The following is a 114,401-nucleotide window of genomic DNA, read 5'->3' as shown; positions in this document are numbered from 1 at the left end:
GGCCGGCTGCCGCTCCATGGTCGCCCGCCCCGACGACACCGCGTCGGTGGTCGACACCCGCTTCGTGCCCGTCAACCGTGGCGGCGGTCCTGCGGCCACGCTCTGCTTCGCCCTGCCCAACCCGCGCGGCGACGACGAGGCCGCCCCTGCCGACTTCGGCTTCGGCGCCGCCCTGGCCACCGTGCCCGCTGGCGCCGAGCACCCCGAGGTCGTCGCCGTGGGGGTCGGCAGTGGCCTCACCAACCGGTTCGTGGGCGAGGAGTCCCATGCCGGTCTGGCCGTCCGGGCGCTGGGCCACTCGCCGCGCCTCGTCTGGTACCAGCCGGGCATCGGCGACCTCGCGAGCGCGGGCGGGGCCGGTCTGTCCGCCTGGCCGGACTGGCTCACCCCGGCGGCGGTCATCCTCGGCACCGCGGTGGTCGTCCTCGCGTTCGTGCGCGGACGCCGGATGGGCGCACTGGTCACCGAGCCGCTGCCGGTCGTCGTCCGCGCGGTCGAGACCACCGAGAGCCGCGGGCGGATCTACCGCCGGGCCCGTGACCGGGGCCGCGCCGCGGCGGTGCTCCGGCTCGGCAGCAACGAGCGGCTCGCGCGACGGCTCGCGCTGCCGCCGCACGCCGTGGAGGCCGTGCAGGCTGCTGCCGCAGCCGCAGCCGGTATGCCGCCCACGCAGGTCGCGGCGCTGCTCGCCGGCCCGCCGCCCACCACCGATGTCGAGCTGCGCACCCTGGCCAATGCCTTGGCCGACCTCGAGGAGAGAGTCCGTACGTCATGACCGACCAGCACGAGTTCCCGACGCCAGCCCACCTCGACGCGCCCGCAGCGGGCGCGGCACCGGCCCCCGCCGTCACTCCCCCGTCGGCGGCGGCCGGTCCCCCCGCAGCCGCCCCGGACGCGCGGGCCGCCCTGCTCGCCGTGCGCGCCGAGGTGGCCAAGGCGGTCGTCGGGCAGGACGCCGCGGTCGCGGGCCTGCTGGTCGCCCTGCTGGCGCAGGGGCACATCCTGCTCGAGGGCGTGCCCGGCGTGGCGAAGACGCTGCTCGTGCGCAGCCTTGCTGCGGCCCTCGACGTCGAGACCAAGCGGGTGCAGTTCACCCCCGACCTGATGCCCGGCGACCTCACCGGCTCACTGGTCTACGACGCCGCGAACAGTGACTTCACCTTCCGCCAGGGCCCGGTCTTCACCAACCTGCTGCTGGCCGACGAGATCAACCGCACACCCCCCAAGACGCAGTCCGCCCTGCTGGAGGCGATGGAGGAGCGCCAGGTCAGCGTCGACGGCCGGGCCCACCCGCTCCCGCAGCCGTTCATGGTCGCCGCCACGCAGAACCCCGTCGAGTACGAAGGCACCTACCCGCTGCCGGAGGCGCAGCTCGACCGGTTCCTGCTCAAGGTCACCCTCCCCCTGCCGCCGCGCGAGGACGAGATCGCGGTCCTGCGTCGGCACGCCACCGGCTTCGACCCGCGCGACCTGCACTCGGCCGGCCTTCGTCCGGTCGCCTCGGTCGCCGACCTCGCCGCCGGCACCGAAGCGGTCCGCACCGTCGAGATCTCCGACGAGGTCACGGCATACATCGTGGACATCGCCCGGGCGACCCGGCACTCCCCGTCGCTCGCCCTCGGGGTGAGCCCCCGTGGTGCCACGGCGCTGATGGCGACGTCTCGCGCGTGGGCCTGGATCAACGGTCGCGGGTTCGTGACCCCCGACGACGTCAAGGCGCTCGCCCACGCCACCCTCGCGCACCGGCTCTCGCTGCGCCCGGAGGCCGAGCTCGAAGGCGTCAGCGTGACCGCCGTCCTCGAGAGCGCGCTCGGAGCGGTGCCGGTCCCGCGCTGATGTCCCTGACCTACCGCGCCGTCGCGCTGGCCCTCCTGGGGCTGGTGCCGGTCGCCGTGTGGCCGGAGGGGGACACGGTGCGGTGGTGGTGGGTCGTCATGGTGGTGCTCATCGGGCTCGACGTCCTGCTCGCGCCCTCGCCGCGCGGGCTGACCCTGACCCGCGAGGGGCCCGGCCAGGTGCGCCTCGGTGAGGCCACCGCCACCTCGGTGCTGGCCACCAACAGCGGCCGGCGCAGGGTGCGCGGGGCGATCCGCGACGCGTGGCCGCCCTCGGCCGGGGCCGAGACCACCCGGCACCCCCTCGACCTCGCCGCTGGCGAGCGCGTGCGGATCACGACCGCCATGCACCCCACCCGCCGCGGCGACCGGGCCGCCCACCGGGTGACGGTCCGCTCGGCCGGGCCGCTCGGGCTGGCAGCGCGACAGCGCTCCTTCGAGGTGCCCGGACGGCTGCGGACCCTGCACCCGTTCCCGGCCCGCAAGCACCTGCCCAGCCGGCTGGCCGTGCTCCGCCAGCTCGACGGCCGGGCGGCGCTGCGCACCCGCGGACAGGGCACCGAGTTCGACAGCCTGCGTGACTACGTCGAGGGCGACGACGTCCGCAGCATCGACTGGCGCGGCACGGCTCGCCGCCAGCACCTCGTCGTGCGCACCTGGCAGCCGGAGCAGCACCGCCGGATCGTCATCGTCGTCGACACCTCGCGCACCTCCGCCGGCCGGGTCGACGACGCCCCGCGACTCGACGCCGCCATGGACGCCGCCCTCCTCCTGACCGCCCTGGCCGGCCACGCCCGCGACCGCGTGCAGGTGCTCGCCGGTGACCGCGTGGTGCAGGCGCGGGTCGCCGGGGCCGACCGGGCCACCCTGCTGCACGACACGATCAGCACGCTCGCTCCGGTGGAGGCCAGGCTGGTCGAGGCCGACTGGGGTCTGCTGGCGACCGAGATCCAGCGGCTCGGCACGCAGCGGGCCCTCGTCGTGCTGCTCACGCCGCTCGAGTCCTCAGCCGTCGAGCAGGGGCTGGTGCCCGTCCTGCCGTCCCTCAGCGCTCACCACCGGGTCGTCGTCGCATCGGTCGCGGACCCGGCCGTCGGACGGATGCGCACGGCCCGCAGCACGGTGGCCGAGGTCTACGACGCGGCCGCCGCCGAGCGGACGACGGCGTTGCGCCGACGCACCGCCGCGGCCCTCGCCAACCTGGGCGTCGACGTGCTCGACGAGCCACCGGAGCTCCTACCGGTCCGGCTCGCCGACCACTACCTCATGCTGAAGCGGCAGGGACTGCTCTGACCCAGGCGGGTCTGACTCAGGCGGCGACGATCTCGAGGTCCCCGACGTCGCGGGCGTCGAGGTCGCCGGTCACGCCCGCGGCGTGGGCGCGGCGGCCGACCACGAAGACGTAGGCCAGGAAGGTCGACTCGGCCACCACGCCGATCCCGATCCGCGCCCAGGTGGGCAGGTCGGACGGCGTGACGAAACCCTCGATCGTGCCGCTGACCAGCAGCACGGCCACCAGCCCCAGCGCGATGGCGACCGCGGTGCGACCCTCCGCGGCGAAGGCCTGCAAGCGCGTCCGGGGGCCGGGCTCGACCCACGACCAGAACAGCCGGAGGCCCACCGCGGCGGCGACGAACACGGCGGTGAGCTCGAGCAGCCCGTGCGGCAGGATCAGCCCGAAGAACAGGCTGGTGCGGTCGTTGGCCATCATCAGCGCGGCGATGACCCCGACGCTCTGCACGTTGCTGAACAGCACGTAGAGCACCGGCAGGCCCAGCACGCCGAGCGCGATGCACTGGGCCGCGACCCAGGCGTTGTTGACCCACACCAGGGTGGCGAACTCGTGGTGCGGGAACTCGCTGTAGTAGTGCTCGAAGTCGGTGCCGACGTAGGCGTTGATCTCGGCCGGGGTGAGCTGGCTGGTGTAGACCTCCGGGTGCCGGAGCGTCCAGGCCGCCACGAGCGCGATCGCCAGCACGCTGGACAGCGTCGTCGTCACCCACCACCACCTGGTGCGGTAGAGCGCAGCCGGGAAGGTGCGGGTGAAGAAGCCGAGCAGGTCGGACCAGGTGGTGGTCTTGGTGGCCACCATGGTGACCCGCGCCCGGGTCAGCAGCATCGACAGGTACGAGACCACCGAGGGGTCGGGAGTGGCTGACCGGACCACCGACAGGTCGGTGGAGACCCGCTGGTAGAGGTCGAGCAGCTCGTCGCCCTCAGCGCCGGTCAGGCGACGTCGACTGGCCAGCTCCTCCAGGCGCCCCCAGTACCGGCTGCGTGCGGCGACATACGCATCCAGGTCCACGCCGCCACTCTATGCTTCGGCCATGAGCACGGGGGCCGGTTACCGCAGCTACGCGGGCGACGACATGGTGACCGGCGAGGGGGTCGCCGTCGAGCTGCCGATCGCCGGCGTGCCCTCGCGGGCGGCCTCCGGGGTCATCGACCTGCTCGTCGCCGCGGTGGTCCTGGTGCTGGGCGCGATCCTCGTCGGCATCGTCTTCGGCGGCACCTCGTCGGCGGTGGCCCGCACGGTGTCGATCCTGCTGGTGGTCGGGGTCACCGTCGCCCTCCCCGCCGTCGTGGAGACGCTCACCCGCGGGCGCACCCTGGGCAAGCTCGCCCTCGGCCTGCGCGTGGTGCGCGACGACGGCGGACCCATCACCGCGCGACACGCCCTCACCCGCGCCCTGGTGGGGTGGCCCGAGATCTACCTGCTCCTGGGCTCCGGTGCCCTGGTGGCGGCCCTGGTCAGCCCGCGGGCCAAGCGGCTCGGCGACATGGCGGCCGGCACCTACGTGGTGTCGCAACGGGCGTCATTGCGGCTGCTCCCGCCGCCGGTCATGCCGCCGCCCCTGGCCCAGTGGGCCGCCGGCGCCGACCTCGCCGCCCTCCCGCCCGGCCTGGCGATCGCCGTCCGGCAGTTCCTGGGGCGGGCGCAGGGCCTGAACCCGGCCTCTCGCCACGAGCTCGGCCAGGCCCTGCTGCGCTCGGTGCTGCCGCACGTCTCCCCCCCGCCGCCGGTGGGCTTCCACGCCGAGCACGTGCTCGCTGCCGTCATCGCCGACCGTCGTCGCAGGGACGCCGAGCGGCTGGCCCGCGACGACCAGCGGCTCGCCCGGCTGCTGCCCCCGGACCAGTTCGCCCCCTGACGCCGACGCGCCTCAGTCCTGCTGGACCGGCTCCATCAGGGCTGCGTAGCCGGGCTTGACGATGCCCTCGATGATGGCGAGGCGCTCGTCGAACGGGATGAACGCCGACTTCATGGCGTTGATCGTCACCCAGCGCAGGTCCTCGACCGTCCACCCGGCGTCCTGGACGAGCAGGCCCATCTCCCGCGACATCGAGGTGCCGCTCATGAGCCGGTTGTCGGTGTTGACCGTGACCCGGAAGCGCAGTCGCTTGAGCAGCGAGATCGGGTGCAGCGCAACGGATTCCGCGGCCCCCGTCTGCACGTTGCTGCTGGGGCACATCTCGAGCGGGATGCGGGTGTCCCGCACGTATGCCGCGAGGCGGCCCAGGTGCACGTCGTCCAGGTCGGCGGCAACCGAGGCCGCGACGTCGTCGCCGAAGGCCTTGTCACCGACGGTGAGGTCGTCGACGATCCGGACACCGTGCCCGAGCCGGTCGGCGCCGCACCACTGGATCGCCTCCCAGATGCTCGGCAGGCCGAACGCCTCACCCGCGTGGATGGTGAAGTGGGCGTTCTCGCGACGGAGGTACTCGAACGCGTCGAGGTGCCGGGTGGGAGGGAACCCCGCCTCCGCCCCGGCGATGTCGAACCCCGCTACACCCTGGTCGCGGTAGCGGACCGCGAGCTCGGCGATCTCGGTGCTCTTGGCGGCGTGCCGCATGGCGGTCAGGAGCGCGGTCACCCGGATGGGGGTGCCCGCCTTGGCGGCCAGCTCCTCGCCCTCACGGAACCCGGCGTTGACGGCCTCGACGACGTCCTCGAGCACCAGCCCCTCGGAGATGTGCTGCTCCGGGGCATAACGGCTCTCCGCGTAGACGACGCCGTCAGCCGCGAGGTCGAGCACGCACTCGCGAGCGACCCGGCGCAGGCCCTCGGTGGTCTGCATGACCGCGAGGGTGTGGTCGAAGGTCTCGAGGTAGCGCACCAGCGACCCGGAGTCCGCGCTGTCCCGGAACCACGCGCCGAGGCTGTCGGCGTCGGAGGCCGGCAACCCGGCATACCCGACCTGGTCGGCGATCTCGATGATCGTCTGGGGGCGCAGCCCACCGTCGAGGTGGTCGTGCAGCAGCGCCTTGGGGGCGCGCAGGACCTGGTCCTCGAGGCCCGCGGTGTCGTCGTCGTCCTTGGACCCCTTGCGACCGAAGATCACGCGCCCTCCTCCTCGTCCCGGTTGACGGTCTCGGGGCTGAACGCCGGCAGGCACACGGCGACGTACTCGGCGCTCTCGGACCCGGTGGAGTAGCGGATCCGCTCGCCGGCGCGGGTCACGATGCTCTGGCCGGCCTCGACGCGGAGCTGACCGCCGTCGTGGTCGACCAGCACGGTGCCCGAGATCACCAGGGTGATCTCGTCGAAGTCCGGCGCCTGGAACGGCTCGGTCCAGTCGGCCGGCGCCTTCATGTGGGCCACCGAGACAGCCTCGCTGCCGGTGTTCACCCGGCCGACGTGCTCGTCGATGATCTTGCCGCCGGGGACGGGGATGGTCGTGGGGGTCGCGATGAGCTCAGGCACCAGGCCAGCCTAGTGCCGCCTCTCCACCCGGGCCGGACGCCCGCGAGGCCAGCCTCGGAAAGGCGGTTGACCAATGCGAACGGTCGTGCTTTTATTGGCTGGTGAGCAAAGGCGACGAGACCCGCGACTCGGTGCTTCGCGTGGCGCTGGCGCAGTCGAGCCGGGTGGGCCTGCGCGGCATCACCATCGGCGGCCTGGCCGAGGCCATGGAGATGTCCAAGAGCGGTCTCTTCGCGCACTTCGGGTCGAAGGAGGGGCTGCAGACCGCTGTGATGGACTACGCGGCCGACGCCTTCACCCAGCTCGTCATCCGGCCAGCCCTCAAGGAGCCCCGGGGCGAGCCCCGCCTGCGCACGCTGTTCGACCGGTGGCTCGGCTGGGGCGGCTACGCCGACTACGCCCTGCCCGGCGGATGCATCTTCATCTCGGTGGCCAGCGAGTACGACGACGAGCCCGAGGGCCCGGTCCGCACCAAGGTCGTGCAGATCGAGCGGGACCTGCTCGACACCATCGAGACGATCGTCCGCGGTGGCGTGACCGAGGGTCAGTTCCGCGAGTCGACCGACGCGGCAGCCTTCGCCCACGACCTGCTCGCCATCATGCTCGGGTACGCCTTCTCGGCGCGCCTGCTCCACGACCCGGCCGCCCCGGCTCGGGCCCAGGACGCCTTCGACCGCCTGCTCGACCACATCCGCAGCTGAGCACCCGCCCACAGAATCCCGGAAACGCAGAGAGGTCCAGACATGTCCGTTCAAAAAAGCACGATCGATCGTTTCGTGACGCTCCCCCAACCCGCCACCGTCTTCACTCCTGAGGTCACCCAGCCGACGGTCGACGCAGCGGTTCCGGCCACGGGTCTCCCGGGCTCGCCCGCCCTGCGGACGGTGTTCGCCCAGCTCGAGCGACGGTCCCCCGCGCTCGGCGGGCTGCTGGCCGAGCGCCTCTGGTTCCGGCTGCCGGCGAGCCCGGCCGCAGCGGTGCGCGCGGCCCGGACCCCGGCCGGCGGTGAGCCGTTCGCCGTGCAGTGGGCCCACGGCACCGTGCGCGGACGGGTCTACGGCGACTGGGGCAACCCCACGGCATACCTCGTGCACGGGTGGGGCGGCTGGTGGCAGCAGCTCGGCGCCCACGTCCAGCCGCTGGTCGACCGCGGCCTGTGCGTGGTCGCGTTCGACGCGCCGAGCCACGGCGACTCCGGACCCGGGGTGCACGGGGGTCGCTCGACGACGTTCCTGGAGATGGCCGAGGGACTGGCCGCGGTCGTCGCCGAGTTCGGCCGCCCCACGCTCGTCGTGGCGCACTCTGCCGGAAGCCTTGCCGCGGTGCACGCGCTCGGGCTGGGCGTGCAGCCCGACTCGCTCGTGCTCGTCGCGCCACCGGACGGCGTCGAGGCGATGCTGCCCGTCTTCTCGGCGGCGCTGGGGGTCGGACCACGGTCCCAGCAGGTGATGGTGCGTCGCGCCGAGCGGCGGGTGGGCACGCCGGTGGCCGAGCTCGACCTGCTCACCATGGCGGCCCGTCTCCCGTCCCTGCCCCACCTGCTCGTCGTCCACGACCGCAGCGACCAGGAGGCGCCGTTCGCCGCGGGCGTGCGGATCACCGATGCGTGGCACGACGCCCGGCTGATGGCGACCGAGGGTCGCGGTCACCGCCGGGTGCTGTGGAGTCCCGAGGTCGTCGAACGGGTGGCAGCCTTCGCGGCCGCGGCCGCCGACCGCGTCAGGCGATCTTCTCGATGACCAACGGCAGCAGGTCGGGTCGCGAGCCCTCGGGGGCGATCGTGAAGGCGCCCTCCAGTGACTCCATGGCTCGGTCGAACCGGTCCGGGGTGTCGGTGTGCAGGGTCAGCAGCTTCTCGCCGGCCCGGACGGTGGCTCCCGGCTTGTAGTGCATCTCCACGCCGGCCCCGGCCTGCACCGGGTCCTCCTTGCGGGCCCGGCCGGCACCCAGCCGCCACGCGGCGACCCCGACCTTGAGGGCGTCGAGCTGGGTGAGGACCCCGTCGGCGGGGGCCAGGATGTCCTGGCTCTCCCTGGCCACCGGCAGGGTCGCGTCCGGGTCTCCGCCCTGGGCGCGGATCATCGCCTTCCACGCGTCCATGGCGCGACCGTCCTTGAGGGCGTCGGCCGGGTCGACGTCCTCACGACCCGCGCACGCGAGCATCTCGCGGGCCAGTGCCAGGGTCAGCTCGACGACGTCCTCGGGTCCGCCACCGGCCAGCACCTCGACCGACTCGCGCACCTCGAGGGCGTTGCCTGCGGTCAGGCCGAGCGGCACCTGCATGTTGGTCAGCATCGCCACGGTCTTCACGCCGGCGTCGGTGCCGAGGTCGACCATCGTGCGGGCCAGCTCGCGGGCGTCGTCGACGTTCTTCATGAACGCGCCGCTGCCGACCTTGACGTCGAGCACCAGTGCGCCGGTCCCCTCCGCGATCTTCTTGCTCATGATCGACGACGCGATCAACGGGATCGCCTCGACGGTGCCGGTCACGTCACGCAGGGCGTAGAGCTTCTTGTCCGCCGGGGCCAGGCCGTCACCCGCGGCACAGATGACCGCACCGACGTCCTCGAGCTGCTGCATCATCGCCTCGTTGCTCATCGCCGCCCGCCAGCCCGGGATCGACTCGAGCTTGTCGAGGGTGCCACCGGTGTGGCCGAGGCCGCGCCCTGACAGCTGCGGCACCGCGACGCCGCACGCCGCGACGAGGGGCGCCAGCGGCAGGGTGATCTTGTCGCCCACGCCGCCGGTCGAGTGCTTGTCGGCCGTCGGGCGGGACAGCCCGGAGAAGTCCATCCGCTCACCGCTGGCGATCATCGCGCCGGTCCAGCGGGAGATCTCGCGGCGGTTCATGCCGTTCAGCAGGATGGCCATCGCGAGGCTCGACATCTGCTCGTCGGCCACGGCACCGCGCGTGTAGGCGTCGATGACCCAGTCGATCTGCGCATCGGACAGCTCGCCCTTGCCCCGCTTGGCGATGATGACGTCGACGGCATCGAAGGCTTCACTCATGGGGCCATCGTGTCAGACCGGCGACGGCCCCGACCATCCACGCGGGGCGTCCCACGTCCGCCCCGGACCGGACGCGGCCAACTGGCCGAGTTCCGACGTCACGAGGCGCAAAAGAGCACACAGAACCGGGCGATTGGCCGAGTTTCTCGGGGAGGGCGGCGCGCGGGGTCAGGCGGGGTGGCGCGCCGCGGTCAGGTTGTCGGGGCCGAACGCCTGCGGCAGCACCTCACGCATCGGCAGCACGCCCTCGGGGGTGAGCAGCAGGCACTCGGGGCCGCCGTTCTCCCAGAGCAGCTGGCGACAGCGCCCGCACGGCATCAGCGGCTGCCCGTCACCACCCACGCACGAGACCGCGACGAGCGTGCCGCCACCGGTCGCGTGCAGCTCGGAGACCATGCCGCACTCGGCACACAGCCCGACGCCGTAGGCGGCGTTCTCGACGTTGCACCCCACGACGACCCGACCGTCGTCGACGATCCCGGCGACCCCGACGGGGAAGTTCGAGTACGGCGCGTAGGCCTTGCCCATGATCTCGATCGCCTTGGCGCGCAAGGCGTCCCAGTCCACGTCCTCCGGAGCAGGAGGTGCGGTATGCCGCGCGGCCAGCTCCGCGGCATACCCCTCGTTCCCTGGGTCAGAGCACACCTAGTGCCCCTCGCCCTTGCGGTAGATCTGGCCGTCGGCTGCCGGCATCCGCAGTCGCTGGGAGGCGAAGGCGAGGACCAGCAACGTGGTGACGTAGGGGGTGGTGCCGGTGAGCTCGGCGGGCACGGCGTCAACGGCGAAGTACCACCAGCCGACGAGGACGCCGACGACGATCGCGAGACCGCCCTGGACGACCCGCTGGTTGCGGACGATCTGCCAGACGCCGATGACCACGAGCAGGACCGCGAACAGCAGCAGGAACGCGTGCACCGTGGCACCACCACGGAGCTGGACGGCGTCGGTGTAGCCGAACAGCGCGGCGCCGGTGAGCAGGCCGCCGGGGCGCCAGTTGCCGAAGATCATGGCGGCGAGGCCGATGTAGCCACGGCCACCGGTCTGGCCGTCGCGGTAGATGTTGGCGGCGACGAGGGCGAGGAACCCGCCACCGAGGCCGGCCAGGCCACCGGACACGACCACGGCGAGGAACTTGTAGCGCAGCACGTTGACGCCGAGCGACTCCGCCGCGACCGGGGACTCACCCACGGACCGCAGCCGCAGCCCGAACGCGGAGCGCCACAGCACCCACCAGGTCGCGACGAAGAGCAGCACCGCGATGATCGTGAGGATCGAGACGTCGGTGCACAGGGCCCGCAGGACCGCGGCGACGTCGCTGATGAAGAACCAGTCCTTCTTCTCGATCGTGCCGAGCCCGTCGGACACCCCGGGGATCGTGAAGTCCGGCAGCGAGTCGATCGGGGGCGACTGGGTCGGTCCACCACCGGGCAGCCCGTTGAAGAACCGGGCGGCGAGGTACTTGGCGACGCCGAGGCCGATGATGTTGATCGCGACACCCGACACGATGTGGTCGACCCCGAAGTTGACGGTGGCGACGGCGTGGATCAGCCCGCCGAGCATCCCCATGACGATCGCGCCGAGGGCGCCCGCCCACGGGCCCATGTGGTAGCCGAAGAACCCGGCTCCCCAGGTGCCGAGGATCATCATGCCCTCGAGCCCGATGTTGACCACACCGGCGCGCTCCGACCAGAGACCACCGAGACCGGCGAGGCCGATCGGCACGGCGAGGCCGATGGCGGCCGCGAGGGCACCGGACGAGGCGATGTCGTCGGCGCCGGTCACCAGGCGCAGCACCGAGATCACGGCGATCGCGCCGATGGCCACGATGGACCACTCGCGCAGGCCGAACCGGCGACGCTTCGGGCGGTCGGCGACGGCCTGGGTGCCGACCTCGAGTCCGGTGGCGCTCATGCCGGGGCTCCTTCCGTGGCGGGGGCGGCTTGCCGCTGTGCCGCCAGCTCGCGCGCGACCCTGGTCTGCTCGATCCGCTTGTCGGCCCGGCGGATCAGCTCGTAGGCGATGACGACCGCGAAGAGGATGACGCCCTGGATGATGTTGACGAGCTCCTGGGCCACGTCGGCCTGGATCTGCAGCGCGTTGGACTGGACGTCGAGGAACGCCCACAGCAGTGCGGCGAAGCCGATGCCGACCGCGTTGTTGCGCCCCAGCAGGGCGATCGCGATGCCGGCGAAGCCGAGTCCCGACTGGAACGTCGTGCCGTAGTTGTGGTCCTGTCCGAACAGCAGCGGCATGCCCACGAGCCCCGCGAGCGCGCCGGACGCGATCATCGCGGTCATCACCATGCGGGGCACGTTGACGCCGCTCGCGACGGCGGCGCTCTCGGACCGGCCGGTGGCGCGCAGGTCGAAGCCGAACCGGGTCTTGCTGAGCACGAACCAGTAGAGGAAGCCGACGAGGACCGCGAGGATCAGCAGCGTGTAGACCCGGTTGGTCGCCCCGGGGATCAGCTTGAACCCCTCCAGCTGGGAGGACTCGGGGATCGTCTTGGTCTCGATGCTGTTGGAGCCCTCCCCGCGGCTGGACACCTTGAGCAGGAGCCAGCTCACCACGCCGGTGGCGATGGCGTTCAGCATGATCGTCGAGATCACCTCGGAGACACCGCGCTTCACCTTGAGGTATGCCGCGATGCTGGCCCACAGCCCACCGGCCACCATCGCGACGAGGATGGCGACGAGGATGTTGAGCCATCCGGGGAGCCAGGCCTGGCCGGCGAAGATGGCCGCGGCGAACGCCGCCACGCGGTACTGCCCGTCGACCCCGATGTTGAAGAGGTTCATCCGGAAGCCCACCGCGACCGCGATGGCCGAGAGGTAGAAGACCGACGCGGCGTTGATGATGTTGACGGTCTGGCGGGGCTTGGGCACCGCGAGGATGGTCTTCCAGACGTCGCCCACCGGGTCGCCCACGGCGACGAGGACCAGTGAGGTCACGACGAATGCGACGACGAGCGCCAGCACGGGGGCGGCCAGGCTCATCAGGATGCGACGCACGTTGAGCGACTTCACCGCGACTCCTCCTTCTCGCCGGCGCCCGTCATGGCGGCACCGAGGTCCTCTGCCGTGACGTCGTCGGGGTCGAAGTCACCCGAGAGCTTGCCTCGCAGGATGACGCGGATCGTGTCGGACAAGCCGATCAGCTCCTCGAGGTCTGCGGAGATCAGGAGCACGGCCAGGCCTTCGCGGCGGGCCGCCCTGATGTGGTCCCAGATGCTCGACTGGGCACCGACGTCGACCCCCCGGGTGGGGTGGGCGGCGATGAGCACCTTGGGCTTGTGGCTCATCTCGCGGCCGATGATGAGCTTCTGCTGGTTGCCGCCGGAGAGCGAGCCGGCGGTGACGAAGATCGAGGGGGTGCGGACGTCGTAGTCCTTGACGATCCGCTCGGTGTCGGCCTTCGCGGCGGCCGCGTCGATGAGCTGGCCCTTCACGTTGGGCGACTCGGTCTGGTGGCCCAGCATCCGGTTCTCCCACAGCGGGGCCTCGAGGAGCAGCGCGTGGCGGTGCCGGTCCTCGGGGATGTAGCCGACCCCGGCCTCACGGATCTCGCGCACGTGCCAGTCGGAGATGTCGGTGTCGCCGAGGAACACCTCGCCGGCGCTCGGCTCGCGCATCCCCATGATCACCTCGACGAGCTCGGCCTGCCCGTTGCCCTCGACCCCCGCGATCCCGAGCACCTCGCCGGCGTGGATCGTCAGCGAGATGTCGTCGAGGACCGGGCGGCCGGTGCCACCACCGAGGGTGATGCCCTCGAGCCGGAGCAGCACCCGGTCGGTGACCGTGGACTCCTCGGTCGTGGGTGACGGGAGCTCGGAGCCGACCATCAGCTCGGCGAGCTGACGGGCGTTGACCGCCTTGGGGTCGACCGTGTCGATGGTGGTGCCGCGGCGGATCACCGTGATCGAGTCCGCGACCTTGAGCACCTCGTCGAGCTTGTGGGAGATGAACAGGACGGTGAGGCCCTCGTCCTTCAGCTCGGCCAGCTGGTCGAACAGCTCGTCGACCTCCTGGGGCACGAGGACGGCGGTCGGCTCGTCGAGGATGAGGGTCCGCGCCCCGCGGAACAGCACCTTGAGGATCTCGATCCGCTGGCGGGCACCCACGCCGAGGTCGGCGACGAGCGCGTCGGGGTCGACGTCGAGCTTGTAGGCGTTGGAGATCCGCTTGATCTCGCGGCGCGCGCCGTCACCGATGCCGTGCAGCTTCTCGGCGCCGAGGACGACGTTCTCGAGGACGGTGAGGTTGTCGGCCAGCATGAAGTGCTGGAAGACCATGCCGATCCCCGCCGCGATGGCGTCCGACGGCGAGTGGAGGTTGACGACCTGCCCGTTGACCTTGATGGTGCCCTCGTCCGGGCGCTGCACGCCGTAGAGGATCTTCATCAGGGTGGACTTGCCGGCGCCGTTCTCCCCGACGATCGCGTGGACCGTGCCACGTCGCACCGAGAAGGTGATGTCCTTGTTGGCGACCACACCCGGGAACCGCTTGGTGATCCCCTCCAGCTCGACGGCCGGGGCACCACCTTCCGAGGTCGAGGTCGGGGTCAGCGCTGGGGAGGCGGTGATGGCTCACACTCCTGGTCCGGGCCCGCGGCAGCGCGGGCGGGTGGCGCAAACTGGGGCGCATCCGACAGCGGTGGCCGCCGGGTGCGGTGGGCGATCAGACAAGCACACGGCCCGGGTCTGACGCTACCGCGCCGCCCGGGCCGTGTGTTGCCCACTTGCCCTACAAGGGGGGTCGATCAGGGGGTGACAGGCACCTTGATCTCGCCGGAGACGATCTTGGCCTTGTAGTCGTCGAGCTTGGACTTGATGTCGTCGATCTGACCACCGGTCGTGGAGTAGTCCACACCGCCGGCCTTCAGGTCGTAGATGTTGTTGCCCGTGAGCTCCTTGCCCTCGGACGCCGACTTGATGAAGTCGTACACCGCGACGTCGACCTTCTTGATCATCGAGGTCATGATCACCGAGCGCACCGCCTCGGGGGCCGTGAGGGCCTGGTCCGAGTCGACACCGATCGCGAGCTTGCCGGCCGCCTTGGCCGCCGTGAAGACGCCACCACCCGAGCCGCCAGCGGCGTGGTAGACCACGTCGGCGCCCTTCTGGTACATGCCGTCAGCCGCGGTCTTGCCCTTGGCCGGGTCACCGAAGCCGCTGAAGTCCGGCGGCTGGGTGAGGTACTGCGAGTCGATCTTGATGGCCGGGTTGACGGCCTTCGCACCGGCGATGTAGCCAGCCTCGAACTTCTTGATGAGCGGGACGTTGACGCCACCGACGAAGCCGATGTGGCCCGTCTTGGACTTCAGGGCAGCCGCCGCACCGACGAGGAAGGAGCCCTCGTTCTCGGCGAAGGTGATCTGGTCGACGTTCGCGCCCTTGGAGTCGTCCGACGCGTCGTCGACGATGGCGAAGTGGACCTCGGGGTTGTCCTTGGCGGCCTTGCCGACCGACTTGGCGTAGGCGAACCCGACCGCGACGACGTGGGTGTAGCCGGCGTCGATGAGCTGCTGGAGGCGCTCCTCACGGGCTGCTTCGTTCTCGCCGTTGACCGCGGCGGCTTCCTTGGTGTCCACGCCGAGCTCGGACTTGGCCTTGTCCAGACCCGCCGCAGCGGAGTCGTTGAAGGACTGGTCACCACGACCACCGACGTCGTAGGCCATGCCGACCTTGACGTCGCTCTTCTTGGTCGTGCTCGAGCTGGAACTGCTGGACCCCGAGCCGTTGCCCGAGTCACCACATGCGGCGAGGGTCAGTGCTGCCACCGACATCACCGCTGCAACCTTCATCGTGTGACGCAAGGCTGTCTCCTGTTCTTTGGTATGCACGAGGCGCTCTGGTGCGCCACTAGGCCGTGAGGATAGCCCGACGAATCGACAGGTTGGTCAGCCTTGACGGTCTTGGGGCACAAACCGTTACCGATCCGCGACTGTCCCTCATGCAGGTGCAGGAGCACCCGCGCGGGTCTTGACCACACCAGCCACGACCGCCCCGGCGAGCAGCCTCGCCCCCTGGACGACCGAGCTGTCGTCGACCACGAGGTCGCCCTGGTGCAGGTCGTAGGTGGGGCCACCGGGCGTGCGGGTGCCGAGCCGCGCCATCGCTCCCGGCACCTGGCGCAGGTACCACGCGAAGTCCTCGCCGCCGAGGGACTGGGGCGTGCCGACGGCCACCAGCCCGGCACCCTCGGCCGCCGCCCGGAAGACCTCGATCGCCTCGGGGTCGTTGACCACGGGCGGCACTCCCTGGACGTGCTCGAGGACTGCCGTCACGGCATACGGGGCGACGACGTGCTCGACCGCCTCGGCGAGGAGGGGTCCGATCGTGGTCCAGGCCTTCGCGTCGAGCATCCGCAGGGTGCCGGCGATGGCACCGCTCGACGGGATGACGTTGGCCGCCTGGCCGGCGTGCACCTCGCCCCAGACCAGCGCGAACGCGGTGCGCGGGTCGAGCCGTCGGGAGAGCACGGCGGGGAGCTCGGTCACCACCTTGGCCAGGGCGAAGGTGAGGTCTTCGGTCAGGTGGGGGCGCGAGGTGTGGCCCCCGCGACCGCTCAGGTGGACGCTGACCCGGTCGGCGGCCGCGGTGATGGCGCCCTCACGCAGGCCCACGGTGCCGACGTCGAGGGTCGGGTCGCAGTGCACGGCGAAGATGGCGTCCACCCCGTCGAGCGCTCCCTCGGCGATGAGGTCGACCGCGCCGCCGGGGATGACCTCCTCGGCGGGCTGGAAGAGCAGTCGCACGCCGATGCCGCGCTCGCGCAGGGCCTCCTCGTGCTGCTTGAGGGCGAGTCCCGCGCCCAGCATGGCGGCCACGTGGACGTCGTGTCCGCAGGCGTGGCAGATCCCTTCGGTGGTCGAGGCCCACGGCAGTCCCGTGCGCTCCCCCACCGGCAGGGCGTCGAGGTCGGCGCGCAGGGCCACCCGGTAGGCCGGCTGCTCGGCTCCGAGGTCGGCGACCAGGCCGCTGACGGGCAGGGTGCGGTGGGTGATCCCGGCCGCGGCGAGTCGGCGAGCGACCGCTGCCGTCGTGCGGGCCTCACCCCGGGACAGCTCGGGGTGGGCGTGCACGTCGTGCTGGAGGTCGAGAAGCTCCGGGGCGAGCGCGTCGATGCTGGCGCACAGCGCCATCAGGAGGTTGTCGGTCATGTCAGCGCGCACTCTACTCGCGCGACGCCGACGCCCCGGCCAGGTCAGAAGGTCTCGCGCGGGACGTAGAGGCCCCAGACGTCGCGCAGCGCGTGGCTGACCTCGCCGCCGGTGGCCCGCAGCCGCAGCGCCTCGCGCATCGGGTAGAGCAGGTTGTCGGTGCCCCTCGCCGCCTCGCGGACCGCCTCGAGGGCCGCCTCGACGGCGGCGTTGTCGCGCTCGGCCCGCAGCGCGGCGAGGCGCTCGCGCTGGTCGTGCTCGATCTGGGGGTCGACGCGCAGGGGCTCGTAGGGCTCCTCCTCGTCGAGGGCGAACCGGTTGAGGCCGACGACGGTGCGCTCCTTGCTGTCGATCTCGAGGGCGATGCGGTAGGCCGAGCGCTCGATCTCGGACTTCTGGAAGCCCTGCTCGATCGCGGCGACCGCTCCCCCGCGGTCCTCGACGGCCTGGATGAGGTCGAGCGCGGCGGCCTCGACGTCGTCGGTCATCGACTCGACGACGTAGGAGCCGGCGAACGGGTCGACGGTCTTGGTCACGTCGGTCTCGTAGGCGATCACCTGCTGGGTGCGCAGGGCGAGGCGGGCGGCTTTCTGCGTCGGCAGGGCGATCGCCTCGTCGAACGAGTTGGTGTGCAGCGACTGGGTGCCGCCGAGCACCGCGCCGAGGCCCTGGAGCGCCACCCGGACCAGGTTGACCTCGGGCTGCTGGGCGGTCAGCTGGACCCCGGCGGTCTGGGTGTGGAACCGCAGCATCTGGCTCTTGGGGTTCTTCGCCCCGAACTCGTCACGCATGACCCGCGCCCAGATCCGCCGGGCGGCACGGAACTTCGCGACCTCCTCCAGCAGGGTCGTCCGCGCCACGAAGAAGAACGAGAGACGCGGCGCGAAGTCGTCGACGTCGAGACCGGCCGCCTGCGCCGCGCGCACGTACTCCTTGGCGTTGGCGAGCGTGAAGGCGATCTCCTGCGCGGGCGTCGCCCCGGCTTCGGCCATGTGGTAGCCGCTGATGGAGATGGTGTTCCAGCGCGGCAGCTCCTTGTGGCAGTAGGCGAAGATGTCGCTGATCAGCCGCAGCGACTCCTTCGGCGGGTAGATGTAGGTGCCGCGGGCGATGTACTCCTTGAGCACGTCGTTCTGGATCGTCCCGGCCAGCCGGGACGCGTCCGCGCCGTTCTCCTCGGCGACCAGCTGGTACATCAGCAGCAGGGTCGCGGCGGGGGCGTTGATGGTCATCGACGTCGACAGGTCACCGAGCGGCAGGCCGCCGAACAGCGTCCGCATGTCGTCGATCGAGTCGATCGCGACCCCGACCTTGCCGACCTCGCCGTGCGCGATCGCCTCGTCGGAGTCGTAGCCCATCTGGGTCGGCAGGTCGAAGGCCACCGAGAGCCCGCCGGTGCCGTTGGCGACGAGCTCGTGGTAGCGCTCGTTCGACTCCTTGGCGGTGCCGAACCCGGCGTACTGCCGCATCGTCCACGGGCGCCCCGTGTACATGTTCGGGTAGACGCCCCGCGTGTAGGGGAACTGCCCGGGGTGACCGAGCTGGGAGTCCGCGTCGAAGCCCTCGAGGTCGCCCGCGGCATACACGGCCTTGATCGGGAGGTCGGACTCGGAGCGTGCTTCGGGGACGTCGGCGGCCATGCCGCCCACGATAGTGAGCCGGTATGCCGTGTGGTCGCCGCTCGTGGCCCACCTCACCGTGGCCTCGGTCACCCCCGGCCACCCCGCCCCGCTCGTCCCAGCTTTATCGGGTCAAGGAGGAAGGTTGACCCTCACCCCACTTCGGAAGTCGAGTGAAGGTCAACGTTCTTGCCAGACCCGATAAAGGTGTGGCGCTCAGTAGCCGAGGTCGGCCCGGCGCTTGTCCCACCGCTCGGAGAGCTGGTGCATCTCCTCGGTCACGAACTCGAGGAACGCCACGCTCAGCGCCAGCCGGTCCCCGGCCGTCGTGCCCCGACCGCCGACCTGGTCGACGCCTTCGCTGAGCGACTGGGTGAGGGGCGCGTAGATGTTGGCCGAGTTCATCATCATGTCGTGCCAGGCGTCGTCGGCGACGACGTAGACGTCGCGCCGGGTCCCCTGCTCGCGCTCCCGGTGGATCATCCGCATCTGCTGCAGCGAGCGCACGGCACCGGACACGGACGCCGGGCTGACCGCGAGCACCTCCCCGATCTCGGCCGCCGTCATCCGCCCGTCGTCGTCGGCCAGCAACGCGGCGAACACGCGCGCGGGCAGCCGCTGCATCCCGGCCGCGGTGAGCGCGGACCCGAAGCGCTCGACGAAGCGCGAGGGGTCGGCGGCGGCAGGAGTGGGCGTCATGAGGAAAGTTTAGATCATTCAGAGTTTTCTGAAAACAGTGTATGGTTGGAGTCATGGCTCCTGTCATCGAGGCCATCGGCCTCACCAAGAAGTTCGGCACCACGACCGCCCTCGACGGTCTCGACCTGACCGTCCACGAGGGCGAGGTCCACGGCTTCCTCGGGCCCAACGGCGCCGGGAAGTCCACCACCATCCGCGTGCTCCTCGGGCTGCTGCGCTCCGACGGCGGCACGGTGACCCTGCTCGGCCGGGATCCGTGGACGGACGCCACCGAGCTGCACCGCCAGCTCGCCTACGTGCCCGGCGACGTCGTGCTCTGGCCGAACCTCACCGGCGGCGAGGTCATCGACCTGCTCGGCCGGCTGCGCGGCGGCATCGACGAGGGCCGTCGCATGGAGCTGCTCGAGGCCTTCGAGCTCGACCCCACGAAGAAGGGTCGCTCCTACTCCAAGGGCAACCGGCAGAAGGTCGCCCTCGTCGCGGCGTTCGCCTCCGACGTGCCGCTGCTCGTCCTCGACGAGCCCACCTCCGGCCTCGACCCGTTGATGGAGAAGGTGTTCCAGGAGCACCTGGCCCGGGTCCGCGCCGAAGGCCGCACCGTCCTGCTCTCGAGCCACATCCTGTCCGAGGTGGAGACCGCCGCCGACCGGGTGAGCATCGTGCGCGCCGGCCGGATCGTCGACTCCGGCACGCTCACCGACCTGCGCCACCTCACCCGCACGAGCATCTCCGCGTCCCTCGCGCGGCCGCTCGCAGGGTCGGAGGCGGGCGGCTGGCCCGGGGTCGACTCCGCGCGGGAGGACTGCGACCGGATCGTGCTGTCCGTCGAGACCAGCGCGGTCGGCGACGTGCTCCAGCGCCTGGGCGCGCACGGCATCGAGGCACTGACCTGCCAGCCGCCGACCCTGGAGGAGCTGTTCCTCTCGCAGTACCGCGACACCCTCACCGACCCCGCCCCGCGGGAGGAGGTCCCGGCATGACGTCGCTCGCCGGGACCGGCACCCTCCTGCGACTGGCCTGGCGGCGCGACCGGTGGATCGTCGTCGCCAGCGTGCTGGCGCTCGTGGCCACGGCCTACGGCTCGATGGCCGCCACCCTCGACCTCTACCCGAGCGACGCCGCGGCAGCGAGTGGCGCGTCCGCGATGGTCGACAACCCGTCGCTGACCGCGCTCTACGGACCGCTCCCGTCAGCGACGGTGGCCGGGATCGGCGTGCTCAAGACCGTGATGATGGGCAGCCTGGCCACCGCGTTCCTCGCCTTCGCGCTGGTCCGCCGGCACACCCGCAGCGAGGAGGAGGACGGCCGCCTCGAGCTCCTCGCCGCCGGGGTGGTCGGGCGACGCGCGCCCCTTGCCGCAGCCGTCGCGCTCGCGAGCCTGACCGTCCTCGGCACCGGCCTGCTGTCGGCGCTGAGCCTGCTCGCCACCGGCGTCGACGCGGTGGGGTCGTTCGCGCTCGGCGCGGTCGAGGTCGTGGCCGGCCTGGTCATGACCGCTGTCACCGCGGTCGCCGTCCAGCTGACCTCGACCACGCGGGGCGCCGGCGGCATCGCGATCGGGGTGCTGGGGCTGGCCTTCGTCATCCGGGCCACCGCCGACACCGCCACCGGCGCAGGCCAGGACCTTGCGTGGCTGTCGTTCCTGGGCTGGGCCGAGAAGGTCAGCCCCTATGGCGCCAACCGGCTGTGGCTCGTGGTCCCGGCCGTGGTCGCCACCGCCCTGCTGCTCGCCGTCGCCGACGCCCTGCTGCACCGCCGCGACCTGGGCTCCGGCCTGTGGGCCGCCCGCCCGGGACCTGCGCGGGGTGCCGCCCGGCTGGGGACGCCCTTCGGGCTCGCCTGGCGGCTGCAGCGCGGCTCGCTGCTCGGGTGGACCATCGGGTATGCCGTGCTCGGCCTGGTCATCGGCAACATCGCCTCGTCGGTGGACCAGATCGCCGACAGCCCCGACGTCGAGGAGATGCTCCGAAAGATGAGTGGCGGACAGGGCTCCCTCCTCGACGCCTTCTTCGGCACCGAGCTGCGCTTCCTCGCGGTGGGGGCCGCGGCCTACGGCATCGCGACCGCGCTGCGGCTGCGGTCGGAGGAGAACGCCGGGCGCGGCGAGATCGTCCTGGCCACCCCGGTCAGCCGCTGGCGCTGGCTCGCCAGCCACCTCGTGATCGCGGGCGCCGGGTCCGTGTGGCTGCTCGCCGTGGTGGGCGTCGCCGCAGGTGTCGCGGCAGGATCGGTGAGTACGACGGGCGTCGCCGAGCTGCTGCCTGCGGCGCTCGCCACGGCACCTGCCGTGCTGGTCTGCGTCGGCCTCACGCTGCTGCTGTTCGGCCTGGTCCCGCGGCTCTCGACTGCTGCGTGGGCGGTGCTGGCGGTGTTCGTGGTGCTGGGCGAGTTCGGCGCGCTGCTGTCACTGCCGGGCTGGGCCCTCGGGCTGTCGCCGTTCGACCACCTCGGGAGCCTGCCCGGCGGTGACCCGAACGCAGCCGGGCTCGTGGGGCTGCTGGTCGTGGCCGCGCTGGTGGCCGCCGTCGGTGCCACCGCGTTCCGGCGCCGCGACCTCGCCACCTGAGCAGGCGCGGATCAGAGCAGGTCGGTGCGGCCCTCGGCCCGGAGGGCGTCGACGACCGCCTTGACGTCCTGGGCGCGGTCGCGCGACATCACCAGGAGCGCGTCGGGGGTGTCGACCACGACCACGTCGTCGAGCCCGACGACCGCCACCACCCGGTCACCCCCGGGGACGACGACCCCGCTCGCGTCGACCACCCGCACGGCGGAGGCGTCACCGAGGACCCGCACCCCCGGCATACCGTCGGCGTCGGGGAGCAGGGCACCCAGCGAGCTGAAGTCGCCCACGTCGTCCCAGCCGAACCCACCGGGCACCACGGCAACCCGGCCCTCGGCGGCCGCCGGCTCGGCGACCGCGTGGTCGATCGCGATCTTCTCGAGGCCGGGCCACACGTCGGCCAGCCGCGACGGGTCGGCCGCGAGCGCCCGCAGGCCGGTCGCGAGCTCGGGGTGCCACTGCGCCAGCAGGTCGAGCAGCACGGTCGCCTTGACGACGAACATCCCGGCGTTCCAGCGGAACCGGCCGGTGGCGAGGTACTCCTCGGCCCGGGCCCGGTCCGGCTTCTCCACGAACTGGGTCACGGCGTGGGCGGAGCCCGACCCCAGCGCGTCGCCCAGCTCAATGTAGCCGAACCCGGTCGCCGGGTGGGTCGGCTCGATGCCGATCGTCACGACGTACCCCAGCTCGGCGGCGGCCACCGCCTCGGCGACACAGGCCCGGAAGGCGTCCTCGTCGCCGATCACGTGGTCAGCCGCGAACGACCCGAGCACGGCCGACGGGTCGCGGGCCTCGAGCACCGCCGCGGCCCAGCCGATCGCGGCCATCGAGTCGCGTGGGGCCGGCTCGGCGAGCAGCTGGTCGGGGGGCAGGTCCGGCAGCTGATCGGCGACGGCAGCACGGTGGGCGACGCCGGTGACGACCAGCACACGCGGCCCGGTCAACGGGGTCAACCGGTCCCAGGTCGACTGCAGCAGCGAGCGCCCGGTGCCGGTGAGGTCGCGCAGGAACTTGGGCGAGCTGGCCCGCGACAGCGGCCAGAGCCTGGTGCCCGCCCCGCCGGCGGGGACCACCGCCCAGAAGTGGTCGGTCGGGGGTGCAGCCTCCGTGGTCGCCGGCGATGACATGGCCGGAACGCTAGCCCACGCACCAGCCGGTCACCTGCCGCTCACCCGACACACCCCCGGCCGTGGCCGTCCCCTCACCCGGGGTGCGGAGGCTGGAGTCGTGCGAGTCGCCATCGTGACGGAGTCCTTCCTCCCCTACCTCAACGGCGTGACGACCAGCGTCTGCCGGGTGGTCGAGTGCCTGCGCGACGGCGGCCACGAGGTAGTCGTCATCGCCCCCCGTCCCGCCCCCACGAGCTACGCCGGGTATGCCGTGCACGGCCTCGCGTCCGTGCCGGTGCGCCAGTTCCCGGTCGGCCTCCCGCTGGGTGGCGAGGTGGAGACCCTGCTGCGCGGCTTCGCGCCCGACGTGGTGCACGTGGCCTCACCCTTCGTCCTCGGCGCCAGCGCGCTGTCGGCTGCCGACCGCCTCGGCCTCCCCACCGTCGCGGTCTACCAGACCGACATGCCGAGCTACCTCCGCCAGCACGGTCCCGGCGCGGTGGGACGCGGGGCGGCCCGGGCGGCCTGGCGGTGGATCCGCCGCATGCACGAGCTGGCCGACCTCACCCTGGCCCCGTCGTCCGCGACGCTGGCCGAGCTGCGCGCCCACGACATCCCCCGCGTCACCCTCTGGGCGAGGGGCGTCGACGCCGTGCAGTTCCACCCCGGGTGGCGGCTGGACGCGGGCACCGCTGCCCTGCGCCGCTCGCTGGCCCCGCACGGCGAGGTCCTCGTCGGCTACGTCGGGCGGCTCGCGCCCGAGAAGGAGCTGCTGCGACTCACCAGCCTCGCGGGACTGCCCGGCGTGCGGGTGGTGCTCGTCGGCGACGGACCCACCCGCGGCCAGGACGGCGCCGCGCTCACCGCGGCCGGGGTCGACACCGTCGTCCTCGGCCGTCGCGAGGGCGACGACCTCGCCCGGGCGTATGCCGCGTTCGACCTCTTCGTGCACACCGGCACCCGGGAGACCTTCGGCCAGACCCTCCAGGAGGCCGCCGCGACTGGGCTGCCGGTCGTGGCACCCGGCCGCGGTGGCCCGCTCGACCTCGTCGACCACTCACGCACCGGACTGCTCTTCGACCCCGACGACCCGACGGCGCTGCGCGACGCGGTCGCCCACCTCGTCGGCGACCGGGTCAAGCGCGAGGCGATGGGTGCCGCCGGGCGGGTGCAGGTGACCGGCCGGTCGTGGGCCACCCTCACCGACCAGCTGCTCGGGCACTACGCCGATGCCCAGCGGTCCCGGACGCTCGTCGGGTAGGCAGTCCGTCAGACGCCGTCAGGACTGGACGAGGTGCGGGCTTGACTTGGAGCGCGCTCGAAGCGGAACGGTCGTCCGCACCAGAGCGAACAGGAGCGCACCATGAAGTACCGCACGATCGGCACCCACCCCGCCCGCCAGCGCGAGGTGAGCGTGCTCGCCCTCGGCGCCATGTGGTTCGGCACCGCCACGGACGAGCCGACCGCCTACGCCCTGCTGGACCGGTTCGTCGAGGCCGGGGGCACCTTCGTCGACACCTCCAACAACTACGCGTTCTGGGCCAACGGGACCCAGGGTGGCGAGAGCGAGGCGCTGCTCGGCCGCTGGTTGGCCAGTAGCGGCAAGCGCGACAGCATGGTCGTCGCCACCAAGGTCGGGGCCCGCCCGCTGGCGCCGGCCCGCGACTTCCGCAGCATCGAAGGGTTGTCCCCCGCCGTGGTCCGGGAGCAGGTCGACCGCAGCCGGGAACGGCTCGGGATCGAGCAGATCGACCTCTACTACGCGCACCTGCGCGACCCCGGCACGCCGCTGGCCGACCAGGTCGACGGGCTCGCCGGCCTGGTCGAGGACGGCGCGGTCGGCATGCTCGGTGCCAGCAACTTCTGGGCGTGGGAGCTGGAGCGCTCGCGGAGCCTTGCGGGCGGTCGGCCGTCCTACGACGTCGTGCAGTTCCAGCACTCCTACCTGCGGCCGCGCACCGACCAGCCCGGGCTCGCGTCGCCCGAGGGCACCGTCGGCGTCGCGGACGGTGCGGTGCTGAGCTGGCTCGCCGACGACCCGAGCCTGAGCCTGGTGGCCTACTCGCCGCTGCTCAAGGGGGCCTACACCCGTGCCGACAAGCCCCTTCCGGAGTCGTTCGACCACCCGGGCACGCCCGCCAGGCTCGCGGTGCTGGACGAGGTGGCCAGGCAGACCGGGGCGACCCGGAACCAGGTGGTGCTCGCGTGGATGCTCGGTGCACCCGTGCCCGCCATACCGCTGGTCGGCGCCTCGTCGGTGGCCCAGCTCGACGAGAGCATCGAGGCAGTCGACCTCGAGCTCACGGCGGAGCAGCAGGCCATGCTCGACGGCGAGCGCGAGCGGGTCTGGTGACCACTCCGCCGTGAACCGGCGTGGCGTCGCGCCGGCGCGGGGTCACGCCGGGCGACGGTCACGTCTTCAGTGGCAGGTGTCGGCCTCGCCGAGGTAGACCGCGATCTTGCGCTCGATGGCGGCCAGGTGCCGAGCCTCCGCCTCGAGGCGCGCGCGGACTGCGTCGCGATGGCGACAGAGGATCTCCAGGCGCTCGGCCTCGTTGCCCTCCCCGGCGCGCACCAGCTGGGCGTAGCGACGGACGTCCCGGATCGGCATGCCCGTGGTGCGCAGCCGGGTGATCAGCTCGATCCAGCCCAGGTCACCCTCGCGGTAGCGGCGGTGCCCGCTGGTGGATCGCGGCACGTCGAGCATCAGCCCGTCCCGCTCGTAGTAACGCAGCGTGTGGGCGGTGAGCCCGGTCCGCTCGGCCGTCTCGGCGATGGTCAGCTCCGTGGTCAGCTCCATGGTCCCAGCGTGGGGGTTGGAGTGTGCTCGAAGTCAAGCCCCGGAGCAGCGCGGCCCCCACGTCGGCAAGGACCGGGCCACCGGCCACCACGCGGCATACCGACTGGTAACCCGACCTGTCTGCTTTCTCACAGCAGGGGCGTTCACGGTGCACGCTGCCGGGCCGATAACCTGACGGGCGTACTACGGCCCTCGACGCTGGACGACGACTGCCGTGACATCTGCTTCGAAAGGGACGCGCAGTGGCGCAGGCAGCCAACGGGACCCTCTACCGCGGCCGCGAAGGCATGTGGTCGTGGGTGGCCCACCGCATCAGCGGCGTACTCCTCTTCCTCTTCCTCTTCGCGCACGTGCTCGACACTGCGCTGGTGCGGGTCTCCCCCGACGCCTACAACGAGGTGATGGAGGCCTACAAGAACCCCATCGTCGGGCTCGGTGAGGCCGGCCTCGTCGCCGCGGTGATCTTCCACGCGCTCAACGGCCTGCGCATCATCGCCGTCGACTTCTGGGCCAAGGGCCCGAAGTACCAGCGACAGCTCTTCTGGGCGGTCGTCATCGGCTTCGTCGTGCTCTTCGCGCCCTTCGCGATCCGGCACCTGACCATCGTGTTCACGCACTGAGAGGGCGGGGGAAGTCATGAGCGCCACCACCGAGACCAACTACCACGCCGGCCCCGACGCCGTCTCCAAGAAGAAGTCCCGCTACCGCCGGGTCTCCAAGGGCCGCGGCAACTTCGAGCTCTGGTCGTGGGTGTTCATGCGGGCCAGCGGCGTGCTGCTGCTCGTCCTCGTCTTCGGCCACCTGTTCGTCAACCTCATGCTCGGCGAGGGCATCCACGGCATCGACTTCGCGTTCGTCGCCGGCAAGTGGAGCAGCCCGTTCTGGCAGACCTGGGACATGTTGATGCTCTGGCTGGCCGAGCTGCACGGGTTCAACGGGGTCCGCACGATCATCAACGACTACACCGAGAAGGACCGCACGCGGTGGATCCTCAAGGGTCTGCTCGTGGCGAGCGCGCTCCTCGTCATGGTGCTCGGCACCCTGGTCATCTTCACCTTCGACCCGTGCCTCGACCCGTCCTCCACCCTCTCCGTGTGCGCACGATGACCACGGACGACCCAGGAACCCGAAGGAACCAGCACTGATGCAGACGCACAAGTACGACGTGGTCATCGTCGGCGCGGGCGGCGCAGGCATGCGCGCCGCGCTGGAGTCGAGCACCCGCACCCGCACGGCGGTGCTGACCAAGCTCTACCCGACCCGCTCCCACACCGGCGCGGCGCAGGGCGGCATGTGCGCCGCCCTCGCCAACGTCGAGGAGGACAACTGGGAGTGGCACACCTTCGACACCGTCAAGGGTGGCGACTACCTCGTCGACCAGGACGCAGCCGAGATCATGTGCCGCGAGGCGATCGACGCGGTCATCGACCTCGAGAAGATGGGCCTGCCGTTCAACCGCACGCCCGAGGGCAAGATCGACCAGCGCCGCTTCGGCGGGCACACCCGCAACCACGGTGAGGCCGCCGTCCGCCGGTCCTGCTTCGCGGCCGACCGCACGGGTCACATGATCCTGCAGACGCTCTACCAGAACTGCGTGAAGCAGGGCGTGGAGTTCTACAACGAGTTCTACGTCCTCGACCTGCTGATGAACACCGGCCCCGACGGCGTCGAGCACACCGCGGGCGTCGTCGCCTACGAGCTGGCCACCGGCGAGCTGCACGTGTTCCAGGCCAAGTCGGTCGTCTTCGCGACGGGCGGCACCGGCAAGGTCTTCAAGACCACCTCGAACGCCCACACCCTCACCGGCGACGGCATGGGCGTGGCCTTCCGCCGCGGCATCCCGTTGGAGGACATGGAGTTCTTCCAGTTCCACCCGACCGGCCTGGCCGGTCTCGGCATCCTGCTGTCCGAGGCGGCCCGCGGTGAGGGCGGCATCCTCCGCAACGCCGACGGCGAGCGCTTCATGGAGCGCTACGCCCCCACCATCAAGGACCTCGCGCCCCGCGACATCGTCGCCCGGTCGATGGCCAACGAGGTCCGCGAGGGTCGCGGCGCCGGTCCCAACAAGGACTACGTGCTGCTCGACCTGACCCACCTCGAGCCGGCCCACATCGACGCCAAGCTGCCCGACATCACCGAGTTCGCGCGCACCTACCTCGGCGTCGAGCCCTACACCGAGCCGGTGCCGGTCTACCCGACCGCGCACTACGCGATGGGTGGCGTGCCGACCAACGTCGAGACCGAGGTGCTGCGCAACAACACCGACATCGTCCCCGGCCTCTTCGCCGCCGGCGAGGTCGCCTGCGTCTCCGTGCACGGGTCCAACCGCCTCGGCACCAACAGCCTGCTGGACATCAACGTCTTCGGGCGCCGGGCCGGCATCGCCGCCGCGGAGTATGCCGCGAACGCACCGTTCGTGGACCTACCCGCCAACCCGGCCGCGCTCGTCGAGGGCATGGTCGAGACCATCCGCACCCGCGACAGCGGCGAGCGCGTCGCCGACCTGCGCCGCGCCCTGCAGGAGACCATGGACCGCAATGTCCAGGTGTTCCGCACCGAGGCCTCGATGAAGGAGGCCCTCGGCGTCATCGACGAGCTCAAGGAGCGCTACGCCGCCGTCGTCGTGCAGGACAAGGGCAAGCGCTACAACACCGACCTGCTCGAGGCCGTCGAGCTCGGTTTCCTCATCGAGCTGGCCGAGGTGATCACGCTGGGTGCGCTGGCTCGCAAGGAGTCGCGCGGCGGACACTTCCGGGAGGACTACGAGGCCCGCGACGACGTGAACTTCATGCGCCACACGATGGCCTACCGCGCGCCGGTCACCGACGTCGAGCAGGGCCCGAAGTTCGCCGACGAGGTCCGCCTGGACTACAAGCCCGTGACCGTCACCCGCTACCAGCCGATGGAGCGCAAGTACTGATGACCGCGACTGCCGAGAAGCCCGCCCAGACCGGCGGCCAGGACTCCCCCAAGGCCGGGGTGGTCCCGTCCTTCACCGTCACGCTCAAGATCTCGCGGTTCGACCCCGAGACCGACAGCGAGCAGCACTGGGAGACCTACGAGGTCACCGCGCACGCCACCGACCGCGTGCTCGACGCGCTGCACCAGATCAAGTGGGACCAGGACGGCTCCCTGTCGTTCCGCCGGTCCTGCGCCCACGGCGTCTGCGGGTCGGACGCCATGCGGATCAACGGCAAGAACCGGCTCGCCTGCAAGACGCTGATCAAGGACGTCAACCCCGACAAGCCGATCACCGTCGAGCCGATCAAGGGCCTTCCCGTCGAGAAGGACCTGATCGTCGACATGGAGCCGTTCTTCGACGCCTACCGCGAGGTCATGCCGTTCCTCATCACCGAGGGCAACGAGCCGACCCGTGAGCGGATCCAGAGCCAGGCCGACCGAGACCGGTTCGACGACACGACCAAGTGCATCCTCTGCGCGGCCTGCACGACGAGCTGCCCGGTCTTCTGGAACGACGGCCAGTACTTCGGTCCCGCGGCGATCGTCAACGCCCACCGGTTCATCTTCGACAGCCGCGACGACGGCGGCACGCAGCGCCTGGAGATCCTCAACGACAAGGAGGGGGTGTGGCGCTGCCGCACCACCTTCAACTGCACCGACGCGTGCCCTCGTGGCATCGAGGTGACGAAGGCGATCCAGGAAGTCAAGCGCGCGCTCCTGACCTCGCGTTTCTGACCTCTTGGCCCTCGTGACAGCGTCGTCGCGCGCGCTCCTCGCACTCCTGGTCGCGACGAGCGCGCTGGCGCCCGCTGCTGCCCACGCGGCGACGACACCGAAGCCGACACCGACGGCGACGACCAAGACGCTGCCGGTGCCGCGGGCGACGGTGGAGCCGCTGTTGTCGATCGGGGGGCCGCAGCTGGCCTCGATGGGGGTCGTCACCGACCTCCCCGCCGGGGTGCCTGCTCCACCGCCGCTCAAGGACGTGTCGTGGGTGCTGGCCGACCTCGACTCGGGCGAGGTCATCGCCGCGAAGGCGGCCCACGCCCGCCTGTTGCCGGCGAGCACGCTGAAGACGCTCACCGCCCTCACCCTGATCCCCGAGGTCCCTGCCACCCGCAGGATCGTCGCAACGCAGCAGGACGCGAACGCGGACGGCACCCGGGTCGGCATCGTCCCCGGGCTCCCCTACACGGGACGCCAGCTGTTCCAGGGCCTGCTGATGTCGTCGGGCAACGACGCCGCCTACGCGCTGGCCGAGGCCGGCGGCGGACGCGAGGCGACGCTGGCCGCGATGAACGAGCACGCGGCATACCTCGGGGCGCACGACACGGTCGCGAAGGACCCGTCGGGGCTGGACGCACCGGGGCAGACCTCGAGTGCGTACGACCTTGCCCTGATCGGCCGGGCTGCGTTGGGGCTGAAGGACTTCCGCACCTACGTCGCGACCAAGCAGGTCGACTTCCCGGGTCGGGTCGACCCCAGGACCAAGAAGCGCGCGAGCTTCAAGATCCAGAACCACAACAAGCTCCTCTACAACTACGAGGGCACCATCGGGATCAAGAACGGCTACACCGAGAAGGCCAACCGCACCTTCATTTCGGCCGTGACCCGTGGTGGGAAGACCTACCTGCTGAGCGAGATGTACGGGCTGGACTCGTCGTGGCGCCCGCAGGCGGCGATGTACGACTGGGCCTTCGCCTACGGCGACCGTGCGGGGTCCGTCGGTGAGCTCGTGCAGCCCGGCACCGTCACGACGCCGCCCAGCCCGCTGCCGAGCAACTCCGACAGCCTCGCCCCCGCTTCCCCCACGGCCCCGGCGACCGGTGCCGCCGCCAGGGCTGCCGCCGTCCCGGAGGCCGGAGCCGGGTTCTGGCCGAGCAGCCGGCTGGGCCAGGCCGGCCTGGTCGGTGCGGTCGTCGTGCTGCTGGCCCTCGCTCTCGCGGTCCGGGCCCGGCGCCAGGTCGTGCGAGCGCGCGCCGGCCGGCACCGCTGAGTCGGCCGGCAGCGCTGAGCCTCACCTACGGCGCAGCAGGCTCCGTATGCCGCGGCCGATGGTGCCGAGCGCGACCGCGCCCACCGCGCCGAGCACCGCTCCCGCTGCGACGCTGGTGCGGTCGGCGGCGCGCTGGCCGAAGGTGGGCAGGCCCGCGTCGGTGCGCTGGCGGATCGTGACGAGGGCCTCGGTGTCCGGGCCCTCGACGAGCTTGTCGACCTGCCCCGCGGTCAGGCCGGAGGCGGCGGCGCCCGTGTCGAGGTCGTTGGCCGCCCAGGCCGCGGAGATGAGGATGACCCGCGACATGAAGTTGAGCCACACGAGCAGACCGACGACCAGGGCGAACCCGAGGTAGAGCTTGTTGTTCGTGGTGCTCGAGAGGAGGAGGGCGCCGAAGGTCTTGAGCACGGTCAGCCCCACCCCACCGAAGATCGCGCCGTTGCGGACGGCCCGCCAGGGCAGCGGGAGCCCCGACAGGATGCGCAGCATGACGGCCACGATCGCGCCGTCGAGGACGACACCGACGACGAAGGCGACGACGCCGAGGACCCACTCCTGGCCGCCGAGACCGACCAGGTCGGCCACCCAGGTGGCGGTGGATCCGGCGACGGCGCCGACTGCCGCCGAGAGCAGGATCGCCACACCCAGCAGCAGGAGCACCCCGAGGTCACGGAGCTTGGCCAGCACGGCGTTGCCCGGCGAGCCCTCCACGCCGAAGATGGCTCGGATGCCTTCACGCATCGCCCCCAGCCAGCCGGTGCCGGCGAGCACGAGGCCGACGACCGAGATGACACCCTGCACCGACAGCGCGGCGCCCGTCGGCGCGCTGACGTCGATGACGCCGTTGGGCTGGCTGGGCGTCTTGACGAAGCCCGGCAGCAGGTTGTTGATGGCGTCCTTGGTGTCAGCGAGCAGCTGCGGCTGGCTGCGCAGCAGGATCCCGAACACCGTGAAGGCCAGCAGCACCGCGGGGAAGACCGAGAAGAAGGCGAAGTAGCCGACCCCACCCGCGATGAGGTTGCCCCGGTGGTCGCTGTACCGCTTCCACGCCCGCCAGGCGGGGGTCGCCTGGATGCGCGCCCACCAGCCCTTGAGGGTCTGCACCCTCAGGCCCCGTCCAGCTCGAACGACCGGACCGGGCGCCAGACGCCGTCGGTCCCGTGCTCGTAGAGGTGGAAGTCCGTCACCTCGAAGGTGCACTCGAAGTCGGCCAGCTCGTGGAAGGCGCGGTCGAGGTTGTCGTCGGAGACGTGGTGGGCCACCGTCACGTGCGGGTGGTAGTAGAAGTCGAGCTTGCGCTTGAGCGGCCCGCGCCGCACCGACTTCTCCAGCAGCTCGCAGTCGGCCAGCCCACCGGAGACCTGGACGAACACCACGGGCGAGATGGGCCGGAAGGTGCCGGTGCCCCGCAGCACCATCGGGAACGAGCGGCCTTGGGCGGCGACGTCGGCCAGGTGCTCGACCACGTCTGACAGGTCGTCGCCCTCCACCTCGGTCGGCGGCAGCAGGGTGACGTGGGTGGGGATCGAGTCGGCCAGGGGGTCGCCGAAGGAGGCACGCTTGGACTGGAGCATCTCCGCGTGGGGGGACGGGATGGCGATGGACACACCGATGGTGGGCACGACGGCGACCCTACCCAACGCCGTTCTGGACCAAGCTCTGTGGGCGCACTGTCGGCTCAGCGGGCACTGGGCAGCAGTCCCGCGGCGTCGCGCACGCGGGCCATCGTGGCCCGGGCGACCTCGCGCGCGCGGTCGGCGCCGTCGGCCAGGATCCGGTCGAGCTCGGCCGGGTCGTCGAGCAGCTCGGCCAGCCGCTCCTGGAAGGGGGTGAGGCACTCGACCACGACGTCGGCCACCTCCTTCTTGAAGTCGCCGTACCCACGACCCGCGAAGGACGCCGCGACCTCCTCGACCGGGGTGCCGGACAGCACCGAGTGGATGACGAGCAGGTTGGAGATGCCCGGCTGGTGCTCGGGGTCGTAGCGCACCTCGCCGTCGGTGTCGGTGACCGCCGAGCGGATGTTCTTGGCGATCTTGGCCGGGTCCTGCATCAGGTCGATCAGGCCCTTGGGCGAGGACCCGGTCTTGCTCATCTTCGAAGTCGGGTCCTGGAGGTCCATGATCTTGGCCGAGCCCTTGACGATGTACGCGTCCGGCACCACGAGGGTCTCGCCGAAGCGGGTGTTGAACCGCTCGGCCAGGTCGCGGGTGATCTCCAGGTGCTGGCGCTGGTCCTCGCCCACCGGCACGTAGGCCGCGTCGTACATGAGGATGTCGGCGGCCATCAGCATCGGGTAGGTGAGCAGCCCGACGTTGGCGTTCTGGCCCTTGGCGACCTTGTCCTTGAACTGGGTCATCCGCCGCGCCTCACCGTCACCGGTCAGGCAGTTCATCACCCAGCCCAGCTCGGCGTGCTCGGTGACGTGGCTCTGGCAGAACACCGCAGACCGCTTGGGGTCGACGCCGCCGGCGATGAACTGGGCTGCCGTCGCGCGGGTGCGGTGGCGCAGCACCGCCGGGTCGGTCGGGACCGTCAGGGCGTGCAGGTCGGCCACGAAGTAGAAGGCGTCGAACTCGTCCTGCAGCTTCACCCAGTTGACCAGCGCCCCGAGGTAGTTGCCGAGGTGCAGGGAGTCGCTGGTCGGCTGCATCCCGGACAGGGTCCGGGGCAGCGCAGCGGGAGCGGACGCTTCAGGCATGGCCGCCATTCTGTCAGGTCAGGTGCAGGAGGAAACCTCGGGCGGGTGAGAGCACCGGCAGCGCCAGGCCGACCTGTCCGAGCGCGGCTCCGCTGACCCGGATGCCCGAGTCCAGTGCGTCGTCCCACCAGCCCGGGCCGCGCACCTGGATCCCCGCGGGCAGGCCGGCCTCGGGGCGGACCCGGACCGTGTAGGTGCGCTCCGGGTCGAGCCCGGGGAGGGTGAGGAGTCCGGGCGTCACCGACGGACCCGTGTGGGTCCGCAGCACCGTGTATGCCGCCTGCTCGCCGCCCGGCGCGACGGTGCCGGTCACGAGCAGCCCCCGCTCCTCGGGGAGGTCGGCGCGCACGAGGTCGCCCGTGTGCACCAGGGGGCGCAGCTCGCGGTAGAGCCCCGACCACGCGGCCAGGGCGGTCAGCTCGTCGGGGGTGCACCCGGTGATGTCCCACTCCAGCCCTGCGTGACCCTGGAGCGCCACGAGCATCCGGAAGGACAGGTCGAGGGTGCGGTGGGTGGTGTGTGCGGTCGCCGGGCCGATGTGGGTGCCCATCAGCTCGGCCGGCACCAGCAGCGAGGTCCAGCGCTGGATCTGCGCTCGCTCGAGCGCGTCGTTGCAGTCGCTGGTCCAGATCCGGTCGGTGCGCGCCAGGACGCCGAGGTCGACCCGCGCTCCCCCGCTGGAGCAGGACTCGATCTCCAGGGCGGGGTGAGCCGCCCGGAGCCGGTCGAGGAGGGCGTAGAAGCCGGTCGTCTGGGCGTGCACGGCCGGTCGGTCGACGCCGTCGGGGCCGGTGCGCACCGCCTCGTGCAGGTCGCGGTTGTGGTCCCACTTGATGAAGTCGATGCCGAGCTCGGTGACCAGCGCGCTGATCTGCTGCTCGACGTGGGCGGCCGCGTCGGGGTTGGCGAGGTCGAGGACGTGCTGCTGCCGGGACGGACGCGGAGGTCCCGCCTGCGGTCCGAGGACCCAGTCGGGGTGGGCCCGCACCAGGTCGGAGTCGAGGTTGACCATCTCGGGCTCGAACCACAGCCCGAACTCCATGCCGTGGCCCCTGACGTGCTCGACGAGCGGCCCGAGCCCCTGCGGCCACGCGTCGGTGGACACCACCCAGTCACCCAACCCGCTGGTGTCGTCGCGGCGGCTGCCGAACCAGCCGTCGTCCAGGACGAACCGCTCGACCCCGATCCCGGCGGCGGTGTCGGCGAGCTGCTTCAGCCGGTCGAGGTCGTGGTCGAAGTAGACCGCCTCCCAGGTGTTGAGGACGAGGGGCCGCGGGTCGTTGCTGTGCGGCGCAGTGCTGCGCTGGCTGCGGTGCAGCCGGCGGGACAGCCCGTCGAGGCCGTCGGTGGCGTGCACGAACACGACGTCGGGCGCCGTGTAGGTCTCTCCCGGCGCGAGCCGGACCTCGCCGGGCTCGAGCAGCTCACCACCGCCGAGCACCGCCGCGTGGATGCCGGCGCCCTCGGGGAGTCGCTCGGTGAGGTGCTCGTGGTTGCCACTCCACGCGACGTGGACCGACCAGACCTCACCCGTGCGGAAGCCGAAGCCGGCCGTGCCGACCGTCAGCAGCAGGGTCGCGTCGTGGCCGGTGCGACCACGCCGCGAGGCGCGCAGGTGGGTGCCGTCCTGGAGGACCGAGCGCTGCGGCGACCGCTCGCGGCACCAGCGGCCGGTCAGGTCGAGCACCTCGGTGGCCCGCGCCGGGAGCGGGAGCAGCGCCCGCAGGGCGCCGACGTCGAGGGGCGTCGCGGCGTCGCTGCCGGTGTTGGTCACCGAGCTCGACACCCGGAGCACGCCGTGCTCGTCGAGGGAGTGCCGGAGCACGACCTCGGACGCGCCGTCGGCCGCGGTGGTGACCAGGGCACGCTCACCGTCCAGCTCCGAGGTGACCACCCACCGCGGGGCGGTCGCGCCACCGGCTCGGTGCGCGGCATACCCGGGGGTGCCCAGCCAGCCGTCACCGCTGGCGGGAAGGACGGTCAGCGGCCAGGGCTCGTCCAGGGCGTTGTTGGCCACGGGGCCGACCACGAGGGCGGGGAGCTCGGCGACCACGGCGTCGGTGAGGTCGGCGCCCCAGTGCACCACCCTCGGGAGCCCTGCCCCCGAGGTGTCGAGGACGAGGCAGGTGCCAGCGGACCGGAGGGTTGCGGTCGGCGACGTCATCCCTTGGTTGCTCCCAGGGTCAGGCCTGCGACGAACTGCTTCTGCAGGAGGAAGAAGACGATCAGGGTGGGCAAGGCTATGACCACGGAGCCGGCGGCCACCAGGTTGTTGTCGGTGAAGAACTGGCCCCGCAGGTTGTTGATCGAGCTGGTGACGGGGTACTTGTCGCCCGACTGGAGCAGCACGGTCGCCCAGAAGAACTCGTTGTAGATCCAGGTCACCTCGAGGGTGGCCAGAGCGGCGAGCGGGGGGCGGCACAGCGGGAGGGTGAGCTGGAAGAACTGGCGGAGCACGCCCGCGCCGTCGACGACGGCCGACTCGTAGAGCTCGCGGGGCAGCGTCTTCATGTAGTTGGACAGCACGAACGTGCAGAAGCCGGTCTGGAACGCCACGTTGACGAGGATCAGGCCCCAGTAGGAGTTGAGCAGCGTGCCCGAGTCGCTGAACCAGAACGGCACCTCGATGGCGCGGAACATCCGGTAGACCGGGATCAGCAGCGCCTGGGGCGGCAGGAGGTTCGCCGCCGTGAACAACCCGAGCAGGGCCAGGTTGAACTTGAAGGAGAACCGCGCGACGACGAACGCCACGCAGGCCGACAGGAAGAGCGTCAGCACCACGGCGGGGACCGTGATGTAGGCCGAGTTGAGCATCGTGTGGGAGAAGTTCGCCTGCTCCCACGCGTTCTTGTAGTTGGCCAGGGTGAACCCGCCGAACGACAGGTAGCCGTGCTGCGACGTGTAGGCGTAGTCGCGGAAGCTGTTGAGGACGGCGTAGGCGACCGGGAAGATCCACACGAGCGCCACGACGGCCAGGAAGACCTGGATGCCGCGGTTGCCCTTCTTGGACCCGGCGCCCTGGGGACGCTTGGGGCTCAACGGGTTCCGGCTCCTCGGCGCAGCCACCTGGGGCGCCTCGCTGCTGGCGGTCATCGCTGCTCCCTCATGACGATCCGTAGGTAGATGACGATGAAGATCGAGGAGATGACGAGCATGAAGGTGGCCAGTGCCGACCCGAAGCCGATCCGGCTGGCCTCTCCCACGATGTTGCTCGTCACCAGGGTCGAGATCAGCTCGAGGCCGTTGCGCCCCTTGTTGATGACCCAGACCAGGTCGAAGGCCCGCAGCGACTCGATGACGGTGACGACGAGCACGATGATGTTGATCGGGAACATCACCGGGAAGACGACCTTGAAGAACGTCGTCCGCTCGTTGGCCCCGTCGACCTTGGCCGCCTCGCGCAGCGTCGGGTCGACGCCCTTCAGGCCGGCCAGGTAGAGCAGCATGATGTAGCCGACGTGTCGCCAGCTCGACGCCAGCAGGGCCGCCCAGAGGTTGTAGCGGGTGTCGCCGTACCAGTCGATCGAGCCACCGGTGACCTGGTTGATGAAGCCCTGGTCGCGGCTGTAGATGAGCTGCCAGATGAACCCGACGAGGGCCAGCGACAGCACGACCGGGAGGTAGATCGCGGTCTGGTAGACCCGCGAGCCGCGCACCTCCCGGTCGAGCAGGATGGCGAGGAACATGCCGATCGGGGTGGCGATGAAGAACATCACCGCCAGCCAGATCAGGTTGTGCTGGAGAGCCGGCACGAACGGCGGGTAGATCGTCAGGACGTCCTTGTAGTTCTGGAGCCCCACGACCTTGGCCGAGGAGATCGGGCCGATCCCGTCCCAGTTGGTGAAGGAGAGCAGGACCGACCCGACCGCCGGGACGACGACGAGCCACAGCACGAGCAGCGTCGGGACGCCGATCATCACCGAGACGACGACCCGGTCCACGGGGGACAGGTGGTCGATGCCCTTGTACTTCGAGCGCTTCAGCTTGGCGGGCTTGGGCCCGGCGGGCTTCGGCGTGGTGCGATCTGGCGTGGTGCTTGTCGACACGGTGACTCCTCGAGGCGTCGTCGCGGGTGGTCAGCTCGCGAAGATGCTCTTCTTCTGCTTCTCGATGCTGTTGACGAGTCCGTCGATGTCCTTCGGGTTCTTGAGGAAGGACTGGATGGCCGGGATCATCACCGTCGAGGCGAAGTCCGGCCGGGTGTCGCGGTCCATGAACTGGGCGATCGACTTGGCCTGCGAGACGAACTCCACCGACTTCTTCTGCAGCGACGTGTAGGCCGCCTTGTCGGCCTGGTCGTTCGTCGCGATGACGCTCGGGTCGGCCTTGACGACGATGTTCTGCGCCGCGGCGGAGCCCACGTAGCCGAGCAGCTTCTTGGCCCCGGCCTCGTTCTTGGGCCGCTTGGCCATCATGTAGCCGTCGATGGGCGCCTCGATGGCGTCGGCGCCGATGGTGGAGTCGATCTCGGGGAAGTTGAAGAAGGTGAGGTCCTCCTGCTCCGCCCCCTTGGCGAACTGCTGGGCGACGAAGGACCCGAGCAGGTAGGTGCCGGCCTTCTTCTGCTGGAGCGTCTGGGCGGCCTCCTGCCAGGTGCGTCCGAGCGAGTCGGGCTGGTGGAACTCGAGCAGCCCGGCCCAGGTGTCGAAGACAGCCTTGACCTTGTCGCTGTTCCAGGCTTCCTTGCCGGCCATCAGGTTGACGTGGAAGTCGTAACCGTTGACCCGCAGGTTGAGCTGGTCGAAGGTGCCCATGGCGGGCCAGCCGTCCTTGTCGCCGAAGGCGATCGGGACCAGGCCGTCCTTCTTCATCTGCGTGCCGAGGGTCTTGAACTCGTCGAGCGTCTTGGGCTCGGCGTAGCCGTGCTTCTCGAACACGCTCTTGCGGTAGAACATCGCCCACGGGTAGTAGGTCGACGGCACGAAGTACTGCTTGCCGTCGTCACCCGTCGAGGACTTCTTGAGCGCGTCGGACATCCCGGCGCCGGACAGGTCCTTCCAGACGTCGGAGACGTCACCCGCGAGGCCCTTGGAGGCGAAGAACCGCATCCGGTAGCCCGCGAACCACATCCACACGTCGTCGGGCGAGCCCTGGAGGTAGTTGTTGATGTTCTCCTGGAAGGAGTTGTGGTCGATCGTGTTGACCTTGGCCGTGAGGCCGGCGTTGGCCTTCTGGAAGGCGTCCATGACGGCCTGGATCGCGGCCTTCGGGACGGCGTCCGACTGGTTGGAGCCGACCGTCACGGTGCCGGTGGCGGCGCCACCGGAGCCACCGCTGCCGCCGCCACCACAGGCGGACAGCAGCGTGGGGGCTGCGAGCAGGGTGCCGGCGCCGAGGGCGCCGCGCAGGAGGGTCCGACGGCTCACACCGCGGACGGAGGCAGGGACGAGGCTGGCAAGGTACTCGGCCTCGGAGGCGGGGCGGGACATGCGGTCTCCTTTGAACGCTGATAGCACCGGCGTGGTGAGGTCGCTGATCTCGACAGATTCGATCAAAAACCACCAACAAGAAACGAGGATGACCGCCGGGGGGACTGCTGTCAAGCGTTTCGCGTGAACGGTCTTCCATCGTGATCTGTTTCAGGATCCGCTCAACAGCAACGGCATCCGCGCACGCACACGCCTCGCGATGCGCCTTCGAACTATCTCGACGTCAACATGTTGATTTTTGTTGACATGGCTTCCTGAGCGGCGCAACACTGTCGCCCATGCGTCAGTGGCCGACAGACCGGATCGCCTTCGGAGGCGACTACAACCCCGAGCAGTGGCCCCGCGAGGTGTGGGCCGAGGACATGGAGCTCATGCGGGAGTCCGGCGTCTCGTTCGTGACACTCGGCGTCTTCTCGTGGTCGTGGCTCGAGCCCGCCAAGGGCGAGTACGACTTCGGCTGGCTCGACGACATCATGGGCCTGCTCCACGAGAACGACATCGCGGTCGACCTCGCCACCGCGACCGCCACCCCTCCCCCCTGGCTGTCCGCGGCGCACCCCGAGATCCTGCCCGTCGACCACGCGGGCCGGACGTTGTGGCCGGGCAGCCGGCAGGCCTGGTGCCCCAGCTCACGCATCTACCGCGACCACGCCCTGGCGCTGACCACCCAGCTGGCCCAGCGCTACCACGACCACCCCGCGCTCGCCCTGTGGCACGTCTCGAACGAGTACGCCTGCCACAACATCCCGTGCTACTGCGACACCTGTGCCGCCGGGTTCCGGGTCTGGCTGGAGCGCCGCTACGGCGAGCTCGACCGCCTCAACGACGCCTGGGGCACCGCCTTCTGGAGCCAGCGCTACACCGACTGGGAGCAGGTCCTGCCCCCGCGGCTCACCACGACCTTCGCCAACCCGACCCACGAGCTCGACTACAAGCGCTTCCAGTCGGACACCCTGCTGGACTTCCACCGCAGCGAGAAGGCGGTCCTCAACGACCTCTCCCCCGGGGTGCCGGTGACGACGAACTTCATGACGCTCGCGCACTTCGACCACCTCGACTACCACCAGTGGGCGCCCGACCAGGACGTCGTGAGCACCGACCACTACGTCGTGGCCACCCTCGAGCACCCCCGGGCCGAGCTCGCCTTCAGCGGCGACCTCACCCGTGGCCTCGCCGGCGGCGCGCCCTGGCTGCTGATGGAGCACTCCACGAGCGCGGTGAACTGGCAGCCGGTCAACCCCGCGAAGGACCCCGGCCAGACCGTGCGCGACAGCATCGCGCACGTGGCGCGCGGCGCCGACACCATCGGCTTCTTCCAGTGGCGGCAGTCCCGCTCCGGGTCCGAGAAGTTCCACTCCGCGCTCGTCCCCCACGCGGGCCGCGACAGCGCGCGGTTCCGCGAGGTCTGCCAGCTCGGCGCCCTGGCCGGCCGGCTCGGGGCACTCAAGGGCTCCCGGGTCGAGGCCGAGGTCGCGATCCTGTGGGACTACCAGGCCCAGTGGGCCGCGCACGGTCCCGCCATGCCGTCCAGCGAGCTGCGCTACCCCACGACCGCGCACGCGATCCACCGCGTGCTGCGAGACCAGGGCATCACGGCCGACGTGGTGCACCCGAGTGCCGACCTCACGGCATACCGGGTCGTCGTGGTCCCCACCCTGTACCTGGTGACCGACGAGCACGCGGCGGCGATCGCGGCGGCCGCCGCGGCCGGCGCCCAGGTGCTCGTCACCTTCTTCTCCGGCATCGCCACCGAGGACGACCACGTGCGGCTCGGCGGCTACCCCGGCGCCTTCCGTGACCTGCTCGGCGTGCGCGTCGAGGAGTTCTTCCCCCTCATGCCCGGTGAGACCGTCGCACTCGCCGAGGGAGGCGCGGGTCGGCTCTGGAGCGAGGACGTCACCGCCGTCGACAGCGAGGTGCTCGACCGGTATGCCGCCGGCCCCCTGGCCGGGCGACCGAGCCTGACCCGCCGCGCCACCGGAGCGGGCGCCGCGTGGTACCTCAGCACGCTCCCGGACGACGTCTCGTTGGCGGCGGTCCTCGACCGGGTGACCGGGGCGGGCGGGGTCTCCCCGGTCGCCGACGTCCCGCCGGGCGTCGAGGCCACCCGCCGCCGAGGCCCCGAGGGTTCGTGGCTGTTCCTGCTCAACGACACGGACCAGCCCCAAGAGGTGCCGGCGACCGGCCATGATGTGGTGGGTGATGGCCCCGTGGGCCCGACCGTCACCCTCCTGCCGGGTGGCGTCGCCGTCGTCAGGGAGGACTGATCGAGATGCTCGCGAGCCAGCGCCGCACCACCATCCTCGGGCTCGTCGAGGAGAGTGGCGCGGTTCGCGTGTCCGAGCTGGTCGAACAGCTCGGCGTCTCCGACATGACCGTGCGGCGCGACATCGAGCAGCTCGCGGGCGAGGGCCTCGTGCAGCGCGTGCACGGCGGGGCCCTGGCCGTCGGCGCCCGGAGCAGCGAGGAGCCGGGCTTCACGGCCAAGTCCGGGCTCATGCAGGCGCAGAAGATCGCCATCGCCGAGGCGGCCGCCCAGCTCGTCGAGCCGGGTGCGGCCATCGGGATCTCCGCGGGGACCACCACCTTCGAGTTCGCCCGCGCCGTCTGCGCGGTCCCCGACCTCACCGTCGTCACCAACTCGGTGCCGGTCGCCCAGCTGCTGCACGAGTCCGGGGCGCCCGGCCAGACCGTCGTGCTGACCGGTGGCGTCCGGACCCCCTCGGACGCCCTGGTCGGACCGGTGGCCGTGACCGCCCTGCGGATGCTCCACGTCGACCGGCTCTTCCTCGGCGTGCACGGCATGGATGCCCGGGCCGGTCTCACCACCCCCAACCTCGTCGAGGCGGAGACCAACCGCGCCATGGTCGAGACCTCCCGGCAGGTCTGCGTCCTGGCCGACCACACCAAGTGGGGCACCGTCGGCCTCAGCACGATCATCCCCCTCTCGTCGGTCGACCTCGTGGTCTCCGACGAGGGACTCGGGTCGCGCGCCCGCACCGCCCTCACCGAGGCCGGCGCCGAGGTCACGATCGCCACGCAGCCCCGCACCCGGTTCGACCGACGCCGACGAGGAACCCCATGAGCCTGACCCGCACCAGCCGTCGGCTCGCGGACGGTCGGGAGATCATCTACTTCGACGACACCTCCGACGCCCCCGTGCGCACCGCCGAGGACCAGCGTCCCCTCGGTGAGCGTGCCCGGTCGGGCGAGATCCGGCACGACGCCCTCGTGGGCGACTGGGTCGCCGTCGCCGGGCACCGGTTGAACCGGACCTTCCTGCCCCCCAAGGACGAGTGCCCGCTGTGCCCCACGGGCACCGGGAGCGTCCCCTCGGAGGTGCCCGAGGCGTCCTACGACGTCGTCGTGTTCGAGAACCGGTTCCCCTCCTACGCGCCGGTCTCCGACCACCAGCCGGACGACGAGCCGACCGACGACCTGGACCGGACCGGCCCCGCGCTGGGCCGATGCGAGGTGGTCTGCTTCACCAGCGACCACGACTCGACCTTCGCCGACCTCTCCCCCAGTCGGGCCCGCACCGTGATCGACGCCTGGGCTGACCGCACGGCCGAGCTGGGTGCGCTCCCCGAGGTGGAGCAGGTCTTCTGCTTCGAGAACCGTGGCCAGCAGGTCGGCGTCACCCTGCACCACCCCCACGGTCAGATCTACGCGTATCCCTATGTGCCGCAACGCTCCGCGGCCATCCTGGCGCAGGCGACCGAGCACCACGCCCGCACGGGTCGACTCCTCGGCGCCGACATCCTCGCCGCCGAGCTCGAGGCCAAGGTCCGCATCGTCGCCGAGAGCGAGCACTGGGTGGCCTACGTGCCCTTCGCGGCGCGCTGGCCGGTCGAGGTGCACCTGGCGCCGCGGCGCGACGTGCCCGACCTGCCCTCCCTCACGTCGTCCGAGCGCGACGACCTGGCCACCGTCTACCTCGACCTCCTGCAGCGGCTCGACCGCTACTACGTCGCCAAGGACGGCAGCCCGATCCGGTTGCCCTACATCGCGGGCTGGCACCAGGCCCCCAGCAGCCGGGGCCGCGAGGTGTCGCGACTGCACCTGCAGGTGATGTCGGTGCTCCGTTCTCCGAAGAAGCTGAAGTACCTCGCCGGCTCGGAGTCCGGCGTGGGCGGCTGGGTCAACGACGTGCCACCGGAGCAGATCGCGGAGCGCCTGCGGGACGTGGCCCTGTGAGCGCTGCCAGCGCCGCAGAGCTCTTCCGGGGGACCTTCGGTGCCGAGCCGTGCGGGGTCTGGTCGGCGCCGGGCCGGGTCAACCTGATCGGGGAGCACACCGACTACAACAGTGGGCTCTGCCTGCCGATCGCGCTGCCGCAGCGCACCTTCGCCGCCCTGCGGCGTCGCGACGACGACCTCCTGCGCATCGTCTCCGCGCAGGGCGACGGCGTGGTCGAGGTCGAGCTCGGCGACGTCGGCGCCGGGCACCCGACCGGCTGGGCCGCCTATGTCGCCGGGGTGCCGTGGTCGCTGCGCACCGCCGGGTATGCCGTGGGCGGGCTCGACGTGGCCGTGGACGGCGGGGTGCCGCTCGGCGCCGGTCTGTCCAGCTCCGCCGCCCTGGAATGTGCAGTGGCGGCCGGCGTCTCCGACCTCCACGACCTCGCTCTGCTGGCCACCTCGTCGGGCCGCTCAGCCCTCGCTGCAGTGTGTGTGGAGGCCGAGAACACCGTCGCCCAGGCCCCCACGGGTGGCATGGACCAGTCCGCTGCCCTGCTCGCCGAGGCCGGCCGCGCCCTGCTGCTCGACTGCCGCGACCACAGCACCGAGCAGGTGCCGTTCGACCTCGCCGCCCACGGGCTGGCCCTGCTCGTGATGGACACCCGCGCCGAGCACGCGCTCGTCGACGGCCAGTACGCCGAACGCCGTGAGTCGTGCGAGCAGGCCGCCCGCGAGCTGGACGTCACCAGCCTGCGCGAGGTCTCCGTCGACGACCTGTCGGAGCGCCTCGCCCAGCTCTCCTCCGACCTGCTCCGGCGACGGGCGCGACACATAGTCACCGAGATCGAGCGGGTGCGTGAGACGGTCGAGGCGTTGCGCCACAACGACTTCCCGACGGTGGGCCGCCTCTTCGTCGCCTCGCACGCCTCCATGCGCGACGACTTCGAGATCTCGGTCGCCGAGCTCGACACCGCCGTCGAGGCGGCTGTGGCCACCGGGGCCCTGGGCGCCCGGATGACCGGCGGCGGTTTCGGCGGGTCCGCCATCGCGCTCGTCCGGGCCGACGCCGCGGAGGCGACCATCGCAGCCGTGGAGTCAGCCTTCGCCGACCGGGGCTTCCGCGCGCCCGACTGCTTCGTCGTCACCGCCTCCGGCTCCGCCACCCGCGACGCCTGACTCGTGGCGCGACCGCGCTCGCGCCCGACCGCCCACCCGTCGAGAACCGGGCCCAGCTGCCGGACGGAACGTCACGGCTGACCGGGTCAGCGGTCTACGTAGGGTCTGGGTCGTCTTCTCCTCGCATCGGAGCATCCACATGTCGTTCGGCGATGCTGTCTCGAGCTGCTTCCGCAAGTACGCGACGTTCGCCGGGCGGGCCCGCCGGTCGGAGTTCTGGTGGTGGACGGTGTTCGCCTGCACCTCCTCCCTGGCGGCGACCTTCCTCGATGGGCTCACCGGTCGGGCTGATGCCGACGGCACCGGGACCGTGCCGCTGCTGGTGGCCCTGGTGTTGGTGCTGCCCTCGGTCGCGGTGGCCGTGCGCCGGCTCCATGACACCGATCGCTCAGGCTGGTTCGTCGTGCTCGGTGTCGTGCCGGTCGTCGGAGCGGTCATCGTGCTGGCCCTCTGCGCCAAGGACGGTGTCCGGGCCAACACCATCCACGGGTGTTCGCCGAAGCACCGGTGGCCGACGACCTCCCTGTCGATGCGGCCGTCCGCGTAGCTCCTCGGGAAGCGCCGCGTGATGCAACCCGACCAAACGGCCTCGCAGACGCGCACGCACACCGTGGCCGTCGTCAGCCTCTGCAGCTGACCGCCGCACTAGGGTGCCGACCATGGCCGACGAGACCCCGCAGACCTCCCCTGCGCCCACGACCCCAGCCGAGTCCTCCCCCTTGACCGCGGGCGCCCCCGTCGGAAGCAAGCCGAACGCCGAGCCACCGCCCATGCCGCCGAAGGACGACCTGGTGACCACGCGGCATACCCTCAAGGTCGGTCGGCGCACCCTGCGCTACACCGCCACGGCGGGGCGCATCGTGCTGCGCGCGGAGGTGTTCGAGGACGGCGTCTTCAAGGGGCACAAGGCCAAGGCCGAGCTCAGCGTCACGTCCTACGTCCTCGACGCACCTGCGGGCGCCCGTCGCCCCGTGACCTTCGCGTTCAACGGCGGGCCGGGCTCCAGCTCGGTCTGGCTCCACCTCGGGCTGCTGGGCCCACGGCGGGTCGACTCCGGCGACGTCGACCGGCTCACGCCACCCCCCTACGACCTGGTCGACAACACCGAGTCCCTGCTGGCCGTCTCGGACCTCGTCTTCATCGACCCCGTCTCGACCGGGTACTCCCGCGCGGTCGAGGGCGGCAAGCCCAAGGACTACCACGGGTTCAAGGCCGACATCGAGAGCGTGGGCGAGCTCATCCGTCTCTGGACCACGCGCCACAACCGTTGGCTGTCACCGAAGTTCATCGCCGGCGAGTCCTACGGCACGATCCGCGCCGCGGCCCTGGCCGAGCACCTGCAGATCCGGCACGGGCTCTACGTCAACGGCATCATGCTGATCAGCTCGGTGCTCGACCTGGCCACCGTCGACTTCGAGTTCCGCAACGACCGCGCCCACGTCGACTACCTGCCGACCTACGCCGCGACGGCGCACTTCCACGGCAAGCACGGGCGCAAGTCACTCAAGACGGTGCTCGCCGAGGCGGAGGAGTATGCCGCGCGCGACTACCCGTGGGCGCTGTCGCAGGGGTCCCGGCTCAGTGCCGCAGAGCGGGCCGAGCACGTGACCCGCCTCGCCGCCCTGACGGGGCTGTCGGAGGAGTACGTGGACCGCGCCAACCTGCGGATCGAGCACGTGCGCTTCTTCACCGAGCTGCTGCGTGACCAGGGACTGGCCGTCGGTCGTCTCGACTCGCGGTTCACCGGACCCCTGGTCCGTGGCAACGCCGAGACGTGGGACGCGGACCCGTCGATGGACGCCATCAGCGGCCCCTATGCGGCGGCGTGGAACCACTACGTGCGGGACGAGCTCGGCTACCAGAACGACCTGCCCTATGCGCAGATCTCGGAGCTGGCCTCGACCGAGTGGTCGTTCAAGGAGTTCGAGGGCAAGCCGGTCGACGTCAGTGCGCAGCTGGCCAGGGCCATGCGGGGCAACCCCCACCTCAAGGTGCACATCGCCTACGGCTACCACGACGGGGCGACCCCCTACTACGGCGCGCAGGACGTCGTGGCGCACCTGGAGGTCCCGGAGTCGTTGCGCAGCAACATCGAGCACGCCTACTACGAGGCCGGCCACATGATGTACGTCCACGAGCCCAGCCGGCTCCAGCAGTCCAAGGACCTGGCGTCGTTTGTCGAGAGGTCCAGTGGCCGCTGACGCGGGGTCCGCGGCCCGGGACATCGTCGTCGACGCGTTCGGGGTGCCCGTCGGGGTCAGGGTGTCCGGCGACCGGGCCCGCCACGTGCTGGACCGCCTCGCGGACCTCTGGGAGTGCTGCCGGACCCCGGTCGGGACGCCGGCCGAGGTGCGCGTCGACGTGCTGTACGACAGCAGCCTCGAGCTGGACGACCTGCTGCAGGTCGTGACGCAACGGATCACCGAGACGGCGGTCGACGCCCGCGCCGGCCAGTGCCTCATGCTCCACGCCGCCTGCCTCGCCGACCCGACCAGTGGCGCCGCCGTGGCCTTCGTCGCCCCGGGCGGGACCGGCAAGACCACCCTGGTCCGCACGCTGGGCCCGGGCCGGTGGTACGTCACCGACGAGACGACGGTCGTCCTCGACGACGGCACCGTGCTGCCGTATCCCAAGCCCCTGTCCCTCCGGCGCCAGCCCGGCAGCCTGTTCAAGGACGAGACCGCCCCGGGCAGCCTCGGCCTGGTGCCCGCCGCCGGACGGCTGCACCTCGCCGGCCTCTGCCTGCTGGCGCGCGACGACGACCACGACGGCCCGCCGGTGGTCGAGACCTTGCCCACCCTGGACGGCCTCGTGTCCCTGGTCCCCCAGACCTCACACCTGCCGGACCAGCCCCGGCCGCTGCGCCGCCTCGCGGAGCTGAGCGAGTCACTGGGGGGCGTGCGCCGCATCCACTACCGGGAGTCCGCCGACCTCGAGGGCATCTGGGACGACCTGCTGGCGGCCGCGCCGTGAGGGTGCGACGCCTGCCCCTGACCGACCGCGTCGACCGCGACGGCGAGTCGGTGGTGCTGGTCGGGCACACCGTCGTGCGGCTCTCGCCGGTGGCAACCGTCCTGCTCGACCGCTGCGAGGCCTGGACCGACCTCGACGTCCTGACCGACCAGGTCGTCGCAGCGCTCGGCCCGGCACCTCGGGGCGTGGACCCGCCGCGGGCGGTCGAGTCCGCTGCCGAGGCCCTGGTCGCCCAAGGGCTCCTCGAGCGGGGCTGAGGGCTCAGCGCCGGCCGGACGACCGTGACCGGCGACCGCTGCCGACTTCGGCATCCCTGCTGCCGAAGTAGACCGCGACGTCGTGTTCTCCGTGGGGGCGGTGCGGGTGCGGTGGGTCGGAAGGCTTCCGGACCACGGCGGCCGCCCCCTGCAACGGCCAGCCGTGACCCTTGACCTGAAGGTAGGTGACCGCCGGCGCGCGCCTCGGCAGATCGCGGGAAGCCGGTGTCCGTTTCGCGGCTTGCGCCCGGTCTGGGGCCACCCTTCGGACGGATCCGACGAGGTCGGCCTCATCCCTTCGGCGGAGGGACGGCGCGGCGGGACGATCCGGGTGTCGCACGTGTGCAAACCCCGAGAGTGCGGGAGAGTGGGCACGGCATGGGCCGGGTGGGCCCCTTTCTGCACAAGGAGAGCTGCGCATGCGCACACCTGCACTGACCTCACGCCTGGGCGCCGAGGCGCTCGGCACCTTCTGGCTCGTCTTCGGGGGGTGCGGGAGCGCCATCTTCTCGGCGAAGTACCTGGCCCCCAACGTCGTGACCGGACAAGCGGTCCAGCTCGGCATCGGCTTCCTCGGAGTCGCCCTCGCCTTCGGCCTCACCGTGTTGACGATGGCGTATGCCGTGGGGCACGTCTCCGGGGCGCACTTCAACCCCGCGGTCACCATCGGCGTCGCCGTGGCCAAGCGCTTCCCGTGGAGGGACGTGCCCGCCTACCTGGTCGCCCAGGTCGTGGGTGGCCTGGTGGCCGGGCTCGCGCTGTGGGGCATCGCCCGCGGCGTCTCGGGCTTCGACGCCACCGGGAACCTCGCCGCCAACGGCTACGGCGACCACTCCCCCGGCGGCTACACGCTCGTCGCGGTGCTGTGCGCCGAGGCGATCCTCACCGCGTTCTTCCTCTACGTCATCCTCGGCGCGACCGACGACCGGGCCCCGACCGGGTTCGCCCCGATCGCGATCGGCCTCGCGCTGACCCTCATCCACCTGATCTCGATCCCGATCAGCAACACGTCGGTGAACCCGGCCCGCTCGACGGCGGTCGCGTTCTTCAACGGCAACGGCGCACCGGCCCAGCTGTGGGCCTTCTGGGTCGCCCCGATCATCGGTGCGGCGATCGCAGGGGCGACCTACCACCTGGTGACCGGCGTCGACCGTCGCGACGAGGACATCACCGGCGTGGTCGACCCTGAAGACCTCAAGCCCACCACCTGAGCCCACCACCTGGCGGAGCCCGCCACGGACGACCGGCCCCCACACCGCACACCGGTGCTGGGGGCCGCTCCGTCGGGTGGCCCGTCGGCGGGCGGCCTCGCCGGTGGCTGGCTTGGACAGGTATCTTGATATCAAGATACTGTGGTGACAGCGCAGGGACGGCAGCACCGCGGGCCGATAGCCTGAACACCGTCCTCGCAGCCCGACACCCGGACCCCACCTCAGGAGAGAGTCGCCTCCATGGCCAAGATCATCTACACGCTGACCGACGAGGCGCCCATGCTGGCGACCTACTCCTTCCTCCCGGTGATCGAGGCCTTCGCCGGCACCGCGGGGGTCGCCGTCGAGACCCGCGACATCTCCCTGTCGGGCCGGATCATCGCCGCCTTCGACGACGTGCTGCCCGAGGACCAGAGGATCGGTGACGCCCTCGCCGAGCTCGGGGAGCTGGCCACCACGCCCGAGGCCAACATCATCAAGCTGCCCAACGTCTCGGCCTCCGTCCCCCAGCTCAAGGCCGCCATCGCCGAGCTGCAGGCCAAGGGCTACGCCCTGCCCGACTACCCGGACGAGGCGACCACCGACGAGCAGCGCGACGCGCGGGCCCGCTACGACAGCGTCAAGGGCAGCGCCGTGAACCCCGTGCTGCGCGAAGGAAACTCCGACCGCCGCGCCCCCGCCGCCGTCAAGAACTACGCACGCAAGCACCCCCACTCGATGGGCGCGTGGAGCACCGACTCGAAGACCAACGTGGCGACCATGGGGGAGGACGACTTCCGGTCCAACGAGCAGTCCGTGGTGATCCCCACCGCCGACACCCTGACCATCCAGCTCGTGACCGACGCCGGCACGACCGTCCTCAAGGACGGCCTCAAGGTCCTCGACGGCGAGGTCGTCGACTCGACCGTCCTGCGGGCGGCCGCCCTCGACACGTTCCTGGCCGAGCAGATCGCCCGCGCCAAGCGCGAGGACGTGCTCTTCTCGGTGCACCTCAAGGCCACCATGATGAAGGTGTCCGACCCGATCATCTTCGGCCACGTGGTGCGGGCCTTCCTCCCCGAGGTGTTCGCCCGGTACGGCGCCGACCTCGCTGCGGCGGGCCTCTCCCCCAACAACGGCCTCGGCTCGATCATCGACGGCCTGGCGGCCCTCGGCGACCAGGGCGCGGAGATCAAGGCCGCCATCGACCAGGGCCTCGCCGACGGACCGCGGCTCGCGATGGTGAACTCCGACAAGGGGATCACCAACCTGCACGTCCCGAGCGACGTCATCGTCGATGCGTCGATGCCGGCCATGATCCGCACGTCCGGCCACATGTGGGGCCCGGACGGCGCCGAGGCCGACACCCTGGCGGTCATCCCCGACAGCTCCTACGCCGGCATCTACCAGGCCGTCATCGACGACTGCCGCGCCCACGGCGCCTACGACCCGACCACCATGGGCTCGGTCCCGAACGTCGGCCTGATGGCCCAGAAGGCCGAGGAGTACGGCAGCCACGACAAGACCTTCGAGATCGCCGAGGCGGGCACCGTCCAGGTGGTCAACGCGGCCGGCGACGTGCTGATGTCCCACGACGTCCAGCCCGGCGACATCTGGCGCGCCTGCCAGACCAAGGACGCCCCGATCCGCGACTGGGTCAAGCTGGCCGTGACCCGCGCCCGGGCCTCGAAGACCCCCGCAGTCTTCTGGCTCGACGAGTCGCGCGCCCACGACCGCAACCTGATCGAGAAGGTCAACGCCTACCTCCCGGAGCACGACACGGAAGGTCTCGACCTCCAGGTCATGGCCCCGGTCGACGCGGCGACCTTCTCGGTCGAGCGGATCCGCAAGGGCGAGGACACCATCTCGGTCACCGGCAACGTGCTGCGCGACTACAACACCGACCTCTTCCCGATCCTCGAGCTCGGCACCAGCGCCAAGATGCTGTCCGTCGTCCCGCTGATGAACGGCGGCGGGCTGTTCGAGACCGGTGCCGGCGGCTCGGCGCCCAAGCACGTCCAGCAGCTGGTGCAGGAGAACTACCTGCGCTGGGACAGCCTCGGTGAGTTCCTCGCGCTGGCAGAGAGCCTGCGCCACATGGCCACCACCACTGACAATGCCCGGGCGGAGGTGCTGGCCGACACCCTCGACCGCGCCACCGAGCGGCTGCTCAACGAGAACAAGGGCCCGGCCCGCAAGGTCGGCCAGATCGACAACCGCGGCAGCCACTTCTACCTCGCGCTGTTCTGGGCCCACGAGCTCGCGACCCAGACCGAGGACGCGGAGCTCGCCGCGTCGTTCGCCACGGTGGCCGAGACCCTCGCCGCGCAGGAGTCGACGATCACGGACGAGCTGCTGGCCGTGCAGGGACACCCCGCCGACATCGGGGGCTACTACCGCCCCGACGAGGACAAGACGGCTGCCGTGATGCGCCCGTCCGCGACCTTCAACGCGGCCCTGGCCGCGCTGCGCTGACCCGGCGACTCCTGCCCTGACCCAGCCCCGCCGACGCCCGGAATGACCCGCGCGCCGGCGGGGTTGGCTCATGCATGAGCGACTGGAACGAATCGGTCATTGCGGAGTTCCGCGCCAACGAGGGTCGCGTCGGCGGCTACTTCGAGGGCGCGCCCATGATCCTGCTGCACCACATCGGCGCCAGGACCGGGACGGTCCGGGTGAACCCGCTGGTCTACTTCCCCCAGGACGACGGCTCGATGCTCGTGGTGGCGTCCAAGGGCGGCGCGCCGACCAACCCGGACTGGTACCACAACGTGCTGGCCAACCTGAGGTTCGAGGTCGAGGTCGGCACCCGCACGTTCACCGTCGAGGCCAGCGAGCTGGACGGCCCCGAGCGCGCCGCGAAGTGGCCCGAGATCGTCGCGGCCCGACCGGGTTTCGGCGACTACGAGACGAGGACCAGCCGGACCATCCCCGTCCTGCGCCTGCGCGAGGTCGCCTGACCGTCGCGTGACGGTCGCCGTCGTCCGATGACACGGGCGTCATAGAGGAGCTTGGTCGAGCCGACCTGGCAGACGATCTGCGGCGGGTCCGCGGTGTCGTCGCGCCACATCGTGCAGTCAGCACTGCCCGGCGGGGTCTTCAGGGCCCAGGGGTCGTCCTTCGTGCCGCTGCCACTCATCGGTGCTCCTCGCCTCGTCGGCCGGTCCCCACGTCCAAGGACATCTTGAACCCCTCGTGCGAGGCCGTGAACCCCAGCCGTTCGTAGAACCGGTGGGCGTCGACCCGGCCCTTGTCGGTGGTGAGCTGGACGAGCCCGCAGCCCCTGCGCTCCGACTCGTCCACGGCCCAGCGGACCAGCTGCTCACCGAGGCGCCGGCCGCGGTGGGTCGCCGCGACCCGCACCGCCTCCACCTGCCCACGCATGGCGCCCCTGCGCGACAGCCCGGGGAGGAAGCTCAGCTGCAGCGTGCCCACGACCGTGCCGCCGTCGTCGAGGACGACGAGGAGCTGCGCCGGGTCCGCGTCGATCGCCGCAAAGGCCCGCAGGTATGCCGTGAGGTCACCGGGGTCCTCGCGGGTCGCCCCGAGCTGGTCGTCGGCGATCAGGCCGATGATCGCGCGCACGTCGTCCGCGCCGGCCCTCCGGAGCACCACGCCTCCCGGATCCAGCACCGCCAGCGGCGGCCGAGCCGCAGATCCGGGCCCGGCGGCATACCCGCCTCCGACGCCATCGCCCTCGAACCTCGTCCTCCCGTCGAAGGCGAGGGCGGTCGCGAGCTTGTGCCGGGAGTTCGGGGCCAGCCCCTCGGGCAGGGCGTCGACCGGGAACCAGCCGACCTCGGTCGACTCGTCGTCGTTGACCCGCGCCTCCCCCGAGACGTGCCGGGCGAGGAAGCAGAGGTCGAGGTACTGCGCTCGGTCGCCGTTGGGGTAGGTCACCTCGGGCTGCGTCCAGACCCCCGCGAGCGCCCCGATCCGCGCGACGACGCCGGTCTCCTCCTCGATCTCGCGCAGGAGCCCGTCGGCCGGCTGCTCACCTGGCTCGAGGATGCCGCTGACCAGGCCCCACAGACCGTTGTCAGCCCGGCGCCCGAGCAGCACGTGACCGCGCTCGTCGCGCACCACCGCCGTGACCCCGGCCATCCACAGCAGGTCGTGTCCCAGCCGTTCGCGCAGGGCCAGGACGAAGTCGGGCGTCGGCATGCCCCGACCCTAACCACCACCGGGCCGAGTGCTGCGTGGCGCCTGCTAGCGTCGGACGCAAGGCACACCCCACCAGAACGCGAAGGGTCCCACCGTGAGCACTGCCCCCGTCAAGGTCGCCGTCACCGGCGCCGCCGGCCAGATCGGCTACAGCCTCCTCTTCCGGATCGCGAGCGGTTCGCTCTTCGGCCCGGACACCCCCGTCGAGCTGCGGCTCCTCGAGATCACCCCGGCCCTGAAGGCGCTCGAGGGTGTCGTCATGGAGCTCGACGACTGCGCGTTCCCGACGCTGGCCAAGGTCGAGATCGGCGACAACGCCGAGAAGGTGTTCGACGGGGTCAACCACGCCCTCCTCGTCGGCGCGCGTCCGCGCGGCCCCGGCATGGAGCGTGGTGACCTGCTCGAGGCCAACGGCGGGATCTTCGCCCCCCAGGGCAAGGCCCTGAACTCCGTGGCCGCCGACGACATCCGCGTGACGGTGACCGGCAACCCGGCCAACACCAACGCCCTGATCGCGATGAGCAACGCCCCCGACATCCCGCAGGAGCGTTTCTCCGCGCTGACCCGGCTCGACCACAACCGCGCGATCAGCCAGCTCGCGGCCAAGACCGGCGCCTCGGTCACCGAGATCACCCACATGACCATCTGGGGCAACCACTCCGCCACCCAGTACCCCGACCTGTTCCACGCCGAGGTCGGTGGCCGCAACGCCGCCGAGCTGGTCAACGACGAGGCCTGGCTGGCCGACACCTACATCCCGACCGTGGCCAAGCGCGGTGCGGCGATCATCGACGCCCGGGGCGCCTCCTCCGCGGCCTCGGCCGCCTCCGCCACCGTCGACCACGCCCGCGACTGGGCGCTCGGCACAGCCGAGGGCGACTGGGTCTCGATGTCGGTCCGGTCCGACGGCTCCTACGGCGTGCCCGAGGGCCTCATCTCGTCATTCCCCGTCACCACGAGCAACGGCGACTGGCAGATCGTCCAGGGCCTGGAGATCAACGACTTCTCCCGCGCCCGCATCGACGCCTCCGTCAAGGAGCTCGAGGAGGAGCGCGACGCGGTCCGCGGTCTGGGGCTGCTCGGCTGACCCCAGCCGCACGGCATACCTCGAAGCGGCCGTCTCCCACTGGGGGACGGCCGCTTTCGGGTGTCCCTCCGGCACGAGGTGGCAGGGTCAGCCCCGCGGCCTCAGGTCGAGCACGGAGGTGATGAACGCCAGGGCCACCCCGAGGATCGCCATGGTGGCCACGTCGACGCCCCGCGAGCGCACCGCGAGCCCGCCGCTGCGGGCCGTCGGCAGGACCAGGCGCAACAGCGCGGCCAGCCCCAAGCCGGCTGCGATGGTGTAGCCCGCGAGCAGCACCTCGTCGAAGAGGAAGAAGACCACGCCGGCCAGGAGGACCGGGGCGGCGACCCACCACCAGCCCAGGCGCGGCGCGGTCACCGGGTCAGGCCGAGGTCTCGGCGAGCCGGCGCTCGGCGGCCGCCACGATGTTGGACAGCAGCATCGCGCGGGTCATCGGGCCGACGCCACCGGGGTTCGGGCTGACCCAGCCGGCCACCTCGGCGACGTCGTCGGCCACGTCACCGGCCACCTTGGACCTGCCGTCCTCGGCGACGATCCGGCTCACGCCGACGTCGAGCACGGCCGCACCGGGCTTGACCATGTCGGCGGTGATGAGCCCGGGCTGTCCCGCTGCGGCGATGACGATGTCGGCCTGCCGCACCTCGGCGGCGAGGTCGCGGGTGCCGGTGTGGCAGAGCACCACCGTGGCGTTCTCGCTGCGGCGGGTGAGCATGAGCCCGAGCGGGCGGCCGACGGTGATGCCGCGACCCACCAGCGCCACGCGGGCACCGGCGATCGGCACGTCGAAGCGGCGGAGCAGCTCGATGCACCCGGCCGGCGTGCACGGGAGGGGTGCGGCCTTGCCGAGCACCAGCCAGCCGAGGTTCGTGGGGTGCAGGCCGTCGACGTCCTTGGTCGGGTCGACCCGCGAGAGCAGCGCGAACTCGTCGAGCCCGGTCGGCTGCTGCACGAGGAACCCCGTGCACTCGGGGTCGGCGTTGAGCTCGTCGATGACGGCCTCGACCTCCGCCTGGGTCGCGGTCGACGGGAGGTCGCGGCGGATGCTCGTGATGCCGATCTCGCCACAGTCCTTGTGCTTGGCGTTGACGTACCACTGGCTTCCGGGGTCCTCCCCCACCAGCACCGTGCCGAGCCCTGGGACGACGCCGTGCTCGCGCAGCACGTCCACCCGCCCGCGGAGCTCGTCCTTGATGGTCGCCAGGACCGATTTGCCGTCGAGGATGCGTGCCGTCACGGTCGCCCATCCTGCCACGCCGCGCCGACCCGTCCGCACCGGCGTGCGGTCACCCGTCGCCGGGCACCGCGGCTGCGAGCGCCGCGATCGCCTGGGTGAAGCAGGTTGCGGGCGGAGTGACGAGCCCGGCGCCGACCTGACCGGTCCCGGCGACCCGTCCGGCCATGCCGGTGTTGATCTTCGGCAGGATCCCGGTCCGCGCCACTGCGGAGACGTCGATGCCGGTCGGTGTCCCGCGGAACTCGAGGATGGGCACTTGGTATGCCGTGTGCTCACCGACCGTGATCTCGTACATTGTGCGGGTGGCCCGGAGCGCGAGCGGCACGTCGCCTCCCACGAACTTCACGATGGCGGGGGCCGCGGCCATGGCGAAGCCACCGATGCCGGCCGTCTCGGTGATGGCCGAGTCGCCGATGTCGGGGTTGGCGTCGTCCGGTCCGTACGAGCCGAGGAACAGCCCTTCGGGGGTGTTGGCCGGTCCGGTGAACCAGTGGTCACCGGTGCCCGCCGTGCGGATGCCGAAGTCGGTGCCGTTGCGGGCCATGGTGGTCACCACCGTCGACCCCGGGATGCCCTCGGCCGCCAGCGTCGAGAGCTTGCAGGCCGGCATCCCGAGGTTGAGGAAGAAGTGCTCGTTCGCCCCGGAGAAGCGCACCGCCTCGGCGATGTCGCTCGACGACCCGTCGGCGGTGATGAGGGTGGGCAGCAGCTCGCGCAGGAGCATCAGCGACCCGGCCCGGTTGCGGTTGTGGCCCTCGTCGCCCATCTGGAGCATCTGGCTGATGATCGACTTGACGTCGATCGGGCCCGCCGCGCGAATCGCCTGCTGCAGCAAGGGTCCCAGCACCGAGTTCATCCAGTGCAGCCGGTCGATGACCTCGGGGCCGTAGGCGCCGTAGCGCAGCACCTTGCCGAGCCCTTCGTTGAGGGAGCACCACGAGGTGTGGTCGTGCACCTCGTCGCGGAGCTCGTAGACCCACATCGACGGGGAGACGACGCCGGCCATCGGGCCGACTGCGTCGCGGTGGTGACAGGGCTCGAGCTCGACGTCGCCGCGGGCCAGCGCAGCCTCGGCCGCCTCGGCCGTGTCGGCCATGCCCTCGAAGAGCATCGCGCCGATGAGGGCTCCCCGCAGCGGACCCGAGGCGCGTTCCCACTCGATCGGGGGACCGGCGTGCAGGAACGTCCCGCGCTCCAGCCCGAGCGCCTCGCTGGCCGGCCGCACGTCGACGAAGTCCGCGCCGGCAGCCGTCATCCGCTGCCAGGCGAGCTCGTTCGCCTCGTGCCGGCGGGGATCTCCCGCGACGCGGGCGAGGTGGGGCGCACTGCCGTCGAGCGGCGGCTGCCAGTCGGTCTCGGTCACCTCGACGGCCTGGTCGCGCAGCGCGTCGGCGAACATCGAGGCGCCTGCCGTGGCGACCACCGGGTCGGCCTGCAGGAGCCCGCGCAAGGGGGTGCTCACCGGGTCGCTCCGTCCCGGTCGACGCCGAGGAGGGCGAGGGCGTGCCTCGTCGCCTCGGCGTTGGAGAGGTGCACGGCTGCACCGGCTGCGGACAGCTGGGCGCCGCTCGTGTCGAGTCCCTGGGGGTCGCCGCGCGTGCCCGTGAGTGACACGACGACGGGCAGGTCACGTCCGGCGGCGGTCGCCACGGCCCGGGCGCCGCGGATCGCCTCGGCCAGCTCGGGAGCCGGGTCGGGGTGTGCGCCGTGGCCGAGGACCAGGTCGAGCAGGAGCACGCCGCAGCCCGGGTCGGCTCCTTCGGCCGCGATCCGCTCCAGCCGCAGGGTCGGGTCGATCATCGGGTGCGCCCGCCCGCGGGTCAGCTCGTCGTCGCCGAAGTCGATGACCAGGTGGGCCTGGGCGCGCAGGTCGGCGTCGAGGGCCAGGTCGGGCGAGAGCGGGATGTTGGACCTGATCCCGACGCCCAGCTCCTGGGCGGCGACCAGCATCGCCTCGTCGGCCAACGTGCCGCCGCAGAACAGCCCCCGCAGGAAGCGAGGCTCCCGCCGCGGGCCGTCCGACTCTGAAGGATCGTGGGGGTGCTGGTCCGGGGGATCCTTCAGAGTCGCGGAGATGGGTAGTGCGTCCCAGTGTGGCCACGTCGGGACCTCGCGACCGAGGGCGCCCAGGAACGACTCGACGGCGGCCGTGAGGTCGGGCCGCGCAGCCCCGAGCGTCGCCCAGTGGACCGGCTTGCCGAGCCCCGCGGCATACCCCTCCAGGTCGGCGAGCACCTCGGCAGCCGGCGGCTTCGAGACCACGAGGATCGACTCGGTCGCCTCGTCGGCCGCGAGCGCGGCGAGCGCCTGACGGGTCGACCGTCCGCCGACGGCTGATGACAGGTCGCGCCCCCCGACGCCGAGGCAGTGGCTGACCCCCACCCCTGCGGCGTCGAGCAACGCCATCACCTGCTGGGCACCCGTGCCGGAGGCCGCGACGATCCCGACCGGGCCCCGCTCGACGACGTTGGCGAAGCCGAGCGCGATGCCGCCCACCACGGCCGTACCGCAGTCGGGGCCCATCACGAGGACGTCCTGCGCTGCGGCGGCGTCCTTGAGCCGGACCTCGTCCTCGACGGGGACGTTGTCGGAGAACACCATCACCGAGACCCCTTGGGCGATGGCGTCGAAAGCCTCCACGGTGGCGTGCTCGCCGGGCACGGAGACCAGCGCGAGGGTGGCGTCGCCGGCACGGACCGCTCGGCCGAGGGTCCGTGGTGGTGGGGCCGCACCGAAGCCACCCGCGCCCGACCCCGCCGACCGCAGACCGGCCAGGGCGGCGTCGAGGGCGGCCAGCCCGGCGGCGACCCCGTCGGCGTCGTCGGCCCGGATGGCGACCACGAGCTCGTTGGGCTGGACGCCCTGCGGCACGGTGAACCCCATGGCGCCGATCACCTCGAGGTTGAGCTCGGTGGCCATCGCGACCTGGGCCGCTGACACACCGTTTGCGCCGGCCACCTGGCGGGAGACCTGCATGAGGCTCACCGAGTCGTGGTAGGCGCCGCTGCGCAGCTCGAGGTGGTCGGTCACGGCAGGCTCCTCGGGGTGGCGGACAGGGAGGTCGCGGTCGGTGGGTTCACCGTGGTCGAGGCAGACGGTGCGGTCTGGCCGCTCTGTGCGGTCAGCGCATCGAGGCAGCCGGCCAGGCCGCCCAGGAGGTCGGCGCCCGAGGTGTGGCCGATCGCGAGCACCTCGTGGACCGCCTCGGTGACTGTGGCCCCCTCACCGACAGCGGAGAAGCTGTCGGAGCCGGCCGACGCGAGGCGGTGGAGCAGCCGCGTGACCGGCTCGGCGGCATACCCGTCGGCGGCCTCACGCAGCAGCGACGCCGACAGGCTCGTCGTCGCGGTGAGGCGGGGTCGGACGGCCCGCCAGAGCTCGTCGACGAACGCACTGGTGCCACGTGGGTGCAGACGGAGCCCGAGCAGCACGCCGCACAGCACGTCGTCGCCGCTGGGGGTGAGTCCCGGCCCCGCCCCGACGAGCGCGCCCACGCGGTCCGCGAGCGCGAAGGGCGCCGGCGCACCGCTGAGGAGCAGCTCGGCGACGCCACGGGCAGGGACCCGCCACGGCAGCGGCAGGGTCGCGAGGTGCCCGCCCACCGTGGTCGCGGCCGCGCGGGGGGCCGGGTGGGGGCGCCAGGTGCGCACGGCCCGGACCGTGACGCCGGGTAGCCGCACGACACCCCCGCCGACCACGACCTCGTCGCCCGGCTGGACCCCCCAGCCCACGGTCGGGAGGGTGGTCGCGACGGCGAGCGCCGTGGGGAGCCGCAGTCCGTCGCGGGTCACGACGGGCAGGACGTCGGCGTGCCCACCCACCTGGAGGTAGAGGGCGGTCGGGAAGGCCGCCAGGACCGTGCCGCGGCGCGGTGCTCCGTGGACGAGCTCGGCCGATCGCTCGGAGACCGCGGCGGGCCAGGTCGTCGCTGACGGTGTCATCGCCGACCTCCTCCCCGCGTGCTGTCCCGTCGTGATTCGCCGGACTGACGCAGCGACGCTATCGAGTGCGATTACAGTCACCTCATGGTGAATGTTGCCAAGGATGGCGGCCTGGTTGACGCGGAGTTGCCATCGGTCGGCGCCCCCGCCCCCAGTCGCGACCTCGTGGGGGGCGTGCGCCTCGAAGGGCTCCTGACGCTGCCCTCGCTGGCGGGCACCGAGCTCGTCCACGGGCCCGACCAGCTGCTCCGCGGCGTCCTGCGGGCCTCGCTGCTGGGCGCCACTCCCACCCCTCGGCACCACCTCGTCTGCACCGACGCCGAGACCGTAGAGGCCTGGGAGGCAGCCGGCCAGGACCCCCTCGACCAGAGTGCCCTCGACGGTGCCACCGCCCTGGCCATCGCAGGCGGCTCCGCGGAGCAGGTCCGCCGGTGGCGGGAGCGCGCGATCGCGGTCGGGCTCCCGCTCGTGCTGGCTCCGCAGCCGGTCCGCGCCGAACGCATCGTCACCGAGGTGCTCGGAGCGGTCCTCGACCAGCAGTCGGGGATCCTCGAGCGCGTCGAGGAGGCCCACCAGATCCTGGTCGGTGTCGTGCTCGCCGGCGGCGGCCTCGAGGACCTGTGCCAGCGCTTGGCGGGCTTCCTCGGCGGCGCGGCCATGGTGACCAGCAGCGACGGACGAGTGATCGCGCAGGCCGGGAGCGACGCGGACCTCGGCGCGGCGCTGGCGCTCGACTGCTTCGACCGCACCGGCCGGCTGATCACCGAGCACGAGCCGGTGGGCATCCGGCCGAGCCAGGGCGCCCAGGCCCGGCGGGCCATGGTGCGGATCGTGGCCGGCAACCTCAACCACGGCCTGCTGGCGGCGTTCGTGGGCGACCGGGCGCTGACCGCCGACGACGTCCACCTGCTCGAGCGCGCCGCCACCGTCGCGGCCCTGGCCATCACCAAGGAGCAGGCCGTCTCGGCGGTGGAGAGCAAGTACCGCGCGGAGTTCCTGCGTGACGCCCTCGCCGGCCGGGCCGGTGCTCCGGCCGAGGCGGTGGCGCACGCGGCCTCGCTCGGGTGGGACATCGACCGCCGCCTCGTGGTGGTGGTGGCCGAGACCGACGAGGACGACGCGCACTCCTCCCGCCCGCCCGAGGAGGTGGGGGTCCTGCAGGAGCGCTTCGCCCGCGCCTGGAACCAGGCGATGGCGGTCCGCGACCCGCGCGCCCCGGTGATGGGCTTCAGCCAGGAGGTGGTCGCCCTCTGCGGCGTCCCCGAAGGGGCCGACACGGAGTCGATCATGCGCACCGTGACCGAGATCGTGCGGGTCATCAGCGGCATCGGCGGCGGCGGCCGGCGGACCTTCTCGACCGGTGTCTCGCGCCCCGTCGAGTCCGTCGCCGACCTGCCGCAGGCCTATGAGGAGGCCCTCTCGGCGGTGAGCGTCGGACGCCAGCTGCACGGCGACTCCGCGGTCACGCACTTCGACGGCCTCGGGGTGTTCCGGCTGCTCGCGCTGATCCCGGACAGCGCCGACCTGCGCCGGTTCGTCGACGAGGCGCTCGGGCCGCTGTCCACCGACGACACCGCCGAGCACGCCGACCTGCGCCGGACCCTGTCGATCCTCATCGACACCAACATGAACGTCGCCGAGACCGCGCGCCAGCTGTTCTTCCACTACAACACGCTGCGCTACCGCATCGTGAAGCTGGAGAAGATGCTCGGCCCCTTCACGACCGACCCGCAGCTGCGGCTCAAGCTCGCCCTCGCGCTCAAGGTGCACCAGATGCGTGGCATCTGACCGAGCCACATCGGTATGCCGCGGGGGAACGATGGTGCCGCGCCCTCTGGCGGGAGGGACGCGGCACAGCCCATTGCACTCCTGCGCGACGCGGAATGCGAGCGCGCCACTCCGCATACTCTGCCGAAAGGCGCGCGGGAGTCGATAGCAACAATTGCCCAATGCAGCGGGCGGTGGGGCCGCTAGTTTTCGCCTATCCCGGAAGGGACTGTGGGCCGCCGGCTGGGTGGCCACACCCGTGGAGAAGGAGTCCGCATGTCACTGGGCCTGGGTTGGAAACTGCACGGAGACGGCAACCTCTCCGGACCGGACGACGTCGTCGCCCCGGACGAGCGCCTCGGTTGGGGCAAGACCGTCGGGCTGGGCGCGCAGCACGTCGTCGCGATGTTCGGGGCGACCTTCGTCTTCCCGCTGATCATGGGGCTCAACCCCCAGCTCGCGATCATGATGAGCGGCGTCGCGACCATCGCGTTCCTGCTGATCGTGCAGGGGAAGGTCCCCAGCTACCTGGGCACCTCCGCCTCGTTCGTCGGTGGGGTCGCCGCGATCCGCGCGCAGGGTGGCGACTCCAAGGAGGTCACCGGCGCGATCCTCGTCGCGGGCCTGGTGCTCGCCCTCGTCGGCCTGCTGATCCACTTCCTCGGATCGGGCGTCCTGCACAAGGTGCTGCCGCCGGTCGTCACGGGCGCCGTCGTCATGCTCATCGGGTTCAACCTCGCGCCGGTCGTCGCCAACATCTACTGGCCGCAGGACCAGTGGGTGGCGTTCTTCGTGATGGTCTTCACCATCGTCTGCGCCGTGGCCTTCCGGGGCTTCATCTCGCGCATCGCGATCTTCCTGGCGCTGATCTTCGGCACGGTCCTGTCGTGGGTCCTCGACAAGACCGTCGGTGAGATCACCTCCGTGCTCGGTGGCGCCACCGAGGCGACCAGCCACTTCCGCACGAACTTCTCCGGCGTCAAGGACGCCGCCCTCTTCGGCTTCCCGTCGCAGACGACCGTCGCCGCCGATGGCAAGGAGGTCGTGGGCTGGCACACGCCGAGCTTCTCGATGGCGGCGATCCTCCTCGTCCTGCCCGCCGTGATCGCCCTGATCGCGGAGAACACCGGTCACGTCAAGGCGGTGGCCGAGATGACCGGCCACGACCTCGACCCGGTGATGGGTCGCGCCATCGCGGCCGACGGTGTCGGCACCGTGCTCGCCTCGGCGGTCGGCGGCTCCCCCACCACCACGTACGCCGAGAACATCGGTGTCATGGCGGCGACCCGCGTCTACTCGACCGCCGCCTACTACGTGGCAGCGGTGGTGGCGATCATCTTCGGCCTCTCGCCCAAGTTCGGGGCGCTCGTCGCCTCGGTCCCGGGTGGTGTGCTCGGCGGGATCACCGTGGTGCTCTACGGCATGATCGGCCTGCTCGGCGCCAAGATCTGGAAGGAGAACGGCGTCGACTTCGGCAACCCGATCAACCTCGTGCCGATCGCGGCCGGGATCATCATGGGCGTCGGTGACGTGAAGCTGAAGTTCACCGACAACTTCTCCCTCACCGGGATCGCGCTCGGCACCATCGTCGCCGTCGGCGGCTACCACCTCGCCAAGGCCCTCGCCCCACGCGAGCTGCGCGACCGCGCCGCCGCAGTCGGACCCGGCGGGACGGTGCTCACGGTCGGTGGCACGGACACCTACGGCGACAGCGACGGGGTCGACGACCTCTACCAGGGCGACGACCGCCGCTGACCCAGCCCCGACGAACCACGGTGTGGGCCCCTGATCGAGTCGGGGGCCCACACCCGTTCCAGCCCGGCCCTAGCCCCCATTGACTCCAGACGGCAGGATCAGTCCGTGAAGCCAGCCCCCTTCGTGCACCACGCACCCCGCTCCGTCGCCGAGGCGGTCGGGGTGCTGGCGCAGGTCGGCCACGAGGGCAAGGTGCTCGCGGGCGGGCAGAGCCTGATCCCGATCCTCAACATGCGACTGGCGTCCCCGGCCCACCTCGTCGACATCAACCAGGTCGCCGGGCTCGCCGACGTGGTCGTCACCGGCACCGAGGTGCGCATCGGTGCGCTGGTCCGCCACGCGCAGCTCGAGCACCACGACGAGGCGTATGCCGCGTTGCCGCTGCTGCGCCAGGCGCTCGTCAACGTTGCCCACCCCGTCATCCGCAACCGCGGCACCACCGTCGGCTCGATCGCGCACGCCGACGCCGCTGGTGAGATGCCGGCCGTGCTGGCCCTGACCGAAGGCGTCGTCGAGGCGGTGTCCGCGGGCGGCACGCGGGAGATCGCGGTCGCCGACTTCTTCGAGGGCGCCCTCGAGACCTCCCTCGGCGCCGACGAGCTGGTGGTGGGTGTGCGGTTCCGTCGCTTCGCGGAGGGCACGGGCACGGCCTTCATGGAGCGCGCGCGGCGACACGGTGACTACGCCTTGGCCGGGGTCGCGGCGGCCGTGCGCGTCGAGGACGGGGTCGTCGCCGACGCCCGGCTCTCGTTCGTGTCCGTCACGGACGTGCCGCGCACCCTCGACGTCACCTCCGCCTTCGCCGGTCAGGAGCACGACGCCGTCGACTGGTCCGCGGCTGCCGACCTCGTCGCCGGCGCCATCGAGCCCGACGGCGACATCCACGCCACCGCGGCCTACCGCGCCATGCTCGCGGCCGAGCTGTCGAGGCTCACCCTGGCCGCTGCCGCTGCGCGATCCGTTGCCCTGCAGCAGCATCCGTCCGACAGCGAAGGACCCGCCGCATGACCGAGCCCATCGCCGACTCCGCGACCGAAGAGCTGCTCGACCTCACGGTCGTGGTCAACGGCGTGCCGCGGCACGCCAAGGCGCCCGCCCGCCGGCTGCTGTCCGACTTCCTGCGCCACGACCTGCGACTGACCGGCACCCACGTGGGCTGCGAGCACGGGGTGTGCGGTGCGTGCACGGTGCTCGTCGACGGCCAGCCGATGCGGTCGTGCCTCATGTTCGCCGTGACCGCCCAGGCGCACGAGGTCACCACGGTCGAGGGCCTCGGGGCGATCGACTCGATGGGTCCGGTCCAGCAGGCGTTCATCGAGTGCCACGGCCTCCAGTGCGGGTTCTGCACGCCCGGCTTCCTCACCACGATCACGGCCTACCTCGAGGACCACCCGCACCCCACCGCCGACGAGGCCCGCGAGGCCATCTCGGGCAACCTGTGCCGCTGCACCGGCTACCAGAACATCGTGAAGTCGGTGCTGCGGGCCGCCGAGCTGCGCGCCGAACGCGCAGGTACGACGACATGACCAGCCAGATGTTCGGCGCCCCGGTCAAGCGGCGCGAGGACCCGCGGCTGGTGACCGGCGGCGGGCGCTACCTCGACGACCTGGGCCACAGCGCCCTCGCCGCGGCGTTCGTGCGCAGCCCGCACGCCCACGCCCGCATCGTCGACATCGACGTCACCGACGCCCTCGACGTCGACGGCCTGGTCGGCATCTGGACCCACGAGGACCTCCCCGGTCGCGTCGGCGAGCCCCTGCCGCTGCTCATCCCCCACCCGACGCTCACCCACGGACGCACCCAGTTCGCGCTCGCCCGCGACGAGGTCAACTACGTCGGCGAGGCCATCGTCATGGTCGTCGCGCGCGACCGCTACGTCGCCGAGGACGTCTGCCAGCGGATCAGGGTCGACTACGAGCTGCTGACCCCGGTCGTCGGCATCGCGAACGCCAGGGACGGCGCGGCCCTGGTCCACGACGACGTGCCGGGCAACGTCGCGTGCCGGATGCTCCAGGAGGTCGGCGACGTGGACGCCGCGATCGCGGCCGCACCCCACACCCTCGAGCTCGACCTCGACATCGAGCGCAGTGCCTGCATGCCGATGGAGGGCAAGGGGGTGCTGGCCCGCTGGGACTCCGACAAGGGTGAGCTGCGCATCTTCTCCTCGACGCAGACCTCGACCGGGGTGCGCGCGGCCGTCGCGGCCAAGCTCGACCTGCCCCTGGCGAAGGTCGAGTGCATCGCCCCCGACGTGGGTGGTGGCTTCGGCGTCAAGATCAACCACCCCTGGCCGGAGGAGGTGCTGATCCCTTGGGCTGCAAGGCTTCTCGACCAGGAGGTGAAGTGGACCGAGGACCGGCGCGAGCACTTCATCTCGAGCGCCCACGAGCGCGGCCAGCTCCAGCAGATCCGGGTCGGTTTCGACGACGACGGGCGGGTGCTCGGCCTGGACGTGAAGTTCTGGCACGACAACGGCGCCTACACGCCCTACGGCATCATCGTCCCGATCATCACGTCGACCCAGCTGCTGGGGCCATACAAGCCCGGCGCCTACCGGTGTGAGTTCTGGTCGCTCTACACCAACACCGTCCTCGTGACGCCGTACCGAGGGGCCGGACGGCCGCAGGGCTGCTTCGCCATGGAACGCACCATGGACGCCATCGCCGACCGGCTCGGCCTCGACCGCGCCGAGGTCCGGTCCCGCAACTTCATCCTCCCCAGCGAGATGCCCTACGACCACGGGCTGCTCTTCCAGGACGGCCGCCCGCTGAAGTACGACTCGGGCGACTTCCCGGCCAGCCTGGCCAAGCTCAAGGCCCTGGTCGGCTGGGACGACTTCGCGGCCTACCGCGAGCAGGCCGAGGCGGAGGGCCGCAGGGTCGGCCTCGGCATCGGTTGCTACGTCGAGGGCACCGGCGTCGGGCCCTATGAGGGCGGGCACATCCAGATCGAGACCAGCGGCCGGGTCAACGTCTCGACCGGCCTCACCTCGCAGGGGCAGGGCCACGAGACGTCGTTCGCGCAGATCGTGGCGCAGGAGCTCGGGGTGTCGATCGAGGACGTCTTCGTCACGACCGGCGACACCCGCCGGATGCCGTACGCCGTGGGCACCTTCGCCTCGCGCGCGGCGGTCATGAGCGGCAACGCCATCGCCCTCGCCGCGCGCAACGTGCGGGCCAAGGCGCTGCGGATCGCGGCCGATGCGCTCGAGGTGTCGGCCGAGGACCTCGAGATCGTCGACGGTGACATCCGGGTGAAGGGCGCCCCTGGGACCCACATGTCGCTCGGCACGGTCTCGGTGATGTCCAACCCGCTGCGCTACGCGTTCGACGAGGCGGCCAAGGCGGCCACGCAGTTCGCCGGGACCGCCGACCACTCCAAGCCTCCCGTCGCCGACGACGACGAGCCCGGGCTGGAGGGCAAGGACTTCTACTCCCCCACCCAGGCGACCTTCGCCAACGGCATGCACGCGGCGATCGTCGAGACCGACCCGGTCACCGCCGAGGTGAAGATCCTGCGCTACTGCGTGATCCACGACTGCGGCACGATGATCAACCCGATGATCGTCGAGGGCCAGGTGCACGGCGGCGTGGCCCAGGGCGTCGGCGGCGCGCTCTACGAGCGCATGGTCTACGACGACTCCGGCCAGCTGCTCAACGCCAGCTTCATGGACTTCCTGATGCCGTACGCCTCGGAGGTCCCCCACATCGAGACCGACCACCTCGAGACGCCGTCGCCACTGAACCCGTTGGGGATCAAGGGCGCCGGCGAGGCCGGGTGCATCCCGGTCACCGCGGTCATCGCGTCGGCGATCTCCGACGCCGAGGGTTTCGCGATCACCTCGATGCCGATCTCGCCGGTCGAGCTGTGGGAGCTGCGCCAGCGGCACGCCCGCGGTGAGATCCCCTCACTCCGCGGCACGCGGCATACCCCGTCCACGCCTGCCCAGTCCGCGCATGGCACGTCCGCACCGTCCACGCCCTCCCGGGAGGCACCATGAAGATCTCCGGCACCGCCGCCCTCAAGGCGACACCGCAGCAGGTGTGGGACGCCTTCCACGACCCCGAGGTGCTGGCCCGCTGCCTGCCCGGCTGCGAGTCGCTCACCGAGGTGGGGCCGGACGAGTACGCCATGACGGTGACCGCCGGGGTCGCCGCGATCAAGGGCACCTACGACGGCAAGGTCGCCCTGCTCGACCCGCGGCACCCCGAGCGGTTCACGATGAAGGCGCAGGGAGCCGGCGGACCCGGCACCGTCGACGCCGACGTCGTCGTCCACCTGGCCCCGTCAGCGGCCGGCGGGACCGACCTGTCCTACGACGCCGACGCGGCGGTCGGCGGCATGATCGGCGGCGTCGGCCAGCGGATGCTCTCGGGGGTGACGCGGAAGATGGCCGGCCAGTTCTTCGAGGCCGTCGACGACGACATCGCCGGGGTGCGCAAGGAGAAGAAGACCAAGCCGGTCGAGGTGCCCTCCGGTCCGCGGCCCATCGAGGCGGTCGGCACGTCGACGGCCGGTCGAGGCGGACCGCGCGACTTCGGCTGGGGCGTCCTGACCGGTGGGGCCGTCGCGATCGCGGGGGTTATCGTGGGATGGCTGATCGGAGGACGATGATGCGCGCATTCACCGCGGCTGCCATCCAGCTCGCACCGGTGCCGGGACCCCTGTCGCCGGAGTCGGTGCGCAAGAACCTCGACAAGTGCGTCGACTTCACCCGGCGGTGCGTCGACGCGACCGGCGCCGAGCTGGTCGTGCTGCCCGAGTCGGCCACCACCGGGTTCACGCCGGACTGCTCCGTCGAGGAGCTGTGGGACCTCGTGTCCGAGATCCCCGGCCCCGTCACCGAGCCGGTGCAGCAGGTCGCGCGCGACCTCGGGGTGTATGCCGTGCTGGGCACCTATGAGCGGGGCCCCGAGCGGGGCGTCATCTACAACTCGTCGGTGCTGGTCGGGCGCGACGGCGAGGTGCTCGGCGTCTACCGCAAGACCCACCCGTTCTGCACCGAGCACGTCGACGGCGGCGGCTGGGTCACCCCGGGCAACACCGTGACGGTGGTCGACACGGACCTCGGCAAGATCGGCATGATCATCTGCTTCGACGGCGACTACCCGGAGCTCACCCGCATCCAGGCGGTCCAGGGAGCCGAGGTCATCTGCCGCCCGAGTGCGCTGCTGCGGTCGGCCGACATCTGGGAGCTGACCTCGCGGGCGCGGGCCTACGACAACCACGTGTTCGTCGTGGGAGCCAACGCCACGGGGATCGACCCGGCCGGGGTGCTCTACTTCGGCAACTCCCACATCGTCACGCCCACCGCGCACATCGCGGCCAAGGCGGCCTCGCACGAGGGCTGGGTCTCGGCCGTGCTCGACCCCGCCACCGCCCTGTCGTCGCTCACCCCGGGCTCCAACATCGGGCAGGGGTTCGACCACCTCCGCGACCGCAACCTCGACCTGATCCGCGCCCACCGCGACGAGCTCGAGCGCCCTGCGGAGACGTCCTTCCCCCACTGACACCGCGTCGGTCCGTGGCGCCCGCGTCACGGATCGACGTCGCCGGCCGTCCGGGCGCCCATCCGTGGCCCTGCTGGCACGAATGCGCTCCGCCGACAAGACTGGCCCGATGCCGCTCCCGTCCAGCACGCCCTCGGCCCAGGGTGTCGATGCCCTCGGCATCCTCGCCCTCGTCGACGCCCTCGAGTCCGGCGGTCACGACCCGCACAGCCTGCTGGTCGCCCGGCACGGCCGCGTCATCGCCCGCGGGTGGTGGGCCCCCTACGCGCCCGAGCGGGTCCAGCTCGTCTACTCGCTGAGCAAGTCGTTCACCGCGACGGCCGTCGGGCTGCTCGTCGACGAGGGTCGGCTGTCCCTCGACCAGCCCGTCCTCGACCTCCTGCCCCCCGGCGACCTGGCGGAGGGGGTCGAGGTCCCGGACCGCTACCGCCGGCTCACCCTCGGCCACTGCCTGACGATGGCGACCGGCCACGACGCGGAGGGCTGGGGTCCCGACGTCCTCCGCGCGGCCCACGAGCCCACCGGCGACGACGACCACGTCGACCCGGTGCTGGCGGCGATCCTGGCCACACCGCAGGAGCACGAGCCCGGCAGCGCGTGGGCCTACAACCAGGTCGCGACCTACCTCGCTGCCGGCGCGGTCCGCGGGGTGACCGGCTCGTCCGTGCTCTCCCTCCTGCGCGAGCGGGTCCTGCCGCTGCTCGACCCCTCCGGTGGGGCGGACGTGGTGTGGCACCGCACCGCCACTGGCCGCGAGCTCGGCTTCTCCGGCATCCACGTCGGCACCGACGCGATCCTCGGCCTGGCCCAGCTCTACCTCGACCACGGCCAGTGGGACGGGTCCCCACTCCTGTCGCCCGAGTGGGTCGACACCGCCACCACGTCGACGGGGCTGCCCAACCGGGAGACCGACCCCAACCCGGACTGGCGCGAGGGCTACGGCGGCTCGTTCTGGATGGCCCGGCACGGCTACCGCGGCGACGGCGCCTACGGGCAGTACGCCATCGTGTTGCCGGAGCAGGACATGGCCATCGCGATCACCAGTGAGACCCTCGACATGCAGGCCCTCCTCGACCTCGTCTGGGACCACCTGCTGCCAGCGGTCGGCCAGGCGGACGAGGTCGGCGACGAGCTCGCCGACGCCGCCCTCGAGGAGCGGCTCGACATGCTGACCGTGCCGACCCCGTCGTCGTCCGGCCCCGGACCAGAGGCCGCGCGCTGGGTGCGTGCCGAGGACAGCACCCTGCCCGAGGCGTATGCCGCGATGAGCCTCGCGCCCGGCGGCGCGGCATACGAGGTGGTCCTGGACTGCCACGACACCCAGGTCCGCCTGGACGTGGGCGACGGCGAATGGGTGTTCTCGACCTTCGCCGTGGGCGGCGTCGAGCTGCCGGTGATGTCCTCGGGCGGCTGGGACGCGGAGGGCTGCTTCAGCGCGGACCTGCGCCTCGTCGAGACACCGCACACCCTGCGGCTGCGGACCCGGACCGACGGGACCGTCCACCTCGGCTGGCGCGAGGTGCCGCTCTACGGCGCGGAACCGCTGGACCTCGCCGTGCACGGTTCGGCCCTGCCCCGCCAGGACTGACGTCCGGAGGCAAACCGGGCCGAGCGTACCCACCCGTCGTCAAACTCGCGCAATTTCCTTGACTTGCTGTTCACGCCCCTATAGAACTACCCATGAACATGGGGAAACAGACATGGGGAATGAACACCTAGGGGGAGATGTGCACACAACTATTCGTAGGGCCGCGATCGCCACGGTGGCGTCGATCGCGCTGGCCGTCGCGACCATGGTCGGCGCGGGCGCCAACACCAAGACCTCGACCTCGTCGACCGGGTCGATCATCGAGTGGAAGCTGGGTGGGACCTACTACTACCAGCAGCACGACCACGACGACTTCGGGCTGGACGTCATCTCCGGCATCGCGATCGACGCGCGCTGGGCCAGCTGCAGCATCAGCGGCGGTACGGGCGCCACCAAGTACAACATCACGGTTGCGGAGGGCCGACGGGTTCTGGGCACCGACTTCCTGGCGGGCACCTGCCTGCGCGTCCAGTACCGCGGCTACTCGTCCACCGGGACCTTCTCGTCCACGCAGTACTGGAACTACAACTTTGCGTGACCACGGACGGCTCGGGCGCGGGACTGTCGTGGCCCTGGCCGCGGCGACAGCACTCTTGGCACTCGCCTCCCTGGGCGCGTGCAGCAGCACGGACGAGCCCGCCGTGACGATCGAGCAGAAGCAGACCGCCGACGCCAACGCTCCGCAGTCTGCCTCCGCCGACAAGCGCGAGCAGTTTCTTCCGTTACTGCGCAAGTACCACGACCAGGTGGTCTGGCCGCCAGGGCGGGACGTCACGCCGGACGAGATGTGGAAAGGCATCGCCCACAACTCTGGGCAGGTCATCCTCGACGACACCGCAGCACAAGGTGAGGTGGGCTTCCGCAACCTCTGTGCCTGGGCGCTGACGGCCATCGACACGGTCAAGGCCGAGAAGGACACGGCCGAGGTGGGCAAGGGCCTCCTGCAGTCGCAGAAACTCATGCCCGGCGGCGAAGCGTTCTCCCAGGCGATGGCCGACGAGCTGGTCCTGGGCAACATCGAGAAGACCCAGCAGTTCGTCGTGGCCAACAAGTGCGACGACGACAGCTAGCGTCGGGACTACGCAGACCGATCCCACGGTTCCGACTGCGGCGGGTGGTCGCCCGCCTCACCCTGTGCTTGGTGGTCACTGCGTCCGTCGGGTGTTCGGCGCCGACCATCTCGCCCGCGGAGGAGACGGCTGTGGTGCGCGCGTCGACGAGCCCAGCCGAGACTGTCGGGGTCGAGCAGGCTGACCTCTACCGGGCCCGCGAGGTCGCCGGCGTGGTCGAGCGGCGTCCGGAACGCACGGTCCGGTCGCGCTGGACCGGCACGTTCACGCCGGCCCGCGGCCTGCGCAAAGGAAGCGTGGTGACCAAGGGGGCCCGAGTCGGCGCCATCCGCACCTGCGCGACCACGTCGGGCACCGCCACGGCGGCCACGGGCACCGACCCGCCGGCCACGGGCACCGACCCGCCGGCCACGGGCAGCGACCCGGCGGCCACGGGCAGCGACTCCGCGGCCACCACCCCCGCGTGTCGCGTCGAGTGGCACGTCGTGCGGGCGCCGGTGGCGGGCGCGATCACGGCCCTGACGGGGGCGGAGGTCGCCGAGGGCGGCACGCTCGTCAGGATCCGGCCGCCCGGCTACGTCATCCGGGCCACCGTCACCGATCCGGCCGCGCTCTACGACCTGATGCGACCACCGCGGACCGCCAAGACCAGGATCGTGGGCGGGCCGGCCGGGTTCACCGTGCGGTTCGAACGCCGGGTCTACAACGCCGCGGACGGGTCGGTGGTGCTGGTCCTCGCCGTGCCCGACGACGTCAGCGTGGTGGAAGGGCTGCGCACCTCCACGGCCTTCGTGGTGAGCCGACGCACCGACGTCCCGACCCTGCCGATGACGGCGGTCCAGGGTACGACGGGCGCGGGGCAGGTGGTCGTGGTCGAGGGCGGGCGCACCGAGGTGACCCCCGTCGAGCTCGGCCAGCACGACGGGGCACGGGTCGAGGTGACCGGCCTGCCGGCCGGCACTCGAGTGCTCCGCTTCCCACTGGCCTCCGACTTCCTGGTCGGGCCATGACGTCAGGACCCGACTGGCACGGCGGGCTCGTCATCGACGCCGTCGGCCTGGCCAAGTCGTTCCGGACCCGCGGTGGCGGCGTGACCGAGCTCCTGTCCGACGCGTCCTTGCAGGTGGCGCCGTGGACGACCGTCGCCGTGACGGGCCGGTCGGGGGTGGGCAAGAGCACGCTGCTGCGGGCGCTCGGCCTGTTCCAGCCGTTCGACGCGGGCAGCTACCGACTCCTCGGCTCCGATGTCTCGGGGCTGTCCGACCGGGCCTGCTCGGCGTTGCGGGCCAAGCACATCGGCTTCGTCTTCCAGGAGTTCCGCCTGCTCCCCCACCTCACGGCGACGGGCAACGTCGAGACCGCCGCGGCGATTGCCGGGATGCCGGCCAGGACGCGCCGCCGCGAGGCACAGCGGGCGCTCGAGCTGGTAGGCCTGTCCCACCGACTCCGGGCCGGCCCGCGCACCCTGTCTGGTGGGGAGCAGCAGCGGGTGGCCCTGGCGAGGGCCCTGGTCAAGCGTCCCTCGCTGATCCTGGCCGACGAGCCCACCGGCGCCCTCGATGACACGACGGCCGCGGCGGTCCTGGACATCCTGCGCGATGCGGTGGCCGTCAGCTCCGCGGCCCTGGTGGTCGTCACCCACGACCCGGTGGTCGCCCAGGCGTGCGACCGACAGCTGCGCCTGCACGACGGGCAGCTGGTGCCGCTGCTCGACCACACCGTCGTGGGGCCCACCGCATGAGGCGTGCCGTCACGCTGGCCGGCCAGGAGGTCAGGGGCAACTGGCGTCGCAACCTCGTCAAGGGCGTGATCCTGTTCGGCGCCATCGGCACCCAGCTGTTCACCTCGCTCGCGGCGGCGGCCAGCGAGGAGGCGGTGACCACCTACGGTGCCGCGGTCTTCGGCTACGAGCAGACCTTCCGGGCCGACCTCGAGGCGCCGCCGTCGTTGGCCCAGCTGGAGACGATGGACGCGACCCTCGACCGCGAGACCGCGGCGCACCCGGGGGCGGTGGTGGTGCTGCAGGCCGACGTCAGCGCCGGGCTGACCTCCTCGCAGGCACCGGTCGCCGGCCCCGCGACGGCCACGTCGCTCATCTCCTTCCACGGACCGTGGGCCGAGATCAGCGCCACCACGGCGGCCTCGGCGAGCTTCGCCGAGGTGGACGGACCGACGGCGCTGCCCCGCCTGGTGGTCAGCGGCCCGATGGCAGACCGGCTGGGGGTGACCCCCACGCGACTGGTCACCGTCAGCGTTGCCGCCACGGCGCCGAGCACGGCCGAGTCAGGTGATGCCGGCGCCGACGCGTCCGACGCCTGGGCGCAGAGCCCGCGCGCCCTGCCTGACATCCCGGCCCACCGCGGGACGGTCGAGCGGAACAAGGCACTGGTCAACGACGTGCTGGCCAGCCGCAGCCTCCTGCACCTGATCGGCGCGGCACCCGAGAGCGCCTCGATCTACTGGCGCTGCACGGCTCCGGAGTGCGCCGACGTGGCGGGCATGGCCGCGACCATCGCGCGCACCGCCGGACTGAGCCTGGCCGCGGGCTACCGGGTCGACTCGCACGACGAGCTGAAGCCCGTCCTGCGCCAGCAACGCGAGCAGGGAGCCTTGTTCGCGTGGGTGGCCCTCGGTCTCGGCGCCATCGCGGTCGCCGTCGTGGCGACGGCGATGGTGGAGGTACGCACGCCCGAGCTGGTGACCCTGCGCACACTGGGAGCCACCCGCTCGACCCTCTTCGCGGCCGCCCTGCTCGAGGGACTGGTCGTCGCGGTGGTGGTCGGCATCGTCTCGATGGCGGCGAGCCTGGCGCTGGCCCGCCTCGACCCCGACCTGCTCAACCACATCGACGCGGTCGAGCTGACCCGGTTCCAGCCACCGCTGGCGGTCTACCTGCGCACCGGCGCCCTGACGGTACTGGTCGGCCTCCTGACCGGACTCCTCCCGGCCCTGCGCGCCTACCGGCTGGTGCGGGCCAACTGACACCGGGCCAACTGACGACACAGGCCTGACGAGGGCTGTTGGCAACTTGTGCCAAGGCGAGGCAGCCGCGCGACCGGTTGAATCTCACGCATGGCGCAGCGACGGATCAGGATCGGGATCGACACCGGAGGCACGTTCACCGACGTCGTCGCCTTCGAGGAGGACACCGGCGAGCTCGTCACGACCAAGACACCGTCGACACCCAGCAACCCGGCGGACGGCTTCATCAACGGCGTGACCAAGGTCCTCGACCTGATGGGGGCCACCGGGCAGGACGTCACCGCCGTGGCCCACGGCACCACCGTCGCCACCAACAAGCTCCTCGAGGGCAAGGTCGAGCGGCTCGGGTTCGTCACCACCGAGGGCTACGAGTTCATGCTCGAGATCGCCCGGCAGGCCGTCCCCGACGGCTACGGCAACTCCTACTTCTGGGTCAAGCCCCCGCGCATCGTGCCCGCCGACGCGGTCCGGACCGTCGGCGGCCGGATGGACTTCCAGGGCAACGAGATCCGGCCCTTCGACGAGGCGTCGGCCGTCGCCGCGGCGCACTGGTTCCGCGACCACGGCATCACCACGCTCGGCGTCTGCTTCCTGCACTCCTACGCCGACGACTCCCACGAGCTGGCCATGCGCGAGGTGCTGCGGCGCGAGCACCCCGAGGCGATCGTGTCGATCAGCAGCGAGGTGCTGCGCGAGTACCGCGAGTACGAGCGCTCGATGACCACCCTGGTCGACGCCGCCGTGAAGCCCAACGTCAGCCGCTACGTCACCAACATCCAGCAGCGCCTCGCCGAGATCGCCCCGGACGCCGCGTTCTCGATCATGAAGTCGAACGGCGGCGTGCTGTCCGCCGACGAGGTCGTCCACCAGCCGATCACCACGGTGCTGTCGGGCCCGGCGGCCGGCGCGCTGGGGGCCGGGCTGATCGCCAAGCGGGCCGGCTTCCCCAAGGTCCTCACCTGTGACGGTGGCGGCACCTCGACCGACGTGTCGGTGGTGCTCGACGGCGAGCCGACCCTGACCACCGAGGGCACCGTCGGCGCCTACCCCAGCAAGATCCCGATGATCGACGTCGTCACGGTCGGCGCGGGCGGCGGCTCGGTCGCCTGGGTCTCCCCCGAAGGCACGCTCAAGGTCGGACCCCACTCGGCCGGCGCCGACCCGGGTCCGCTCTGCTACGGCAAGGGCGGCACCGAGCCGACCATCACCGACGCCCACGTCGTGCTCGGGCGGATCCCGCCCCACCTGCTCGGCGGCGAGATCCCACTCGACGTCGAGGCCGCCCGCACCGGCATCGACGAGCTGGCGGCCAGGCTCGGCATCGACCCGGTCCGCTGTGCGACCGGCATCCTCGAGATCTCGGCCTGGAACCAGGCCAACGCGCTGCGCCAGGTCTCGGTGAAGCGCGGCCTCGACGTCCGTGACTTCATGCTCACCACCTTCGGCGGGTCCGGCTCGTTGCTCGCCTGCCGGCTCGTCGACATCCTCGACCTGGCCGGGGTCGTCGTCCCGCAGAACCCCGGCAACGTCAGCGCCTTCGGGCTGCTCACCGTCGACGTGAAGAACGACTACGTCCAGACCATGGTGTCCAAGCACACGGCACTCGACCACGCAGCCGTCCAGAAGACCTTCGACCACCTCACCGACCGGGCCGCGAAAGCCCTTGACGGAGAAGGCTTCCCACGCGACGCCCACCGCTACACGCGCACCGTCGACCTGCGCTACTTCGGCCAGGCCTTCGAGGTGCGCGTCACCGCCCCCGACGGCCTCGTCGACGAGGCGTATGCCGCGCACGTCGCCGAGTCGTTCCACGAGGCGCACCGCACCCTCTACGGCTATGACTTCTCGGCCGACCCGAGCCAACAGGTCGAGTGGGTGAACCTGCGCGTCACCGGGATCGGCCCGATCACCCGACCGGAGCTGCGCGAGCTCCCCACCCGGGGCGGCCGGTCTTCGGAAGATCCGCCGGGTCAGGGCACCGCCGATCTTCCGAACAACCGCACTCGACGCGAGGTCTGCTTCGACGCGGACCAGGGCTACCGGGACACGCCGGTGCTGTGGCGTCCCGACCTGCGCGCCGGCGACACGTTCGACGGGCCGGCCATCGTCGAGGAGTTCGGCTCGACGGTGCCGGTGCACCCCGGCTTCACCGTCCGGGTCGACTCGATCGGCAACCTGGTCATCACCAGAGCCACCACCACGACGACCACGACGGAAGGTGCGCGATGAACACCGCTGGCCTGCCCACGGCATACGAGCACGGCAACCGGCTGACCCCGCTGGGCACGCAGGTCGACCCGATCCTCGTGGAGATCGTCCAGGGCACCCTGGCCAGCGTCGAGATGGAGGTCGAGACGGCGATCGCCCGCACGAGTCGCTCGCCGATGATCCGCGACGCCCACGACTTCCGCGCGGGCATCCACGACCGGCAGCTGCGCAAGCTGACCGGCCGGTCCTACAGCGCGCTCGTCCACCCCATCGCCCGCGACTTCCCGCTCGACGAGATGTCCGAAGGCGACGTCTTCTTCCACAACGACGTCTACGAGTCCGAGGGCGGGATCGGGCACCTGCCAGACCTCTGCGTGACGGTGCCGGTGTTCAGCGGCGGCGAGGTGGTGGCCTTCGTCCAGGCGTTCGGCCACCACGACGACATCGGTGGAGCGGTCCCCGGGTCGATGCCGAGCAACGCCTCCAGCGTCTTCGAGGAAGGGCTCGCGGTCCCGCCGATCAAGTTGTGGGACAAGGGAGTTCCCAACAAGGCAGCCCTGCGGATCATGACCCGCAACAGCCGGATGCCCGACTCGCTGGCCGCCGACCTCGACGCCGAGTGCTCGGCCTGCCTGATGGGCGCGCGCCGGTTGTCCGAGCTGTTCGAGCGCTACGGCCGCGACACCATCGAGGCGACGTTCGACACCATCCTCGACCAGACCACCGAGACCTACCGGCGCGAGATCCTGTCGAAGATCCCCGACGGCACCTATGTCTGGGAGGACTACGCCGAGCACGACGGCGTCGACGACCCCAAGCTGCACACCCAGCGGATCACCCTGACCAAGGAGCCGACCGGCGGCCCCGGACCCGGTGACGGCGGCCCCCGCCTCATCATCGACTTCACCGGCACGGCGCCGCAGGCCAAGGGCCCGATCAACCACTGCGGCGACTACGTCGGCGGCAACTTCCTCAAGAAGTGGCTGGCCCCGATCCTGCGTAATCTCGCCGACAGCCCGGAGCGGATGGCCGAGCTCGACGTGAACGAGGGCGTCGTGCCCCTGATCGAGATGCGATTCCCCGACAAGGGCACCCTGCTCACCCCGATCTTCCCCGCCCCGACGAACGCCCGGACCTTCGTCATCCTGCGCCTGCTCGGGGTGCTGGCCGGCGTGGTGGCCAAGGCGGTCGACGGCAAGATGCCCGCCGACCAGGAGACCATCCGCTACACCGGCGTCTACGGCAAGGACCGCGACGGCAACGACTACCTCATGCGGGAGGTGCTCGGTGGCGGTTCGGGCGGCCGCTACTACGCCGACGGCGAGGACACCATCCACGTGGTGCCCGACTCGCGCAACCTGCCGACCGAGTTCACCGAGAGCCGGTTCCCGTTCATCGTCGAGCGGCTCGGGCTCGCCGTCGACTCCGGCGGCGCGGGCCGGTACCGCGGCGGGCTGGGCTACGAGAAGCAGATCAGGATGCTCAAGGACGCGCACTTCATGTCGATCGCTGACCGCTCGATCCTCGCGTGCTGGGGCGTCAAGGGCGGCAAGGCGGGGAGCTCGTTCAGCGTCACCGTCGACGTGGGCGGGCCGGACGAGCGCGAGGTCGACGCTCTCGCCGACGCCGAGCCAGTGAAGGCGGGGCAGGTGATCCGGATCCGCACCACCGGAGGCGGCGGGTGGGGCGACCCGCTCGAGCGCCCCTACGAGGACGTCGAACGCGACCTGCGCTGGGGCAAGGTGTCCTTCGAAGGTGCGCTCACGGCATACGGGGTGGTCGCCTCGGGGACCAAGGACGCGCCGGTCATCGACACGGCAGCGAGCGACACGCTGCGCCAGCAGCTGCGCGACGCGCGGCCCGAGGCGGCACCGTTCTTCGACCGCGGCCCCGGTTACGCCCGCCTCGCCGACGGCAAGGACGCCGCCGACGTCGACTGGCTCTGACCGGTGTCGGATTCCGCCAGGTGTGGCAGCCTGCTGCCGTGACCCTTCCCCGCGCCGACGTCGACCCCGATGGCCTGCTGGAGTACTCCGTCGTCTTCACCGATCGCTCGCTCAACCACATGTCGAAACGCTTCGTCGGGGCGATGCAGGACATCATCGACGTCCTGCGCACGACGTACTCGGCACACACTGTCGCGGTCGTCCCAGGTGGTGGCACCTACGCCATGGAAGCCGTCGCCCGACAGCTGGCCACCGGCCGCCGGTGCCTCGTCGTGCGCAACGGCTTGTTCTCCTACCGCTGGTCGCAGATCCTCGACGCCGGTTCCGTCGCCGAGGACGTGACGGTATGCCGTGCCCGTCCGGTCACGGGCGCGCCGCAGGCGCCGTGGGCCCCGGCCCCGGTCGCCGAGGTGGTCGAGGCCATCGAGCGCGACCGTCCCGAGGTCGTCTTCGCGGCCCATGTCGAGACCGCGGCCGGCATCCTGCTGCCGGATGACTACGTGCGGGCGATCGCCGACGCGACGCACGCCGTCGGTGGTGTCTTCGTCCTCGACTGCATCGCCTCGGGAGCCCTCTGGGTCGACATGGCCGACCTCCATGTCGACGTGCTGCTCAGCGCGCCCCAGAAGGGCTGGAGCGGGTCGCCGTGCGCCGGCTTCGTCATGCTCTCGGAGACGGGCCGCGACCGCGTCATGGCCACGACGTCGACCAGCTTCGCGGTCGACCTGCAGAAGTGGCTGACGATCACCGAGGCCTACACCGAGGGCCAGACGCCGTACCACGCGACGCTGCCCACCGACTCGCTCGCGCGCGACGCTGCGCTCATGGTCGAGACCCGCGCGCTGGGCCTCGACGTGCTGCGCGACGCCCAGACCTCACTCGGCGCTCGGGTGCGCGCGTTGCTGGCGGAGCGTGGCTTCCCCTCTGTCGCCGCCGAGGGTTTCGCTGCGCCGAGCGTGGTGGTGTCGTTCACCGATGACCCCGAGATCCGCACGGGGGCGAAGTTCAAGCGGGGCGGGATGCAGGTCGCTGCGGGCGTGCCGCTGATGTGCGGCGAACGTGACGACTTCTCGACGTTCCGCCTTGGCCTCTTCGGCCTCGACAAGCTGACCGACGTCGACGGCACGGTGGAGCGCTTGGCGGCCCACCTGAAGCACTAGCCCGTGCCTGTCGGGCTGACGCCGATGCGCAGCACCCTCAGTGGACCTCGGCGCCCAGGGCGAGGTCGAAGCCGCCACCATTACTGGCCAGCCCGACCAGCAGGAGGCCGGCCGACTCGAGGATCGAGGCTGCCTGCAGCCCTCCTGCGTCGAGGGTCCGGAGCTCCAAGCTCTCCAGGAACGCCGCGACGGATGACTTCGCCGCAACGCTGTCGCCCGCGATGAACGCGTCCAACGGCGTGCCCTTCGCAAGGACCTGGCCGAAGATCGTGTTCAGACCCTTCACGACGTGGGCGCTCTCGGGAGCGGCAGCCGCGATCTCCTGAGCAGCCGAGCTGGTGGTCACCAGACCGCTGGCGTCGGAGTTGAACGGGTTCGAGATGTCCACGAGGATCTTGCCGGCCAGTGCATCTCCGTACTTCGCGATCACATCAACCGCGCCGCTGTACAGGACGGCCAGGATGACGATGTCACCTGCCGGCGGTGCGCCGAATGTGCCGACGGTGGCCCCGTGGCCGATCTGGGCGGCGAGCGCCTGGGCCTTGGCGGCGTTTCGGCTCAAGAGCTCGACCGTGTGGCCGTGCTGAGCTGCCCGGGTGCCGATGGCGGCGGCCATGTTGCCCGAGCCGATGATGCTGATGGTGGTCATGATGATGGTTCCTCCTGCTTTGGTGGGCGGGTGTCAGGTGAGGCACCGCGGCTTGCATGGTCCATAACCGGAGGCACCCCTCATTCTATTCCGGAGGGGTGCCTCAACTTGACCGCAGGTGCTTCGGTCCCGACATCGGGGCGCGGGAACGACTTCGGGGCAGGGCAGAAGCGGAGGCTGCCCTCAGCATCGTCGTAGACTGGTGGAGTGAGCCAGGGCGACGTCGAGCAGCTGCAGAGACCGCTGCGCCGGGATGCCCGGGAGAGCCGCGACAAGCTCATCGCCGCCGCGCAGGCGGAGTTCGCCGCCCACGGCGTGGATGCCTCCTTGGAGAAGATCGCCCGCGAGGCCGGCGTCGCCATCGGCACCCTGTACCGGCACTTCCCCACTCGTCTAGACCTGCTCATGGCTGCCCTCAGGCCTCGGCTCCAGGAGTTCGTCGACGGGGCCAACAGGGCCGTGGAGATGGAGGATCCGTGGGACGGGTTCGTCGCCTACCTGGACAACCTGTTCGCGGTGCAAGCGGGAGACCGAGGCTTCAACGACTTCCTCTCCCGCCGCTTCCCCGGCAACTCGGAGACCGAGCACATCCACGACGTGATGTGCCAACAGATCGATGACGTTCTCGCCCGAGCCCAGGAGGCTGGACAGGCTCGCCCTGACATCACCCGGGCGGACATCATCAACCTGATCTGGTCCAACGGCCGCATCATCGACGCCACCAGCGCCAAGGCGCCCGCGGCGTGGCGGCGCCAGCTCTACCTGATGCTCGACGCCTACCGGGCCGAAAGGGCACACCCGCTCCCCGAACCGCCCATGACGGACGACCAGCTCTACGACGCCATGGTCCATCTCAGCAAGGTGAAGTAGCGACGCGCTGGCGTTGTTGACCGGCGAAGCAGGCGTGGTTTCAGGGGGCGACGGCGAGGGCCAGTGCGGTCATCGCTGAGACTGCAGAGGCGTTCGTCAGTCCGTTGTCGAGACAGAGGGACCGCCAGGTCCAGAAAGACACCGCGTGCCCCACGGCGCCGACGAGCTGTTTGGATCGTCGTGAGGTGCCGAACGGTTCGAGGAGCACGTCGCGGAAGGCGTGGTCTCGCTGGGACAGCTGGGCCTGGATCGTTGCCGGCAAGTAGTCCCAGTCGCCGTAGATCTGACGGAGCATGGGCTCGCCGGACCGGTAGAAGCGGTACAGGTCGGTCAGCCCGGCGCGCAACCGCTCCTCGGGGTCAGAGACGTTGGCCCATGCTGACGGCTGGGGAAGACGCTGCTGGGCAGTCCAGTGGGTCGAGCAGGCCGCGAAGAGGGACTCGTCGTCGGGAAAGTGCCGATACACCGTCAACCGTGTGACGCCCGCGCGCTCGGCGATCCCGGAGATCGTCGTGTGTGCCGGTCCCACGCTCTCGTGGAGCAACGAGGTGGCCTCGACGATTCGAAGGCGTGTCTCCTCGATGCTGCGAGCGCGCTGTCGCATCCGGTACGCGCGACTTTTGGATGAACGCTCGTGTTCAGTCAAAGTATTGACACCACTTCGGGCTGGGAGGACATTGGCTGAACACCAGTGTATTTCCATATCCGTCGGTCCACGTGAAGAAGAGGTGTTCCATGCCAGGTGTCGAGGCCCCGCCGCTGACCGTGATCCAGCCCGGCGAGGGACGGGAAGGGTCCCTCGGCTCGATCGGGGTGGTGTTCAAGCTGTTCGGGGAGCAGACGAACGGCCAGGTCTCCGTCGTCGAGCACCCGTTCCCGGTGGGCGCCCTCGTTCCGCCGCACCTGCACACGCTGGAGGACGAGTACTCCATTGTCACCGAGGGCGCGATCGGTTTCCGGTCCGGTGATCGTGAGGTCGTCCTCGAGGCGGGTGGGTACATCACCAAACCGCGTGGCGAGCTGCACACCATGTGGAACGCCGGTAGTACGCCGGCAAGGATGATCGAGATCATCAGTCCGGCAGGCTTCGAGCACTTCTTCTGGGGACTGGCAGACGAGCTCACGGACGGGCCACCCGACCCCGACGAGCTCGCTCGTCTCGCCGAGAAGCACGGCCTGCTCTTCCAGGACGCGCCGTGGCTGCCCGACCTGGTCGAGCGCTACGGCCTGACGCCCCTACCGCCTCGATAACCAGCGCGCCGCCGCGGAAAGCGCCCCCTCCAGAAGGCCAGCGCAGCAACACAGGGGTCGGAGAAGCGTCCCTACAGCGCGAGCCAACGCTGCGGAATGACGCACCGAATGGATCGCGGCATGAGGGGCGCTGGCTGGCACCTCCGCGACAATGTGGGCCATGGCCGCGATGTTGGATGCTCGATTCAGCCTTGACCTTCTCGTGGATTCTCAGTCCCCAAACGGGGCGATACCGGCGAGCACGGTGCACGAGGTGTATCGGTACGGATGGCTGCGGGACGGTTCCTGGTGCGCATATGCCATGGACCGCGGTGGTCGGCCCGACGCTTCGGCGCGCTGGCACCACTGGGTGGCAGAAACCCTCTTGCGGCACGAGCATCGGGTGGATGAAGCGCTGAACGCTGTCGCAGCGGGCACCGTTGATGGGCGGGTGATGATGCCGGCCCGCTCCACCCTTGCTGGTGAGGAGGAGCCAGTCGACCCCAGGCAGGAGTGGCCCAACTTCCAGACCGACTGCTACGGCTTCTGGCTCTGGGCCGCTGCCGACCACGTGCGCCGCAACGGCAGTCGCGTGGATCCGACAGTCGAAGGCGCCATGCGGCTGGTCGTGCGGTACCTGATGGGCGCCGGTGAGACGCCCTGCTACGACTGCTGGGAGGAGTACCCCGGCCTGTTGCACACGTCATCGCTGGCCGCGGTGTCGGCTGGGCTGCGCGATGCGGGCGAGCTGCTCGGCGACGCTGCTGCAAGTGGCTATGCCGAAGTCATCCGACAGCGGCTGCTGGGCGCGGAGTTCACCCTGGCGGGCGGCTTCGTCAGGTCCGCCGGCGGCGACACGCGCGTGGACGGGTCCCTGCTCTGGCTGGGCGTTCCGTTCGGCGTCGTGCCCGTGGACAGCGATGTTTTCCGGGTCACTGTGAAGAGAGTCCGCGAGGAGTTGCGCGCGCCCGGTGGTGGCGTGCGCCGCTACCTTGGCGAACTCCTTCTACGGAGGCAGCCAGTGGATCCTGCTGGCCGCGTCCCTGGGCCGGGTGGCCTTGGCCGAGGGCAATGTTGACGAGGCACGTGAGCTGCTGACCTGGATTCAGGGCACGGCCACGAGCGAAGGGTTCCTGCCTGAGCAGGTCGCTGCCGATGTGTACTCGCCGCACATGCTCGCGTTCTGGCGGCAGCGCTGGGGAGCCACCGCCACGCCGCTGCTCTGGTCGCACGCCATGCACCTGGTCCTGCTCAAGGAACTCCGACCGTAGCCGTCGCCGTGAAAGCGCGTGGGGATGGGCGCTCATCGGCATGCGAGGACGTCGACAACCGCCCGACTGGCGGCGATATGAAGGCAACCAGTGATGCCCGAGTCAAGCTACTTCGAGGGACCTGTCAGAGGCGCGGAGTGTCGAGTGGCACGTCCCTCGAAGGCTGCCTGCAGTCGCATCCGGTCCGGCGTTGTGAGGCTTTGGTACGCCGCAATCTGCAGGAGGATGTGGGCGAACCTCAGCCCGTCGCCGGAACCGCCGGCGAGGAAACGCTTCTTCACGAGCGCGTCGAGGTGCGTCACGATGAAGGGGGCGGCCTCGGGTGGGAGTAGGTCGCGTACCGCGTCGAGGTCGACGTCGAGGCCACCTACGGAGGCGCAGCGGAGGACGTCACGTTCGCCGGGGCCGAGCCGGTCCAGGCGCATCGACAGCAGACCGACCAGTGACGCCGGGATCGTGTCGAGCTCGCCATCTTCGCTCGCGGCGAGGAGCTGTTCGGCGTAGAGCGGGTTTCCCTGGGCGAGCTCGACGATCCGGCGCAGAGCGCCGGGGGTAGCCGGGCCGCCCTGCCCGACTACGAGCCGCGCGACGTCGGAGTCTTGCAGCGGTTCGAGCTGGAGCACGTCGGGTCCGGTCGCCGGCGTCTTGTCGTCGGGGCGCATCAGCCCGAGCAGCAGGACGCTCCCCTTCATCGCTTCGACCCTCTCGACGAGGCCGAGAAAGGCGGCGTCGGCCCAATGGAGGTCGTCGAGTACGACAACGAGCGGCGACTGACTGGCCAGTGCCTCGAGGAGGTGCACCGTCGGGGGCGCGAGTTCGTCGGCTGTCGCGAACGGGGCGCGCAGTGCCACTGCGGACGCGACCTCGTCCACGGCACTCGCTCCATCGGCCGCGGTCTCGAGCAGGGCGTGCAGACCGCGCCACCCCAGGGCGCCCGCAGCCTCGACCACGGCCTGGCGCACCGGATGGAAGCCCAGCGCACCGTCGGGTGGCCCGCAGCGGATCGTGATCGCCCGCGCGTCCGCAGCGAGGGACGCCACGACCTCGCGGGCCAGCCGGGACTTGCCGATCCCCGCGTCGCCGACCACGGTGACCCGCACTGGAGCGCCGGAACGCACCGCCCGCCGGAACGCCGCACGCAGCAGGCTTATCTCCTCATCGCGCGCGACCATCGGGACGTCCGAAGTGCGGGCGATCGGTGCGATGCTCGGAGCCAGCTCCAGGACCAGCCAACCACTCGCTTTCTCCACGGGCCTGACGATGACCGACCCGCGCACCACTCGGAGCGTGCCTGGCCCGATCAGTACTTCGCCGCCCGCGGCAGCCAGCGCGAGCCGTCGAGCTGTCGAGATCACCGGCCCAGTGACAACGTCGGGCAGGGCGCCGGCTGGCCCGGCGATGACGATGTCGCCGGTGTCGATCCCGGCTTGCGTCCTGGGTCGAACTCCGTCACCGGCGTCGTACGTGTGCACCTTCAGCCGTACGTCGAGCACCGCCCGCACCGCGCGCAGGGCATCGTCCTCGTGGCTGACCGGGAAGCCGAAGAAGGCGATCAGCTCGTCACCGAGCGACCGCTCGACGCGGGCGCCGTGACTCGTGAGGACTTCGGTGGCGACCTGCACCGCCACGGCTCCGGCGCGGGCCTGCGTCTCCGGGTCCCGGTCCACGTCGGCGAAGGGAGCCACGTCGACGACCGCCACAGTCACCCTGCGACGCTCGCGTGGAAGCCACCTGGGCGTCTCGCCGCGCGGCGGCGCACTCGCTTCGCGTGCCGGAGTCGCGAGTGAGGCGTCCTGCCGGAGGATTGCGGCCTCGAGCGACTGCAGGGATGGGCCGGGTTCGATGCCGAGCTCGTCCCGGAGCAGTTCGCGCGCCGCGGCATACGCGGCCAGGGCCTCGGCCTGGCGGCCGGACCGGTACAGCGCGGTCATCAGCAGGCCGTGCAGCCGTTCGCGGAACGGGTGCGCATCGATGAGCTCGCGCACCCTTGGAATGACCTCGTCCGCGCGCCCCAGCTCTAGCTCGGCGTCGCGGAGGTCCTCACTCGCCTGGATCCGCGCCTCCTCGAGCGCCCGGATCGTGCGCTGCGCAAAGGGTTCGTAGGTGAAGTCGGCGAGTGCCGGACCGCGCCACAGCGCGAGGGCACTCGACAGCACCTTGGATCGCGTCGTCGGATCAGCACCATGCGCCTCGGTCACCAGCCGCCCGAACCGGATCGCGTCGACGGAATCGGGATCCACCGTCAAGCGGTAGCCCCTACCTACTGTCTCGAGGACCTGCTGCCCTGCTCCGCCATCCTTCGGCAGCACCCGGCGGAGCCTGGACACCAGACCATGGACGACCGTGGCGGCGGTGGCCGGCGGCACACCGCTCCAGAGCTCGTCGGTCAACCGCTCCGCGGCGACCGGCTCACCAGCGTGCAATGCGAGGATCGCCAGCAGCGCCCGGCCACGGCCGGAGGGAAGCTCGATCGGCCCGGTTGCGTCGCGGACCTCCATGACCCCCAGGAGGCGGAACTCCATGACGTCCTCCAACGCCGTTAGCGGGCTGTTAGCGACCGGCACCAGTATGGCATTCAGGATTCACGCCAGGGCGGGGCGCAGCCGCCCTCTAGTGGCAGAGGAGAAAGCCATGACCGGACCGTTCATCTACATCGGGACCTACTCGATCAAGCCCGGCCAGCTGGACGTGGCCCGCAAGCGAATCGCGGACCTGGTCGACTTCGTCGAGACGAATGAGCCGCGGATGATCGCTTTCCATTGCTTCCTGGACGAGGAGGGGAGCAAGTTCACTGTGGTCCAGGTACACCCCGACTCCGCTTCGATGGAGTTTCACATGCAGGTCAACGCGAAGCACTTCGCGACATCGTTCGAGTTCCTCGAGACCCAGTTCACGGAGCAGTTCTACGGGAGCATCTCCGACGCCCTCGCCGCGGAGCTGGCGAAGTGGGACGAGCCCGGCGTCGAAGTCACACGGATGCCGGTGCACGAGGGCGGCTTCACACGCTCCAACGTGCGCTAGATGTGATGCCCAGCCACGTTGGTGGTCTCGGACGTACGCAGAGTCTCGCACCCGGCCCGACGCTCATGGGCGGTCCGTTGCCCTGGCAGAACAAGATCACCGGACGGAATTTCGACTCACGCTTCGCAGGCGATCCCGTCGCCGTCGCGGTCGCTGCCTGAGTTCGCCTCGTAAAGCGACCGACTGTAGACAGGCGGGTAGTTGGCGTGGCCGCCACTGCTGCGGTGATCGACCGCACCGGGCAGCGCCACACCGCCCTTGTAGTCGGCGTGCATGTCAGTGCAGTTGTCGTAGGACGTGGCGGCGGGCGGGGGAGGCGGTGCGGATGCGGCTGCCCTGGCCTTCGCCTGCGCTGCAGCTTTTGCCTTAGCCGCAGCCTTCGCCTGGGCTGCAGCTTGGGCCTTTGCCGAGGCTGCGGCTGCCGCCTTCGCTTGCTTTGCTGCGGCATCCCTCGCCGTCTTGGCTGCAGCGTCGGCAGCTGCCGCAGCAGCTGCGTCGGCTGTAGCCTTCGCCGCAGCGTCCGCTGCGGCTTTGTCCGCTGCAGCCGCGGCCTCTGCGGCAGCGGAATCCGATGCTGTCGTTTCAGCCGCGTCTTCTCGGGTGGGTGCGGCGCCGCGGCTCGTCAGGGCCAAACCAGTGGATGAGGGGGCGGCCGGGGGCGCGGCCACTGCACCGATGGTGAGTAACGCCAGGGCCACACCGATCACGACCCCACCCGCCGCGCGGTTGCGCAATCGGGCCCAACCAACGCGGCCGCGAGCCAAGGCGATCAGCCCAAGCACGAGGGCGAATAGCCCCGCCAAAATTGCGGCGCCGCTAAACCCCGAACTGAGGGCGCCGATCAGAGCCGTGAGGGCCAAACCTCCCCAGCCGAATGCCGCGGCCTTGCCGAAGCGGCTTCGAGGCGCCGCCACCTGCGTGGGCTTCGATGATGACCCGCTGACTGGTTGGGTCAGCACACCCGGCGCTACGTGCTCAGTCCAGGACACGCCATTCCAGTACCTCTGCTGGCCATCAGCCTGCGGGTACCAGCCGGCAGGAGTGTTCGTGGTGCCCGTCATCTCGTCCCTGCATCCCCTTGGTTGAGCGCAATCTATCCGTGTACCACCTTGAATACGCGGGTTTGTCGGAATCGTGGTGGGTCCGCAGCGGTGATCCGGCTCTCGATCGCGACAGTCCAGCCCGGCGCCTTGCCCATTGCGGACTCACTCTGATGTCCACTGAGCCCTGAGCCTCTCCCCGGCCGGGCTGCCTCGGCTAGTCGTCGAACAGGGCACCAATCTCGGGCGACCTGCGACGGTAGCCATCGAGCAGGGCGCGGGCCGTGCTGACCGAGTCGACCAGAGGGTGCAGGGCGAAGGCCTTGAGCGCCGCGCTTTCGGACCGGGTGGTCACGGCTTCGATGACGAGCCGCTCGACTGCCTTGACCTGCTGCATCAGACCAAGCATGTGTTCCTCAGCCGCTGGCACGTGGCGGGCGTGGGGGCCGGCGCGGTCCACGGTGCACGGGATCTCGACCACGGCGTCCTCGGGCAGTCCCGGGACCGCTCCAGCATTGCGGACGTTGAGGATCAGGTCGGCTACCTCGCCGCTCGCGATGGCCGCCATGACAGCCAGGGCCACGCCCTCGTACCCCCCGCCGGCCATGTCGGCGTCGTCGCGTGACTCGTCCTCCGCCCGCGCCTCCTTCATGTAGGTCGAGTCCCGCTCGGCGCGCACCCGCTGCCATACCTGCAAGGCAGTCCCTGGGTTGGCAGTCACGGCGGCGTAGAAGCCACCCTGCTGGTCGTGGAGGAACTCACCCCGGGTCTGGTCGGCCGTCGTGATGGCGGCCACCGCCTCCCGCGTGAAGTAGTAGTAATAGAGGTACTCGTTGGGGACCGCCCCAAGCGCGCGCAGCCACTGCGCACCGAACAGCCGACCCTCCTCGGTGTTCGCCAGCAGGTCGGGCGAGGACAGCAGGCGCGGCAGGTGATCGGTGCCGTCGTGGTGCAGAGCGCGCAGCCACCCGAGGTGGTTGAGGCCGACGTAGTCAATCGTGGTGCTTTCCTGCGGGAGCCCCAGAGCGTCAATGGCTCTGCGCGCCAATGCGATCGGGGAGTCACAGATGCCGAGGACATGATCGCCGAGCACGCCCTGCATCGCCTCGGTGACAATGCCGGCGGGATTGGTGAAGTTGATGAACCACGCGTCGGGCGCCAATTCGGAGGCCCGCTGGGCGATGTGCAGAGCGACTGGCACCGTGCGCAGGGCATATGCCAGTCCACCCGGACCGGTGGTCTCCTGTCCCAGCACGCCGAGGTCGAGGGCGACGCGCTCGTCGACAATCCGGCCCTGCAGGCCACCAACGCGGATCGCCGAGAACACGAAGTCGGCCCCCCGCAGGGCTTCGTCGAGGTCAGTGGTCTCGGCCACCGACGGCGAGCCGTCGACTCCCTGGGCCATCTGCCGCACGATCTGTCCGATCGCGGCCAGACGTGTGACATCGAGGTCGAACAGGACGACCTGGTCGACGCGGTGCAGCGAGGCGTCGCGCAACAGCGCGCCGAAGACCAGCGGCACGCGAAAGCCCCCGCCGCCGAGAATCGCCAGCTTCACTGCCGCACCACCTCCACTCTTTGCTGGGCAGGCTACCCACCTCCGTCGCGAGCAGTACCCCAGGCTCGTCATGAGGGTGGTTGCACCGTGGGGCCAGGTCGCGTCACCATGGCCCGGACTCGCCAAAGACCGGGCTTCCCCGGTTCCCTGGCCGGGTCCCGGGGGTGAGAGGAGGACAACCATGGGCGCCCACGTCTTCGACCCCCTCGCCGGGCTGCGAGCGCCGGGGGACCCGGAGGTCGACGTCTTCCTGCAGGGCACCGTGTTCCTCGACATCATCTTCACGGGACTGGCGAGCATGCCCAAGAACGGCACGGAGGTGTGGGCCGAGGGTATGGGGTCCTCACCGGGCGGCATCGCCAACCTTGCCGTTGCCGCCTCGCGGCTAGGGATGCAGACCGCCCTGGGCGCGGCGTTCGGTGACGACGATTACGGCGAGTTCTGCTGGCGCACCCTTGAGGAGCAGGAGGGCATCGACCTGTCCCGCTCGCGTCGCTACTCCTCGTGGCACTCGCCCGTCACCGTCTCCATCGCGGTCGGTCGGGACCGTCGCATGGTCACCCACGGCCATGCGGCCCCGGAGAACGCCAGCGCCATGATCGGCACCCCGCCCAGGGCTCGGGCTGTGCTGCTCGACCTCAAGGCCGACCAGCCGCTCGGTGCCGGCCACGCCGGTCGCGAGTGGGCCGACCAGGCGCGCAAGGACGGCGCGCTGATCTTTGCCGACGTCGGGTGGGATCACACCGGCAAATGGCCGACCCACGTCGTAGACCAGCTCGAGCACTGCCACGCCTTCATGCCCAACGCCGTCGAAGCGATGTCCTACACCCGCACCGACACCGCGCAGGACGCCCTCTTCGCCCTGGCCGACCGGGTACCGCTGGCAGTCGTGACCAACGGCAACGACGGCGCGCTCGCGATCGACGGCTCGACGGGCGAGGAGGCCGCGGCGCCAGCTCTGCGCGTCAAGGCGATCGACCCGACGGGTGCCGGGGACGTCTTCGACGCCGCGATTACGCTCGGCACGCTCGCCGGCTGGCCGCTGGCCCATCGCCTCAACTTCGCCAGCCTCTGCTCCGCGCTCGCGGTCCAGGAGTTCGGGGGCTCGCTCGCGGCACCCGGGTGGGGAGACATCGCCGACTGGTGGCACCGCCTCCGCGACAGCGACGACCGCAGCGCGGCCGCGGCGTCCATGCGTCGTCGCTTCACCTTCCTCGAGGCGCTGGTACCCGTCGGGCCTTCCAACGCGGTCCGTCGCGCCGCCGCCACCATTGCCAAGCAGTCGGATGTCTGACGCACCAAAGGACGCAGGACACGATCTGCGGCGTCAGATGGTGGTCGTCGAGACGTCCGATCTCAGGCGGCGGGCTGACAGATGCTCTCGAAGCTCTCGAACTGCCAGACACCGTTCACGGAGTGCAGCCTCAGCTCCACGAAGCAGGTCTCCCCACTACTCACGCGTGCTTCGCTGAAGAGCCGGAGACTCACCTGCGAGAAGTCCTGACCGTCCTTGCGGAACTCATGGGTCACTGACCGGAACTGGCTGGTGAAGGAATCCGACTCGGACTCTCCCGTGAGGGTCACGCTGCCGTGAGAGATCAGCGTCAACACCACGTTGCCGCCCGGGGTCGCCGCCAGGTTGCCGACAAGGACCACGTCGCTGCAGAACGTGCCCAGACCCTCCTCAACCGCGCAGCCCTGAAGGCGTTGCACGTCAGCCCCTGAGCTGCTGGACGCCGCGGCGGGGCCAGTTGAGCCCAAGGTGACGGCGCCGATCAACGCCGCGGTCGCAATGGCTCCGCGCATGGCAACTCGCCTCGCTCCAGAATCGCTCTCCATGAAGTCAAGCAGCCCCTGGCGCCCGCATACATCGCCAAACGACGTAGGCGTTCTGCTCGGGCCATCTGATCTCGCTAGCGCCGTCGACACACCCCTAGGCTGCTGCCATGTCGATGGTCCACTCCGACGCGGTGTTCTTTGAGGACGGCAAGGCGTTCGAGTCCTGGCTCGACGAAAACGCGTCGACCGCCACGCACGTCTGGATTCGGATGGCCAAGAAGGGCAGCGGCGTCACGTCGATCAATTGGACGACGGCCGTGGACGTGGCGCTCTGCTTCGGCTGGATCGACGGCATCGCCCGGCGGCTCGACGACGAGTGGTACGTGCAGCGGTTCACCCCGCGGCGCGCGAAGAGCGTCTGGTCGAAGATCAACCGCGAGCGCATCGAGCGGCTCACCGCCGAGGAGCGGATGCGCCCCGCTGGCCTGGCCGTGGTGGAAATGGCGAAGGCGGACGGCCGATGGGACGCCGCCTACGACAGCCCGGCCACCGCAGTGGTGCCCGACGACCTTGCCGCCGCGCTGGCTGCGCGCGACCTCACCGACGTCTACGCCGCGCTGGACGGCCGCAACCGCTTCGCCTTCCTGAATCGCATCCAGACCGCGGTGCGCCCGGAGACCCGCACCCGTCGCATCGAGCAGCTCACCGATGCCCTCGCCCAGGGCAAGACCCCGTACCCGGCGCCGACGAAGAAGTCCGGTACCTAGGGCTCTGACACCAAACTGCCGGAACGTGGCCGATGCCCCCCACGGGCGCCTGAAGGTCGTAGCCCTCTTGGGCGGTGTGACGCAGGGTGCGGCGGCTGGTGATCGGCGCAGCGCTTGCGCGGCCAGTATGACCCGCCGCGGGCGGCCTCTCCCGTGAGGCCGCAAAGCCCTGACAGGATGAGGCGGTGAGCGCACCGCTGGAAGACATCGTCGTCATCGACCTGTCGCGGGCCCTGGCCGGGCCACACGCGGCAATGATGTTGGGCGACATGGGCGCTCGCGTCATCAAGGTCGAGTCACCCGGCACCGGGGACGACACCCGCGGGTGGGGGCCGCCGTTCGTCGGACCCGACGACGAACCCATCTCCACCTACTTCCTCGCGGCCAACCGCAACAAGGAGTCGATCACCCTCGACCTCAAGTCCGACGACGGCCGCGACGTCCTGACCAAGCTGGTGCAGCGCGGCGACGTGCTCGTGGAGAACTTCCGCCCGGGAGTCCTCGACCGGCTGGGCTTCTCGGCCGAGCGGCTGCACGAGCTCAACCCACGGCTGGTCCTGCTGAGCATCAGCGGCTTCGGCCACGACGGGCCACAGGGCGGACGGGCCGGCTACGACCAGATCGCGCAGGGCGAGTCCGGGCTGATGTCGGTGACCGGTCCCGACGCCGACACCCCGCAACGCGTCGGCGTGCCGATCGGTGACCTGCTGGCGGGCATGTACGGCGCGTACGGCGTGGTGACCGCTCTCCACGAGCGCAACACGACCGGCGTCGGCCGCGTGGTGCGCACCAGCCTCCTGGCTGCCCTCGTCGGCGCGCACGCGTTCCAGGGCACCGCCTACACCGTGGCCGGCCACGTCGGCCGCGCCCAGGGCAACCACCACCCGTCGCTGTCCCCGTACGGCCTGTTCCACTGCCAGGACGGCGACATCCAGGTGGCCTGCGGCAGCGAGTCGTTGTGGCGCAAGCTCGCCGAGGCGTTCGGCATCGACCCCGCCACCCCTGGCATGGCCACCAACCGCGAGCGCACCGTCAACCGCGACCAGGTGACCGCCGCCCTCAACGCCGCCTTCACGGCATACCCCCTCGCCGAGCTGCTCCCCCGGCTCGCCGAGCTCGGGATCCCTGCAGGCGAGGTCCGCACCATCGACCGCGTCTACGACTGGGACCAGACGCGGTCGCAGGGCCTGGTGCTCGACGTCGACCACCCCGTCCTCGGCCACATCGAGCTGCCCGGCCCACCGATCCGCTTCGACGACAACCGGTATGCCGGTGGGCGCAGTGAGCACGACGCGCCGCCGACGCTCGACCAGCACGGCGCGAGCATCCGCGCGTGGCTCGACGAGCCGGACGCCTGACGGCTCAGCCCCAGACGAGGCGTTCGAGCCGGCGGATCCCCGGGTGGGCAAGGCACCTGCCGCCGCCCGACAGCCGGTAGCTCCCGGGCGCGACTCCGTGGCTCGCGCCGAACCGGTGCGAGAAGTGGGCGACATCGGCATACCCGCACTCACGAGCGACCACGGCCAGGGTGAGGTCGGTCCGGAGGAGCATCGTCTCGGCGCGCGAACAGCGCAGCTGCTCCAGGGCCCGCGCTGGGCCGACCCCCACCGCGGCCCGAAAGGCGCGGTGGAGCTGCGCCCGGGACACGGCAGCGGCGTCCGCCAGGTCGCCCACGCCGACACGACGCAGGGGAGTGACTCCCCAGACGGTGCGGAGGTGGTCGACCGCGGCGCGGAAGGACGGTGGCCCGGTCAGCTCGGCTCCCGGCGCCGGCAGCGGCAGGTCGAGCAGCACGGTCAGGAGGAAGTCGACGACCTGCGCCGTCGGCGCGGCAGGGTCGGCAGGTCCGGCAGGGTCAGCAGGGTCGGCAGGACCCTGAGCCCCCAGCCACGACAGGTAGTCGCACAGTCCGGGCAGGGGGTCGTGGGCCGTCATCCGGACCCGCACGGGTTCGGTCGGCAGCACCACGTGCGCCGGAGGCGTGAAGTGCACGTAGCCGTGACGCGTCGACCGCAAGGCATCCCATTCGATGGCGTGGGCGTGCCCAGCGGGAAGCAGGACCAGGTCCCCCGGTCGCAGATCGAGGGGCGGCTCGGCCACGAGCCGGGCCGTCCCCGCGATCATCCACACGAGCTCGAAGTCGTCCAGCACGCGCGGGGCCATCCGGGCGCCGGGCGGGAACTCCCCGACTCCGGGCGGCTGCACCTGCCAATCCGCTGTGCGTGACATCTGGACATCATGACGCTCGAAGAACGCATGGCACCAGATCTGGCTGGCCGGGAGAATTCTCGTGCAAACCATGATGAAGGGACAAACCATGCGCGCTGGACACCACGCCTCGCCAACTTCGATGACCACGACCCTGAGCGACGTCCAGACGTATCGGGAGCAGGGCTACCTGATCCTGCGCGACGTCGTGGGCCCAGAGCTCCTCGAGGTCCTGCAGGCCGAGACCACCGCGATCTGCCGTGGCCGCCGCGGCGACGTCGACGGCGTGATGCCGAGCTCCGAGGCCGATGACGACGCGACGGTCCTGCGTCGTCACCTGTGCGTGCACTTCCCCCACAAGGTGTCGTCGGTGATGGCCGACAGTGCGCGTCTGCCCGGAGTGGTCGACCAGCTGACGAGTGTCATCGGACCCAACGTGAAGCTGATGCAGTCGATGCTCTTCATCAAGTCCGAGGGCAGACCAGGTCAGGCGTGGCACCAGGACGAGGCGCACATCCCGACGCGCGACCGCTCGCTGACCGCGGCCTGGATCGCCTTGGACGATGCCACGGTCGAGAACGGCTGCCTCTGGGTCATCCCGGGCTCGCACCGGTCCGGGGTGATCTTCCCGACCCGACCTCAGGACGACGACCGGTTCGACTGCACCGACGAGGCCTACGACTTCGGTTACCGCGAGCAGGACGCGGTGCCCGTCGAGATCCCGGCCGGGTCGGTCCTGCTGTTCGACGGCTACCTGCTCCACCGGTCGCTCCCGAACTCCGGGCGGCACGGCATGCGGCGTGCGCTGGTCAACCACTACATGAGTGCGGAGTCGCTGCTGCCGTGGTTCCCACCTCAGCCGGGCGAGGCGATGGCCTTGCTCGACCATCGCGACATCCTCATGGTCGCCGGACGGGACCCCTACGCTGCCGCCGGCACCACGGACGTGATGCGCCCGCACATCAGACCTGATCGTGAGGGTGGTTGCCTGCGCTGACAATCAGGGCGACGCATCACGAAAGGCCACCCCGTGACCGGGGTGGCCTTTCGTCGTGCTGTGTGTCTGTGGTGGACCTCAGACCGCGCGCAGCGGCTTGCGGTTGCGCAGCTTGCGGCGCACCTGCTTGCCGATCGCCTCTGCCGCGATGCCCAGGCGGTTGCGGCCCGGTTCGGGGTTCGGCAGCGCGAGCGAGATGACCTGGCTCCACGCGGACGCGACCTGCTTGGGCAGCGGCCCGGTCGTGTAGGTCAGGCCGTAGCGCGCACAGATCTCCTGCACCTTCGGCGCGATCTCGCCGTAGCGGTTGCTCGGCAGGTCGGGGAAGAGGTGGTGCTCGATCTGGTGGCTCAGGTTGCCCGACATGATGTGCAGGGCCTTGCTACCCGAGATGTTGGCCGAGCCGAGCATCTGGCGCAGGTACCACTCGCCACGGGTCTCGCCCTCGATGGACGCCCGGGCGAAGGTCTCGACCCCGCTCGGGAAGTGGCCGCACATGATGATCGAGTGCGTCCAGACGTTGCGCACGAAGTTGGCCGTCGCGTTGGCCGCGATGGTGTGGAAGAACGACGGGCCCGAGAGCAGCGGGTGGATGAGGTAGTCCTTGCGGGCCTGGCGACCGACCTTGCGCAGCACCATCTTCCCGTTGCGCTTGAACTCCTCCTTGTCGCCCCGGCCGGCCAGCTGCTTGCCGATCTCGAGGTCGTAGGCAGCGATGCCGTACTGGAAGAAGCACATGTTGACGAAGTTGTAGATCGGCTGCCCGAGGTAGGCGGGCGTCCAGCGCTGGTCCTCGTCGACGCGCATGATGCCGTAGCCGAGGTCGTTGTCCTTGCCGATCACGTTGGTGTACGTGTGGTGCAGCTCGTTGTGGCTGTGCTTCCACAGCGCGGCCGGTGTGGCGCTGTCCCACTCCCACGTCGTCGAGTGGATCTTGGGGTCGCGCATCCAGTCCCACTGGCCGTGGAGGATGTTGTGGCCGACCTCCATGTTGTCGAGGATCTTCGCGACGGAGAGGCCGGCGGTGCCGACGATCCAAGCCGGCGGGAAGATCGAGAAGAGCAGCACGGCACGCGAGGCCAGCTCGATCTTGCGCTGCACGTCGATCACCTTGCGGATGTATGCCGCGTCGCTGGCTCCGCGCGACTCCAGGACTTCCTGGCGCAGCGCGTCGAGCTCCATGGCGAGCGCCTCGACGTCCTCGGCGGTCAGGTGCGCCGTGGGGTCTGCCTTGCCGGAGCGCTTGGGCACGTGGCGACGCTCGGCGATGGCGGTCGAGAGCCGGCTGTTCGTGGAGCGGGGCGACGGGGTGCCGGGAGCCTTGGGGGTCGAGGCGGCCGAACCGTCGATGGTGAGGTCATAGGTCTCTGCAGTGGCAGTCATGAGGTCTCCTTAGAGGTCGATCTCGCAGTGGCCGGCAGCAGCCGACACACACGTCTGGATGCGGATGCCGTCGCCCTCGGCGGCAATGGTCAGGTCGCCGTTGCGCAGGTCGCGCACGGCACCTTCCTTGAGGGGCACGACACAGCCGAAGCAGATGCCCATCCGGCAGCCGGAGGGCATCAGGACACCGGCGGCTTCGCCGGCGTCGAGGATCGGGGTCGAGCCGTCGGCATCGACGGTGATGCGCTGTCCGCCGAAGGTGACGGTGCCACCCTCGCCCTCGGCGATGATGACCGGGCGGAAGCGCTCGGTGTGGAGTCGGTCGGTGATCTCGGCGTCGGCCCAGGCCGCCTCGAAGGCGTCGAGCATGCCGGTGGGTCCGCAGGCCCAGGTCTCGCGGAAGCGCCAGTCGGGCACGAGCTCGTCGAGGGAGTCGGTGCCGACCATGCCCTCGGTGTCGGTGTGCCGCTCGACGAGGCGGATGCGTCCGGCCTCGGCCCACTCGCGCAGCTCGGCCGCGAAGATGACGTCGGCCTCGGTGGGCGCGGAGTGGATGACGACGACGTCCTGCAGCTCGTCGAGGTGGTTGCGCAGCATGCCCATGACGGGCGTGACGCCCGAACCGGCGGTGACGAACAGGGCCCGCGCCGGACGGGGCGTCGGGAGCACGAACTCACCGGTCGCCTGGTCGAGGTGGATCAGGGTGCCGGGCTGCAGGGCCCGCACCACGTGGTTGCTGACCTTGCCGTCCGGGATCGCCTTGACGGTGATCGAGATCAGCCCGTCGGGCGAGTTGAGCGGAGAGGTCAGCGAGTAGGCCCGCCAGTTGCGGACGCCGTCGACGTCCACCCCGATGCGGATGTACTGGCCGGGCACGTGCCCGGCCCACGAGCGGCCCGGCCTGATGTGCACCGTGGCGGCGTCGCGGGTCTCGGGGGTCACCGACACGACCCGGCCACGCAGGTCGGCGCCGACCCGCATCGGCGCGATGAGGTCGAGGTAGTCGTCGGGCAGCACGGGGGTGGCGACTGCTTCGGCGACTCGGCGGAGGACCGTACGCAGGAACGGCAGGGGTCTCGTGGACCCTGACGTCGTGCGAAGTGGGAGAACTGCGGTCATGGTTCCACTATGAGCGATCAGGTAGGCTAATTTCCTGACCTCTCTGAGTGAGTTCTCCCCAGTCCTTTGTTCGCTAGGAACAATATGAGTCCCGATTCGCCCCTGAAAGCCCCTTCAGCCGCCGCAGCAGTCACCGACGCCCCAGCCGCCACCTCCGTCTCCTCCGCCACCGAGCGGGCCGCCGGTCTCACCATGTCGCCCGAGGTGCTGGCCCGCCTCAAGGGTGCCCTACCGGCGGTGGCCAGCCATGCGGTCGAGGCGATCATCGAGGAGGTCCCCAGCTACGCGAGCGCTCGCGACTACCTCGTGGGAAACATCGAGGCCGCGGTGCAGGTCGCCCTCGGCTCGTTCCTGTCGATCGCCGCCCGCTCCGACGACCCGAGCACGCCGCTCGGCCCGGCGCGGGAGGCGTCGTACAACCTCGGTCGGGGCGAGGCCCGCAGCGGTCGCAGCCTGGATGCCCTGCTGTCGGCCTACCGGATCGGCGCGCGCGTCTCGTGGCGGGGCCTGTCCGAGGAGAGCGTCCGCGCCGGCATGAGTGCCGAGCTGCTCGCTCGGTTCGCCGAGCTCGTCTTCGCCTACATCGACGAGCTCTCTGCAGCGAGCGTCGCCGGCCACGCGGACGAGCTCGCGACGGCCGAGCGGGTCCAACAGCGCCAGCTCGAGCGGCTCGCCCTGGAGATGCTGCGCGGGGCCTCGGACGAGCTGGTCACGCGCCGGGCCGAGCGCGCCGGCTGGGACCTGCCCAGGTCGGTGACCGTGCTCCTGGCGCCCGACTCCGAGCTGCACCACATCCGGTCCCTGGTGGATGGGCGGTCGCTGGTCCTCACCGAGGACGTGCCCGGCGTCGACGCCCGCGACGACGTCGCTGCGCTCATCGTCCCCCGGCTGACCCCGACAGCCCGGCGCCGCCTCGTCCAGGCCCTCGACGGCCACGACGTGGTCTTCGGCCCCACCCGCCCCTGGCACGAGGCCGCCACCTCCCACCAGCGCGCCCTGCGGGGGCGGGCGACGCGCACGGGCCGGCGCACGGCATACGACACCGATGCGCACCTGGCCGAGATCGTGCTGAGTGCCGACCCCATCGCGCTCGCCGACCTCCGCGCCCAGGCGCTGGCTCCGCTGGACGACTCCACCCCGGCCAGCCGCGAGCGCCTCGAGGAGACCCTGCGGCTCTGGCTGCTGCACCGCGGGCGCCGCGAGCCGGTCGCTGAGGCGTTGTTCGTCCACCCCCAGACCGTCCGCTACCGCGTCGGCCAGCTGCGCGAGCTCTTCGGCGACGCCCTCGACGACCCGATGCGGGTGGCCGACCTCGTCATCGCGCTCGGGGTCACCCAGGCACCGGTCGCGGAGGCGAGCGAGGCTCCGGCCTGAGAGACTGCTGCCGCAGCAACGCCCACGGTCCGCTCTCGTAGATGTGACAACGCGACCCACGCCATTGGGCAGGTCCTGACAACGTCATGCGGCGCCGGGCATCCCTAGGCTCGCCGCACGGACGACGAACGGAGGTGGCATGCGGGTCCTGATCGCGCTGGGCGGCAACGCCATGACCGGTCCCGACGGCAGCGCCACCCCGCAGGCCCAGCGGGAGGCCATCGCGCAGGCGATGGAGCACGTCGCCACCGTCGTCGCGGCCGGGCACGAGGTCGTCCTCACTCACGGCAACGGCCCCCAGGTCGGCAACCTGCTCGTCAAGAACGAGCTCGCGGCCCACGTCGTGCCGCCGGTGCCGCTCGACTGGTGCGGCGCGCAGACGCAGGGAACCATCGGGTTCACGATCCTCGACACGCTCGAGCCCGCCCTCGCCGCGCTGGGGGTGGACCGGCGGGTCGCCGCCATCGTCACGCGCACGCTGGTGGCGGCTGACGACCCGGGCTTCGCCAAGCCCACCAAGCCGATCGGGCGGTTCCTCGCCCACGACTTCGCCCTCCCGCTGATCGCACACGGCGAGACGTGGGAGGACCGCGGCCACCAGGGATGGCGCCGCGTCGTCGCCTCCCCCGAGCCCCTCGAGGTGCTCGAGACCCACACTCTCCGCACCCTGCTCGGCGCGGGTTACGTCGTCGTCGCGGCGGGTGGTGGCGGCATACCCGTGGTCCGCGAGGCCGACGGCACGGTGCACGGCGTCGAGGCCGTGATCGACAAGGACCTCACCGCAGCCGTGCTCGCCAGCGCCATCGGCGCGGACGTGCTCATCATCGCCACCGACGTCGAGAACGCCGTCCTCGACTACGGCACCCCCGGCGCGCAACCCGTCGGCCGGGTGCGCCTCGCCGACATGGAGGCGTATGCCGCGGACGGCCAGTTCGCGTCGGGCTCGATGGGCCCGAAGGTCGAGGCTGCCATGCGGTTCGTCCGCCACGGCGGCCGCCGCAGCGTGATCACGGCCCTCGACCGCATCGCCGACGCCTTGCACGGCGACGTCGGCACGGTGATCGGAAACGCTGCAGTCCCCACCGACCCTTCCACGCCAACCGAATTCGACCCTGACCGCGACGTCGTCACGTCCACCGACGACTCGCCACCAGCCGCCAGCCCAACAGAGAGGTGACCGCCATGCCCGAGCCCATCGAGGTCCGCAAGGTCCCGATCCACAGCGTGTCCGACGCGAGCGAGCTGGCCAAGCTCATCGACGACGGCGTGATGGACGCCAGCCGGGTGATCGCCATCATCGGCAAGACCGAGGGCAACGGTGGCGTCAACGACTACACCCGGATCATCGCCGACCGCGCCTTCCGCGAGGTGCTGGTCGCCAAGGGGGCTCCGGCCGACCAGGTGAAGCAGGTGCCGATCGTGTGGTCCGGCGGCACCGACGGGATCATCAGCCCGCACGCCACGATCTTCGCCACCGTGCCAGCCGACCAGGCCGAGCAGTCCGACGACCTCAGGCTGACGGTCGGGTTCGCGATGAGCGAGCCGATCCTGCCCGAGGAGATCGGCTACACCGGGATGATCAGCAAGGTGGCCGACGCCGTGAGGGTCGCCATGGAGCGCGCCGGCATCACCGACCCGGCCGACGTGCACTACGTGCAGACCAAGACCCCACTGCTGACGATCCACACCATCCGGGACGCGGAGTCGCGCGGCAAGTCCGTCTGGACCCACCACACCCACGAGTCGATGGACCTCTCCAACGGCACCACCGGCCTCGGGATCGCCGTCGCCCTCGGCGAGATCGAGATGCCGACCGACGCCGACGTGATGAACAACCGGTCGCTGTTCTCGGCGGTCGCCTCCTGCTCGTCCGGTGTCGAGCTCGACCAGGCGCAGGTCGTGGTGGTCGGCAACACCAAGGGGATCGGCGGTCGCTACCGCATCGGCCACTCGGTCATGCGCGACGCCCTCGACGCCGACGGCGTGTGGTCGGCCATCAAGGACGCCGGGCTCGACCTGCCCGAGCGGCCGCACTCCTCCGACCTGCAGGGCCGGCTGGTCAACGTCTTCCTCAAGTGCGAGGTCAGCCAGACCGGCGAGGTCCGTGGCCGCCGCAACGCGATGCTGGACGACTCCGACGTGCACTGGCACCGGCAGATCAAGTCCGCCGTCGGCGGCGTCACCGCCTCGGTGACCGGCGACCCGGCCGTGTTCGTCTCGGTGTCGGCGGCCCACCAGGGTCCCGACGGCGGAGGCCCGGTCGCGGCCATCGTCGACCTCGGGTCCGGCGAGCCGACCGGTTACCGCGCCCCCACCCCCGACTGAACAGGCTGCACCCCGCACTTCTGGCCACCCATCCCCCACGGACGGCCGATGTGGCGTCCGCTGTGCGACCTCAGTGGCCAGAAGTGGGAGGAAGCCGGTGGGCGCTGGGACTAGTGGGCGAAGTGGCGGGTGCCGGTGAAGTACATCGTGATGCCGGCCGCGTCGGCCGCGGCCACCACCGCTTCGTCGCGCACCGACCCACCCGGCGCGACGACAGCGCGCACCCCGGCGTCGAGCAGCACCTGCAGCCCGTCGGCGAACGGGAAGAACGCGTCGGACGCGGCGACCGCACCGCGAGCCCGGTCGGCGCCGTCGGCGTTCGCCCGGGAGACCGCCAGGTGGCAGGAGTCGACCCGGTTGACCTGGCCCATCCCGATGCCCACCGATCCGCCGTCCTTGGCGAGCAGGATCGCGTTGGACTTCACCGCCCGCACCGCCCGCCAGGCGAACTGCAGGTCGGCGAGGGTCGCCTCGTCCGCAGCCTGGCCGGCGACCAGCCGCCAGCGGGACGCGTCGTCCCCGCCGGGCGTCTCGCCCTCGACCACGGCGTCGATCCGGTCGGGCACCTGGACCAGCAGGCCCCCACTGATCGGCCGCGTCTCGATGGGGTCGCGGTGCGCCGCCAGGTCTGCCGGGAGCTGGAGCAGGCGACGGTTCTTCTTCTCCCGCAACACCTCCAGCGCGTCGGCGTCGAACGACGGGGCGGCGATGACCTCACTGAAGGTCTCGTTCGCGGCGAGCGCCATGGCCTTGGTCACCGGCACGTTGGTGGCGATGATGCCGCCGTAGGCTGACACGGGATCGCAGGCGTGCGCCGCGGCATACGCCTGCTCCACGGTGGTGCCCACGGCGATGCCGCACGGGTTGGCGTGCTTGATGATCGCCACGGTCGGCTGGTCGCCGTGGTCGTACGCGGCGCGCACAGCGGCATCGGTGTCGATGTAGTTGTTGTAGGACATCTCCTTGCCGTGCAGCTGCTCGGCCGAGGCGACGCCGGGGCGCCAGTGCGTGTAGAGCGCGGCGGGCTGGTGCGGGTTCTCGCCGTAGCGCAGCACGTTGGCCCGCTGGAAGGTCGCGCCGGTCCAGGCCGGGAAGCCGGTGCCGTCACTGGTGTCGGTGTAGACGTTGCCCATCCAGTTCGCGACCGCGTTGTCGTAGTCGGCGGTGTGCACGAAGGCCTGAGCGGCCAGCCGCTTGCGCTCGGTCAGCGTGAACCCTCCACCCGCGACCGCCGCGAGCACTGCCGGGTATGCCGCGGTGTCGGTGACGACCGCGACGCTCGGGTGGTTCTTGGCCGCGGCGCGCACCATGGACGGTCCGCCGATGTCGATCTGCTCGATGACCTCGTCGGGCCCGGCGCCGGAGGCCACCGTCTCGCGGAACGGGTACAGGTTCACCACGACGAGCTCGAACGGCTCGACCCCGAGGTCGGCCAGCTGGGCGACATGGTCGGCCTTGCGGGTGTCGGCGAGGATCCCCGCGTGCACTCGCGGGTGCAGTGTCTTGACGCGACCCTCCAGGCACTCGGGGAAGCCGGTGAGGTCCTCGACCTTGGTGACCGGCAGCCCGAGTCCCTCGATCAGGGCGGCCGACCCACCGGTCGACACCAGGGCGACCCCGGCGTCGTGCAGGCCGCGGGCCAGCTCCTCGAGCCCCGTCTTGTCGTAGACCGACACGAGTGCCCTGCGGATCGGCCGACGCCCGGCCTGGTCCCCAGTGTCGGGAGTGGGTGCGGAGGCAGACTGCTCGGTCACGGAATGGTGGCCTTCCCATCGGAAACGGTGATTCCTTCGCGGGCGGCTCGGCCCACGATCTCGACGAGCAGCGGGTGCTCGACAGCTTTGATGCGCTCGTGGAGCGTGTCCTCGGTGTCGTCGGGCTCGACGTCCACGGTGGCCTGGGCCAGGACCGGGCCGGTGTCGATGCCCGCGTCGACGACGTGCACGGTGCAGCCGGTGTGGCGCGCGCCGGCGGCGAGGGCGTCGCGGACGGCATGGGCGCCCGGGAACGCCGGCAGCAGTGCCGGGTGGGTGTTGAGGACGGTCCACCGCCCCAGGACCACGGGACCCAGGAGCTTCATGAACCCCGCGGACACCACGAAGGCGGGCTGGTGGTCGCCGATCCGCTCGGCCAGCGCGGCGTCCCACTCCGCCCGGGTGTCGTAGTCCTCGACCCGGCAGACGAACACCGTGATGCCAGCCGCCCCGGCCCGGTGGAGGCCGGCGATGCCCGCCCGGTCGCCCCCGACGGCGAGGATCCGCACGCCGTAGGCAGGATCCGCGGTGGCGTCGATGAGGGCCTGGAGGTTGGTGCCCGATCCGGAGACGAGCACGACGATCCCGGTCGGCTCAGGGGCAGTCACCCGGGAGACGATACCGAGGTGCCCAGCGACCACAGCACCCGCGTCCGTCAGCGACGCAGCTTCCAGCGGTCCCAGGCCAGCACGAGCGTCGCGCCGAGCCCCAGCTCGACCAGCAGGGCCAGGGTCATTGCCCCCGCCGGGGCGCCGATGTCCTTGAGCCGGGCCATCCCGAGCGAACCCCCGCCGAGCACGTCGAGGAGGCCAATGGCCCCTGCGGCGACCACCACGGCGGTGCCGGCCACGGTCAGCTTGGTGCGCCCGGTCGAGAGCCGGGCCACGGCGCGCAGCGACCGCCAGCCCACGAGGGCCCCGACCGCCACGGGCAGCAGCACGATGAGGGGCAGCAGACCCGGGAACGCCCCGGGCTGCGGCAGGGCGCCGAACGCCGGCACCATCGGCATCAGCGAGGTGCGGCTGCCGGTCCAGGTGGCCGAGGCCCCCTCCACCGCCGAGAAGCCGGTGCCTGCGACGAACGACACCGCCCACAGCGCGAGGTTGGGCAGCACGGCGACCTGCGCGAGGGTCAGCGCCACTCCCCCGACGATGCCGGGTGCCAGCTCGCTCTGCAGGTGGCGCACCTCGCCGAACCGGACCACGAGCAGCACGAGGCAGATCACGCTGCCTGCACCGACCAGGACGGCGGCACCCTCGAGGCCGGGGCGCACCGCCCGACGCACCGGCTCCGGCAGCCAGGTCGGGCGCCGCAGGGCCGGGCCGGCGAGCTCGGGCCGGCCCTTGAGCAGCCGGACCAGGGCCAGCGCGGCCGAGACCACCGGCACCACGAGCACGGGGAGCACGAGGGTCCACACCACCGGGTGGGGACCGGCGAGGAAGGCGACGGCGACCCACAGCAGCGCGCACGCGGCATACCCGAGGGTCCACGCGAGGAGGTCAGCGGCGAGGGGACGGTGCAGCGTGTCGCGGGCGAGGCGGATGGTGCGCGCGTCGGCGGCCTCGCGCGCAGCGCGGGTCGCGGACCACACCCCGATGACCACGCTCAGCGCTAGCGCCAGCAGCGGGACGACCGTGAGGTGGGTCGCGCCGACCGTGAGGTGGGCGCCGCCGGCCAGCAGCCACAGACTGGCGCCGATGCCCAGCGAGCTGGTCCAGGAGACGGTGCTCTCGGAGGCGGCGACCCAGACGAGCAGGGCCGGCAGCACGAACACCATGGCCGACCCGGCCGCGGCCAGGGCCCCTGCCAGCAGTGCTCGCCGGTGCACGGCAGAGCCCGGCCCGTCACCGGTCGACGAGGTCCCCGCCCTCAGCATGTCCATCACAGTCATCGCTGCCCCATCGTCGCCGACGCCCCAGCCCGAGCCGGCGTGCAACGCCGAGGACCGGCGAGAAATGTCCGAACGCGCCGCAACCCAACCTCGCGTGAGCGCGTCTGCTGCGGTGTGATGGCCTTGGTGGATCCGACGGGCGCGAGGGCGCCGATGCAGGGGGTGACGATGGACGCGCAGTCCGCTGAGGCGGAGTTCGACGCGTTCTACCGCGACACCTCCCGGCGCGTCGTCCACCTGGTCTACGCGTTCACCGGCGACCTCACCGTCGCGCAGGACTCCACCCAGGAGGCCTACGCGAGGGCCTGGCAGCAGTGGTCTAGCGTGCGCACCCACGACGATCCCCTCGCGTGGGTCCGCACGGTGGCCCGACGGGTCGCGATCTCGGGCTGGCGCAGGAAGACCAGCCAGGACCGCGCCCACGAACGGCACGGGGCCCGCGACACGACGGGTCCACCGACGGAGGACCGGGTGGCGGTGGTGGCAGCCTTGCGCACCTTGCCCGAACCGGTCCGCGAGGCCGTGACCATGCACTACATCGGCGACCTGAGCATCGACCAGATCGCCCACGAGACCAACACCCCGGCAGGCACCGTCAAGGCGCGCCTGCACCGGGGCCGGGCGCAGCTCGCCCAGGCCCTGCAGCACCAGGAGAACCCCCATGGCTGAGCACGACGACTGGACCGCGGCGGAGGACGCCCGCCTTCGGGCTGCCCTGTCGTCGCTGCGCGCCGACGTCGAGGCCACTCCCCTGCCCGACGTCCGCTTCGTCAAGGCAAGGGGTATGGCGCGTCGTCGCCGTCGGTTTCTCGCGGTAGGGGCGGCTGCGGCTGCGGCCGTCGTCGTGGCCGGCACCGTCGGCTATGCGCAGCTCGCGGGTGACCCCGTGCTCAAGCCCGTGCCGGCCGACCGCAGCGGCACCACGACCGCCGCGCCTTCGCCGACCACGACGTCGTCGCTCGACCAGGCCGGTGCGCTGCCCCTGCTCCAGGAGTGGAAGAAGGCCCTCGACCTCAAGGGCGACGCGCGGATGACGACCCAGGACCCGAAGTCGAGCGACTACCGGTCCTTCGAGTGCCTCGCCACCGTGCCGTCCGGCCAGCAGCTCCGCCAGGAGATCACCCTCGACGCCGGGGGGTTCCAGGGCGGCCAGACCCAGTTCGCCGTCTCGTCCGGTCAGGATCCCGTGACGGTGGCGGAGGGACTGACCAACGACATCTCGCAGTGCCAACAGGGACCCGACTTCCACGTGAACCGGCTCGACGAGACCGACGCCGGGTCGCTGTACTCCTACACCGCGGGCGATGCGGGATCAGGGTGGTTCGCCGTGGTCACCGGTGCGTCCGACGTCACGCTCATCCAGGTCACCGACCCCACCCCTGGGAAGTCGCAGTACAGCCTCGCCCAGGTGACTGCCCTCGCTGAGATCGCGAAGGAGCGGCTGGCCCGCTACGGCACCACCGTCACCCCGGCACCCAGCACGTCGGGCCCCCAAGCCATCGACGAGAAGATGGTGGTCTCCGGGCCCGATCCGGTGCCGTCGTCGAACCTCTTCGTCGCCGCGTCGCAGTGGGCCTCGGACGCCCTGACGGGTGGGGCGAAGACGACTGCCGGTCCGGGCGCCCTCGAGGGGTCGACGGCGGTCGCCAGCTGTGAGACCGACGACCAGCAGGCCGGCATCGGTGGCCAGGTCGGAGTCGTCTCGATCCGCACCGGCTCAGGAACCGCGAGCTACATCGGGCGGCAGCGGGTGCAGCTCGACGACGCCACGGACGCCACGCTCCAGAAGGCCTACGTCAGCGCCCGGATTGCCGAGGCCAAGGCGCTGTACGCCAAGGGCTGCGACGGCGCCAACTACACGGTGCAGTCGACGCCCGGCCCGACGGACGGGACGTTCCGCCTCGACACGGTCTTCACCGACGGGTCGGCCACCCTCTCCGAGTGGGTCGGGGTCACCAGCCAGCGGACCCCCGGCGCAGTCAGCACGGTGGTCATCACGGCGGCGGCGAACCCCGACCAGGGCTTCGCCGAGCTCGATCGCCTGCTCGCCCTGGCCCGCCAGAAGTCAGCGCCGGCCGCGACCACCACGAAGTCAGCCTCGCCGCCCAAGACGGTCACCTGCGCCCCGATCAACTTCACGCCGGCCAGTGAGGACCGGGCATCCGACATCGTCGCGAGCGGAGTCACTTGCGCCGTGGCCGACCCACTCGTCCGGGCCAACTACAAGAACTACGGCGCAGGCACCTGGGGTGTCGACGGCTGGACCTGCACTGCCAAGAAGGTCCAGATGCAGTCGGGGTTCACCTATCGCACGTTCTCCTGCACCAAGGGCTCGTCCACGGTGACCTGGCGCAAGTCCTGACTTCCGCGGACCACGTGAGGCCGCCACCCACCAGGGTGACGGCCTCGTTGTGAAAGGTGTTGCGGCAGAAGCTACTTCTGCAGGTCCTTCATGATCTCGCGCATCAGGTCGGCGGTCGCGGACGGCGTCTTGCCGACCTTGACGCCGGCGGCCTCGAGGGCCTCCTGCTTGGCAGCGGCAGTCCCCGCGGAGCCGGAGACGATGGCGCCGGCGTGGCCCATGGTCTTGCCCTCGGGCGCGGTGAAGCCGGCGACGTAGCCGACGACCGGCTTGGTCACGTGGTCCTTGATGTAGGCGGCGGCGCGCTCCTCGGCGTCGCCACCGATCTCACCGATCATCACGATCGCGTCGGTGTCGGGGTCCTTCTCGAACGCCTCGAGGCAGTCGATGTGGGTGGTGCCGATGATCGGGTCGCCACCGATGCCGACGGCGGAGGAGAAGCCGAAGTCCCGCAGCTCGTACATCATCTGGTAGGTCAGCGTGCCCGACTTGGAGACCAGGCCGATCCGACCGGCGCCGGCGATGTTCGCGGGGATGATGCCGGCGTTGGACTTCCCGGGGCTGATCAGGCCGGGACAGTTCGGTCCGACGATGCGGGTCGCCTTGCCCTTGCTGTAGTTGAAGAACTCAGCGGAGTCCTTGACCGCGATGCCCTCGGTGATGACGACCGCGAGCGCGATCTGCGCGTCGATCGCCTCGACCACGGCGGACTTCGCGAAGGCCGGCGGCACGAAGATGACCGACACGTTTGCACCGGTCGCCTCGATGGCCTCGGCCACCGTGCCGTAGACCGGCACGGAGACGCCGCCCTCGAAGTCGACCGTCGTGCCCGCCTTGCGCGGGTTGACGCCACCGACGATGGCGGTGCCGGACGCGAGCATGCGCTGGGTGTGCTTCATGCCCTCGGAGCCGGTCATGCCCTGGACGATGACCTTGGAGTTCTCGTCGAGAAAAATAGCCATTGGTATGCCGTTCCTTCGGTCAGTTCGTCGCGGCCGAAGCCAGCTCGGCGGCCTTGCGGGCCGCGCCGTCCATGGTCTCTTCGATGGTCACCAGTGGGTGGTTGGCCTCGGCGAGGATGCGCCGGCCCTCCTCCACGTTGTTGCCGTCCAGCCGGACGACGAGCGGCTTGGTGGCCTCGTCGCCGAGGCTCTTGAGCGCGCCGACGATGCCGTTGGCGACAGCGTCGCAGGCAGTGATGCCACCGAACACGTTCACGAACACCGACTTCACCTGCTCGTCACCGAGGATGATGTGCAGGCCGTTGCTCATGACCTCGGCCGAGGCGCCGCCACCGATGTCGAGGAAGTTGGCCGGCTTCGGCTGGCCCGGGAACTCCTCGCCGGCGTAGGCGACGACGTCGAGCGTGGACATGACCAGCCCGGCGCCGTTGCCGATGATGCCGACGGAGCCGTCGAGCTTGACGTAGTTGAGGTCCTTCTCCTTGGCGGCGGCCTCGAGCGGGTCGGCCGCGGCCTTGTCCTCGAGGGCCTCGTGGTCGGGGTGGCGGAAGCCGGCGTTCTCGTCGAGCGTCACCTTGCCGTCCAGCGCGACGATGTCGCCCGCCTCGGTCTTGACCAGCGGGTTGACCTCGACCAGCGTGGCGTCCTCGTCGCGGTAGACGGTCCAGAGGGACTGCAGGACGGGGACGATCTTGGCGCCGGTCTCGTCGTCGAAGCCGGCCGCGGACACGATCTCCTGCGCCTTGGCCTCGTCGATGCCGGTGTTGGGGTCGACCTCGATGCGGGCGAGGGCCTCGGGGCGCTCGACGGCGAGCTGCTCGATCTCCATCCCGCCCTCCTTGCTGCACATCGCGAGGTAGGTGCGGTTCGCCCGGTCGAGCAGCACCGAGAAGTAGTACTCCTCGGCGATCTGGGCGCCCTGGGCGATCATCACGGTGCCGACGGTGTGGCCCTTGATGTCCATGCCGAGGATCGCCTCGGCGTGCTGCTGGGCCTCGTCAGCGGTCTTGGCGACCTTGACGCCGCCGGCCTTGCCTCGGCCACCGGTCTTGACCTGGGCCTTCACGACGGTCACGCCGCCGCTCTTGGGGCCGATCTCCTCGGCGGCCGCGCGGGCCTGCTCCGGGGTGGTCGCGATGGCACCGGCGAGCACCGGCACGCCGTGCTTCTCGAACATGTCTCGGGCCTGGTATTCGAACAGATCCACGTCTGACGTCCTCGTCTACGGATGGGTTTGGTTCGACGCCGAGACTAGCCCTGTCAGGGGCGTGTGGCCCCCTCGGGTGCGGGCCCATGGGCCCAATGGGACCAATCTCACCACCAGGAGGGGGGCGACGTCGCTCAGCGGACGGTGACGCCCTGTCCCGGCGCGACGAGGAGGACCCACACGGGACCCTTGGGGTTGAACGTCAGGGGCTGCGCACCCACGGTGAAGCTGGTCGGGGCGGTGACACCCTTGCGCGACCACCGGCCGGTCCACTGCTTGCCGTCGCGGAGCACCACCGTCTTGCCGCTGCCGACCATGTCGACGACGGGGGTGGGCTGGCCGTTGACGTCTCGGTTCCCCGACTTGTGGGTCGCGACGTACTGGACCACCACGGTCCCCGCGCCGTACTGCCGACCGCTCGGGCTGACGTCCGGGCGGCCGTCGGTGGTGACGAGGTACTGCTTGCGCTTGGCGTTCCAGGTCAGCGTGACTCTCGACGAGGGCCACCGGGCGGCGACCGAGGTGCCTGCCTTGCCGCCGTCGGCCGCGGGTCCGTAGCGGAAGCCGATGTCGGCTGGCTTGACGCTGCCACCGGCGCGGGCCAGCAGCTCCTTGGGGTTGCCGATCACGTTGTACGGAGCCGGCCGGGAGTGGTCACGGTGGTAGCCGCGACCGTTCTGGTCGAAGCTGAGGTTGACCTGCTTGCCCCGGTCGAGGATCCGCTTCGTGTAGCTCGACGACCCGGAGAACGCGAGCGCGACCTTGCCGTAGTTGGCGACCAGGTCGACGTCGGACTCGCGACCGCTGCGGACCGGGCCCACCTCGGGTGCCTGGGTGCGGCTGAAGATGGCGAGCAGCCGGGTGAGCCCGCCCTCGGCCGGCTCGACGTAGACGACGTCGGCGACGTCGAGCCCGATCCGCGGGCGAGCAGCGGGGGTGTTGTCGATCTTGACCGCGAGCACGGGGCCACCGACGAGGGGCTCCGGTCCGGCCGGGGTCGGCGGTGCCGTCGTGGTCGTGGTCGTCGTCGACGGGGGCGGGGTCGTGGGCGCGGCCGACGGCTTGTCGCCCGAACAGGCGGCGAGCCCCAGGGACACGACGGTCAGGGCAGCAAGGGCAGGCAGGAGCGCGTGGCGGGGCACGACCTCGAGGATACGAGCCGCGGACTCGGCAACCGTCGTCCCGACGCCCGACGCGCCGGATCAGGCGGTCGGGGTGTGTCCGACCAGGACGGTGGTCAGCAGGTCGGCGTCGCAGTTGCCGCCGGTCATCACCACACCGACGCGCTGGCCGACCTGGCCGTCACGCTCGGCGAGCAGCCCGGCGAGCGCGATGGCGCCCGCGGGCTCGGGCAGCTGGTGGGTGGTGCGCAGGAGCACCCGCATCGCCTCAGCCGTGTCGTCTTCCGCGACCCTGACCACGCGGGCGGCACCGCGCACGATCTCGGCCACCGCCTCAGGCACGGGCGCGCGACAGGCCACCCCGTCGACGAACGTGTCGGCGTCGGGCGTCGTGACCACGGTGCCCGCCTCGAAGGAGAGGGCGGTGGCCGGCGCGCGGTCTGACACGACGCCCACGATCTCCGTCGACAGCCCCAGCACGTCACGGACGCCGACCAGCCCGCAGATCCCCGAGCCCATGCCGACCGGCACGTAGACCGTGTCGAGCGGCCCGGCTACGTCGAACAGCTCGAGCGCGTAGGTCCCGACGCCGACGACCAGGTCGGGGTGGAACGGCGGCACGGCCTCGAGCCCCAGCTCGGCCTCCAGGCCCATCGCGTGCTCGCGCGCCTCCTGGTAGTCGCGACCGTGCACGACCAGCTCCGCACCGAAGCCGCGCATCGCGGCGTTCTTGTCGGGGCTGTTGCCCTCTGGCACCACGATGACGACGCGCAGCCCGGCCGCCCGACCGGCATACGCCAAGGACTGTCCGTGGTTGCCGCGGGTGGCGGACACGAAGCCCCGCACGTCCGGCCGCTCACGGCTGGCCCGGTCGGCGTAGACCAGGCCACCCCGCACCTTGAAAGCCCCTGTGGGAGTGGCGTTCTCGTGCTTGACCCACACCTGCGCGCCGACCTGCTCGCTGAGGAGGGGCCACTCGAGCTGGGGCGTGGCAGGGAAGTGGCGACGCACGACGGCGGTCGCCGCGTCGAGGTCGGCGCGGGTGAACGACATGTCCGGCAGTCTGCCCGAGCCCGGAGGACACGGCGTGAACCAGTTGGTAGCCGACATCGCGGCACCGGCGGCGTCGCGGCAGATCTGCGCTTGGCCAGAAGGCACGGCAGGATGGGCGGTATGTCCAGAACCTCACCGTTGCCACTGCTCGCCGTGCTCGCTGCGGGAACGCTGTCGGCTTGTGGCGCAACGGATCCCCCGATCCCCCAGGCGTCGTCGACGACCGCGACCAGGCAGGCGAGCTTCCCCCTCACCATCCAGCGCACGGGCGGCATCGCGGGCTTCCGCGACACCATCTCGATCGACGCCGACGGGCACGTGCTGGCCGGGACGAAGCAGGGTCAGGTCAGCTGCGACCTCGACCGCGCCAGCCTCGCCCTCCTGAACGAGGCCGCGCTGCAGGTCCACGACACCGACCAGCCGACCGGGCCACCTGCGACCCACTCCGACGCGATGACGGTGACGTTCGGGGCCGGGACCGGGGTGCTGGCCATCGACGACGCCCGCCTCGTCGTGGCGGCACCCATCGTCAACCAGGTCCTCGCCGACGTGACCGGGACCGCGGCCAACCGCAAGCTCTGCACCTGAGGGGTCGCTCCACCACGACGACAGTGCGCCGCCGGCCCGAGAGGCCGACGGCGCACCGGTCACTGCAGGCGTCGAGTCGCGATCAACAGGTGGCCGAACCGGCCGGCACCGCGATGGCGTCGAACGCGCTCTTGACGGCGAGGCAGGTCGGCGACCCGGCGCCATACAGCTCCTTCGCGGAGGTGATCGCACCTTCGCGAGCGGCCTTGTAGTCGCTGCGCGAGGTGAGCTTGGTCGAGAGCGTGCGGTACCAGACCTTCTCGATGTTGCCGCGCCCCGCACCGGTCACCGCTGCGGCGGTGCCGCAGACGGGGCTGTTGTAGCTGACCCCGTTGACCGTCTTCGCGCCGCTGCCCTCGGAGGCGAGGAAGAACCAGTGGTTGAGCGGACCCGACGAGTAGTGCGGGTCGAGGTTCTTCAGGGTGCTGCTCCAGCAGTCCTTGGAGACACCGTCCCGGCTCGGCTTGTCCATGTAGCGCAACGGAGTTCCGTTGCCACGGATGTCGATCTTCTCGCCGATCAGGTAGTCACCGGGGTCGGCGGCCGAGTTGGCGTAGAACTCCACGGCGGTGCCGAAGATGTCGGAGGTCGCCTCGTTGAGGCCACCGGCGTCACCGCGGTAGACGAGACCAGCGGTGTTCTCGGTGACGCCGTGGCTCATCTCGTGGCCGGCCACGTCGATGGCCGTGAGGGGCTTGGCGTTGCCGGCGCCGTCCCCGTAGGTCATCTGGGTGCCGTCCCAGAAGGCGTTGTTGTAGGCGTTGCCGTAGTGGACCCGGCTCCGTGCGCCGACGCCGGTGTCCCAGATGCCGTTCCGGCCCTGCACGTTCTTGTAGTAGTCGAACGTCTGCTCCGCGCCGTACTGCGCGTCGACACCGGCGGTCTGGCGTGAGCTGGTGGAGCCGTTGCCCCACAGGTCGTCGGCGTCGGTGAACAGCGTGCCGGTGCCCGTGGTGGCGCCATTGAGGTCGGTGGTGAAGTTCCCGACCGTGTCCTTGAGCTGGTAGCTGCCGCCGGACAGCGTCGTCCCCAGCGCCACGGTGCCGCTGTACATCGAGTCGCCAGTGCCCTCGACGACCTCGTCCCACGAGTCGAGGGTGGCGCCGGTCACCGCGTCGACGACCGTGTGCAGACGGCTGGGGGTCTGGTCCGCCCTGGTGCCCACGGTGAGGACGTCGTAGGCCAGCCGCGGTCCGGTGTCGCCCGCGAAGACGACCAGGCCCGACGCTGCACGGCTGTCGGCCTTCGCGGCGTTGCGCGCCTGCCCGACGGTGAGCTTCGGCGAGGTGGACACCTCGATGGCCTTCGTGGCGTTCCAGCGGACCGACTTCGTCGCCCCCGCGGCGCTGCGCTCGACGACCAGATCGCCACCGATGACCTTGAGCCCCTGGAACGTGCGCTCGTACCGCACGTGCTTGGTGCCGTCGGCGTCGGTCACGACGCTCTTGACCTGCAACCGCTGGCCCGAGCCCAGGCCCAGCGCGCGGGCGGCGTCAACCACCCTCGACTGCTCGGCCGTGACGGCCGGCGAACGGTGGGCGTCGGCGGTCGGCGCGGCTTGCGCTGCCGCGAGCGGGGCGGCGACCGCGGTGGCCACCGCGATGCCGAATGCGAAACCTGCTGAGAGCTTCTTCACGTGATCTCCTTCGTGGGATGTGCATGGTGCGGACATGCGCCCGGGGGCAGCGGGGTGGTGCCTTGCTCCTGCAGCGCGGTGTTGCCTTGCTCCTGCAGTGGTGGTGCTGTCCCGCAGTGGTGGCGGCGGGTGCCGGGCCTGGAGGTGCCGGGACCCGCCGCCACCCGTTGGGGGGCCGCAGCGAAGGAACCGGGCCGGCGCTCAGGGGGAGCGCCGGCCCGGTTCGGCCGGCGACTAGCTGGTCGCCAGCGCGGTGTCGTCCACGACGAACGACGTCTGCAGCGAGGAGTCCTCGTTCATGAGGAACTTCACCGTGATCGTCTTGCCCTTGTAGGCCGTGACGTTGAACGACTTCTGCGTGTACGTCGCGTTGGTGCCCACGTTGGAGTACGTGGCGAGTGTGGTCGTCGTCGCGCCGTCGACCACCTGCACCTTCATCGTGTCGTATGCCGTGCTGCCGGACTCAGCGGTGTCGGTGCGGAGCCAGAACGACAGGGTCGCGGCGGTGACGGTCGACGGGATCGCCACGCTCTGCTGCACGGTCTCGGTCGAGGTCGTGCCGTTGCCACCGAGCCAGGCCTTCCAGCTGCCGGTGCGAGCCGGACGGCCGGTGTTGTTGGTGATCGGACCCGCGGTGCCGGTCCAGCTGACCGCACCGGACTCGAAGCCCGGGTTCAGCAGCAGGTTGCCGGCGGGCGGAGGCGTGGTGCCGCACGTGGCCGAGCCGGCGGGGACGGCGATGGCGGTGAAGGCCGCCTCGACCGACTTGCAGGTCTGGCTGGTCAGTCCGTAGAGCTCGATGGCGGAGTTGATCGCCCCGTTGCGCGCTGCGGCGTAGTTGCTGTTGCTGGTCAGCTTGGTCGACAGCGTGCGGTACCAGACCTTCTCGATGTTGGCCCGACCAGCGCCCGTCACCGCAGGGGCGGTACCGCAGACGGGGCTGTTGTAGCTGACACCGTTGATGGTCTTGGCCCCACTGCCCTCGGAGGCGAGGTAGAACCAGTGGTTGAGCGGTCCCGACGAGTAGTGCGGGTTGAGCTGGCCGAGGGTCGAGGACCAGCAGTCCTTGGACGCGCCGTCCTTGCTGGGCTTGTCCATGTAGCGCAGCGGCGTCCCGTTGCCGTTGATGTCGATCTCCTCGCCGATGAGGTAGTCGCCGGGGTCGCTCGGGTTGTTGGCGTAGAACTCGACGGCCGTGCCGAAGATGTCCGACGTCGCCTCGTTGAGGCCGCCCGCGTCGCCGCTGTAGACCAGCCCTGCCGTGTTCTCGGTGACACCGTGCGACATCTCGTGGCCGGCGACGTCGATCTCGGTCAACGGCGCTGCGTTGCCCGCCCCGTCGCCGTACGACATCTGGGTGCCGTCCCAGAAGGCGTTCTCCATCGCGTTGGCGAAGTGCACCCGGGAGGGAGCGCCACGGCCGTCGTTCCAGATCCCGTTGCGGCCCAGGACGTTCTTGTAGT

The 114,401-nt window shown here is 71.0% G+C and carries 104 protein-coding genes (2 of these 104 cut by a window edge); 58 read left to right on the top strand and 46 right to left on the bottom strand.

The features are described from left to right. The 3 genes in view from ASG95_RS21190 to ASG95_RS05600 are tightly spaced (each overlapping or abutting the next) and all read left to right on the top strand, a layout consistent with a single transcriptional unit that may run on beyond the window. Positions 1–775, top strand: partial view of a DUF4350 domain-containing protein gene (locus ASG95_RS21190; protein WP_057376839.1) — the 3' portion only. 479 nt of this gene lie to the left of the window's left edge; the window shows 775 of its 1,254 coding nt (coding positions 480–1,254); the start codon falls outside the window, past its left edge; the stop codon is at positions 773–775. Beyond that, complete coding sequence (locus ASG95_RS05605; RefSeq protein ID WP_057376838.1) at positions 772–1,836, top strand: MoxR family ATPase; 1,065 nt, start codon at positions 772–774, stop codon at positions 1,834–1,836. Before ASG95_RS21190 ends, ASG95_RS05605 begins: the two co-directional genes overlap by 4 nt. Beyond that, positions 1,836–3,128, top strand: a complete 1,293-nt coding sequence (locus ASG95_RS05600) for a DUF58 domain-containing protein (protein ID WP_057376837.1) — start codon at positions 1,836–1,838, stop codon at positions 3,126–3,128. Before ASG95_RS05605 ends, ASG95_RS05600 begins: the two co-directional genes overlap by 1 nt. A gap of 16 nt (positions 3,129–3,144) precedes the next feature. Here the strand turns inward: ASG95_RS05600 and ASG95_RS05595 are convergent, their stop codons facing one another. Beyond that, positions 3,145–4,140 (bottom strand): stage II sporulation protein M, encoded by a 996-nt coding sequence (locus ASG95_RS05595; RefSeq protein WP_057376836.1) that lies wholly within the window; start codon positions 4,138–4,140, stop codon positions 3,145–3,147. Between the two features lie 22 nt (positions 4,141–4,162). Between ASG95_RS05595 and ASG95_RS05590 the strand changes: the two genes are divergently transcribed. Then, positions 4,163–4,987, top strand: a complete 825-nt coding sequence (locus ASG95_RS05590; RefSeq protein ID WP_082592356.1) for an RDD family protein — start codon at positions 4,163–4,165, stop codon at positions 4,985–4,987. Positions 4,988–4,999: 12 nt separating this feature from the next. Here ASG95_RS05590 and ASG95_RS05585 read toward each other — a convergent pair whose 3' ends face one another. Then, positions 5,000–6,178 (bottom strand): adenosine deaminase, encoded by a 1,179-nt coding sequence (locus ASG95_RS05585; RefSeq protein ID WP_369820358.1) that lies wholly within the window; start codon positions 6,176–6,178, stop codon positions 5,000–5,002. Continuing rightward, complete coding sequence (locus ASG95_RS05580) at positions 6,175–6,540, bottom strand: cupin domain-containing protein (protein WP_057376835.1); 366 nt, start codon at positions 6,538–6,540, stop codon at positions 6,175–6,177. The genes ASG95_RS05585 and ASG95_RS05580 overlap by 4 nt, the downstream gene beginning before the upstream one ends. Positions 6,541–6,641: 101 nt before the next feature. Here ASG95_RS05580 and ASG95_RS05575 point away from each other — a divergent pair, with 101 nt between their 5' ends. Next, positions 6,642–7,241, top strand: coding sequence for a TetR/AcrR family transcriptional regulator (locus ASG95_RS05575; RefSeq protein WP_057376834.1), 600 nt, complete (start codon positions 6,642–6,644; stop codon positions 7,239–7,241). Between the two features lie 75 nt (positions 7,242–7,316). Beyond that, complete coding sequence (locus tag ASG95_RS05570) at positions 7,317–8,279, top strand: alpha/beta hydrolase (RefSeq protein WP_057376833.1); 963 nt, start codon at positions 7,317–7,319, stop codon at positions 8,277–8,279. On the opposite strand, the gene ASG95_RS05565 is transcribed toward ASG95_RS05570, so the two are convergent. From ASG95_RS05565 to ASG95_RS05525, 9 genes are all read right to left on the bottom strand, one after another. After that, positions 8,260–9,549 carry a thymidine phosphorylase gene (locus ASG95_RS05565; RefSeq protein WP_057376832.1) on the bottom strand — a complete coding sequence of 430 codons (1,290 nt, stop codon included), beginning with the start codon at positions 9,547–9,549 and terminating at the stop codon, positions 8,260–8,262. The two genes, ASG95_RS05570 and ASG95_RS05565, sit on opposite strands and share 20 nt — an antisense overlap. Positions 9,550–9,717: 168 nt before the next feature. Then, positions 9,718–10,155: a cytidine deaminase gene (locus ASG95_RS05560; protein WP_255358348.1), complete on the bottom strand. Its 438-nt coding sequence runs from the start codon at positions 10,153–10,155 to the stop codon at positions 9,718–9,720. A 39-nt stretch (positions 10,156–10,194) separates the two neighbouring features. Then, positions 10,195–11,460 (bottom strand): ABC transporter permease, encoded by a 1,266-nt coding sequence (locus ASG95_RS05555; protein WP_057376831.1) that lies wholly within the window; start codon positions 11,458–11,460, stop codon positions 10,195–10,197. After that, positions 11,457–12,575: an ABC transporter permease gene (locus ASG95_RS05550; RefSeq protein WP_200961879.1), complete on the bottom strand. Its 1,119-nt coding sequence runs from the start codon at positions 12,573–12,575 to the stop codon at positions 11,457–11,459. The genes ASG95_RS05555 and ASG95_RS05550 overlap by 4 nt, the downstream gene beginning before the upstream one ends. After that, positions 12,572–14,038, bottom strand: a complete 1,467-nt coding sequence (locus tag ASG95_RS05545; protein ID WP_235543426.1) for an ABC transporter ATP-binding protein — start codon at positions 14,036–14,038, stop codon at positions 12,572–12,574. Before ASG95_RS05545 ends, ASG95_RS05550 begins: the two co-directional genes overlap by 4 nt. 269 nt (positions 14,039–14,307) lie before the next feature. Continuing rightward, positions 14,308–15,351 carry a BMP family protein gene (locus ASG95_RS05540; protein ID WP_157581749.1) on the bottom strand — a complete coding sequence of 348 codons (1,044 nt, stop codon included), beginning with the start codon at positions 15,349–15,351 and terminating at the stop codon, positions 14,308–14,310. Positions 15,352–15,498: 147 nt separating this feature from the next. Next, positions 15,499–16,710 carry an amidohydrolase gene (locus ASG95_RS05535; RefSeq protein ID WP_057376829.1) on the bottom strand — a complete coding sequence of 404 codons (1,212 nt, stop codon included), beginning with the start codon at positions 16,708–16,710 and terminating at the stop codon, positions 15,499–15,501. 44 nt (positions 16,711–16,754) lie between these two features. Next, positions 16,755–18,422 (bottom strand): methylmalonyl-CoA mutase, encoded by a 1,668-nt coding sequence (locus tag ASG95_RS05530; RefSeq protein ID WP_235543424.1) that lies wholly within the window; start codon positions 18,420–18,422, stop codon positions 16,755–16,757. A 123-nt stretch (positions 18,423–18,545) separates the two neighbouring features. Continuing rightward, entirely contained in the window at positions 18,546–19,028 is a 483-nt protein-coding gene (locus ASG95_RS05525) for a GbsR/MarR family transcriptional regulator (RefSeq protein ID WP_057376828.1), read from the bottom strand. 53 nt (positions 19,029–19,081) lie between these two features. Here ASG95_RS05525 and ASG95_RS05520 point away from each other — a divergent pair, with 53 nt between their 5' ends. Both ASG95_RS05520 and ASG95_RS05515 read left to right on the top strand, forming a co-directional pair. Next, entirely contained in the window at positions 19,082–20,008 is a 927-nt protein-coding gene (locus ASG95_RS05520) for an ABC transporter ATP-binding protein (protein WP_057376827.1), read from the top strand. Continuing rightward, on the top strand, positions 20,005–21,594 hold the full coding sequence (locus ASG95_RS05515; RefSeq protein WP_057376826.1) for an ABC transporter permease: 1,590 nt from the start codon (positions 20,005–20,007) through the stop codon (positions 21,592–21,594). Before ASG95_RS05520 ends, ASG95_RS05515 begins: the two co-directional genes overlap by 4 nt. Positions 21,595–21,605: 11 nt before the next feature. Here ASG95_RS05515 and ASG95_RS05510 read toward each other — a convergent pair whose 3' ends face one another. Continuing rightward, a complete protein-coding gene (locus ASG95_RS05510; protein ID WP_057376825.1) occupies positions 21,606–22,715 on the bottom strand; it encodes a mannose-1-phosphate guanylyltransferase in 1,110 nt (369 codons plus the stop codon). A gap of 100 nt (positions 22,716–22,815) precedes the next feature. Here ASG95_RS05510 and ASG95_RS05505 point away from each other — a divergent pair, with 100 nt between their 5' ends. Together ASG95_RS05505 and ASG95_RS05500 are read left to right on the top strand one after the other, a co-directional pair. Further along, positions 22,816–23,958, top strand: a complete 1,143-nt coding sequence (locus ASG95_RS05505) for a glycosyltransferase family 1 protein (RefSeq protein WP_057376824.1) — start codon at positions 22,816–22,818, stop codon at positions 23,956–23,958. Positions 23,959–24,060: 102 nt separating this feature from the next. Further along, the gene (locus tag ASG95_RS05500; RefSeq protein ID WP_057376823.1) at positions 24,061–25,050 is read left to right on the top strand and encodes an aldo/keto reductase; all 990 of its coding nucleotides are present in this window, start codon (positions 24,061–24,063) and stop codon (positions 25,048–25,050) included. A 66-nt stretch (positions 25,051–25,116) separates the two neighbouring features. Here the strand turns inward: ASG95_RS05500 and ASG95_RS05495 are convergent, their stop codons facing one another. Then, positions 25,117–25,497 carry a MerR family transcriptional regulator gene (locus tag ASG95_RS05495; protein WP_056922943.1) on the bottom strand — a complete coding sequence of 127 codons (381 nt, stop codon included), beginning with the start codon at positions 25,495–25,497 and terminating at the stop codon, positions 25,117–25,119. 242 nt (positions 25,498–25,739) lie between these two features. Between ASG95_RS05495 and sdhC the strand changes: the two genes are divergently transcribed. Genes sdhC through ASG95_RS05470 form a run of 5 tightly spaced genes read left to right on the top strand, consistent with a single transcriptional unit; the run spans position 25,740 to position 30,454 of the window. Further along, positions 25,740–26,117: a succinate dehydrogenase, cytochrome b556 subunit gene (gene sdhC / locus ASG95_RS05490; RefSeq protein WP_082592352.1), complete on the top strand. Its 378-nt coding sequence runs from the start codon at positions 25,740–25,742 to the stop codon at positions 26,115–26,117. A 16-nt stretch (positions 26,118–26,133) separates the two neighbouring features. Then, positions 26,134–26,604 (top strand): succinate dehydrogenase hydrophobic membrane anchor subunit, encoded by a 471-nt coding sequence (locus tag ASG95_RS05485; protein WP_056922944.1) that lies wholly within the window; start codon positions 26,134–26,136, stop codon positions 26,602–26,604. A 37-nt stretch (positions 26,605–26,641) separates the two neighbouring features. Further along, complete coding sequence (gene sdhA / locus ASG95_RS05480; RefSeq protein WP_056922945.1) at positions 26,642–28,417, top strand: succinate dehydrogenase flavoprotein subunit; 1,776 nt, start codon at positions 26,642–26,644, stop codon at positions 28,415–28,417. After that, complete coding sequence (locus tag ASG95_RS05475; RefSeq protein ID WP_057376822.1) at positions 28,417–29,193, top strand: succinate dehydrogenase iron-sulfur subunit; 777 nt, start codon at positions 28,417–28,419, stop codon at positions 29,191–29,193. Before sdhA ends, ASG95_RS05475 begins: the two co-directional genes overlap by 1 nt. A 13-nt stretch (positions 29,194–29,206) precedes the next feature. Beyond that, on the top strand, positions 29,207–30,454 hold the full coding sequence (locus ASG95_RS05470) for a D-alanyl-D-alanine carboxypeptidase family protein (RefSeq protein ID WP_056922947.1): 1,248 nt from the start codon (positions 29,207–29,209) through the stop codon (positions 30,452–30,454). A 21-nt stretch (positions 30,455–30,475) separates the two neighbouring features. Here the strand turns inward: ASG95_RS05470 and ASG95_RS05465 are convergent, their stop codons facing one another. From ASG95_RS05465 to ASG95_RS05435, 7 genes are read right to left on the bottom strand one after another with little or no spacing between them, the layout of a single operon-like run. Next, positions 30,476–31,558 (bottom strand): YihY/virulence factor BrkB family protein, encoded by a 1,083-nt coding sequence (locus ASG95_RS05465; protein ID WP_057376821.1) that lies wholly within the window; start codon positions 31,556–31,558, stop codon positions 30,476–30,478. A 2-nt stretch (positions 31,559–31,560) separates the two neighbouring features. Beyond that, positions 31,561–32,076 carry a 2'-5' RNA ligase family protein gene (locus ASG95_RS05460; RefSeq protein WP_056922949.1) on the bottom strand — a complete coding sequence of 172 codons (516 nt, stop codon included), beginning with the start codon at positions 32,074–32,076 and terminating at the stop codon, positions 31,561–31,563. Between the two features lie 56 nt (positions 32,077–32,132). Continuing rightward, a complete protein-coding gene (gene trpS, locus ASG95_RS05455) occupies positions 32,133–33,155 on the bottom strand; it encodes a tryptophan--tRNA ligase (RefSeq protein ID WP_056923239.1) in 1,023 nt (340 codons plus the stop codon). Positions 33,156–33,168: 13 nt separating this feature from the next. Beyond that, on the bottom strand, positions 33,169–35,319 hold the full coding sequence (locus tag ASG95_RS05450) for an alpha-galactosidase (RefSeq protein WP_057376820.1): 2,151 nt from the start codon (positions 35,317–35,319) through the stop codon (positions 33,169–33,171). After that, a complete protein-coding gene (locus ASG95_RS05445) occupies positions 35,316–36,248 on the bottom strand; it encodes a carbohydrate ABC transporter permease (protein ID WP_082592350.1) in 933 nt (310 codons plus the stop codon). Before ASG95_RS05445 ends, ASG95_RS05450 begins: the two co-directional genes overlap by 4 nt. After that, positions 36,245–37,201: a carbohydrate ABC transporter permease gene (locus ASG95_RS05440; protein WP_235543414.1), complete on the bottom strand. Its 957-nt coding sequence runs from the start codon at positions 37,199–37,201 to the stop codon at positions 36,245–36,247. The genes ASG95_RS05445 and ASG95_RS05440 overlap by 4 nt, the downstream gene beginning before the upstream one ends. 30 nt (positions 37,202–37,231) lie before the next feature. Beyond that, on the bottom strand, positions 37,232–38,584 hold the full coding sequence (locus ASG95_RS05435; protein WP_056922951.1) for an ABC transporter substrate-binding protein: 1,353 nt from the start codon (positions 38,582–38,584) through the stop codon (positions 37,232–37,234). A gap of 278 nt (positions 38,585–38,862) precedes the next feature. Between ASG95_RS05435 and ASG95_RS05430 the strand changes: the two genes are divergently transcribed. The 11 genes from ASG95_RS05430 to ASG95_RS05380 all read left to right on the top strand — a co-directional run bounded on the left by ASG95_RS05430 (position 38,863) and on the right by ASG95_RS05380 (position 51,321). Then, positions 38,863–40,851 carry a beta-galactosidase gene (locus tag ASG95_RS05430; protein ID WP_057376819.1) on the top strand — a complete coding sequence of 663 codons (1,989 nt, stop codon included), beginning with the start codon at positions 38,863–38,865 and terminating at the stop codon, positions 40,849–40,851. A gap of 5 nt (positions 40,852–40,856) precedes the next feature. After that, a complete protein-coding gene (locus ASG95_RS05425) occupies positions 40,857–41,669 on the top strand; it encodes a DeoR/GlpR family DNA-binding transcription regulator (protein ID WP_056922953.1) in 813 nt (270 codons plus the stop codon). Beyond that, positions 41,666–42,781 carry a galactose-1-phosphate uridylyltransferase gene (galT, locus tag ASG95_RS05420; RefSeq protein WP_200961296.1) on the top strand — a complete coding sequence of 372 codons (1,116 nt, stop codon included), beginning with the start codon at positions 41,666–41,668 and terminating at the stop codon, positions 42,779–42,781. The genes ASG95_RS05425 and galT overlap by 4 nt, the downstream gene beginning before the upstream one ends. Beyond that, complete coding sequence (galK, locus tag ASG95_RS05415; RefSeq protein ID WP_057376818.1) at positions 42,778–43,941, top strand: galactokinase; 1,164 nt, start codon at positions 42,778–42,780, stop codon at positions 43,939–43,941. The genes galT and galK overlap by 4 nt, the downstream gene beginning before the upstream one ends. A 139-nt stretch (positions 43,942–44,080) precedes the next feature. Continuing rightward, positions 44,081–44,488 (top strand): DUF805 domain-containing protein, encoded by a 408-nt coding sequence (locus ASG95_RS05410; RefSeq protein ID WP_082592349.1) that lies wholly within the window; start codon positions 44,081–44,083, stop codon positions 44,486–44,488. Positions 44,489–44,600: 112 nt separating this feature from the next. Further along, positions 44,601–46,142 carry a S10 family peptidase gene (locus ASG95_RS05405; protein ID WP_057376817.1) on the top strand — a complete coding sequence of 514 codons (1,542 nt, stop codon included), beginning with the start codon at positions 44,601–44,603 and terminating at the stop codon, positions 46,140–46,142. Beyond that, positions 46,132–46,914: a hypothetical protein gene (locus ASG95_RS05400; protein ID WP_057376816.1), complete on the top strand. Its 783-nt coding sequence runs from the start codon at positions 46,132–46,134 to the stop codon at positions 46,912–46,914. The genes ASG95_RS05405 and ASG95_RS05400 overlap by 11 nt, the downstream gene beginning before the upstream one ends. Continuing rightward, the gene (locus tag ASG95_RS05395; protein WP_157581747.1) at positions 46,911–47,171 is read left to right on the top strand and encodes a hypothetical protein; all 261 of its coding nucleotides are present in this window, start codon (positions 46,911–46,913) and stop codon (positions 47,169–47,171) included. Before ASG95_RS05400 ends, ASG95_RS05395 begins: the two co-directional genes overlap by 4 nt. Before the next feature lie 419 nt (positions 47,172–47,590). Beyond that, the gene (gene aqpZ, locus ASG95_RS05390) at positions 47,591–48,382 is read left to right on the top strand and encodes an aquaporin Z (protein WP_057376814.1); all 792 of its coding nucleotides are present in this window, start codon (positions 47,591–47,593) and stop codon (positions 48,380–48,382) included. 240 nt (positions 48,383–48,622) lie between these two features. Beyond that, on the top strand, positions 48,623–50,836 hold the full coding sequence (locus tag ASG95_RS05385) for an NADP-dependent isocitrate dehydrogenase (protein ID WP_057376813.1): 2,214 nt from the start codon (positions 48,623–48,625) through the stop codon (positions 50,834–50,836). A gap of 74 nt (positions 50,837–50,910) precedes the next feature. Then, positions 50,911–51,321, top strand: coding sequence for a nitroreductase family deazaflavin-dependent oxidoreductase (locus ASG95_RS05380; RefSeq protein WP_057376812.1), 411 nt, complete (start codon positions 50,911–50,913; stop codon positions 51,319–51,321). Here ASG95_RS05380 and ASG95_RS22320 read toward each other — a convergent pair. Further along, positions 51,264–51,500 (bottom strand): DUF6855 family protein, encoded by a 237-nt coding sequence (locus ASG95_RS22320; protein WP_057376811.1) that lies wholly within the window; start codon positions 51,498–51,500, stop codon positions 51,264–51,266. The genes ASG95_RS05380 and ASG95_RS22320 overlap by 58 nt on opposite strands. Continuing rightward, entirely contained in the window at positions 51,497–52,525 is a 1,029-nt protein-coding gene (locus ASG95_RS22315; RefSeq protein ID WP_369820357.1) for a GNAT family N-acetyltransferase, read from the bottom strand. Before ASG95_RS22315 ends, ASG95_RS22320 begins: the two co-directional genes overlap by 4 nt. Positions 52,526–52,619: 94 nt before the next feature. On the opposite strand from ASG95_RS22315, the gene ASG95_RS05360 reads away from it, so the two are divergent. Continuing rightward, positions 52,620–53,612, top strand: a complete 993-nt coding sequence (locus ASG95_RS05360) for a malate dehydrogenase (RefSeq protein WP_056922962.1) — start codon at positions 52,620–52,622, stop codon at positions 53,610–53,612. Between the two features lie 87 nt (positions 53,613–53,699). Here ASG95_RS05360 and ASG95_RS05355 read toward each other — a convergent pair whose 3' ends face one another. From ASG95_RS05355 to ASG95_RS05335, 5 genes are read right to left on the bottom strand one after another with little or no spacing between them, the layout of a single operon-like run. Further along, complete coding sequence (locus ASG95_RS05355; protein WP_056922963.1) at positions 53,700–53,969, bottom strand: DUF3017 domain-containing protein; 270 nt, start codon at positions 53,967–53,969, stop codon at positions 53,700–53,702. Positions 53,970–53,973: 4 nt separating this feature from the next. Beyond that, complete coding sequence (locus tag ASG95_RS05350; RefSeq protein ID WP_057376810.1) at positions 53,974–54,846, bottom strand: bifunctional methylenetetrahydrofolate dehydrogenase/methenyltetrahydrofolate cyclohydrolase; 873 nt, start codon at positions 54,844–54,846, stop codon at positions 53,974–53,976. Positions 54,847–54,895: 49 nt separating this feature from the next. Continuing rightward, positions 54,896–56,308 carry a DUF1116 domain-containing protein gene (locus tag ASG95_RS05345; protein WP_057376809.1) on the bottom strand — a complete coding sequence of 471 codons (1,413 nt, stop codon included), beginning with the start codon at positions 56,306–56,308 and terminating at the stop codon, positions 54,896–54,898. Then, positions 56,305–57,876: an FdrA family protein gene (locus tag ASG95_RS05340; protein ID WP_057376808.1), complete on the bottom strand. Its 1,572-nt coding sequence runs from the start codon at positions 57,874–57,876 to the stop codon at positions 56,305–56,307. Before ASG95_RS05340 ends, ASG95_RS05345 begins: the two co-directional genes overlap by 4 nt. Next, positions 57,873–58,787, bottom strand: coding sequence for a DUF2877 domain-containing protein (locus ASG95_RS05335; RefSeq protein ID WP_057376807.1), 915 nt, complete (start codon positions 58,785–58,787; stop codon positions 57,873–57,875). Before ASG95_RS05335 ends, ASG95_RS05340 begins: the two co-directional genes overlap by 4 nt. 84 nt (positions 58,788–58,871) lie before the next feature. Here ASG95_RS05335 and ASG95_RS05330 point away from each other — a divergent pair, with 84 nt between their 5' ends. The 16 genes from ASG95_RS05330 (at position 58,872) to ASG95_RS05255 (ending at position 78,773) form a co-directional block, all read left to right on the top strand. Next, entirely contained in the window at positions 58,872–60,575 is a 1,704-nt protein-coding gene (locus ASG95_RS05330; protein ID WP_082592348.1) for a CdaR family transcriptional regulator, read from the top strand. A gap of 255 nt (positions 60,576–60,830) precedes the next feature. After that, positions 60,831–62,309 (top strand): uracil-xanthine permease family protein, encoded by a 1,479-nt coding sequence (locus ASG95_RS05325; RefSeq protein WP_057376806.1) that lies wholly within the window; start codon positions 60,831–60,833, stop codon positions 62,307–62,309. Positions 62,310–62,414: 105 nt separating this feature from the next. Continuing rightward, a complete protein-coding gene (locus tag ASG95_RS05320; protein WP_057376805.1) occupies positions 62,415–63,317 on the top strand; it encodes a xanthine dehydrogenase family protein subunit M in 903 nt (300 codons plus the stop codon). Beyond that, entirely contained in the window at positions 63,314–63,835 is a 522-nt protein-coding gene (locus ASG95_RS05315) for a (2Fe-2S)-binding protein (protein WP_056922970.1), read from the top strand. Before ASG95_RS05320 ends, ASG95_RS05315 begins: the two co-directional genes overlap by 4 nt. Next, entirely contained in the window at positions 63,832–66,309 is a 2,478-nt protein-coding gene (cutA, locus tag ASG95_RS05310) for an aerobic carbon-monoxide dehydrogenase large subunit (protein WP_057376804.1), read from the top strand. Before ASG95_RS05315 ends, cutA begins: the two co-directional genes overlap by 4 nt. Beyond that, positions 66,306–66,923: a carbon monoxide dehydrogenase subunit G gene (locus ASG95_RS05305; RefSeq protein WP_056922972.1), complete on the top strand. Its 618-nt coding sequence runs from the start codon at positions 66,306–66,308 to the stop codon at positions 66,921–66,923. Before cutA ends, ASG95_RS05305 begins: the two co-directional genes overlap by 4 nt. Next, entirely contained in the window at positions 66,923–67,819 is an 897-nt protein-coding gene (locus ASG95_RS05300) for a carbon-nitrogen hydrolase family protein (RefSeq protein WP_057376803.1), read from the top strand. Before ASG95_RS05305 ends, ASG95_RS05300 begins: the two co-directional genes overlap by 1 nt. A gap of 109 nt (positions 67,820–67,928) precedes the next feature. Then, a complete protein-coding gene (locus ASG95_RS05295) occupies positions 67,929–69,407 on the top strand; it encodes a serine hydrolase (RefSeq protein ID WP_162259369.1) in 1,479 nt (492 codons plus the stop codon). A 139-nt stretch (positions 69,408–69,546) separates the two neighbouring features. Beyond that, the gene (locus ASG95_RS05290) at positions 69,547–69,945 is read left to right on the top strand and encodes a hypothetical protein (RefSeq protein WP_157581745.1); all 399 of its coding nucleotides are present in this window, start codon (positions 69,547–69,549) and stop codon (positions 69,943–69,945) included. Positions 69,946–70,048: 103 nt separating this feature from the next. Further along, the gene (locus tag ASG95_RS05285; RefSeq protein WP_157581744.1) at positions 70,049–70,477 is read left to right on the top strand and encodes a hypothetical protein; all 429 of its coding nucleotides are present in this window, start codon (positions 70,049–70,051) and stop codon (positions 70,475–70,477) included. A 71-nt stretch (positions 70,478–70,548) separates the two neighbouring features. After that, a complete protein-coding gene (locus ASG95_RS05280; RefSeq protein WP_157581743.1) occupies positions 70,549–71,487 on the top strand; it encodes an efflux RND transporter periplasmic adaptor subunit in 939 nt (312 codons plus the stop codon). Then, positions 71,484–72,218, top strand: a complete 735-nt coding sequence (locus ASG95_RS05275; protein ID WP_082592347.1) for an ABC transporter ATP-binding protein — start codon at positions 71,484–71,486, stop codon at positions 72,216–72,218. Before ASG95_RS05280 ends, ASG95_RS05275 begins: the two co-directional genes overlap by 4 nt. Then, the gene (locus ASG95_RS05270) at positions 72,215–73,459 is read left to right on the top strand and encodes an FtsX-like permease family protein (RefSeq protein ID WP_057376798.1); all 1,245 of its coding nucleotides are present in this window, start codon (positions 72,215–72,217) and stop codon (positions 73,457–73,459) included. The genes ASG95_RS05275 and ASG95_RS05270 overlap by 4 nt, the downstream gene beginning before the upstream one ends. Before the next feature lie 90 nt (positions 73,460–73,549). Then, positions 73,550–75,688 (top strand): hydantoinase/oxoprolinase family protein, encoded by a 2,139-nt coding sequence (locus ASG95_RS05265; protein ID WP_057376797.1) that lies wholly within the window; start codon positions 73,550–73,552, stop codon positions 75,686–75,688. Continuing rightward, positions 75,685–77,613, top strand: coding sequence for a hydantoinase B/oxoprolinase family protein (locus tag ASG95_RS05260; protein ID WP_057376796.1), 1,929 nt, complete (start codon positions 75,685–75,687; stop codon positions 77,611–77,613). The genes ASG95_RS05265 and ASG95_RS05260 overlap by 4 nt, the downstream gene beginning before the upstream one ends. A gap of 38 nt (positions 77,614–77,651) precedes the next feature. Further along, the gene (locus ASG95_RS05255; RefSeq protein WP_057376795.1) at positions 77,652–78,773 is read left to right on the top strand and encodes an aminotransferase class V-fold PLP-dependent enzyme; all 1,122 of its coding nucleotides are present in this window, start codon (positions 77,652–77,654) and stop codon (positions 78,771–78,773) included. Positions 78,774–78,810: 37 nt separating this feature from the next. On the opposite strand, the gene ASG95_RS05250 is transcribed toward ASG95_RS05255, so the two are convergent. Continuing rightward, positions 78,811–79,422, bottom strand: coding sequence for an NADPH-dependent F420 reductase (locus ASG95_RS05250; protein ID WP_057376794.1), 612 nt, complete (start codon positions 79,420–79,422; stop codon positions 78,811–78,813). Between the two features lie 207 nt (positions 79,423–79,629). Here ASG95_RS05250 and ASG95_RS05245 point away from each other — a divergent pair, with 207 nt between their 5' ends. After that, positions 79,630–80,292, top strand: coding sequence for a TetR/AcrR family transcriptional regulator (locus ASG95_RS05245; RefSeq protein WP_057376793.1), 663 nt, complete (start codon positions 79,630–79,632; stop codon positions 80,290–80,292). A gap of 40 nt (positions 80,293–80,332) precedes the next feature. Here ASG95_RS05245 and ASG95_RS05240 read toward each other — a convergent pair whose 3' ends face one another. Beyond that, positions 80,333–80,896 carry a TetR/AcrR family transcriptional regulator gene (locus ASG95_RS05240; protein WP_057376792.1) on the bottom strand — a complete coding sequence of 188 codons (564 nt, stop codon included), beginning with the start codon at positions 80,894–80,896 and terminating at the stop codon, positions 80,333–80,335. A 131-nt stretch (positions 80,897–81,027) separates the two neighbouring features. On the opposite strand from ASG95_RS05240, the gene ASG95_RS05235 reads away from it, so the two are divergent. The 3 genes from ASG95_RS05235 (at position 81,028) to ASG95_RS05225 (ending at position 82,793) form a co-directional block, all read left to right on the top strand. Beyond that, positions 81,028–81,543, top strand: a complete 516-nt coding sequence (locus ASG95_RS05235; RefSeq protein ID WP_057376791.1) for a cupin domain-containing protein — start codon at positions 81,028–81,030, stop codon at positions 81,541–81,543. Between the two features lie 160 nt (positions 81,544–81,703). Then, positions 81,704–82,600 (top strand): glycoside hydrolase family 15 protein, encoded by an 897-nt coding sequence (locus ASG95_RS05230; RefSeq protein ID WP_162259368.1) that lies wholly within the window; start codon positions 81,704–81,706, stop codon positions 82,598–82,600. Continuing rightward, positions 82,575–82,793, top strand: a complete 219-nt coding sequence (locus ASG95_RS05225; RefSeq protein ID WP_057376789.1) for a hypothetical protein — start codon at positions 82,575–82,577, stop codon at positions 82,791–82,793. The genes ASG95_RS05230 and ASG95_RS05225 overlap by 26 nt, the downstream gene beginning before the upstream one ends. A 107-nt stretch (positions 82,794–82,900) precedes the next feature. On the opposite strand, the gene ASG95_RS05220 is transcribed toward ASG95_RS05225, so the two are convergent. Continuing rightward, positions 82,901–85,315: a BTAD domain-containing putative transcriptional regulator gene (locus ASG95_RS05220; protein WP_057376788.1), complete on the bottom strand. Its 2,415-nt coding sequence runs from the start codon at positions 85,313–85,315 to the stop codon at positions 82,901–82,903. Positions 85,316–85,424: 109 nt separating this feature from the next. Here ASG95_RS05220 and ASG95_RS05215 point away from each other — a divergent pair, with 109 nt between their 5' ends. Further along, entirely contained in the window at positions 85,425–85,814 is a 390-nt protein-coding gene (locus ASG95_RS05215) for a putative quinol monooxygenase (RefSeq protein ID WP_057376787.1), read from the top strand. 116 nt (positions 85,815–85,930) lie between these two features. Here the strand turns inward: ASG95_RS05215 and ASG95_RS20705 are convergent, their stop codons facing one another. Together ASG95_RS20705 and ASG95_RS05210 are read right to left on the bottom strand one after the other, a co-directional pair. Further along, positions 85,931–86,875 (bottom strand): DUF2510 domain-containing protein, encoded by a 945-nt coding sequence (locus ASG95_RS20705; RefSeq protein WP_082593064.1) that lies wholly within the window; start codon positions 86,873–86,875, stop codon positions 85,931–85,933. 196 nt (positions 86,876–87,071) lie between these two features. Beyond that, complete coding sequence (locus tag ASG95_RS05210) at positions 87,072–88,412, bottom strand: 6-phospho-beta-glucosidase (RefSeq protein ID WP_057376786.1); 1,341 nt, start codon at positions 88,410–88,412, stop codon at positions 87,072–87,074. A 181-nt stretch (positions 88,413–88,593) separates the two neighbouring features. Between ASG95_RS05210 and ASG95_RS05205 the strand changes: the two genes are divergently transcribed. After that, the gene (locus ASG95_RS05205; RefSeq protein WP_057376785.1) at positions 88,594–89,706 is read left to right on the top strand and encodes a carbohydrate kinase family protein; all 1,113 of its coding nucleotides are present in this window, start codon (positions 88,594–88,596) and stop codon (positions 89,704–89,706) included. Between the two features lie 62 nt (positions 89,707–89,768). Here the strand turns inward: ASG95_RS05205 and ASG95_RS05200 are convergent, their stop codons facing one another. Next, positions 89,769–90,218 (bottom strand): hypothetical protein, encoded by a 450-nt coding sequence (locus ASG95_RS05200; protein ID WP_057376784.1) that lies wholly within the window; start codon positions 90,216–90,218, stop codon positions 89,769–89,771. A 140-nt stretch (positions 90,219–90,358) separates the two neighbouring features. Between ASG95_RS05200 and ASG95_RS05195 the strand changes: the two genes are divergently transcribed. Continuing rightward, positions 90,359–90,958 (top strand): YdeI family protein, encoded by a 600-nt coding sequence (locus ASG95_RS05195; RefSeq protein ID WP_235543412.1) that lies wholly within the window; start codon positions 90,359–90,361, stop codon positions 90,956–90,958. Between the two features lie 185 nt (positions 90,959–91,143). Then, positions 91,144–92,316 carry a CaiB/BaiF CoA-transferase family protein gene (locus ASG95_RS05190; RefSeq protein ID WP_057376783.1) on the top strand — a complete coding sequence of 391 codons (1,173 nt, stop codon included), beginning with the start codon at positions 91,144–91,146 and terminating at the stop codon, positions 92,314–92,316. 4 nt (positions 92,317–92,320) lie between these two features. Here ASG95_RS05190 and ASG95_RS05185 read toward each other — a convergent pair whose 3' ends face one another. Continuing rightward, on the bottom strand, positions 92,321–93,187 hold the full coding sequence (locus ASG95_RS05185) for an AraC family transcriptional regulator (RefSeq protein ID WP_162259367.1): 867 nt from the start codon (positions 93,185–93,187) through the stop codon (positions 92,321–92,323). 121 nt (positions 93,188–93,308) lie between these two features. Between ASG95_RS05185 and ASG95_RS05180 the strand changes: the two genes are divergently transcribed. Beyond that, the gene (locus ASG95_RS05180; protein ID WP_057376781.1) at positions 93,309–94,163 is read left to right on the top strand and encodes a phytanoyl-CoA dioxygenase family protein; all 855 of its coding nucleotides are present in this window, start codon (positions 93,309–93,311) and stop codon (positions 94,161–94,163) included. Between the two features lie 78 nt (positions 94,164–94,241). Here the strand turns inward: ASG95_RS05180 and ASG95_RS05175 are convergent, their stop codons facing one another. Both ASG95_RS05175 and ASG95_RS05170 read right to left on the bottom strand, forming a co-directional pair. After that, a complete protein-coding gene (locus tag ASG95_RS05175; protein WP_082592344.1) occupies positions 94,242–95,546 on the bottom strand; it encodes an acyl-CoA desaturase in 1,305 nt (434 codons plus the stop codon). A gap of 9 nt (positions 95,547–95,555) precedes the next feature. After that, the gene (locus ASG95_RS05170; protein WP_082592343.1) at positions 95,556–96,665 is read right to left on the bottom strand and encodes a ferredoxin reductase; all 1,110 of its coding nucleotides are present in this window, start codon (positions 96,663–96,665) and stop codon (positions 95,556–95,558) included. Positions 96,666–96,749: 84 nt separating this feature from the next. Between ASG95_RS05170 and ASG95_RS05165 the strand changes: the two genes are divergently transcribed. The 3 genes from ASG95_RS05165 to ASG95_RS05155 all read left to right on the top strand — a co-directional run bounded on the left by ASG95_RS05165 (position 96,750) and on the right by ASG95_RS05155 (position 100,364). Then, the gene (locus ASG95_RS05165; RefSeq protein ID WP_082592342.1) at positions 96,750–98,039 is read left to right on the top strand and encodes a CdaR family transcriptional regulator; all 1,290 of its coding nucleotides are present in this window, start codon (positions 96,750–96,752) and stop codon (positions 98,037–98,039) included. Positions 98,040–98,178: 139 nt separating this feature from the next. Then, positions 98,179–99,216 carry a carbamate kinase gene (locus ASG95_RS05160; RefSeq protein WP_082592341.1) on the top strand — a complete coding sequence of 346 codons (1,038 nt, stop codon included), beginning with the start codon at positions 98,179–98,181 and terminating at the stop codon, positions 99,214–99,216. Between the two features lie 5 nt (positions 99,217–99,221). Beyond that, positions 99,222–100,364 carry a ring-opening amidohydrolase gene (locus tag ASG95_RS05155; protein ID WP_057378736.1) on the top strand — a complete coding sequence of 381 codons (1,143 nt, stop codon included), beginning with the start codon at positions 99,222–99,224 and terminating at the stop codon, positions 100,362–100,364. A gap of 110 nt (positions 100,365–100,474) precedes the next feature. On the opposite strand, the gene purH is transcribed toward ASG95_RS05155, so the two are convergent. From purH to ASG95_RS05140, 3 genes are read right to left on the bottom strand one after another with little or no spacing between them, the layout of a single operon-like run. Continuing rightward, a complete protein-coding gene (purH, locus tag ASG95_RS05150) occupies positions 100,475–102,118 on the bottom strand; it encodes a bifunctional phosphoribosylaminoimidazolecarboxamide formyltransferase/IMP cyclohydrolase (protein ID WP_057376780.1) in 1,644 nt (547 codons plus the stop codon). Next, complete coding sequence (gene purN, locus ASG95_RS05145; protein ID WP_235543404.1) at positions 102,115–102,726, bottom strand: phosphoribosylglycinamide formyltransferase; 612 nt, start codon at positions 102,724–102,726, stop codon at positions 102,115–102,117. Before purN ends, purH begins: the two co-directional genes overlap by 4 nt. Positions 102,727–102,773: 47 nt before the next feature. Beyond that, positions 102,774–104,009, bottom strand: coding sequence for a DUF6350 family protein (locus ASG95_RS05140; RefSeq protein ID WP_157581740.1), 1,236 nt, complete (start codon positions 104,007–104,009; stop codon positions 102,774–102,776). 168 nt (positions 104,010–104,177) lie between these two features. Here ASG95_RS05140 and ASG95_RS05135 point away from each other — a divergent pair, with 168 nt between their 5' ends. Together ASG95_RS05135 and ASG95_RS05130 are read left to right on the top strand one after the other, a co-directional pair. Continuing rightward, on the top strand, positions 104,178–104,678 hold the full coding sequence (locus tag ASG95_RS05135) for a SigE family RNA polymerase sigma factor (RefSeq protein ID WP_235543402.1): 501 nt from the start codon (positions 104,178–104,180) through the stop codon (positions 104,676–104,678). Next, positions 104,671–106,371: a hypothetical protein gene (locus ASG95_RS05130; RefSeq protein ID WP_057376777.1), complete on the top strand. Its 1,701-nt coding sequence runs from the start codon at positions 104,671–104,673 to the stop codon at positions 106,369–106,371. The genes ASG95_RS05135 and ASG95_RS05130 overlap by 8 nt, the downstream gene beginning before the upstream one ends. Positions 106,372–106,442: 71 nt before the next feature. Here ASG95_RS05130 and sucD read toward each other — a convergent pair whose 3' ends face one another. The 4 genes from sucD to ASG95_RS05110 form a co-directional block, all read right to left on the bottom strand. Beyond that, a complete protein-coding gene (gene sucD / locus ASG95_RS05125; RefSeq protein WP_057376776.1) occupies positions 106,443–107,333 on the bottom strand; it encodes a succinate--CoA ligase subunit alpha in 891 nt (296 codons plus the stop codon). Between the two features lie 19 nt (positions 107,334–107,352). Then, a complete protein-coding gene (gene sucC, locus ASG95_RS05120) occupies positions 107,353–108,540 on the bottom strand; it encodes an ADP-forming succinate--CoA ligase subunit beta (RefSeq protein WP_057376775.1) in 1,188 nt (395 codons plus the stop codon). Between the two features lie 134 nt (positions 108,541–108,674). Continuing rightward, positions 108,675–109,682, bottom strand: a complete 1,008-nt coding sequence (locus ASG95_RS05115) for a DUF3048 domain-containing protein (RefSeq protein WP_057376774.1) — start codon at positions 109,680–109,682, stop codon at positions 108,675–108,677. 60 nt (positions 109,683–109,742) lie between these two features. After that, a complete protein-coding gene (locus tag ASG95_RS05110; RefSeq protein WP_057376773.1) occupies positions 109,743–110,714 on the bottom strand; it encodes a threonine dehydratase in 972 nt (323 codons plus the stop codon). 120 nt (positions 110,715–110,834) lie between these two features. Here ASG95_RS05110 and ASG95_RS05105 point away from each other — a divergent pair, with 120 nt between their 5' ends. Next, the gene (locus ASG95_RS05105) at positions 110,835–111,302 is read left to right on the top strand and encodes a hypothetical protein (RefSeq protein WP_057376772.1); all 468 of its coding nucleotides are present in this window, start codon (positions 110,835–110,837) and stop codon (positions 111,300–111,302) included. An 82-nt stretch (positions 111,303–111,384) separates the two neighbouring features. Here ASG95_RS05105 and ASG95_RS05100 read toward each other — a convergent pair whose 3' ends face one another. Next, the gene (locus ASG95_RS05100) at positions 111,385–112,938 is read right to left on the bottom strand and encodes a M4 family metallopeptidase (protein ID WP_057376771.1); all 1,554 of its coding nucleotides are present in this window, start codon (positions 112,936–112,938) and stop codon (positions 111,385–111,387) included. A gap of 234 nt (positions 112,939–113,172) precedes the next feature. Continuing rightward, positions 113,173–114,401, bottom strand: partial view of a M4 family metallopeptidase gene (locus ASG95_RS05095; RefSeq protein ID WP_235543400.1) — the 3' portion only. Its footprint extends 835 nt past the window's final position; 1,229 of the gene's 2,064 nt are visible here — the last part of the coding sequence; its start codon lies off the right edge, out of view; it ends in the stop codon at positions 113,173–113,175.

Source organism: Phycicoccus sp. Soil803, from assembly GCF_001429685.1.
GTDB lineage: Bacteria > Actinomycetota > Actinomycetes > Actinomycetales > Dermatophilaceae > Pedococcus.
Note: the sequence above shows the minus strand (reverse complement) of the source record. Positions and strands in the feature narration are given on the sequence as shown.

What these genes read in the sequence shown, in the direction of transcription:
- ASG95_RS05130 (WP_057376777.1), top strand. Translation starts at nt 104,671, where the DNA reads ATGGCTGAGCACGACGACTGGACCGCGGCGGAGGACGCCCGCCTTCGG.
- ASG95_RS05540 (WP_157581749.1), bottom strand. Translation starts at nt 15,351, where the DNA reads ATGAAGGTTGCAGCGGTGATGTCGGTGGCAGCACTGACCCTCGCCGCA.
- ASG95_RS05295 (WP_162259369.1), top strand. Translation starts at nt 67,929, where the DNA reads ATGCCGCTCCCGTCCAGCACGCCCTCGGCCCAGGGTGTCGATGCCCTC.
- ASG95_RS05410 (WP_082592349.1), top strand. Translation starts at nt 44,081, where the DNA reads ATGTCGTTCGGCGATGCTGTCTCGAGCTGCTTCCGCAAGTACGCGACG.
- ASG95_RS05205 (WP_057376785.1), top strand. Translation starts at nt 88,594, where the DNA reads ATGGGCGCCCACGTCTTCGACCCCCTCGCCGGGCTGCGAGCGCCGGGG.
- ASG95_RS05385 (WP_057376813.1), top strand. Translation starts at nt 48,623, where the DNA reads ATGGCCAAGATCATCTACACGCTGACCGACGAGGCGCCCATGCTGGCG.
- ASG95_RS05260 (WP_057376796.1), top strand. Translation starts at nt 75,685, where the DNA reads ATGAACACCGCTGGCCTGCCCACGGCATACGAGCACGGCAACCGGCTG.
- ASG95_RS05520 (WP_057376827.1), top strand. Translation starts at nt 19,082, where the DNA reads ATGGCTCCTGTCATCGAGGCCATCGGCCTCACCAAGAAGTTCGGCACC.
- ASG95_RS05565 (WP_057376832.1), bottom strand. Translation starts at nt 9,549, where the DNA reads ATGAGTGAAGCCTTCGATGCCGTCGACGTCATCATCGCCAAGCGGGGC.
- ASG95_RS05450 (WP_057376820.1), bottom strand. Translation starts at nt 35,319, where the DNA reads ATGACGTCGCCGACCGCAACCCTCCGGTCCGCTGGCACCTGCCTCGTC.
- ASG95_RS05250 (WP_057376794.1), bottom strand. Translation starts at nt 79,422, where the DNA reads ATGACCACCATCAGCATCATCGGCTCGGGCAACATGGCCGCCGCCATC.
- ASG95_RS05510 (WP_057376825.1), bottom strand. Translation starts at nt 22,715, where the DNA reads ATGTCATCGCCGGCGACCACGGAGGCTGCACCCCCGACCGACCACTTC.
- ASG95_RS05175 (WP_082592344.1), bottom strand. Translation starts at nt 95,546, where the DNA reads ATGACTGCCACTGCAGAGACCTATGACCTCACCATCGACGGTTCGGCC.
- ASG95_RS05330 (WP_082592348.1), top strand. Translation starts at nt 58,872, where the DNA reads ATGGTGAATGTTGCCAAGGATGGCGGCCTGGTTGACGCGGAGTTGCCA.
- ASG95_RS05445 (WP_082592350.1), bottom strand. Translation starts at nt 36,248, where the DNA reads ATGACCGCCAGCAGCGAGGCGCCCCAGGTGGCTGCGCCGAGGAGCCGG.
- ASG95_RS05240 (WP_057376792.1), bottom strand. Translation starts at nt 80,896, where the DNA reads ATGCGACAGCGCGCTCGCAGCATCGAGGAGACACGCCTTCGAATCGTC.
- ASG95_RS05215 (WP_057376787.1), top strand. Translation starts at nt 85,425, where the DNA reads ATGACCGGACCGTTCATCTACATCGGGACCTACTCGATCAAGCCCGGC.
- ASG95_RS05485 (WP_056922944.1), top strand. Translation starts at nt 26,134, where the DNA reads ATGAGCGCCACCACCGAGACCAACTACCACGCCGGCCCCGACGCCGTC.
- sucD (WP_057376776.1), bottom strand. Translation starts at nt 107,333, where the DNA reads ATGGCTATTTTTCTCGACGAGAACTCCAAGGTCATCGTCCAGGGCATG.
- ASG95_RS05500 (WP_057376823.1), top strand. Translation starts at nt 24,061, where the DNA reads ATGAAGTACCGCACGATCGGCACCCACCCCGCCCGCCAGCGCGAGGTG.
- ASG95_RS05195 (WP_235543412.1), top strand. Translation starts at nt 90,359, where the DNA reads ATGTCGATGGTCCACTCCGACGCGGTGTTCTTTGAGGACGGCAAGGCG.
- ASG95_RS05555 (WP_057376831.1), bottom strand. Translation starts at nt 11,460, where the DNA reads ATGAGCGCCACCGGACTCGAGGTCGGCACCCAGGCCGTCGCCGACCGC.
- ASG95_RS20705 (WP_082593064.1), bottom strand. Translation starts at nt 86,875, where the DNA reads ATGACGGGCACCACGAACACTCCTGCCGGCTGGTACCCGCAGGCTGAT.
- ASG95_RS05230 (WP_162259368.1), top strand. Translation starts at nt 81,704, where the DNA reads ATGGCCGCGATGTTGGATGCTCGATTCAGCCTTGACCTTCTCGTGGAT.
- ASG95_RS05170 (WP_082592343.1), bottom strand. Translation starts at nt 96,665, where the DNA reads ATGACCGCAGTTCTCCCACTTCGCACGACGTCAGGGTCCACGAGACCC.
- ASG95_RS05140 (WP_157581740.1), bottom strand. Translation starts at nt 104,009, where the DNA reads ATGACTGTGATGGACATGCTGAGGGCGGGGACCTCGTCGACCGGTGAC.
- ASG95_RS05300 (WP_057376803.1), top strand. Translation starts at nt 66,923, where the DNA reads ATGCGCGCATTCACCGCGGCTGCCATCCAGCTCGCACCGGTGCCGGGA.
- ASG95_RS05110 (WP_057376773.1), bottom strand. Translation starts at nt 110,714, where the DNA reads ATGTCGTTCACCCGCGCCGACCTCGACGCGGCGACCGCCGTCGTGCGT.
- ASG95_RS05525 (WP_057376828.1), bottom strand. Translation starts at nt 19,028, where the DNA reads ATGACGCCCACTCCTGCCGCCGCCGACCCCTCGCGCTTCGTCGAGCGC.
- ASG95_RS05105 (WP_057376772.1), top strand. Translation starts at nt 110,835, where the DNA reads ATGTCCAGAACCTCACCGTTGCCACTGCTCGCCGTGCTCGCTGCGGGA.
- ASG95_RS05135 (WP_235543402.1), top strand. Translation starts at nt 104,178, where the DNA reads ATGGACGCGCAGTCCGCTGAGGCGGAGTTCGACGCGTTCTACCGCGAC.
- ASG95_RS05475 (WP_057376822.1), top strand. Translation starts at nt 28,417, where the DNA reads ATGACCGCGACTGCCGAGAAGCCCGCCCAGACCGGCGGCCAGGACTCC.
- ASG95_RS05600 (WP_057376837.1), top strand. Translation starts at nt 1,836, where the DNA reads ATGTCCCTGACCTACCGCGCCGTCGCGCTGGCCCTCCTGGGGCTGGTG.
- ASG95_RS05160 (WP_082592341.1), top strand. Translation starts at nt 98,179, where the DNA reads ATGCGGGTCCTGATCGCGCTGGGCGGCAACGCCATGACCGGTCCCGAC.
- ASG95_RS05405 (WP_057376817.1), top strand. Translation starts at nt 44,601, where the DNA reads ATGGCCGACGAGACCCCGCAGACCTCCCCTGCGCCCACGACCCCAGCC.
- ASG95_RS05435 (WP_056922951.1), bottom strand. Translation starts at nt 38,584, where the DNA reads ATGTCCCGCCCCGCCTCCGAGGCCGAGTACCTTGCCAGCCTCGTCCCT.
- sdhA (WP_056922945.1), top strand. Translation starts at nt 26,642, where the DNA reads ATGCAGACGCACAAGTACGACGTGGTCATCGTCGGCGCGGGCGGCGCA.
- ASG95_RS05185 (WP_162259367.1), bottom strand. Translation starts at nt 93,187, where the DNA reads ATGTCACGCACAGCGGATTGGCAGGTGCAGCCGCCCGGAGTCGGGGAG.
- ASG95_RS05515 (WP_057376826.1), top strand. Translation starts at nt 20,005, where the DNA reads ATGACGTCGCTCGCCGGGACCGGCACCCTCCTGCGACTGGCCTGGCGG.
- ASG95_RS05235 (WP_057376791.1), top strand. Translation starts at nt 81,028, where the DNA reads ATGCCAGGTGTCGAGGCCCCGCCGCTGACCGTGATCCAGCCCGGCGAG.
- trpS (WP_056923239.1), bottom strand. Translation starts at nt 33,155, where the DNA reads ATGCCTGAAGCGTCCGCTCCCGCTGCGCTGCCCCGGACCCTGTCCGGG.
- ASG95_RS05270 (WP_057376798.1), top strand. Translation starts at nt 72,215, where the DNA reads ATGAGGCGTGCCGTCACGCTGGCCGGCCAGGAGGTCAGGGGCAACTGG.
- ASG95_RS05535 (WP_057376829.1), bottom strand. Translation starts at nt 16,710, where the DNA reads ATGACCGACAACCTCCTGATGGCGCTGTGCGCCAGCATCGACGCGCTC.
- ASG95_RS05220 (WP_057376788.1), bottom strand. Translation starts at nt 85,315, where the DNA reads ATGGAGTTCCGCCTCCTGGGGGTCATGGAGGTCCGCGACGCAACCGGG.
- ASG95_RS05495 (WP_056922943.1), bottom strand. Translation starts at nt 25,497, where the DNA reads ATGGAGCTGACCACGGAGCTGACCATCGCCGAGACGGCCGAGCGGACC.
- ASG95_RS05305 (WP_056922972.1), top strand. Translation starts at nt 66,306, where the DNA reads ATGAAGATCTCCGGCACCGCCGCCCTCAAGGCGACACCGCAGCAGGTG.
- ASG95_RS05315 (WP_056922970.1), top strand. Translation starts at nt 63,314, where the DNA reads ATGACCGAGCCCATCGCCGACTCCGCGACCGAAGAGCTGCTCGACCTC.
- ASG95_RS05380 (WP_057376812.1), top strand. Translation starts at nt 50,911, where the DNA reads ATGAGCGACTGGAACGAATCGGTCATTGCGGAGTTCCGCGCCAACGAG.
- ASG95_RS05275 (WP_082592347.1), top strand. Translation starts at nt 71,484, where the DNA reads ATGACGTCAGGACCCGACTGGCACGGCGGGCTCGTCATCGACGCCGTC.
- ASG95_RS05165 (WP_082592342.1), top strand. Translation starts at nt 96,750, where the DNA reads ATGAGTCCCGATTCGCCCCTGAAAGCCCCTTCAGCCGCCGCAGCAGTC.
- ASG95_RS05155 (WP_057378736.1), top strand. Translation starts at nt 99,222, where the DNA reads ATGCCCGAGCCCATCGAGGTCCGCAAGGTCCCGATCCACAGCGTGTCC.
- ASG95_RS05590 (WP_082592356.1), top strand. Translation starts at nt 4,163, where the DNA reads ATGAGCACGGGGGCCGGTTACCGCAGCTACGCGGGCGACGACATGGTG.
- ASG95_RS05200 (WP_057376784.1), bottom strand. Translation starts at nt 90,218, where the DNA reads ATGCGCGGAGCCATTGCGACCGCGGCGTTGATCGGCGCCGTCACCTTG.
- ASG95_RS22315 (WP_369820357.1), bottom strand. Translation starts at nt 52,525, where the DNA reads ATGCCGACGCCCGACTTCGTCCTGGCCCTGCGCGAACGGCTGGGACAC.
- ASG95_RS05605 (WP_057376838.1), top strand. Translation starts at nt 772, where the DNA reads ATGACCGACCAGCACGAGTTCCCGACGCCAGCCCACCTCGACGCGCCC.
- ASG95_RS05265 (WP_057376797.1), top strand. Translation starts at nt 73,550, where the DNA reads ATGGCGCAGCGACGGATCAGGATCGGGATCGACACCGGAGGCACGTTC.
- ASG95_RS05335 (WP_057376807.1), bottom strand. Translation starts at nt 58,787, where the DNA reads ATGACACCGTCAGCGACGACCTGGCCCGCCGCGGTCTCCGAGCGATCG.
- ASG95_RS05180 (WP_057376781.1), top strand. Translation starts at nt 93,309, where the DNA reads ATGACCACGACCCTGAGCGACGTCCAGACGTATCGGGAGCAGGGCTAC.
- cutA (WP_057376804.1), top strand. Translation starts at nt 63,832, where the DNA reads ATGACCAGCCAGATGTTCGGCGCCCCGGTCAAGCGGCGCGAGGACCCG.
- galT (WP_200961296.1), top strand. Translation starts at nt 41,666, where the DNA reads ATGAGCCTGACCCGCACCAGCCGTCGGCTCGCGGACGGTCGGGAGATC.
- ASG95_RS22320 (WP_057376811.1), bottom strand. Translation starts at nt 51,500, where the DNA reads ATGAGTGGCAGCGGCACGAAGGACGACCCCTGGGCCCTGAAGACCCCG.
- ASG95_RS05425 (WP_056922953.1), top strand. Translation starts at nt 40,857, where the DNA reads ATGCTCGCGAGCCAGCGCCGCACCACCATCCTCGGGCTCGTCGAGGAG.
- ASG95_RS05430 (WP_057376819.1), top strand. Translation starts at nt 38,863, where the DNA reads ATGCGTCAGTGGCCGACAGACCGGATCGCCTTCGGAGGCGACTACAAC.
- ASG95_RS05325 (WP_057376806.1), top strand. Translation starts at nt 60,831, where the DNA reads ATGTCACTGGGCCTGGGTTGGAAACTGCACGGAGACGGCAACCTCTCC.
- aqpZ (WP_057376814.1), top strand. Translation starts at nt 47,591, where the DNA reads ATGCGCACACCTGCACTGACCTCACGCCTGGGCGCCGAGGCGCTCGGC.